The following is a 115,343-nucleotide window of genomic DNA, read 5'->3' on the forward strand; positions in this document are numbered from 1 at the left end:
GCATCTTGCGCCATGACCACCCTCTCCAGAACGACAGACTGACACTATCGGATCTGATTGCCTTGCCGCATGTCTTCCACGCGCCGCTGGGCAATCTGGGGTCGCCAATGGATGATTTTCTTGCCGAGCGCGGCTTGCAGCGCAAGATTTCGGTGCACAGCCAAAGCTATATGGCTGCAGCCGCCATCGTCAGCAACACCGATCATTTGTTTATCCTGCCCAAGAAAGTAGCGGCGATGATAGCGGGCTACTGGCCGTTGAAGATGGTGGCGTTGCCGGAAGAGTTGCCAGGCTACCACCTTAACTGCATCTGGCACCCAGTACAGGATAGCAATCCTGCGCTGCACTGGCTGCGCGATTTGATGCGCAGCCTCATCGAGTCCGATGATGCGGCCCCGGTATTCGCTGCATGAATGAGCGCATCAAAATGAATCATTTTCCCGCATGACGCTATCTCTTGTAGATTAGCCGCCATATTGCAGAACAGCCCATGCGCGCGCCGGCTACCGTGCGGCGCCTGAGAACCTGTTCAAAGTCTCGCGAGCAAGAGCGAGACAAGGCGAAAACGAGCGAAAAAGCGGAATGTACAAGTTGTACATGAGCATTTTTAGCTTGTTTTCAACGCCGTATCGCCGAAGCGCAGCAGACTTTGAACAGGTTCTGAGCACGCTGACCCGCCTGCGCCTGCAGGAAACGGTCACCGCGATGGGCGTGAAATCCGTCTTCTTAGTGGAGGTAGTAGCATGATCGAGGTTACCGAGCTATCCATTGCCGAGCTGCGCGCGGCGCTCGAATCCGGGCGTACGACAGCGGTTGAACTGGTCAAGGCCTATCTGGCCCGGATAGAGGCCTACGATGGCCCCGCGACGGAGACCAGGCTCAATGCGGTGGTGGTGCGCAATCCGGATGCGATCCAGGAAGCCGAGGCATCCGATGCCCGTCGCGCCCGCGGCGAAACGCTAAGCCCGCTGGACGGCATCCCCTATACCGCCAAGGACAGCTATCTGGTGAAGGGGCTGACCGCCGCTTCAGGCAGCCCGGCGTTCAAGGATCTGGTAGCCCAACACGATGCCTTCACCATCGCGCGCCTGCGCGCAGCCGGCGCCATCTGCCTGGGCAAGACCAATATGCCGCCCATGGCCAATGGCGGCATGCAGCGCGGCTGCTACGGTCGCGCCGAAAGCCCCTACAACGCCAACTACCTGACGGCGCCGTTCGCCTCCGGCTCTTCCAATGGCGCCGGCACCGCTACGGCCGCCAGCTTCGCCGCCTTCGGCATGGCTGAGGAGACCTGGTCGAGTGGCCGCGGCCCGGCCTCGAACAATGGCCTGTGCGCCTACACGCCGTCCCGCGGGGTCATCTCGGTACGCGGCAACTGGCCATTGACACCGACCATGGACGTTGTCGTGCCGTACGCCCGCACCATGGCGGACTTGCTCGAAGTGCTCGACGTCATCGTCGCGGACGACCCGATCAGCCGTGGCGACCTATGGCGCCTGCAGCCGTGGGTGAAGATTCCCAAAGCCTCCGAGGTCCGGCCAGATTCCTATCCCGGCCTGCTGGCTCAGCCCGACATGCTCAAAGGCAAGCGCTTTGGCATACCACGCATGTACATCAACAAGGACGAGCTGGCCGGCACCAGCGAGACGCCTGGCATCGGCGGCCCGACCGGACAGCGCATCCATACCCGCGCGTCGGTGATCGATCTCTGGGAAGCCGCGCGTCAGGCGCTGGAAGCCGCCGGAGCCGAAGTCATCGAAGTGGATTTTCCGCTGGTTTCCAACTGCGAAGGCGATCGTCCCGGCGCGCCCACCGTATTCAACCGCGGCATCGTCTCGCCTGAGTTCCTCAATGACGAGCTGTGGGAGCTGTCCGGCTGGGCTTTCGATGAGTTCCTGCGCGCCAACGGCGACCCCAAGCTCAGCAAACTGGCTGACGCGGATGGTCCGAAGATCTTCCCGCACGATCCGGGCACCTTGCCCAACCGCGAAGGCGATCTGGCCGCCGGCATGGACGAATACGTCAACATGGCCAAGCGGGGCCTCAAGCCCTATGACCGGATTGAAAGCGTGCCGGATGGTCTGCATGGTCTGGAAATGACCCGCAAGCTGGATCTGGAAGACTGGATGGATGCGCTGAAGCTGGACGCGGTGCTGTTCCCCACCGTGGCCGACGTCGGCCCGGCTGATGCGGACGTCAATCCGAGCTCCGCCGACATCGCCTGGAGCAACGGCATCTGGGTAGCCAATGGCAACCTCGCCATCCGCCATCTTGGCGTCCCGACGGTTACCGTACCGATGGGGGTGATGGCCGATATCGGCATGCCGGTGGGGCTGACTTTTGCCGGGCGCGCCTATGATGACAACGCGCTGCTGCGCTTCGCTGGCGCATTTGAAGCCACCGGCAACAAGCGCATTATCCCGCCGCGCACACCGCCGCTAGGTCAATGAGCAGTAGCTAGAAACGCGAAACATAAGCTGGCCGTTTCGGCCAACTTATGCTTCCCGTCGCATGAATTCTGGTGGACCGAAGGAGGATCGAACTCCCGACCTCTGCATTGCGAACGCAGCGCTCTCCCAACTGAGCTATCGGCCCATCGCAAAGCATCCTAGCACAACGGCATTTCGCTTGGCCAGCCCCTGCCTCACCCCTCTTCCGCGCCGGCCAGCGGCAGGCTGAACCAGAATACGCAGCCGCCTTCCCGACTGCTGACGGCGCCGAATTCGCCGCGGTGGAATTCCACGATGGAGCGGCAGATATTGAGGCCGATGCCCATCCCCTCCGGCTTGGTGGAGTAGAACGGCGTGAACAGGTTGTCCTGCATGCCGGCGGCCAGACCGGGACCGTTGTCCACCACCTCCACCCGCCATTTGCCGTTTTCCACGCAGGTGTGCAGCTCCACCCCCGGGCGCGGCGTGCCCGCCTCCACCAGCGCCTCGATCGCGTTCTTCATCAGATTGAGCAGCACCTGCTCGATCAGCACCGGGTCCATGTCCACCCGGCAGGGGCGGCGGTCGGCTGCCAGCTGCAGTCCTACGGCGTTCTTGGCGGCCAGCGGCTCGGCCAGGCCCAGCGCGCGCTGCACCACCCGCGCCGGGTCCACCCGCTCCAGTTGCGGCTCGTGCTTTTTGACGAAGGCGCGGATGCTGCTGACGATCTGCGCCGCGCGCCGGGATTGCTCGGCGATGGCGTGGATGGCGTCGCGCACGCCGGCCGGCAGCGCCAGCTCTTCCGGCAGGCGGCGGCTGACGCCGGCGGCGTAGGTGTGGATCGCGGTCAGCGGCTGGTTCAGCTCATGCGCCAGCGTGGACGCCATCTCACCCATCGCGATCAGCCTGGCGGTGTTCTGAAAGCGCTCCTGCTGCGCCTGCTCGCGCTCTTCGCGCCGGCGGTCGGCGGTGACGTCGCTGAGTATCGCCAGCCAGGCCGCCTCGCCGTTCACCCATTCGATGCGGCGGCGGCGGATCAGCAGGCAGCGTTCGCCGGTGACGATGAACTCCTGGCCGATATCCTCTCCCTCGCCGGCCTTCAAGCCCGGCAGCAACACGCAGCACGGCGCGTCGGCATCGCCCACTTGCCACAATTCGGCGAAGCCGGGATTGGCGTACAGCAGCTGGGCGCTGCCTTCATCCACCACGCACACCCCGGCGGCCAGACCATTCAGCACGGTGAGGAAGCGGCTGTGGGCGGCGTCCATTTCCTTGCGCTGGCGCTGGCGCTCGGTGATGTCGAACATAGAGGCGATCCAGCCGCGCTGGCCGCCGTCCTCCTCCACCAACGGCGTGGCGAACAGCCTTACCACCAAGGTGTCGCCGCGCTTGCGCATCAAGGTCAGCTCGAAGCCCTGCTCCGGCTGGCGGTTGTCGCGCACGGCGTCCATCGCGTCGGACAGCACGCCGTGCTGGTCGGCCGGCCAGAACGGATGCGGCGGGTGGCTGCCCACCAGCTCCTCCGGCGCGAAGCCCAGCATGTCGCAGAAGGCGCGGTTGACGCGGACGATCTCTCCCTCCAGGCCGATCGCCACCAGGCCGCTTTTCATCGAATCCTCTATCGCCTGCCTTAGCGACACCTCCTTGGCCAGCCGCTGTTCAGCCAGCAGGCGCTCGCGCATGTGGCGGCGGATGCGCCACACCGCGTACAGCAGGGTCAGCAGCAGCAGCGCGATCACCACCGTCAGCACCGGCAGCGTCAGGCCCAGGCCGCTGCGGTAACTGACCGCGCGCAGGTAGAGGCCGTAACCGGGCGGATCGAAGCTGGTCTGGTGCGAGATGTTGCCCGGCTGCTCGGCGGCGTCGAACTTCTGCGCCAGCGTCTTGCCGCCCAGATCGATGATGCTGATGTAGTTCTTGGAGGCGATCCACCACGGCACCTGGTGGTACAGCAGCGCGTCCAGCTGATAGGACAAGCGCAGCCCGCCCAACAGCCGGCCGTCATGGACGATGGGAATCGCCAGGTCGAAGCGGTACTTGCCGTCCTGCCCCTGGTAGGGCGCGCCGTAACTGTTGCGCAGCAGGCGTCCGGCGCGCCACATCGCGTCGTACTCCGGCAGCCCCAACTGCCGCTCGTCGCGACGCAGGCCGTGCGGGTCCCATTCCACCTGGCGGTCGATGCCGATTCTTTCCAGCGTCACCAGTTCCGGATTCTCGCGCAGGTAGAACGCCGCCAGCTGGGCGAAGCGCCGGCTGTCCACCTTGCCGGCGGCGATGTCCCGCGCCAGCGCGTCGCCCCATTCCTGATGCGCCTCCAAGTGCATGCGCAGCGACTGCTCCAGCCACAGCACTTCCTGAATCAGATTGTCCTGCTGCTCGTCCCGCCAGTCGCGGTACACCAGATAGCTGAGGCTGCACAAGGCCAGCAGCAGCGCCAGCAAGGCCAGGCTGGCGCCCAGCCACAGCTGATGGGGAATGCGGCGGATGCGGGAGTGGGATGGGGGCATGGCGGACAACCGGACAATGACACTCCGCCGATCATACCGCGCCCGCGCATCGGCGGGGGACATGCCCATGTTCTGGAATTCCCTAATGGCCAAACCACCCTAGAGCTTCTACTTTATCGACAACAACAACCGGCATAAGCCGGGTCTGACACTACAACGCTACAAATGGATGGAGATCCCTACATGAAACTGAAGCATGCAGCGCTGGCCGTCTGCGCCAGCCTCGCCCTCTCCGGATTCGCCCAGGCTGCCGGCGAGATCGTCATCAAATTCAGCCACGTGGTGTCGCCGGACACCCCCAAGGGCAAAGCCGCCGAATACTTCAAGAAGCTGGCCGAACAACGCACCCACGGCAAGGTGAAGGTCCAGGTTTACCCCAACAGCCAGTTGTACAAGGATAAGGAAGAGCTGGAGGCGCTGCAGCTGGGCGCGGTACAGATGCTGGCCCCCAGCCTGGCCAAGTTCGGCCCGCTGGGCGTGAAGGAGTTCGAAGTCTTCGACCTGCCCTATGTGTTCGACAACTACGACCAGGTCAACAAGGTGATGCACGGTCCGCTCGGCAAGCAATTGCTGGGCAAGCTGGAGGGCAAGGGCATCAAGGGCCTGGCCTACTGGGACAACGGCTTCAAGAATTTCTCGGCCAACAAGCCGATCAAGTCCCCGGCCGACATCAAGGGCATGAAGATCCGCATCCAGTCGTCCAAGGTGCTGGAGGAAGAAATGCGCACCCTGGGCGCGTTGCCCCAGGTGATGGCCTTCTCCGAGGTCTACCAGGCGCTGCAGACCGGCGTGGTGGACGGCACCGAGCTGGAAGCGTCCAACCTGTACACCAGCAAGGCCTACGAGGTGCAGAAGAACCTGACGCTGACCCAGCACGGCTTCCTCGGCTACGCGCTGATCGTCAACAAGAAGTTCTGGGACGGTTTGCCGGCCGACGTCCGCGCCCAGCTGGACAGCGCGGTGCAGGACGCCACCGTCTACGCCAACAAGATCGCCAAGGAAGAAAACGACAAGGCCGTGGCGGCGATCAAGGCGTCCGGCAAGACCAAGGTCTACGTCCCCACGCCGCAGGAGCGCGACGCGTTCAAGAAAGCGCTGCTGCCGGTGCACCAGAAAATGGCTTCCCGCATCGGTCCCGATCTGCTAAAGCAGATTTATAAAGAAACCGGTTTCAACCCCGGCAAGTAACATAGGCCGACGGCCGCGCATCGTCCGATGCGCGGCTGCGCTGCGCGCATAGGAAATCCCGCCATGCTGAAATTCCTCGACCGCCTCGAGGAGTGGATGATTGCCTGTCTGATGGGTGCCGCCACCCTGATCACTTTCGTAGCCGTGCTGCACCGCTACGGCTCTGGCATTCCCGCTCTTCAACCCTATCTCGCCCACATCAATCTGGCGTGGGCGCAAGAACTCACCGTCTACCTGTTCGTCTGGATGGCCAAGTTCGGCGCCGCCTACGGCGTGCGCACCGGCATCCACGTCGGCGTCGACGTGCTGATCAACCGGCTGCCCGACAAAACCCGCGGCCGCTTCATCGTATTCGGCCTCCTGGCCGGCGCGCTATTCACCGGCGCCGTCGCCGTGATGGGCGGCGATTTCGTCTGGAACATCGCCCACACCGACCAGACCTCGCCCGACCTGGAAGCGCCGATGTGGCTGGTCTATCTGGCCATCCCGGCCGGCTCCACGCTGATGTGCTTCCGCTTCCTGCAGGTGGCCTGGAACTTCGTCAAGACCGGCAATCTGCCCAAGCATGACCACGGCCACGTCGACGGCATCGAAGGCGACGACACGCTGGACAACCTTCACCCGCACGACATGCATCACGGAGGCCGTCCATGAGCGCCCTGATCATCTTCGGCCTGCTGCTGGCGCTGATGCTGACCGGCATGCCGATCTCCATCTCGCTGGGCCTGACCGTCCTCACCTTCCTGTTCACCATGACCGACGTGCCGATCACCTCCGTCGCGCTCAAGCTGTTCACCGGCATCGAGAAGTTCGAGATCATGGCGATCCCCTTCTTCATCCTGGCCGGCAACTTCCTGATGCACGGCGGCGTGGCGCGGCGGATGATACGCTTCGCCACCACCCTGGTCGGCCACTGGTACGGCGGCCTCGGCCTCGCCGGCGTGGTGTCCTGCGCCTTGTTCGCCGCCATCACCGGCTCCTCGGTCGCCACCGTCGTCGCCGTCGGCTCCATCATCCTGCCGGCGATGCTGAAACAGGGCTATCCGGCCCGCTTCGGCGCCGGCGTGATCACCACTTCCGGCGCGCTGGGCATCCTGTTTCCGCCGTCGATCAACCTGGTGATGTTCAGCATCGCCACCGCCGGCATGAGCGTCACCGGCCCGGATGGCAACGCGGTCTCCACCGCCTCGGTCGGCCAGTTGTTCATTGCCGGCGTGCTGCCCGGCCTGTGCCTGTCCTTTCTATTGGGCATGACCACCTGGTTCCGCGCCAAGAAGTTCGACTATCCGCGCCTGCCCAAGGCCAGCTGGGGCGAGCGCTGGAGCGCGTTCCGCGACTGCGTGTGGGGCCTGCTGCTGATCGTGCTGGTGATAGGCGGCATCTACAGCGGGGTATTCACCCCCACCGAGGCGGCGGCGATGGCCGCGGTGTACGCCTTCGTGATCGCGGTGTTCGTCTACAAGGACATGAAGCTGCCGGACGTGCCCAAGGTGCTGATCAACGCCGCGTCGATGAGCGCGATGCTGCTCTACATCATCACCAACGCGGTGCTGTTTTCCTTCCTGATGGCGTCCGAGCAGATTCCGCAGACCATGGCGGCCTGGATGGCCAGCCAGGGCTTCGGCATCGTCGCCTTCCTGCTGCTGACCAACATCCTGCTGCTGGCGGCCGGCAACTTCATGGACCCGTCGGCCATCGTGCTGATCATGGCGCCCATCCTGTATCCGGTGGCGGTGAAGCTGGGCGTCAACCCGGTGCACTTCGGCATACTGATCGCGGTCAACATGGAAGTAGGCATGTGCCATCCACCGGTGGGATTGAACCTTTACGTCGCGTCTGGGATCACCAAGATGGGGATCACCGAGCTGACGGTGGCGGTGTGGCCGTGGCTGCTGACCATGCTGGGCTTCCTGCTGGCCGTCACCTTCATCCCGGAAATCTCGCTGTGGCTGCCGCGGATGCTCGGCATGATGAATTGAGCTTCCCGCGTCAGACGACATGCCGCCGCGATGGGCTTTGCCCGTCGCGGCTTTTGTCCGACACGGCATAGCCCGGGCCTGGCATAAGTCTTATAATGCGAGGCTGATTCTCCCTTACCAACATAAAAGAACATCTCTCAATCAGGAGCCTGCGAATGGACGAGCAATTGCGCCAAAGCGCACTGGAGTTTCACCAGTTCCCGACACCGGGCAAGATTCAGGTTGCCCCGACCAAGCCGCTGACCACCCAGCGCGATCTGGCACTGGCCTACTCCCCCGGCGTGGCCGCCCCGTGCGACGCCATCGTCGAAGACCCGCTCAACGCCTACAAGTACACCGCGCGCGGCAACTTGGTGGCCGTGATCTCCAACGGCACCGCGGTGCTGGGCCTGGGCAACATCGGCGCGCTGGCCAGCAAGCCGGTGATGGAAGGCAAAGGCGTATTGTTCAAAAAATTCGCCGGCATCGACGTGTTCGACATCGAAGTCAACGAGCTGGATCCTGACAAGCTGGTGGACATCATCTGCTCGCTGGAGCCGACCTTCGGCGGCATCAACCTGGAAGACATCAAGGCGCCGGAGTGCTTCTACATCGAGAAGAAGTGCCGCGAGCGCATGGGCATCCCGGTGTTCCACGACGACCAGCACGGCACCGCCATCGTCGCCGCCGCCGCGGTGCTGAACGGCCTGCGCCTGGTGAAGAAGGAAATCGGCGAAGTGCGCGTGGTGGCCTCCGGCGCCGGCGCCGCCGCCATCGCCTGCCTGGACCTGCTGGTGGCGCTGGGCGTGAAGCGCGAAAACATCACCATCTGCGACTCCAAGGGCGTGGTCTTCATCGGCCGCGACGAGAAGCTGGACGAGTCCAAGCTGCGTTACGCCATCAAGGACAACGGCTGGCGCAAGCTGGCCGACGCGATGGCCGGCTCCGACATCTTCATGGGCCTGTCCGGCCCGCGCCTGGTGTCGCAAGACATGGTCAAGTCCATGGCCCGCGATCCGCTGATCCTGGCCATGGCCAACCCGGAACCGGAAATCCTGCCGCCGCTGGTCAAGGAAGTGCGCCCGGACGCCATCATCGGCACCGGCCGCTCGGACTTCCCGAACCAGGTCAACAACGTGCTGTGCTTCCCCTTCATCTTCCGCGGCGCGCTGGACGTGGGCGCCACCACCATCAATGAAGAGATGAAGCTGGCCACCGTGCGCGCGATCGCCGATCTGGCGATGGCCGAGCAAAACGACGTGGTGGCCACCGCCTACGGCGACCAGGAACTGTCCTTCGGCCCCGAATACGTGATTCCCAAGCCGTTCGATCCGCGCCTGATCGTCAAGATCGCCCCGGCCGTGGCCAAGGCCGCGATGGATTCCGGCGTCGCCACCCGTCCGATCGAAGATTTCGACGCCTACGCCGACCAACTGGCCCAGTTCGTGTACAAGACCAACTTGTTCATGAAGCCGGTGTTCGCCCAGGCCAAGAAGGACCCGAAGCGCGTGGTGCTGACCGAGGGCGAGGACGAGCGCGTGCTGCACGCCACCCAGGAAATCGTCACCCAGGGCCTGGCCAAGCCGATCCTGGTGGGCCGCCCCAGCGTGATCGAGAAGCGCATCGAGAAACTGGGCCTGAAACTGCGCCCGGGCGTCGACTTCGAACTGGTCAACAACGAGTCCGACCCGCGCTTCAACACCTACTGGCAGGACTACTACCAGCTGATGAAGCGCAAGGGCGTGTCGCAGGAACAGGCCCGCCGCCGCGTGATCGGCAACACCACGCTGATCGGCGCGATGATGGTGCGCCGCGGCGACGCCGACGCGCTGATCTGCGGCACCTACGGCCCGTACCGCCAGCACTTCGACATCCTGGAGAACGTGCTCGGCTACGCCAATGAAGACAAGGTGGCCAGCGCGATGAACGCGCTGATCCTGCCGACCGGCAATATCTTCATCACCGACACCTACGTCAACGCCGAGCCGAACGCCGAGCAGCTGTCGTCCATCACCAAGATGGCGTCCGAGTCCATCCAGCGCTTCGGCATCCAGCCGAAGGCCGCGCTGCTGTCCAACTCCAGCTTCGGCGCGCTGAACACCGCGTCGTCGCAGAAGATGCGCGCCGCCTTCGACCTGATCCGCGAGGCTCAGCCGGAGCTGGAAATCGACGGCGAAATGCAGGGCGACGCCGCGCTGGTGGAAAGCATCCGCCAACAGGCGATGCCGGATTCCACGCTGAAGGGCTCGGCCAACCTGTTGATCATGCCTAACGTGGAAGCCGCCAACATCAGCTACAACCTGCTGCGCGTGTCGGCGTCCGACGGCGTGACCATCGGCCCGATCCTGATGGGCATGGCCAAGCCGGCTCACATCCTGACCCCGATCTCGTCGGTGCGCCGCATCGTCAACATGGTGGCGCTGGCCTCGGTCGATGCCCAGGTTGCGGCACAACAGGGCTGATCCGGCGTCTCAGGCGTCTTATACTGAACGGGCAAGCATCGCTTGCCCGTTTTTCATTGCAGGAAAATGTCGATGAGCCAAGAAAACCACAACGACCCGTTCGCCCTGTTCCGCCAGTTCTGGCAACAAGCCACGCCGCCCGGCATGCAGGCCTTCCTGCCGCCGATGTCGGAAGAGGAGATCGACCGCAAGCTGGCCGAGCTGAAAGTGGTGGAAGGCTGGCTGACCATGAACATGGGCGTGCTGGCGATGCAGATCAAGACGCTGGAAATGCAGAAAGCCGCCTTGCACTCGATGCGGCCGAAAGACCCGCCCATTGGCTGAGCCCCCAGCCCCGCCACGCTGGACGCCGCTTTTGGCGCTGTGCCTGCTGTGGCTGCTGCCGGGCCTGGTCGGCCACGAACCCTGGAAGCCTGACGAAGCCTACACCTTCGGCTTGGTGCGCCATATCGCCGCCAGCGGCGACTGGGTGGTTCCCGAACTCGCCGGCGAACCCTTCATGGAAAAGCCGCCGTTGTTCTTCATCAGCGCCGCCTGGACCATGCGCCTGCTCGAAGGCTGGCTGGGCGCCCCCGACGCCGCCCGGCTGGCCACCGGCCTCTGGAACCTGATCGCCTGGCTGGGGCTGGCCACCGCCGCGCGCGGCCTGTTCGGCCCCGGGCATGGCCGCTGGGCGCTGGTGCTGCTGATCGGCACCGTGGGCCTGCCGCTGCGCGCCCATCAACTGATCACCGACACCGCGCTGCTGGCCGGCTTCTGCTGGGGATTGGCGGGATTGAGCCTGGCGTTGATCCGCCCGCTATCCGCCGGGCTGATGCTGGGCGCCGGCGCCGCCATCGCCTTCCTCAGCAAGGGCCTGCTAGGCCCGGGCTGTCTGGCAGCCGCCGCGCTGGCGCTGCTCGCGCATCGCGACTACCGCCGGCCCGCCTACCTGAAAACCCTCGCCATCGCGCTGGCCGCCGCGCTGCCGCTGCCGCTGTGGTGGATGGCCAGCCTGTACCAGCGCAGCCCCGAGCTGTTTCATCTCTGGCTGGACGCCAATAATTTCGGCCGCTTCCGCGGCACCGTCCACCTGGGGCCGCGCGCCGCGCGCGGCTTCTACGGACTGACCCTGCCCTGGTACGCGCTGCCGACCTGGCCTTTGGCGCTGTTCGCGCTATGGCGCGCCGCGCGCGCGCGGCAGGACTGGCCCGCCATCCTGCCGCCGCTGGCGGTGGCCGGCTGCACGCTGGCGGTGCTGGCCTCGGCGGCCGACGCCCGCGAACTGTACGCGCTGCCGCTGCTGCCGCCGCTGGCGCTGCTGGCCATGGCCGGGCTGCGCGGCTTCGGCCGCCCCCCGCGCTGGCTCAACATCGCGCTGGCGCTGCTGCTGTGCGCGCTGACCGCCTATATGCTGCTCTGCGCCGCCGCGCTGAGCTTCCCCCTGGACATCCATCCCGCGCGGGAATGGCTGGGCAGACGCTTCCATGGCTGGACGCCCCAGTTTCAGCCTGGGCGCTGGCTGCTGTTCGCCGCCGCCTCGGCGCTGCTCGCCTGGTGCTGGCGGCAACCGCTGGTCGACGGTTATCGCCTGATCTGGCGCTGGAGCGTGGGCCTGACCCTGCTCTGGTGCGGCATGGCCATGCTATGGCTGCCGGCGCTGGACCATGGCATGCGCTACCGCGAAGCCTTCGCCGCGCTGAAACCCGGACCGGCTGCCCTGATCCGGCCCGGAGACTGCGTCGCCAGCCTGGGCCTGGGCGAGCCCCAGCGCGCCTTGCTGGAATACTATGCGGGCCTGCGCACGCAACGCCTGGAAGCCGGAGGCGGCGCCGGCCGCTGCCGCTGGCTGCTGCTGCAAACCCTGCACGACCAGATGCCGCCGCCCTACGACAAATTGTATCCCGTCTACGTTTTCCAGCGGCCGGGCGACCACAAGGAACGCTTCCGCTTGTATAGCCTGAGATGAATTGGCATTTTTCATCATGACAGCGCTATCCTGCGTCACATTCCGTCACACTGTCCCACATAACTATTAACAAATTCTTGTGCAAATTTATCTTATCCTGACATTCCCAAGGATGAGGTATTGCATGACTGTCACAAACTCCGTGGATTTGTTCTGGTCGCTGGCGACGGGTGAGTTCTCCCGGCGCGACGGTTTCGATCAAGGCAAGAACCGCTTCAAATTCGTCTTCCGCGGCATGCTGACTCTGCCGTGGACCTTGCGCTGGCTGGATACCTTCCGCCAGTCGCAGACGCTATTGACCTATCTGCGCCGCAATCCACGGCTGGCCAGCAAGCTCCACCGCCCCTACCTGTACCGCTCGCTGGGATGCCGCGGCAAGCTGGAGGCGCTATGCGCGCACTACCAGCTGCTGGAGCAGCGCTTCTCCGCCGACATCCGCGCCCAGTTGCTGTCCAGCGCGCCGCTGCGCCTGGCCGATATCGCCGGCAAGAACGACTGCCGCCTGCTGCTGCTGCTCACGCATCAGCACAACTTCGACAAGGAAGGGGAAATGTCGCTGCAGGTTTGCGACGCGGAACAAGTGCCGCTGGCCACGCTGACCTTCACGCTGACCCGCCGCGGCGACAAGATGGCGATAGTGATCGGCGGCCTGCAAGGCCCGCGCAAACCCTACGGCGCGGAGCAGGTGCAGCTGGCGACCAAGGCCGCCCACGGCCTGTTCCCGAAACGGCTGGCGATGGAAGCGCTGACCGCGCTGGCGCGCAAGATCGGCGCGGACGAGATTCTGGCAGTCGGCAACAGGGAGCACATCTACAGCTCCTGGCGCTATCGCCGGCATTTCTTCGCCGACTACGACAGCTTCTGGCAAACCATGGAAGCCGAGGCCGCGGACGACAAACTGCGCTTCTACCGCATCCCGCTGACGCTGCCGCGCAAGGCGATGACCGACATCGCCAGCAAGAAGCGTTCGGAATACCAGCGCCGCTACAACCTGCTGGACGATCTCACCGCCCAGGCTCTGGCCGCCGTTTGAAATCCGCTCAGGCCGGACGCTCCAGCGTGAACGCCTCCTCGGCCAGGCTGTAGCGGTTGCCGCCCAGCTTGCCCACCGCCTGCAAGGCCTGCTCGTCTATCGCGCCGTCGCGCCACAGACCGTCGGCGACATGGATGTATTTCACCTCGGCCAGCACCAGGTTGCCGGCGCCGCTGCCGTGGCCGAAGGTCAGGCACTGGTGCAGCGCGCACTCCAGCCGCACCGGCGCCTCGGCCACGCCCGGCGGCTTCACCGTCACGCTGCCCATCTTGGCCACGCCGGCCAGCTCGAACTCGTCGATGTCGGCCGGATAGCCGCCGCAGCTGGCGTTCATCGCCGCCGCCAGCGGCTGGCTGACGATATTGACCACCAGTTCGCCGGTCAGGCGGATATTGGCCAGCGTGTCCTTGTCCCGCTCCGGCGCCTGCTTCAGGATGCTGATGCCCAAAAGCGGCGGATTGACGCTCATCACGTTGAAAAAGGAAAACGGCGCCAGATTGCACACGCCTTTCAAATCCTGAGTGCTGACCCAGGCGATGGGACGCGGCAATACGCACCCCACCAGCAGCTGATACAGATTCGTCCGTTCCAATTGCTGCACATTGAACTCCATCTCGTTCTTTCACCTGCGTCAGACTTCGGATGCCAACATTCTAATGTGCATGCCCGCCGCCGCACCAGCCGCTTTTTGTCGGCGATTCAACTGGTTTGCCACAGCGCCAGCCGTTAAAATGGCCGGATGAACGCACCCCGCTTTGTCCATCTTCGCCTCCACTCGGAGTTCTCCATCACCGACGGCATCGTCCGCCTCGACGACGCGGTCAAGCGCGCCGTCAAGGATCAGATGCCCGCGCTCGGCGCGTCCGACCTGATGAATCTGTTCGGCATGGTCAAGTTCTACAAGAGCTGCCGCAACAAGGGCATCAAGCCCATCGTGTCGGCCGACATCTGGCTGGAGAACGAGGAAGACCGGGACAAGCCTTACCGTTTGCTGCTGACGGCGAAGAACCGCGAGGGCTACCGCCGCCTGTGCGAACTGCTGACCGAGGCGTTCAGCCACAACCAGTACCGCGGCCGCGCCGAGATCAAGCGCGAATGGCTGGAATCCGGCGACAACAGCAACCTGCTGTGCTTGTCCGGCGCCCACCTGGGCGACGTCGGCATCGCCTTGTCCATGGGCCAGCGCGACGAAGCCCGGCGCCGCGCGGAATACTGGGAAAAGCTGTTCCCGGGCGCGTTCTATCTGGAAGTCCAGCGCGTGGACAGCGCCCAGGTGGAAAACGTGGTGCAGGCCACGCTGTGGCTGGCCGGCGAGCTGGAGCTGCCGGTGGTCGCCACCCATCCGATCCAGTTCATGGAAAAGGAAGACTTCAAGGCGCACGAGGCGCGGGTGTGCATCGCCGAAGGCTACACCCTGGGCGACAAACGCCGGCCGCGCAGCTTCAACGAATGCCAGTACTTCCTCAGCGCCGCAGAAATGGAAGCCCGCTTCGCCGACATCCCGGAGGCGCTGGCCAACACGGTCGAAATCGCCAAGCGCTGCAATATCTCGGTGGTGCTGGGCAAGAACTACCTGCCGCTGTTCCCGACGCCGGACGGCATGTCGCTGGACGACTTCCTGGTCCACGAAGCCCAGCGCGGCCTGGAAGACCGGCTGAAGCAGCTGTATCCGGACGAGGCTGAACGCCTGGAGAAACGCCCGGAGTACGACGCGCGGCTGAAGTTCGAGTGCGACACCATCATCCAGATGGGCTTCCCCGGCTACTTCCTGATCGTGGCGGACTTCATCCAGTGGGGCAAGGCAAACGGCTGCCCGGTGGGCCCGGGCCGGGGTTCCGGCGCCGGCTCGCTGGTGGCCTACAGCCTGTCCATCACCGATCTGGACCCGCTGAAGTACGCGCTGCTGTTCGAGCGCTTCCTGAACCCCGAGCGGGTGTCCATGCCCGACTTCGACGTCGACTTCTGCCAGGAAAACCGCTGGCGGGTGATCGAGTACACACGCCGCAAATACGGCGAGGAGGCGGTGAGCCAGATCGCCACCTTCGGCACCATGTCGTCCAAGTCGGTGATCCGCGACGTCGGCCGGGTGCTGGACCTGCCCTTCGGCCTGTGCGACCGCCTGTCCAAGCTGATTCCGCTCGAGGCCAACAAGCCCCTCAGCCTGACCAAGGCGATGGAAGTGGAGCCGCAGATCGGCGAGATCATCGAGAGCGAGGGCGCGGGCGAGCTGATCGAGCTGGCGATGACGCTGGAAGACCTGACCCGCGGCATCGGCATGCACGCCGGCGGCGTCTTGATCGCGCCGGGCAAGCTGACCGACTTCTGCCCGCTGTACATCGCCAGCGGCGACGGCGCCTCCCCCGTCTCGCAGTTCGACAAGGACGACGTCGAGCAGATCGGCCTGGTGAAGTTCGACTTCCTGGGCCTGCGCAACCTGACCATCATCGAACTGGCGCAGAAGTACATCAAGGACACCACCGGCGAGGACGTGGACGTCGCCCACCTGCCGCTGGACGACAAGCCGGCGTACAAGGTGTTCGCTACCGCCAACACCACCGCCGTGTTCCAGTTCGAGTCCACCGGCATGAAAAAGATGCTGGTGGAGGCCAAGCCCAGCAAGTTCGAGGAAATTATCGCCTTCGTGGCCTTGTACCGCCCGGGCCCGATGGACCTGATCCCGGACTTCATCCAGCGGATGCACGGCGCCAAGTTCGAATACCTTCACCCGCTCTTGGAGCCGGTGCTGGCGCCGACCTACGGCATCATGGTGTACCAGGAGCAGGTGATGCAGTCGGCCCAGGTGATCGGCGGCTACAGCCTGGGCGGCGCCGACTTGCTGCGCCGCGCGATGGGCAAGAAGAAGGTCGAGGAAATGGTGGCGCAGCGCGCCATGTTCGTGGAGGGCGCGGCCAAGCAGGCCATTCCCGAAGCCAAGGCCAACGAAATCTTCGACTACATGGAGAAGTTCGCCGGCTACGGCTTCAACAAGTCGCACGCCGCCGCCTACGCGCTGGTGGCCTACCACACCGCCTGGCTGAAGGCCCACCACTGCGCGGCCTACATGGCGGCGACGATGTCCACCGAATTGGACAACACCGACCAGCTGAAGGTGTTCTACGACGACTGCCAGGACAGCAAGAACGGCATCGATTTCCTGCCGCCCGACGTCAACCATGGCTTCTACCGCTTCGTGCCGGTCAACCGCAAGCAAATCCGCTACGCGCTGGGCGCGATCAAGGGCACCGGCGAATCGGCGGTCAACCATATCGTCGAGGCGCGCGAAGCCGGCGGACCGTTCACCGACCTGTTCGATTTCTGCAAGCGAACCGACAAGAAGCTGGTCAACAAACGGGTGATCGAGGCGCTGATCCGCGCCGGCGCCTTCGACGCCATCGAACCCAACCGCGCGCTATTGTTCGCCAACGTCGGCCTGGCGATGGAAGCCGCCGAGCAGGAACACGCCAACGCCAACCAGGGCGGCTTGTTCGACATGTTCGGCGACGACGTCGCGCCGGCGGTGGAGATGGTGGCCACCCGGCCGTGGAGCGACGCGGTCAAGCTGGCCGAGGAAAAGCTGGCGATCGGCTTCTACCTGTCCGACCACCCGTTCTCCTCTTATGAGAAAGAGGTGCGCGGCTTCATCAAGACCACGCTGTCGCGCCTCAGCCCGCGCAAGGAGCCGCAGCTGTTGGCCGGCTTCGTCACCGGCATCCGGGTCAAGGTGGGCAACCGCGGCAAGATGGCCTTCGTGCAGCTGGACGACGGCACCGCCAAGCTGGAAGTCAGCCTGTTCGCCGAGAGCTTCGAGCTGAACCGAGACAAGCTGAAGGAGGACGTGGTGCTGGTGGTGGAAGGCAAGGTCAGCGAGGACAGCTTCTCCGGCGGCCTGCGCATCGTCGTCGACAAGCTGCACAGCCTGGGCGAGGCGCGCAGCCGCTACGCCCGCGGCCTGGCGCTGCAGTTGCCGGCCAAGCCCGACATCGCCCGCCTGAAGGCGGAACTGCATCCGTTCAAGAGCCAGGACGCCGGCAGCCTGGTGCGGCTGGCCTACAACAACGGCAAGGCCAAGGGCGAACTGATGCTGCCGCAGGAATGGGGCGTGCGCCTGGACGACGGCCTGCTGCTGGCGCTGACCGAGTGGCTGGGAGAAGGCAAGGTCAGAGTGCTGTGGTAAGGCCCCGGCGCCAAGCCGCCTCTTCCGGCGCCGCCGTTCGCTCGAACGGCGGCGTTTTTCATTCCGGCGCGCCGCCTTGCCAGCGGCCGCTCCCTGTCCCTATCATGCCGATGAGCGCCTGAAACGCGGGCGGCGCTCCTGGCCGGCGTCAGCTGGAAACCCAAGCCTGGCGGGCATTGGCGCGCCGCTGTCGTCTGTCTGTCGCCCCGCTGTCGTTGTCTCTTGCCCTAAGCGCCCCCACACTGCGTCCAGTGATCGAACGGAGGTTTTATGCTGATACAGAAACTGAGGCTGCAACGCGGCTGGTCGCAACAACAACTGGCTGATCTGAGCGGTCTGAGCGTGCGCACCGTCCAGCGCATCGAGCGCGGCCAGGGCGCCAGCGTCGAGTCGCTGAAGTCGCTGGCCTCCGTGTTCGAGATCGATTTCTCGGAACTGAACCAGGAGCCCGCCATGACCGACTTGACCGCCCCCGATACCGCCTCCGCGCCCGTCGCCTCCCGCGAACTGGAAGAAATGCTGGCGCTGCAACACGTGAACCGCCTCAAGCGCTTTTACCGCCACCTGGCGCAATACGCGCTGGTGATGGCGCTGCTGGCCGCCGTCAATCTGCTGACTTCTCCGCACCGGCTATGGGTGGTCTGGCCGGCGCTGGGCTGGGGCATAGGCCTGCTGCTGCAGGCGGTAAACACTTTCGAGTTGCTGCCCATCCTGGGCCCGGACTGGGAGAGGCGGCAGGTGGAGAAGCGGCTGGGCCGCAAGCTGTCGTCCTGAGGGGCGAAACCCAGCGGCCGCCCCCCAGAACGAGAGCGGGGTGCCGCTCAGCCGGTGACGCTGGCCGCGCCGGTTTCCACGTGGCCGACCAGGCGGCGCAGGAAATTGGCGTCGTTGGTGCAGCTGACGGTGAAGTCGTACCAGCCGTAAACGCCGGACAGATTCCAGCTCAGTATCTGACTGCCGCCGTTCGCCACGCTGACCTGCTGCGGCGACGAGCCGCCGTAGCCGTTGCCGCTGATCTGGAAGGTCACCGGCGACTTGCCGCCGTTGCTCAGCTGCAGCGTCAATTGCGGCACGCCCGCCACCGCCGATGCCGTGCCCACCGCCTCCAGCACGCCGGCCGCGCTGCGGAGATTGCCGACGAAGCGGCGCAGGAAGCCGTTGGGGCCATACATCGTCAGGTCGTAAAACCCGCCGCCGTAAGTCTGGGCGTGGAAATAGTCCTTGATCTCGCCGCCGGCCGGCACGTCGTACTGCCACGGGCCGTCGCTGCGGTACTGGTTGGCGTAGATCGAATAATGGACGGCCTGGCTGCCGCCATTCTGCATGTGCGTCCAGAAGATGCCGCCGGCGACGTCGGTGCTGCCGTAGCCGTTGCACTGGTAAGGCAGCGCCCGCGCCGGGCGGCGGCCGCCCTCCGCCAGCGGCATCTGGCCCGGCACCGGCGCGGTCGGCGCCGGCCAGCCCTTGCTCTGCTGCGCCTGGGTCAGCAGCGCGGCGGTGTCCGGGAAGGCGGGCACGCTGGAATTGCGGCTGGAGAAGTCCAGCGCGCTGGAGAGATCGCCGCAGATCTGCCGGCGCCAGGCCGAGATATTCGGCTCCTGCACGCCGGTCCAGGTTTCCAGGAAGCGGATCACCGAGGTGTGGTCGAACACCTGCGAGCAGACATGGCCGCCGCGGCTCCACGGCGACAGCACCAGCATCGGCACCCGCGGCCCCAGGCCGATGGGCTTGCCGCCGATGAACTCGGCGGCGGTGCCGGCCGGCGGCACCGGCGGCGGCATGTGGTCGAACAGTCCATCGTTCTCGTCGTAGTTGAGCAGCAGCACGGTGGACGCCCACACATCCGGATTGGCGGTCAGCGCCTGCAGCACGCGGTCCAGCAGATAAGCGCCGGCGGCCGGCGGCGCGCTCGGATGTTCGGAATACGCCTCCGGCGCGACGATCCACGACACCTGCGGCAGCGTGCCGTTGATCGCGTCGTTGCGGATGGCGGCCACCAGGTCCTGCACCGAGTTGCCGCTGACCTTGGGCACCGAGCTCATGCCGCGGTCGCACAACGGATTGCCGGGCTTGGCGCTGCGGTACTGGTTGAACCAGGCCAGCGCGTTGTCGTCGTAGTTGTCGCCCAGCACCTGGTACACCTTCCAGCTGACGCCGGCCGCCTGCAGCCGCTCCGGATAGGTGGTCCAGCTGTAGCCCTTTTCGCTGTTGTCCGTCACCGGCCCGCCGTTCTTGCCGGCCGGGTCCACCATGCCGCTCCATAGATAGAGGCGGTTGGGGTTGGTCGGGCCCTGCACCGAACAGAAATAGTGGTCGCACAGTGTGAAGGCGTCGGCCAGCGCGTAGTGGTAGGGAATGTCGGCGCGGGTGAAGTAGCCCATGGTCAGGCTGCTCTTGGCCGCGATCCAGCCATCGTACTTGCCCTGGTTCCAGGCGGCGTGGGTGCCGGTCCAGGAGTGGTCCAGATCGGTCAGGTACTGGGCGTTGGTGCGGCTGGTGTCCAGACGGAACGGGTACTCGCCGTTGGACAGATTGGGTTGGCGGAACACGCTGCCGCCGTTGCGCAGCTGCAGCGCGCTGCGGTCGCCGAAGCCGCGCGCGCCGCCCAGCGCGCCGAAATAATGGTCGAAGGACCGGTTTTCCTGCATGAACACCACCACATGCTTGACCGCCGACAGGCTGCGCCCAGCGGGACGTATCGCCATCGCGGCGGCCAGCCCCGGCGGCAGCGCGCCGGCGGCCATGCCGGCGGCCGACAACTTGAGAAACTCACGACGTGACATCTCGCTCATGACAACGCTCCGTAAATTTTCAGGATTCATGACCCTGGCAAGCCAGGCCAAGCGCGCAGTGTGCTCATGCAATGTGATGGCTTGATTAAAGAACAGGCGGCGGCGATCGGCGAGGCGCCGCTAGCAGACGGGACAGCGGGAGGCCCCGCCCTCTCCGCGCCCCTTTCCCATCGGACGCGCATCGATTAACCTTGCCCGCTCGCCACACCCAAGCAGGATGCCCGCCCATGCAGCTACGCCAGGCCCGACTGTCCGACCTTCCCGCCGTGTTCGCCATCGAGCAGGCTGTGTTCGGCAGCCACGTCTATCCCGACTTCTTTTTCCGCCAGGCGCTGGACCTGTGGCCGGACTGGTTCTGGCTGGCCGAGGACGAAGCCGGCGCGCCGGCAGGCTACGCGCTGGGCGCGCCGTCCCAGCGGCCGGACGAGCTGTGGCTGCTGTCGCTGGCGCTGCTGCCGTCCAGCCGCGGCCGCGGCGCCGGCAAGGCGCTGATGCAGGCGGCGCTGCAGGCGATGAAGCCGCGCGCGCGCAGCATCCGCCTGACCGTGGACCCGGCCAATCCGGCGGCGGCGCTGTACCGCAAGCTGGGCTTCGCCGAGATCGGCGCCGAGGCCGACTACTTCGGCCCCGACGAAGCCCGCTTGCTGCTGGAGTGGCAACCCGGCTGACATGCGCTACACTGGCGCTTTTGCCCGATTGAAGCGCCGATGAAGTCCGCATTGCTCCAGCGCCTGCTGGCCGCCCTCACCCTGGCCGCCTGCCTCGGCTATTTCCTGGTCCTGGCGCTGCGCCCGGACTGGCTGTCCGGCTGCGTCGCCGGCCTGCCGCTGTCCATCCTGCTGGCGCTGGCGGTGATCCTGCTGCTGTGCCTGGTGTCCACGCTGTACAGCCGCGTGGGCGACGGAGAGGACGCATGAGCGCGTCCCAGCTGCTGTTCCTGGCGCTGACGCTGCTGACCCTGGGCCTGACCGCCGCCGCCCGCCGCCGCACCGCCTCCCTCAATGACTTCTACACCGCCGGCGGCCGCCTGCCCGCCTGGCAGAACGGCTTGGCGCTAGCCGGCGATTACCTGTCCGCCGCCGCCTTCCTCGGCGCCGCCGGCATGTACCTGGGCCAGGGCTACGACTCGCTGGCCTACGCGGTGGGCACACTGGCCGGCTGGCCGCTGCTCCTGCTGCTGCTGGCCGGACCGCTGCGCAAGCGCGGCCGCTACACCGTGGCCGGCGTGCTCAGCCAGCGCTTCGACCACGCCGGCGTGCGCCTGGTCAGCATCGCCAGCTCGCTGACGGTGACGCTGTGCTATCTGATCGTGCAGCTGGTGGGCGCCGGCAAGCTGATCGAGCTGCTGTTCGGCCTGCCTTATCTCGCCGCCGTCGGCCTGGTGGGCGCGCTGATGATGGCCTACGTGGCGCTGGGCGGCATGCTGGCCGCCACCTGGGTGCAGATCAGCAAGGCCAGCCTGCTGTTCGTCTGCGCGCTGCTGCTGGCCGCCGGCGTGCTGGGACGCTACGGCGGCAGCCCGGCCGCGCTGTTCGCCGCCGCGCACCAGTTGCGCGGCGCGGCCGCCTTCCTGCCGAGCCAGGCGCTGGCCAACCCGGTGGAGGCGCTGTCGCTGGGCCTGGGCCTGAGCCTGGGCCTGCTGGGTCTGCCGCACGTGCTGATGCGCTTCTTCACCGTGGCCGACGCCCGCGCCGCGCGCCGCTCGGTGGGCATCGCCACCTGGCTGGTGGCGGCCTTCTTCCTGCTCAACCTGATCATCGGCTACGGCGCGATGACGCTGATCGGCCCCGATCCGCGATTCCACGGCGCGGACGGCAAGCTGATCGGCGGCGGCAATATGGCGGCGCTGCACCTGGCCGAGCTGCTGGGCGGCGACTTCGCCCGCGCGCTGGTGGCCGCGGTGGCCTTCGCCACCATCCTGGCGGTGGTGGCCGGACTGATGCTGGCCGGCGCCAGCGCGGTCAGCCACGATCTGTACGCCAGTTGGCTGAAGCGCGGCCAGGCCGATCCGCGCCGCGAGCTCAAGGTGTCGCGGCTGGCCACGCTGGGCCTGGGCCTGGCGGCGATGCTGCTGTCCACCGCCTTCCAGCAACTGAACATCGCGGTGATGATGGGCCTGGCCTTCGCCATCGCCGCCTCCGCCAACTTCCCGCTGCTGCTGCTGGCGCTGAACTGGCGCGGCCTGAGCGCCCGCGGCGTGGTGTGGGGCGGCGTCGCCGGCATCGCTTCGTCGCTGGCGCTGATTGTCTGCGGCCCGGCGGTATGGGTGGCCGCGCTGGGCCACGCCGAGCCGCTGTTTCCCTACGCCAACCCGGCGCTGTTCTCGCTGCCGCTGGCCTTCGCCGCGGCCTGGCTGGGATCGCGCCGGCCGAACTCATCAATGAATTCAAGAAAGCGAACGCAATGAACAAGCTGATCCTGTACGGCAACCGCTACTCCGGCCACAGCTACAAGGTGAGGCTGGCGCTGATGCTGGCCGACATCTCACACGATTATGTGCACATCGACATCTCGCAGCCGCGCGGCGAGCGCCCGGAAGACTTCCGCGCCGCCAGCCGCTTCGGCGAAGTGCCGGTGCTGGTGGCCGACGGCGTGCCGCTGTGCCAGTCCAACGCGATACTGCAATGGCTGGCCGACAGCTACGGCGCGCTGGGCGGCGCCCTGGGCGAGCGCCAGCGCGTGCGCGAATGGCTGAACTGGGAAACCAACCGCCTCGGCCTGTCGCAGCCCAATCTGCGCTACTCGCGCCTGATCGCCCACTATGAGCCATCGGTGGAGGCCTGGCTGGAAACGCGGTTGCGCGCCGACCTGGCGGTGCTGGAGGCGGAACTGGCCGAGCGCCGCTACCTGGCCGGCGACCAGGTCAGCATCGCCGACGTTTCGCTCAGCGGCTACCTGTGGTGGCTGTCCGACGCCGGCCTGGCCATCGCCGACTGGCCCAATATCCAGGCCTGGCTCGGCCGCATCGCCGCCCAGCCGGGCTGGCAGCATCCTGACGAGCTGATGTCGCCGGATATCCCGGAATAAGCCCGGCGGCCGCGGCGAGCCGGCAAGTGGTATGGTTGAAGGCTGACGCGTCCTGCTCGCGCCGCGCGGGCAGCCATGGAAAAGACTGAGGAGAAGCAGATGAGCCGTCCCGACTGCATCAAACATTGGAGCGAGCTGCAAAGCGACAGGCCGCGCTATTACTCCGGCAGCCAGGAGCCGCTGTCCCGCGGCAGCCCGCTGGGCAAGCACTACGGCTTCGCCCGGCTCGGCATCCATCATGAGCTGCTGGAACCGGGCTGCCGCACCAGTTGGCCGCATGCCGAAAAAACCGAGGACGAATTCGTCCACGTGCTGGAAGGCGCGCCCGACGTGTGGCTGGATGGCCGGCTTTACCGGCTGCGGCCGGGAGACTCGGTGGGCTTCAAGGCTGGAGACGGCCTGGCCCACACCTTCATCAACAATACCGAACAGACCGTCCGCCTGCTCTGCGTCGGCGACACCGACCGAGCGGACAACCGCATCCACTACGCCGTGCATCCCAAGCGCAACCAATTCCTGGGCCCGCTGCACTGGGACGACGCGCCGGAGCGCGAGCTTGGCGGCCACGACGGCCTGCCGGACAAGCTGCGCGACAGCAACGGACCATTCTGAGAGCCGCCATCCCGACTGGAATCCGCATGAACGATTTTCTGCAGCGGCTGGCCGCCATCGTCGGCCCGCAACACCTGCTGACCGACGACATCGACACCGCGCCGTACACGCTGGACTGGCGCCGCCGCTACCAGGGCGCGCCGCTGGCCGTCACGCGTCCCGGCTCTACAGTGGAAGTCTCCGAGGTGGTCAAGCTGTGCCGCGCGCACAAGGTGGCCATCGTGCCGCAGGGCGGCAACACCTCCACCTGCGGCGCGGCGACGCCGGACGGCAGCGGCCGGCAGCTGGTGCTGGCGCTGCGCCGGCTGAACGCCATCCGCCACGTCGACACCGACAACAACGCGCTGACCGTCGAAGCCGGCGTCACGCTGCTGGAGGCGCAGCAGGCGGCCGAAGCCGCCGGCCGGCTGTTTCCGCTGTCGCTGGCCTCGCAAGGGACCTGCCAGATCGGCGGCAACCTGTCCACCAACGCCGGCGGCGTGGCGGTGCTGCGCTACGGCACCATGCGCGAGCTGACGCTGGGGCTGGAAGCGGTGCTGCCTGACGGCCGGGTGCTGAGCCAGTTGCAGGGCCTGCGCAAGGACACCACCGGCCTGGACCTGAAGCAGCTGTTCATCGGCGCGGAAGGCCAGCTGGGCCTGATCACCGCCGCCACGCTGAAGCTGTACCCGCTGCCCAGCGCCCATGCCACCGCAATGGTCGGCGTCGGCGACATCGAGACGGCGATAGACTGGCTGAACCGGCTGCGCCACCGCTTCGGCGACCGCCTGACCGCCTTCGAAGTGATGGACGCCAGCTGCCAGCAAGTACTGCTGCGCCACCATCCGTCGCTGATGCCGTTCTCCGCGCCGTGGCTGATCCTGATCGAGCTGTCCGACGGCGGCGATCCGGCGCCGCTCAACGACGCGCTGGTGGAATGGCTGTCCGCCCAGACGATGGCCGACGGCGTCGTCGCGCAAAACGAGACCGAACGCCGCAAGCTGTGGACGCTGCGCGAAGAGATATCGGAAAGCCAGCGCAAGGACGGCCCCAGCATCAAGCACGACATCGCGGTGCCCACCTCGGCGCTGCCGCGGCTGGTCCGCGATTGCGCGACGGATCTGGAGCAGGCCTTCCCCGGCGCGCGCATCGTCGCCTTCGGCCACGCCGGCGACGGCAATCTGCACTACAACGTCAGCTTCACCCGCCCCGGCAACGCCGACCTGTTCGACGATGAGGACGCGGTCAACGCCATCGTCTACGACCATGTCTACCGGCTGGGCGGCACGCTGGCGGCCGAGCACGGCGTCGGCCAGCTGAAAAAGGATTGGCTGGTCCGCTACAAGGACCCGCTGGCGCTGGAACTGATGCGGACGATCAAGTTGGCGCTGGACCCGGACGGGCTGATGAATCCGGGCAAGTGGTTGTAAACCCGCTCTCTTTCCATAGGAGAGGATAGCAACGATTCAGATCGCCAAGCGGCCGATAGTGTCTTCCCATTCCTCCCCGCTCCGCCGCCTCTCCTGCGTCAGCGACCGGTACCATGGCGTCGCCGCGCCATCGACGCCCCAACGCCAATCGACGTGCTCGCCGGCCAACAGCAGCCGGCAAGGCGTGCCCAGCGCGCCGGCCAGGTGCGCCATCGCCGTGTCCACGGCGACCACTCCGTCCAGTTCCGCCAGCAGCGCCGCGCTGGCGGCAAGGTCCGTCAATCCAGATCCCAGCTCCATCACGCCGTTTTCCGCCAGCCATGTCCGCTCAGTCCCGCTCGGCTCCGGCTGCAGCGAAATCCAGTTGACGCCGCGATCGGCCAGCAGCGGCAGCAAGGCCTCCGGCCCCGGCAGCGAGCGGCAATGGTCGAACGGATGCTCGGCGCGGCCGCGCCAGACCAGGCCGATATGGCGGCCGGCCGGCAAGCGCTCCCGCCACGCCTGCCGCAGCGCCGGATCGGCCTGCAGATAGATTTCCGCGCGCGGCTCGAAATCTCGCAAGACCCATGGCAGGCTCATGGAAAAAACATGGCAGTCGTGCGGCGGAAACTCGGTCGGGTAGCCGCCGGCCATCGCCAGCCACTCCGCCTGCGGCCATTGCCGGGAAAACAACGACGACAGCGGCTCGCGGCATAGCGCGACGATGCGCGCCGCGCCCTGTTCGAGCAGCGGATTCAGATAGCGGCTGAACTGGATGGCGTCGCCGTAGCCCTGCTCGAACAACACCAGCAGCCGTCGTCCCGCCAGGCTCTCGCCCTGCCAGCGCGGCGACGGCATCGCGGGATAGGCGGCCGATTCCAGCCTCGCTTCATGATTGGCCCAGCCCGCCGCCCAGTCGCCGCGCGCCAGTTGCAGATAGCCCAGGTTCTGCCGCAGCCGGCGGTGCTCCGGCGCCGACGCCAGGCCCTGCTCCCAAGCCTGGCCGGCCTCGCCGTCCCGGCCCTCTTCGCGCAAGGCCAGTCCCAGCAGGTTCAACCAGTCGGCGCGGCCGGGTTCTGCCGCCAGCGCCTGCCGCGCCAGGGCTTCCGCCTCCGCCGCGCGGCCGGTGGCGAGCAGCAGCGAGGCCAGATTGGCCAGCGCCGCGCCGGGCGCTGCCGCGTGGGCGGCTCGCAAATGCCGCTCCGCCTCGTCCCAGCGTCGCTGGGCCATCAGCAGCAAACCCAGATTGTTGCCGGCGGCGGCATGGCCCGGCGCCGACTCCAGCGCGCGCCGCAGCATGGCTTCAGCCTGTCCGGCCTCTCCCCTCTCCTCCAGCAGCCGCCCCAGCAGCTGCAGCGCCTCGGCATCGTCAGGCGCTTCGTCCAGGCAGGCGCGCAGCTGCCCCTCGGCCTCGCCGTTCCGGCCCTGCTCGGCCAGCAGCCGGCCCAGTTGGTAATGGGCGGCCGCGCCGGGCTGGGAGGATAGCCGGCGGCGGAAACAAGCCTCGGCCTCGGCCAGCCGGCCGGCGTCCTGCAGCAGATTGCCCAGATTGCCCAGGCTGGAGGAGTGATCGGGGTCGCGCGCCAGTTCGGAGCGGTAATGGGCCTCGGCCTGTGCGGCGTCGCCCTGTCCCGCCCGCAGGCAGCCCAGGTTGTAATGCGCGTCCGGCGTGGCCGGGTCCCGCGCCAGCGCCTGGCGCCAGCACTGCTCGGCCAGGGGAAGCTGCGCCAGCCGGGCCGCGCAGACGCCCAGCAGGTTCCACAAAGGCGCGTTGCCGGGCTCGGCCTGCAGGCCGGCCTGCGCCGCGCGCAGCGCGCCGGCCAGGTCGCCTTCGGCCAGCAGCCGGGCGGCGAGCAGGGTGTCAGGAGAAAGCGGGGTCATCTTGCGTCCGCCGATCGGAAAAGTTGCTTCGGATCATCGACGCAAAAACGCCGCCTGGCAAGGCGGCGTTGGGCATGGCGGAACAGGTTCTTACAGCCGGAACTTGTTGAACTCGGCATCCATCTTGCCGGCGTTGCCGGCCAGGCCCTGCAAGGTGCTGCTGACGCTCTGCAGCACGTCGTCGTTTTCCAGCACGTGGCCGTTGATCGCCTCGGAGCTTTGCGCGATCAGCGTGGTGGCCTTGTGCTGCTCCTGGGTGGAGTTGGAGATCTCGCTCATCTTGGCCACCACGTCCAGCATCGACGCGCGGATGGCGGCGATATTGTCCACCGCCTCGCGGGTCAGGCCGACGCCCTCGTCCACCGCCTGCACCGTGGAGTTGACATCGCCGACCGCGCGGCCGGTTTCCTCGCGGATCGCGCCGACCATATTGGAGATTTCCAACGTCGCCTGGGCGGTGCGCTCCGCCAGCTTGCGCACCTCGTCGGCCACCACCGCGAAGCCGCGGCCCTGCTCGCCGGCGCGGGCGGCCTCTATCGCCGCGTTCAGCGCCAGCAGATTGGTCTGGTCGGCGATGTCGCGGATCACGTTGGTGATGCCGGAGATTTCCTGCGAGCGCTTGTCCAGCGAGGACAGCATCTCTTCCAGCCCCCGCACCGACTGCACGGTGTTTTCCATGCCGGACGACAGCCGCTGCATATTGTCGGCGCTGGCGGCCAGGTTATGGCCGGTGGCGCTGGCCAGGTCGTCGGCCTGGCGCGCGCTGTCGGCGATATGGGAGATGGAGACGGTGATCTGCTCCAACGTGGCCGCGTTGGACGAGGACACGTCGGAGATGTGGCGCGAGCTCTGCGCGACGTCGGCCACCAGCTGGCTGGCGTCCTTCACTCCGCCGACCACGCCGGCGGCATCGCCCTTCAGGCCGCGGAACAGGTGGCCCAGCTGGCCGACGAAGGTGTTGAACGCGCGCGCGGTGGCGGCGATCTCGTCCTGGCCGTCGTCCTTCAGCCGCAGCGTCAGGTCGCCCTGGCCGCGCGCGATGTCCTCCATCGCCGCCTTCAGCCGCACCAGGCCGGCCAGCATCTTGCCGATCACCAGGCTGGCGAACGGGATCATCAGCGCGAACACCAGCAGCGTCAGCCCGCCTATCGTGTACAACAACGTGTGCAGCGGGGCCAGAATCTCGTCGCGATCCGACACCAGCGCCAGAATCCAGTTGGTGCCGGGAATGGCCTGCGCGGCGATCAGCATGCTCCTGCCGCCGATGTCGACGTCGGACGCCTTGTCGTTCTGCACCAGTTGCGCGAGGCGGTCGGGCGTCAGCGCCGGCACCACGCTGGTGATCGGCTTCAGCGTCAGCTCGGCCTGCGGGTGGGCGATGACGGTGCCCTTCTTGTCGATGATGAAGGCGTAGCCGTTGCCGCGCACCTTCAGCGACAGCACCGACTTCACCAGCGTGTCCACCATCACGTCGCCGCCGACCACGCCGGCGAAGGCGCCGTTGTGGTTGAACGGCGCGGATATGGTGACCGTCAGCTTCTTGGTGGCCTCGTCGACATAGGGATCGGTGACGACGGGCTGGCCTGAGGCCTGGGCCTGCTTGTACCAGTCGCGGTCGGCCACCTTGTAGTCGGCCGGGGCCACCCAGTCGTCGGAGAACAGCGTGCGGCCGTCGGCGTAGCCGGCGTAGTTGACGTTGAAGCCGCCGGCCTTGGTGCCCACCTTGAGGAAGCGCATCGCGTCGGCCTCGCCCGCCACCGCGGTCTGGGCGACGATCTGCTGCTTCTTCTCGCCCAGCCAAGTGGTCACCACCGAGCTTTGCCCCTTCAGACTGGCCGCGAACTCATTGTCCAGCCCCTCCAGGATTTCCGATCGCATCTGCGTGAAAACTATGGTCACCAGGACCAGGCCGAACAACGCCATCAACAGGGCATTGAACGCTATCAATCGACTACGAAGTGATTTCATCGCATTCCCTCATTTCTACGCTGTATAGCCTGGGCGAAAGCCGGTCATTTCCTCGGCAGACTGGTTGTAATTTATTGGAAAGCCGGATGGATACGCTAAACCAAGCAGGCGCGCCGGCGCTTGATCAAGCTCATGCCGTTTTCACAATATGATAGGTGCAATGACGATGTCAGTCGATGTGAATAACGGGGAGGAATGGGCAAAAAAACACCCCTGCGGCAATGCGGCAGGGGTCAACACGAGGAAGAAACATCGGACCGGCCTCGGCCAGCGCGATATTTCGAGGGGCTAACACCTCAAAACCTTGCGGTTCTCAGTGCAGCCGGCATTCTAGCGTAATTGCTCTACGAAAATCCAGAACTTTAGAGCAATTCATCCAATTTTCATTATTCGGGCCAGCGGTAATCGCGGAACTGCTCGCGCAGCTTCATCTTCAGCAGCTTGCCGGTGGCGGTGTGCGGCAGCTCGTCGATGAAGACGACATCGTTCGGCGTCCACCATTTGGCGATCTTGCCGTCGAAGTAAGCCAGCAGCTCCTCCCGCGTCGCCCGCCCGCCCGGCTTCAGCGTCACCACCATCAGCGGCCGCTCGTCCCACTTGGGGTGCGGCACCGCGATCGCCGCCGCCTCCGCCACCGCAGGATGGCCGACCAGTATGTTTTCCAGATCGATCGAGCTGATCCATTCGCCGCCGGACTTGATCACGTCCTTGGTGCGGTCGGTGATGCGCATGTAGCCGTCTGGGTCGATGGTCACCACGTCGCCGGTGTGGAACCAGCCGTCGGAGCTGTGGTTGGCGTCCAGCTCGCGCTTGAAGTACTGCGACAGCACCCACGGCCCCCTCGCCTGCAGATTGCCGAAGGACACGCCGTCGTGCGGCAGCGGCAGGCCAGCGTCGTCGACGATGCGGATGTCCACGCCGAACGCCGGGCGGCCCTGCTTGGTCAGCAGCGCGTTCAGCTCCCGTCCTCGCAGGCCTTCGTGCTTGAGCTTGGGCGTGCTGGTGGTGCCGAACGGCGACAGCTCGGTCATGCCCCATAGCTGGCGCAGCTCGATGCCGCGTTCGGCCAGTTGCTCGATCATGCTTTCCGGCACCGCCGAGCCGCCCGCGATCACCCGCTTCAAGGGCGCGAGCGGCAGGTTTTCGCGCTGGCAATATTGCAACAGCTGCAGCCAGACCGTGGGCACGCCGACGGTGGTGGTGACGCCTTCCTCGGCGATCAACTGCTGCAGGCTGGCGCCGTCGAGCTTCTGCCCCGGCAGCACCAGCTTGCTGCCGTTCATCGCGCAGCTGTATGGCAGGCCCCAGGCGTTCGCGTGGAACATCGGCACCACCGGCATCACCACCGCGCGCGCCGAGAGGTCGAAGCTGTCCGGCAGCGAACTGCCGAAGGCGTGCAGCACGGTGGAGCGGTGCGAATACAGCACGCCCTTGGGATTGCCGGTGGTGCCGGAGGTGTAGCACAGGCTGGAGGCGGCGTTCTCGTCCAGCCGCGGCCAGTCGTAGACGTCGCTGTGGCTGTTCACCAGGTCTTCGTAGCTGAGCAGATCGGGGATGCCGCTGTCGGCCGGCAGATCGGCGCGCGCCGCCAGCAGCACGAAATGCTCGACGCTCTTCAGCTGGTCGGCCAGCTGCGTGACCAGCGGCAGGAAGGTGGCGTCGAACATCAGCACCTTGTCTTCGGCGTGGTTGACGATCCAGGCGATCTGCTCCGGGAACAGCCGCGGATTGACGGTGTGGCAGACGGCGCCGCTGCCGGACACCGCGAAGTAGATCTCGAAATGGCGGTAGCCGTTCCAGGCCAGCGTGCCCACCCGGTCGCCCGGCGCCACGCCCAGCGACGGCAGCGCGTTGGCCAGCTGGCGGGCGCGGCGGGCGGCGTCGCGGTAGGTATAGCGGTGCATCGGGCCCTCCACCGTGCGCGACACGATCTCGGTGTCGCCGTGGAAGCGCTCGGCATGCGCGAGCAAGTCCGCAATCAGCAAAGGCTGGTCCATCATCTGTCCACGCAGCATCGCGCATCTCCCCTTTTATCGGTATGGAATCCGCACGTTACGCCGCGCTGGAGTTTTCACTCCAATCATATTTTCTGATGGCCGGCCATCGTCTGATTTATATATTCGTCATCGGAATTGACTCAGCTCTTGACCGGCCGTTTCGCCAGCATCCGCTGCAGGGTGCGGCGGTGCATGTTGAGCGCGCGCGCGGTGGCGGAGATGTTGCCGTCGTGCTCGGCCAGCACGCGCTGCAAATGCTCCCAGGTGACGCGGCGCAAGGACATCGGCTGCGGCGCCACCGGCAGTTCCGGATTCGCCGTCTGCTGGGCGAAGGCGGCCAGGATCTCGTCTACGCCGGCCGGCTTGGCCAGGTATTGCACCGCGCCCAGCTTGGTGGCCTCCACCGCGGTGGCGATGCTGGCATAGCCGGTCAGCACCACGATGGCGCTGTCAGGGCTGGCCGCGCGCAGCGCCGGCAGCAGCCTGAGGCCGCTGTCGCCGTCCAGGTTCAGATCCAGCAGGATGCGCGCCGGCCGCTCGGCCGCCCGCGCCAGCGCCTCGGCCGCGTCGCGCGCCCAGGCGGCCGCATGGCCGCGCCGCGCCAGCGAGCGGGTCAGCACCATGGCGAAAACTTCGTCGTCGTCTATCAGCAGGAAATCGCTCACGTCTCCTCCTCCAGCGGCAGTTCGATGCGGGCGTGCACGCCGCCCTCGGCGCGGTTGTCCAGGCTCAGCGTGCCGCCCAGCCGGGCCAGCGTGGCGTGGCTGAGCATCATGCCCAGCCCCAGGCCGGCCGGTTTGGACGAATCCAGCGGCGCCAGCCCGGCGCGCGCCAGCTGCGCCTCGCTCAGGCAGCCCTGGCGGTTGACGATGTCCAGCCGCAGCCGGCCGCCGCTCAGGCTGGCCGACACCGCCACCTCGCCGCCGCCGGCTTCGGCCGCGTTGTTGACCAGATTGAACAGCGCCGGCCAGAACGCCGCGTCCAGACTCACCAGCGGATCGTCGCCGTCCGGCGTCCGCCACTCCAGCCTCACATCCGGCCGCAGGCTGCGCCAGCCTTCCAGCCGCTCGGCCAGCGACGCGAACAGCGGCTGCGGGCCACCGCGTGATTCGGAGCCGTGCTTGAGGCGGGACAGCGTCGCGCGGCAGCTGGCCAGTTGCGCGCGCATCAGTTGCAGGTCCTGGGACAGCGCGGCGTCGCCCTGCCGCTCGCTGAGCAGCTCGTCCACCAACAGCGTCATCGTGTTCAGCGGCGTGGACAGCGAATGGGCGGCGCCGGCCGCCTGCATGCCCACCGCCAGCAGCTGCTCGTCGCGCAGCTGGGTTTCGCGCGCCTGCGCCAGCGCATCGCCCTGGTGGCGCAGCTGGCGGGCCAGCCAGGACACGAAGCCGGCGATCAGCAGCGCCGACAGCGCGAAGGAGATCCACATGCCGGACAGGTGCAGATTGAAGGCGTAGGCGGCGTTGCCGCCGTTCAGCGGCCAATCCAGATGCCACTCGAACAGCAGGCCGTAAGCCGCCACGCTGAGCGCCGCCAGCAGCCAGGCGAACCAGCCCGGCGACAGCAGCGCGGCGAACAGCACCGGCGGCAGGTACAGCGAGGCCAGCGGATTGGCCGCGCCGCCGCTGAAGGCCAGCAGCTCGGTCAGCACCAGCACGTCGAACAGCAGGCCCAGCCGCAGCGCCAGCTCGGCCGGCAGCCCCCAGGCCGGCAGGCGCGGCAGCAGTAGATTGACCAGCGCCAGCGTGCCCAGCGCCTGGCCGACCAGCAGCCACGGCAGCGCCACCCGCTCCAGCGCGCAGCCGGCCAGCATCGCCGCCGCCAGCCACAGCATCAGCCAGCGCAAGCGCCGCACCCGCGCGCCGGCCTGCGGGGCATCCCCCGCCAGCGCCGGCGCCAACATCGCATTCCTATCCATGGCCTGAACTTTACCATCAAGCCGGCGGCGCGGCGGCTGCGACACTTTGCCGCATTGGTCGGCTCGGCGGCTTCCACTACCATCGCCGGTCAATAATTCCAACACAAACCTGTTCCGTGATGACAATCCGCTACCTGCTCCCCCTGCCGCTCGCGCTGGCCGTCGCCCACGCCTGCGCGGCGGAAACGCCCGCCTTCGTAGGCGAAGAAGTGCTGGTGACCGCCAGCCGCCTCGACCAGCCGCTGCAACTGTCGCTGGACCCGCGCGCGCCGCGCCAGCCGGCGCCGGCCGCCGACGGCGCCTCGCTGCTGAAGAACATTCCCGGCTTCAGCGTCGCCCGCAAGGGCGGCAGCTCCGGCGATCCGCTGCTGCGCGGCCTGGGCGGCTCGCGGCTAGCCATCCTGGCCGACGGCGGCTTCGTGTTCGGCGGCTGCGGCGGCCGGATGGACCCGCCCACCGCCTATCTGTTCCCCGACGCCTACGACGTGGTGGATGTGGTCAAGGGGCCGCAAAGCGTGAAGCTCGGCCCCGGCCTGGTGGCCGGCGGCGTCAATTTCGAACGCAAGACGCCCCGCTTCGACCAGCCCGGCGTCCGCTTCAACGGCAGCCTGCTGGGCGGCAGCGGCGACCGCAACGACGCCTACGCCGACTTCGCCGCCGGCTCGCAGTACGGCTACGCGCGCATCCTGGCCAGCCGCAACCACGGCGGCGACTATCGCGACGGCGACGGCCGTCCGGTCCACTCGGCGTTCGACCGCGACAGCCAGACCGCCATCGTCGGCCTGACGCCGGGCCGCGACACCACGCTGGAAGTCTCGGCCGACCGCAGCCGCGGCCAGGCCGCCTACGCCGACCGCAGGATGGACGGCAGCAAGTTCGACCGCGACGCCTGGGGCGTCAAGCTGGAGCAGCGCCGGCTGGCTGGCTGGCTGGACGCGGTGCGGCTGCAGCTGAACCACAGCTATGTCGACCACGTGATGGACAACTTCTCGCTGCGCCCCACTCCCGCTACCGAGAAACCTAACGCCAACAACCCGGACCGCGAAGCCGACACCGGCCGCCTTAGCGCCGACCTGGCCTTCGGCGAATGGGAAGTCACCGCCGGCGTCGACTGGCTGCGCGACCGCCACAGCAAACGTTTCGGCATCGGCTACCAGCAACAACCGCGTCTGCCGGACATCAGCTTCGACAATCAGGGCCTGTACGCCGAAGCGTCCACGCCGCTGGGCGCGCAGGGCAGGCTGATCGCCGGCCTGCGCCGCGACGCCACCCTGGAGGTGCAGGAAGCCGCGTCAAATGGCGGCATCCGCGCGGAGAACCGCTACCATATGGACTCCGGCTTCGTCCGCTACGAGCTCAAGACCGGCGGCTGGACGCATTACGTCGGCCTGGGCCAGGCCCAGCGCGCGCCCGACTACTGGGAGCTGAACCGCAACGACGGCCTCGGCAAGGAAAGCAATCTGCAGCTGGACGCCGGCCTGCTGTACCAGGACGACAAGCTGCAGGGCTCGCTGTCCGCCTACCTGAGCCGCGTCGGCGACTTCATCCTGGTCGACAACAACAGCCCGCAGATGGCGCGCAACGTCGACGCCCGCCGCTACGGCCTGGAAAGCGAGGCGCGCTGGCGCTTCGCGCCGCAATGGACGCTGTCCGGCAGCGTGGCCTGGGTGTGGGCGGCCAATCTGGACGACGGCCGGCCGCTGGCGCAGACCCCGCCGCTTGAGGGCAAGCTGGGCCTGAAATGGGACAACGGCCGCTACGGCGCCGGCGCCGCCTTCCGCGCGGCGCAGCGCCAGGACCGCGTCGCGCCCGGCCAGGGCAATATCGTCGGCCAGGACATCGGCGCGGCGCCCGGCTTCGCCACGCTGTCGCTGGACGCGGGCTGGAAGATCAGCAAGCGCTTCAAGCTGCTGGCCGGCATCGACAATGTGTTCAACCGCAACTACGCCGAAAGCGTCAGCAAGGGCGGCGGCATGGTGGCCGGCTACACCCAGACCACCCGCGTCAACGAGCCCGGCCGCACGCTGTGGACCAAGCTGCAGGTCGAGCTGTAAATATCCGCCCGTCCTCTCGTCTCGGGGCTTCCAGTCTGCTAGGCTGGAAGCCTTTTTCACGATGGCGGCGGCATGAAGATTCCCTATTTCAAGATCCTGGCCTGCGGTCTGACGCTGTTCATCCTGCTCGGGCCGCTGGTGGCGCTCTTGGCCAGCGGCGTGGTGCCGATGATGGCCTACCTGATGGGCGCGGTGCCGGCGCTGGTCTTCGGCCTGCTGCTGTGCCTGCTGCGCATCGCGATGGCCGGCGCGGTGGAGCGCTGGCAGCGGCAATGGCCGGCCTGGCTGCTCGCCGTCGTCGCCTTCGCCCCCGGCGCGGTCAGCGGCAGCACGATCACGCTGCTGTACGCCCGCATCGCCGAACCCTTGCTGTACAACGACTCGATGACCCTGTACCTGGGCGCGATGGCCGGCGGCGTGTGCAACGCGCTGTTCTGGCGCATCCGCTTCGGCGCGCCCGCCAACCCGCCCCATTGATAGCGAGAAGCTCATGCCCCATTGCGTGATCGAATGCTCGGCCGAGATCGCCGGCCATCCGGATATCGACCGACTGCTGCATGCCGTCCACGAAGCCGCCGACGCCAGCGGCCTGTTCCAGAGCGCCGACATCAAGGTCAGGCTGCAGTCCTACGACGATTTCCTGGTAGGCGGCCGCGACCAGGATTTCGTCCACATCGCTTGCCATATCCTGGCCGGCCGCGACGACGACCAAAAGGGTCAATTGGCGGACCGGCTGGTTCGCGCGGTCTGCGAACGGCTGCCCGGCGTGCAATCCGTCAGCTGCGAGGTTCGCGACATGGCGCCCGCCGCCTACAGCCGCCGCGACAAGCTGCGGGCTCTCGGCTGAGCAAAAAAAAGCCCGCCGGGTCATGGCGGGCTTGCAACCTTTGTCTGCCGGACGCCTGTCGCGCCCAGCCCTCACAGCATACCTCGGCGCGGCGCGCCCCGCCTGCGGCGGATTGTCGCAGTCAGGCCCGCTCCAGCCTCGCCTCCAGCCCGCCATCCGGCCGGTTCTTCAATGCCAGCCGCAGACCATGCAATTCCGCGATGCGCTCGACGATGGACAGGCCCAGGCCGCTGCCCGGCTGTTCCTGGCCGGGCGGGCGGAAAAAGCGCTCGCGCACCCGCTCCAGCCATTCCGGCGCGATGCCCGGCCCCCGGTCCAGCACGCTGACCGCATCCTCCTCCAGCCTCAGCTCCACCACGCCGTCGGCCGGGCCATAGCGGCAGGCGTTTTCCAGCAGATTGCGCAGCATCAGCCCCACCAGGGTCGGGTCGCCGGACAGCGGCAGCGCCTTTTCCGGCGGGCAGCGCCAGTCCAACCGCCATTCCACGCCGTCGGCAGTCGCCGCCAGCTCCGCCATCAGGTTCTCGGCCAGCCGCCCCCAAACCACCGCCTCGCGCTGCCTCGGGCTTTGCAACGGGTCCAGCCGCGACAAGGCCAGCAACTGCTCCACCAGACGGCCGGCGCGTTCGATGCCTAGCTGCAGCTGCGACAAGGCGTGGCGGCGGCCGCCCTCGTCCGGCGTCAGCGCCAGCACTTCGGCCTGCACCCGCAGCGCCGCCAGCGGGGTGCGCAGCTCGTGGGCGGCGTCGGCGGTGAAGCGCCGCTCGTGCTCCAGCATTGTCCCGATGCGGACGAACAGCGCGTTCAACGCCCGCACCAACGGCCGCACCTCCTGCGGCACCTCGTCCGGCACCGGGCTGTTGTCGTCCGGCGCGCGCGCGGCGATCGCGCCGGCCAGCCGGCGGAACGGAGCCAGCTCGCGGCGCAGCGCGAACAGGATGGCCAGCAGCATCAGCGGCAGCCCTATCATCCAGGGCAGCAGCTGGGCCTTGACCACGCTCCACACCATCTCCTGCCGCAATCCCAGCTTCTGCCCCACCGCCACCATGCGCGAACCGTCCGGCGCCGGCAGATAGAGCAGACGCCAGTCGTGATGATGGTCATGGCCGATGAAATCGTGGAAACCGCGCCGCGCCGGCTCGTAGTCGAAACGGCGGCCGCGTCCGTCGCACAGCACCTGCCGCCCCTGCGCGTCCCAGATCGCCAACCCCATGTCGTCATTGTCCATCCGCCCCTTGTCGGCGCCGGCCAGCAGGTGCTTGAGCTTGGGCGGATCATCCGGCCGCATGCCGTGCACATCTATCGCCAGCAACTGGCGGGCGAACTGCGCCATCTGGGTGTCGAACAGCTCGTCCACCTCGCGCTGGGCCAGCCACACCGCGGCCGCCGACGCCGCCAGCCAGGTGGCGGGCACGATCAGCAGCAACACCAGCATCAGCCGGGCCTGCAGGCTGCGCAGCCGCGTCAAGCCGGCTCTCCCAGCGTGTAGCCTATGCCGCGCAAGGTGCGGATGAAGCCCGCGCCCAGCTTCTTGCGCAAATGGTGGACATACACTTCCAGCGCGTTGCTTTCCAATTCCTGCCCCCAGCCGTACAGTTTTTCTTCGATCAGCTCCCGCGGCAGCACCCGGCCCTTGCTGCTGAGCAGCAGCTCCAGCAGGGCCAGTTCGCGCGCGGTCAGTTCCAGCGGCGCGCCGTCCAGCATCGCCGTCCGCGCCACCGGGTCCAGGCTGAGCCTGCCGTGGCTGAGCAGCGGGCCGCACTGCCCATGGCGGCGGCGGGTCAGGGCGCGCAGCCGCGCGGCCACCTCGGCCAGCGCGAATGGCTTGGCCAGGTAGTCGTCGGCGCCTGCGTCCAGCCCGCCGACCCGGTCGGCCAGCGCGTCGCGCGCGGTCAACACCAGCACCGGCTCGTCGCGGCCGGCACGGCGCCAGGCGGCGAGGATGTCCATGCCGTCCATGCCCGGCAGCCCCAGATCCAGCACCACCGCGTCGTAGGGCGCGGCGGGCAATGCGGCCAGCGCCTGCCGGCCATCTCGCAGCCAATCCACCGCGAATCCCAGCTGCCGCAGGCCCATCTGCAGGCCATCGCCTATCTGCGCGTCGTCCTCCACCACCAGTATCCGCATCCGTCCTCCCGCTATCCGCCGCAGCGTCCTTTATCCCACTGATAGCTTAAACCATGCTTAAGCGCCGTCCCGATCCGCCCATATTGTCATTGAACGGCATAGGACTATTCACCTTCCCGTCAACAAAACCTCATTTCCCTGTCACGTCGCCATAGCAGCATGGGACGTCATCCCGGCCCACGGACCTGCCATGCAGCCAGATACCGCTTCCGACGCCTCCCGCCGACTGCGCAGCATCTGGATTTCCGATGTCCACCTCGGCACCGCCGGCTGCCGCGCCGAACACCTGCTCGACTTCCTGCGCGAGCACGAATCCGAATACCTGTATCTGGTCGGCGACATCGTCGACGGCTGGCAATTGAGAAAATCCTGGTACTGGAAGCAGAGCCACAACGACGTGGTCCAGAAGCTGCTGCGCAAGGCGCGCAAGGGCTGCCAGGTGATCTACATCCCCGGCAACCACGACGAGGCGGCGCGCCAGTACTGCGGGCTGAACTTCGGCGGCGTCGCCATCCGCCACGAGGCCGAGCACTTCACCGCCGACGGCAAGCGCCTCTTGGTGCTGCACGGCGACGAGTTCGACGGCGTGATCCAGTACGCCAAGTGGCTGGCCTACGTCGGCGACAATCTGTACACGCTGATCCTGCAGCTGAACCGCGGCTTCAACTGGGTGCGGCACCGGCTGGGCCTGCCCTACTGGTCGCTGTCGCAATACCTGAAGCACAAGGTGAAGAACGCGGTGAACTTCATCAGCCAGTTCGAAACCATCCTCGCCGGCGAGGCGCGGCGGCGCGGCTTCGACGGCGTGGTGTGCGGCCACATCCACAAGCCGGAAGTGCGGATGATAGACGGCATCCTGTACGGCAACAGCGGCGACTGGGTGGAAAGCCTGTCGGCGCTGGTCGAGCATCCCGACGGCCGGCTGGAAGTGCTGCACTGGACCGCGCTGACCGCCGGCGCGTCCATCGAGGAAGCGCCAGAGCCCATCCCTTCGGAGGAATCCACATGCGCATCATGATCGTAACCGACGCCTGGAAGCCGCAGGTCAACGGCGTGGTCCGCTCGCTGACCGAAACCGTCCGCGAGCTGGATGGTTTCGGCCACCAGGTCAACATGATCACGCCGCTGGAATTCCGCACCATCCCCTGCCCCACCTACCCCGACATCCGGCTGTCGCTGCTGCCCTACCGCCAGGTGGCGCAACGCATCGCCGGCTTCGCGCCGGACGCGATCCACATCGCCACCGAGGGTCCGCTGGGCCTCGCCGCGCGCCGCTTCTGCCTGCGCGAAGGCCTGGCCTTCACCAGCGCCTACCACACCCGCTTCCCGGAATACATCCACGCCCGCTGCCGGCTGCCGCTAACCGCCAGCTACGCCTGGATGCGGCGTTTCCACAACGCCTCGCAGGCGGTGATGGTGCCCACCCGCTCCATCGCCTCCGATCTGGAGGCCCGCGGCTTCGACAACGTCAAGCTGTGGAGCCGCGGCGTGGACACCGAGATGTTCAGCCCCGGCGAACGCCAGCGGCTGGACGAATCCAACCCGCCCCGCTTCGTCTACATCGGCCGGGTGGCGGTGGAGAAGAATATCGAAGCCTTCCTGAAGCTGGACCTGCCCGGCAGCAAATGGGTGGTCGGCGACGGCCCGCTGCTGCCCCGGCTGAAACAGCAATACCCGGACGTGTACTTCGCCGGCGTGTTCCCGCAGCAGGAGCTGGCCCGCTTCTACCGCGCCGCCGACGTGTTCGTCTTCCCCAGCCTCACCGACACCTTCGGCCTGGTGCTGCTGGAGGCGATGGCCTGCGGCGCGCCGGTGGCCGCCTTCCCGGTGGCCGGCCCGCTGGACGTTGTCGGCGATTCCGGCGCCGGCGTGCTGGACTGGGACCTGCGCGCCGCCTGCCTGAAGGCGCTGGAACTGGACCGCTGCCATGTGCGCCGGGTGGCCGAGAGCTACTCCTGGCAGGCCGCCAGCCGCCAGTTCGAATCCCATCTGCGCCCCAACGCCGCCGCATCCGCCGGACTGAACCCCATCGCCGATTAAATGCGCCTTGCTTCATCAGCTGTAAGCGCTATATTTCAAAAATCGAAGCACGCGGAAAGCTCGGATGCCTTTGGCGAGCTTGTCCGGCGGACCCGCGCATGAATTGGCATTGCGACCGCGCCCACGCTATGGAGCGGCGGTCGGCACCGGAGGTGTCTGCAATGCCCAACGAGCATCCAGGACGGATGCATCTCTCCGCGGCCCCAGGCAAGCCTGCCTTCATCGCGATTGACGGCCCGGCGCATGGGCAGTACCGGCAGTACCCGGAAGCGATATTTCCGTCCAAGCGCCCGTCGCGGGCGCATCATCGATGCGCCGGCCAGAGCGATGTGTTCGCAGCGCCCTGCTTCAGGGTGGCGTGCAGGTTTCAGCGCACGCCTTGTCGCAGACAGGCCCGCGCCATGGACGATTCAGGCGGCGCGGCCGCGATGTAAAATCCCCCTTGATTCATTCAGAGGGCGTTCCGGCACCGGGACGCCCTCTTTGCTTCAGATCAAGCGCTGCCCGCTATAGCACGTCCAAATAACGGAAAGCGATAAAAAAATCAGCAAACAATCTTCCGCACGCTATGCGCTGTCAGTTACCATGCTGCAACCGCGCGCCACGGCCTGGACAATCCGCTAGGCGCCATTCACGATCGCGTCTGCCCCGGTCCCACGCCGGCGCGGCGCCGTCCCAAGCACAGGCAAGCATGCCGCCATACAACACCCGAAGCCGCACGAACAAGCAGGGGGCGGGCAAACGGGTTAGAATCTTTGCAGCGCAATATTGTCCGATCTTTAAATTTTGTGAGTCGCACGAGCTTATGTCCTCTCCTAATCTGACCGCTGAAAAGGTCCTGTCCGTCCATCACTGGAACGACACGCTGTTCAGCTTCACCTGCACCCGCGACGCGGGCCTGCGGTTCATCAACGGCCAATTCGTGATGATAGGCCTGGAGGTGAACGGCAAGCCGCTGATGCGCGCCTACTCCATCGTCAGCTCCAACTACGAAGAGCACATGGAGTTCTACAGCATCAAGGTGCAGGACGGCCCGCTGACTTCCCGCCTGCAGCACCTGCAGGTCGGCGATACCGTCATGATCAGCAAGAAGCCCACCGGCACCCTGGTGCAGGACAACCTGCTGCCGGGCAAAAACCTGTACCTGCTGTCCACCGGCACCGGCCTCGCCCCGTTCATGTCCATCATCAAGGACCCGGACGTGTACGAGCGCTACGACAAGGTGATCCTGACCCACGGCGTGCGCTGGGTCAGCGAGCTGGGCTACCACGACTACATCACCAAAGAACTGCCGGAAAACGAATTCTTCGGCGAGATGGTGCGTGAAAAGCTGATCTACTATCCGACCGTCACCCGCGAGCCGTTCCGCAACCAGGGCCGCCTGACCGACCTGATCACCAACGGCAAGTTGTGCGCCGACATCGGCCTGCCGCAACTGAATCCGGAACACGACCGCGTGCTGATCTGCGGCAGCCCGAGCATGCTGCACGATCTGTGCGAAATCCTGAACGGCATGGGCTTCAAGGAATCCCCTCGCATGGGCGAGCCGGCCGATTACGCGATCGAGCGCGCCTTCGTCGAGAAGTGATCCATCCGTCCGCCCCGCGCAGACGCGAAGACGCCCCGCAAACTAAAATGCGGGGCGTTTTTTTTGCCCGTTCCCGCCTTTCCAGCGAAACGGTGAACAGAACGGACGTCGACAAAAAACAAGGGGAGGCGCGAGCCTCCCCAGTTTTTATGCGAGCCAGACTGCTGTCTGGTTTTTTACTTGGCGGCCGAAGCGGCAGCCTTATGAGCCTTCTTGGCGTGAGTCTTGTGAGCCTTCTTGGCCGGAGCCGAAGCGTCGGACTTGGCAGCCTGGGCCTTCTGCGCGGAAGCTTCCTTCTTGGCGGCGTGCTTCTTGGCATGCTTGTGGGCAGCCTTCTTGGCCGGGGCCGAAGCGTCGGACTTGGCGGCCTGGGCCTTCTGCGCGGAAGCTTCCTTCTTGGCGGCGTGCTTCTTGGCGTGGGTCTTGTGGGCCTTCTTGGCCGGAGCCGAAGCGTCGGACTTGGCGGCCTGGGCCTTCTGCGCGGAAGCTTCCTTCTTGGCGGCGTGCTTCTTGGCGTGCTTGTGGGCGGCCTTCTTCGCCGGAGCGGAAGCTTCGGCCTTGGCGGCTTGAGCCTTCTGCGGCGCGGAAGCGCCTACCTTTTCGCCTTTCTTGGCGTGGTGGATCTTGGCCGGGGTCTTTTTCTCGGCCTTCTTGGCGGCCGGGGCTGCCTTGGCGGCGGGAGCGGAAGCCGGAACGACCTGTGCGGCGAAACCTGCGGCGGAGCTCAGGCCGAATACGGCGGACAGGGCAAGAAGGGTCAGCTTTTTCATGATTTCATCTCCAGGTCGGTAACGGAGGCTTCCACCTCCGCAAGGCACCGTGTTTGGTGTTTCCTTGAGACGTATCCTAGTCCCGCCCCTTCCACCCGTCTGTTAGCGCCTTGTAAGGCCATGTAACGCGACGTACAAGGGACAAAACCGCTGATCCCGCGTTGCGCCCCCTTGCCATGCCTTGCGCGCCGGGCTCAATCGCGCCGTTGCGCGATCACGATCTGGTACACGCCGCCGAACACCGTGCGCTTGCGCCAGTCGAACCGCTCCGCCTCGCGCGCATAGGCGGCGATCTCCTTGTTCCACAGCGCCTCGGCGAACGGCTCCAGCGCGCGGTTCACCCATTTGAGCAGCCAGCCTATCGGCTGCCACGGACGGGGGCGGTGGTAATCGACGAACATCGCCCGCCCGCCCGGCGCCACCTGGGCCAGCATATTGTCGACGATGGCCGATTTCATCCCTTCCGGCACCTCGTGCAGCAGAAAGAAGCTGCATGCCAGGTCTGGCCTCTGCTCGGCCTGGAAGCGGGCCGCGTCGGCGCGCACCACTTCGGCCTGCGGCACGCCGGCCAGCTTGCCCTCGGCCAGCTCCACCTGGATGGGCGTGACGTCGGTCAGCGTGAAGCGGCCGCTCTCGCCCACCCGCGCCGCCGCGCGCTGCACCAGGTCGCCGTAGACGTGGGCGACCTGCCACACCCGCTCCCCGGACCGGATTTCATCGAGATAGGCGCGCATCAGGCGCTGGTCGTTGCCGAACAGCAACGTGCGCACCACCAGTTTGTGGTCCAGCATCCTTGCCTTGCGCGGGTTGACGTAGGCCCAGTCGTAGACCTCGGTCATGTAGTCCGGGACGTCCTGGTAGTAGGGGTCGCCAGCGCTTGCGCGCGTGTTCAGTGTGGTCATGGTGGGTTACCGGTTATCAGCGATGGAACCAGCTTAACAAGCGTCTTTTCCCCTCGGCTTGAGCCAGGCCAAACCTTGGCCCGGCCACGCGGAAGGCATATTCCAACGTCGTTATAAGCGCTGACTCCGTCCCGCGGCAACCTCATCGGCACGCCAAAGCGAACGGCCCGGCTCAAGGCCAGGCCGTCTGGCTGGCGAAACGGGCCGCTCAATCGGCCAGCGTCAGCACCACCGGGGTGTGGTCGGACGGGCGCTCCCACTTGCGCGGCGCCTTGTCGATCTCGCAGACCTGCGCGCGGGGCTTGAGCGCGTCGCTGACCAGGATGTGGTCGATGCGCACGCCTTTGTTGCGGCGGAACATCATCTGGCGGTAATCCCACCAGCTGTACTGCTTATCCTCCTGGTTGAACAGGCGGAAGCTGTCGGACAGGCCCAGCGCGATCAGGCGGCGGAAGGCGTCGCGCTCAGGCGTGCTGCACAGCACCTGCTCGCGCCAGCCCTCCGGATCGTAGACGTCGCGGTCTTCCGGCGCGATGTTGTAATCGCCCAAGAGCAGTAGGTTCGGATGCTTGGCCAGCTCGGCGGCGACATAGCCTTCCAGCTTGGACAGCCATTCAAGCTTGTACGGGTACTTGGGCGAATCCACCGCCTCGCCGTTGACGAAATAGCCGCAAATCACCCGCACGCCGTTCACGGTGGCGGCGATCACCCGGCGCTGCTCGTCGCCGTAGCCGGGAATGCCGGCGACCACGTCCGTCATCTCCAGCGGCGCGCGGACCAGGATGGCGACGCCGTTGTAGGTCTTCTGGCCGAACCAGGCCGCGCGGTAGCCCGCGGCCTCGATCTCCGCCAGCGGGAAGACGTCCTGGTCCATCTTCAGTTCCTGCAGGCACAGCACTTCGACGCCGGTGTCGGCCAGCCACTGCAGCACCTGCGGCAGACGGACTTTCAGGGAATTGACGTTCCAGGTGGCAAAACGCATCGGCGAGAACTCCAGAATGGGAAAGGATGAAGGCCGACACCATAGCAGCAGCCGGCCCGGCTGTTGAGGGATTTTCGCGCCTCGCCGCCGGCAAGGCAAAAAAAAGCGCCTCCGCAGTCGGCGGAGGCGTCAATAGACACTATATCACTACCCCTGATACGCGTCTGGCTCGCTTGCTGCTCCGGAAGACAACCCTGAGCAAAAGATTAGAGCCGGACTATTCCAGGCGAGTTCCTAAAGTTTCAATTTTTTTTACGCCGCCTCCGGCGCCATGCCGGAATGGCGCAGCAACGCGTCGATTTCGGGGTCGCGGCCGCGGAAGGCGCGGAACGATTCCAGCGCCGGGCGGCTGCCGCCGACGGCCAGGATCTCGTCCCAGAACTGGCGGCCCACCTGCGGATTGGCGCCGCCGGCCTCTTCGAACGCGGCGTAGGCGTCGGCCGACAGCACTTCCGCCCACTTGTAGCTGTAGTAGCCCGCCGCGTAGCCGCCGCCGAAAATGTGGCTGAAGCTGTTGGGGAAGCGGTTGTAGGCCGGCGGGCGGTTGACCGCCACCTCGTCGCGCACCTGCTCCAGCAGCGCCAGCCAGTCCACGCTGTCGGGATTGCCGGCGGTGTACAGCTGCATGTCGAACAAGGAAAACTCCAGCTGGCGCACCATCTGCATGCCGGACTGGAAGTTCTTGGCGGCGATCATCTTGTCGTACAGCTCGCGCGGCAGCGGCTGGCCGCTTTCGCTGTGCGCGGTCATGCCCTGCAGCACGTCCCACTCCCAGCAGAAGTTTTCCATGAACTGGCTGGGCAGCTCGACGGCATCCCACTCCACGCCGCTGATGCCGGCCACGCCGGCCACCTCGATGCGGGTCAGCAGGTGGTGCAGGCCATGGCCGCACTCGTGGAACAGCGTGATCACCTCGTCGTGGGTGAAGTAGGCCGGCTTGTCGCCCACCGGGCGGCTGAAGTTGCACACCAGGTAGGCCACCGGGGTCTGCAGCTCTCCGCCCTTGCGGCGGCGGCCGCGCACATCGTCCATCCACGCGCCCGGGCGCTTGCCGTCGCGGGCGTAGAGATCGAGATAGAAACCGCCCAGCAGGGTCTCGTCCTGGAAGATCTCGAAGTAGCGCACGTCCGGATGCCAGGCGGCGACCTGGCGCTCGGCGAAGCGCACGCCGTACAGGGTGCCGACCACGCCGAACAGGCCTTGCAGCACCTTGGGCTCGGGGAAGTACTGCTTCACTTCGTGCTCGGAGAAGGCGTAGCGGGCGACGCGCAGCTTCTCGCTGGCGTAGCTGATGTCCCAGGCCTGCAGCGCGTCCAGGCCCAGCTCGTCGCGGGCGAAAGCCTCCAGCTCGGCGCGGTCCTGCTCGGCGTAGGGCTTGGCGCGGCGGGCCAGATCGCGCAGGAAGTCGATCACCTGCGCCGGGCTTTCCGCCATCTTGGTGTACAGCGACAGCTCGGCGTAGTCGGCGAAGCCCAGCAGCTGCGCCTCTTCGGCGGCCAGCTTCAGCTTTTCGCGGATCAGCGGGCCGTTGTCCTGCTCGGCCGGGCCGAATTCCGACGCGCGCTTGGCGTTGGCCTCGTACAGCTTCTCGCGCAAGGCGCGGTTGTCGGCGTATTGCAGCACCGGGAACAGCAGCGGGAACTGCAGGCCCAGCTTGTATTTGCCCGGCTGGCCGTCGGCCTCGGCCATCGCGGCGTACATGGCCAGCGTGTCCTCGGGAATGCCAGCCAGCTCGGCGGCGTCGTCGATGTACAGGCTGAAGCCGTCGGTGGCGTCCATCACATGCTGCGAGAACTGGTTGGACAGCTCGGCCAGGCGGCTGGACAGCTCGGCGAAGCGCGCCTTCTGCGCGTCCGGCAACTCGGCGCCGGCCAGGCGGAAGTCGCGCAGGTCGTTTTCGATCACTTTCTTCTGCGCGGCGCTGGCGGCGGCAAATTCGGGATTGGCCGCCACCGCCTTGAAGCGGGCGAACAGGTCCAGGTTTTGCCCCAGCTCGGTGAAGAAGGCGGAGATGCGCGGAATTTCGGCGTTGTACGCCTCGCGCAGGCCCTCGGTGTTGCCCACCACGCCGTTCAGATGGCCGACCACGCCCCAGGCGCGGCCCAGTTTCTCGGTGGCGTCGGTCAGCGGCTCCACCACCGCGTCCCAGTTGTCGCCGCCGGCGGCGACCACCGCGTCTATCGCGGCGCGGGCGTCGGCCAGCAATACGTCGAGGGCCGGGGTGATGTGCTCCGGCTTGATGGCGTCGAAGCGCGGCAGGTCGGAGAAATCAAGTAAGGGGTTCTGGCTCATGGCTTCAACATCCTGTCGGGGCGGGTCGATTATGATAAGGGAATTTGCGCGCCGGCGCGCGCGGCCGGCACAATGCACTACCGCTGAGATAAGGACGAAACGATGAAAAGCAATATCCGCCAGTACGACGGCCATCACCCGGAGATCGCCGACGGCTGTTACATCGACCCGGCGGCCGTCGTCATCGGCGAGGTGACGCTGGACGCCGGCACCTCGGTCTGGCCGTGCGCGGTGATCCGCGGCGACGTCAACCGCATCCACGTCGGCGAAAACAGCAATGTGCAGGACTTCGCGATGCTGCACGTCAGCCACAGGAGCGCCGCCGATCCGGAAGGCGCGCCGCTGATCATAGGCCGCCACGTCACCATCGGCCACCACGCGACGCTGCACGGCTGCACCATCGGCGACGAGGTGCTGATCGGCATCGGCAGCATCGTGCTGGACCGCGTGGTGATCGAGGACCGGGTGCTGGTCGGCGCCGGCAGCCTGGTGCCGCCGGGCAAACGCCTGGAGTCCGGCTACCTGTACCTGGGCAACCCGGTGAAGCAGGCGCGGCCGCTGACCGACAAGGAACTGGCCTACTTCAAGTATTCGGCCGAGCATTACTTGCGCGTGGCCGACAAACACAAGGTCAATCTGGAGGATTGAGCGATGGCGGATTCGCCGCAAATCCATGAAGAAGAGCTGGAATACGTCGGCTTCTGGGCCAGGGTGCTGGCGAGCCTGGTCGACACCATCCTGCTGTTGATCGTGTCGGCGCCGCTGCTGTGGCTGCTGGCAGGACGCGAGGCGGCGTCCGTCGGCGGCATGCCGGACCTGGCCGAACTTAGCGGCCTCGGCTCGCTGGCGGAACTCCTGATCAATTACCTGCTGCCGGCCCTCGCCGTCATCCTGTTCTGGATCTACAAGAGCGCTACGCCGGGCAAGATGATGCTGGGCGCGCGGGTGGTGGACGCCGACACCGGCGCGCCGCTGACGCCCGGCCAGGCGGCGCTGCGCTACCTCGGCTACTTCGTCTCCATCATCCCGCTCGGCCTGGGCATCGTGTGGGTGGGCATAGACGCCCGCAAGCAGGGCTGGCACGACAAGCTGGCCCGCACCGTGGTGGTGCGCCGCAAGCCGCAGCCGGCCGCCTTCCCCGGCCGCCGCTAAGCCGGCGCAAGCCGCCCGCGCGGCATCTCCGTCCGCAGCGGCTCGCCGGCCGCCGGTGCCTCCAGCCTGAACCAGGCCAGCGCCTGGTTGAGTCCGCCGGCGGACTCCGCCAGCTGCTCCATCAATGGCTCGGCCTCGCGCATCTGCTGCTCGATGTGCAAGGCCAGGCTGGCCAGCTCATGACCATGCTGGCGGATATTGCCGCCGGCCTGGGTCTGCCCCTCGCCCGCCGCGCCGATGTCGGCCATCAAGCCGCCCAGCCCGGCCAAGGCCCCGTCCACCGCGGCCAGCGCCCCATCCAGCGCCAGTTGGGCGTCCTGGCCGTCCCGTCCGGCCCTGCCGGCCGCGGCGACGGCCTCGCCCAGCGCGCCCTTGGCCTGCTCCATCTGCCGCAGGCTGTCGAAAATGCCGCTGGTGGCCGAAGCGGTGCGCTCGGACAGTTTCCTCACCTCGTCGGCCACCACCGAGAAGCCGCGACCGGCCTCGCCGGCCCGCGCCGCCTCGATCGCCGCGTTCAAGGCCAGCAGATTGGTCTGCTCGGCCACATCGCGGATCAGCGCGCTGATCTGTCCGATCGCCGACAGCGCCTGGCCCAGCGTCTGCATTTCCAGGTTGGCGGTGGCGATACGCTCGGTCAGCAGGCCCATCGTCGCGGCGTTGTGCTCGCCCTGGCGGCGCGCCTGGGCGGTGGCCGCCGCCGCGCCGCGCGCGCAATCCAGCGCCGCCTCGATATGCAGCCCCACCTGGTCGGCATGGCCGGCGATCTCGGCCGCCGCCTCGTTGCTGAGCTGGCTTTTCTGCGTCTGCTGCCGGCTGGCGTCGGCGCTCTGCCGCGTCAGCAGCTGCAGCCTACGGCTGTCGTCCTGGTTGGCCCCGGCGTGGCGGCGCACCTCGTCCAGCAGCCCCGCCAGGTGGTCGAGAAAGCGGTTGATCCGCGACGCCGCGTGCGCCAGCTCGTCGCCGCCGCGATCGGGCAGGCGCGCGGCCAGATTGCCTTCGCCCAGCGCGTCGGCGGCCTGGGCCATCGCCGCCAGTTGGCGGCGCAGCCGGCGCGCCAGCGTCAGCTGGATCAGCACCACCAGCGCGCTGGCCAAGGCCAGCGGCCCCAGGATCAGCGGCGCCAGCCGCGACAGCGCCGCGGCCAGGCCGGCTTTTTCCTCGGCCAGCTCGCCGTCGCGCTTCTTCAATTGAGCATCGATCTGCGCGACCAGCGGCGCCAGATCGTTCTGGTAGGCCTGCTCCGGAATCGATAGCGCGTCCTGCGGCGCGGTCTCGGCGATGCGGATGGCGCTGCCCAGGTTGGCGGCGTAAGCCTGCCAATGGCCGCGCAGCGCGCCGTCGAACGCGCCGGAGTCGGCCGCCGGCAAGGCGTCATGGATGTCGCGCCGAAGGCCGGCCACCTGCCGCACGGCCTGCTTCAGCCGCTCGGCGGTTTCCGGCAGCAAGGGATCGGCGCGGGAAAACGACAGCGATACGGCCTTAAGCTGTTGCAGATTGGCCGCCAGCTGCTGCAGGCGGTTGTAGTTGTCGACGTGGCGGGTGAAGGAATACAGCTGCTGGCCGGTCAGCGCCATCGCCAGCGCCAGGCTGGCGAGGGTGAAGGCGATGGTCAGCCACAGGCGTTTGATCAGGGACATGGCGGGCGCTGCGCAGAACTTCGGGGCCCTCATCCTAACTAGTATTCATGACATAAAGATTTCAAGACATATAACTCAAGCAACAAAAATTGTTCACATTACGTTACAATCCGCGCACCCGAAATTCGGGTCGGCGTGTCGGACAAGATTCGGCGTTGCGGCCAAGCACGGATGCAACATCATGATTTCCTCCACGCCAAGCCGAAACCGGCTGCTTCGACATCCCCTAGACCGCTTGGGCGTTCTCGCCTACGCGGTCCGCCTGCCCGGCAGGCGCGATTTACATAAGACCGGGCCCACCCGGCTATGTGGGCAACTTCCCCCGGATATGTCCGGCGCGCGCGCGCCGCTTCGGGACGGCTGTTGCCCGTCATCGTTCAAATGACAGGAGATTCGCCCTTGCAACAACAACATTCCCGCCACATCGGCCCGATCGCGCTGATGCTGACCGGTCTTGGCTCCATCATCGGTTCCGGCTGGCTGTTCGGCGCCGCCCACGCCGCGCAGATCGCCGGCCCGGCCGCCATCGTCGCCTGGATCGTCGGCATGGTGATCATTCTTTCCATCGCGCTGAGCTACGCCGAACTGGGCGCCATGTTCCCGGAATCGGGCGGCATGGTGCGCTACGCCCGCTACTCGCACGGCTCGCTGCTCGGCTTCATCGCCGCCTGGGCCAACTGGATCGCCATCGTGTCGGTGATTCCGATCGAGGCCGAAGCCTCGGTGCAGTACATGAGCACCTGGCCCTACGAATGGGCCCACAACCTGTACCGCGACGGCGAATTGAGCACCGTCGGCCTGTCCTTCGCCGCCGTGCTGGTCATCGCCTACTTCCTGCTCAATTACTGGGGCGTGAAGCTGTTCGCCAAGGCCAACAGCGCCATCACCATCTTCAAGGTGATCGTGCCGGCGGTGACGGTGGGCGCGCTGGTCTACAGCGGCTTCCACTCGGAAAACCTGAACAATCCGGCGCTGGGCGGCTTCGCGCCGTTCGGCTGGGCCAGCGTGATGACGGCGGTGGCCACCAGCGGCATCGTGTTCAGCTTCAACGGCTTCCAGAGCCCGATCAACCTGGCCGGCGAGGCCCGCAATCCGGGCAAGAGCGTGCCCTTCGGCGTGGTCGGCTCCATCCTCCTGGCCGCGGTGATCTACGTCGCGCTGCAAGTGGCCTTCCTCGGCGCGCTGTCGCCGTCCGAGCTGGCCCACGGCTGGAAAGGCCTGGACTTCAGCTCGCCGTTCGCCCAGCTGGCGATGGCGCTGGGCCTGAACTGGCTGATGATGACCCTGTATTTCGACGCCTTCGTCAGCCCCAGCGGCACCGGCGCCACCTATATGGCGTCCACCTCGCGGATGATTTACGGCATGCAGCGCAACGGCACCATGCCGGATATCTTCGGCCGCATCCATCCGCTGTACCGCATTCCGCGTCCGGCGATGTGGTTCAACCTGGCGGTGTCCTTCGTGTTCCTGTTCTTCTTCCGCGGCTGGGGCACGCTGGCGGCGGTGATCTCGGTGGCGACCGTGATCTCCTACCTGACCGGCCCGATCAGCGCCGCCGCGCTGCGCCGCTGCGCGCCGGACCTGCCGCGCCCGCTGCGCCTCTCCGGCCTGAGCATCGTCGCGCCGTTCGCCTTCGTCTGCGCCTCGCTGGTGCTGTACTGGGCGCGCTGGCCGCTGACCGGCCAGATCCTGTTCCTGATCGTGGCCGCGCTGCCGGTCTACATCTGGTACCAGGCCAAGGCTGGCTGGCCGGAATTCTCCCGCGAGCTGAAGGGCGCGATGTGGATGGTGCTCTACCTGCCGACGATGGCGCTGCTGTCCTGGATCGGCAGCACCGATTTCGGCGGCCTCGGCATCCTGCCGTACGGCGCGGACATGGCCGTGGTGGCCGCCGCCGCGCTGGGCTTCTACTTCTGGGGCGTCAACAGCGGCTGGTACACCCGCTACCTGCGCGACGAGCACGATCCGAAGCTGGTGGAAGAGATGGAGCGCGACAACGCGCCGTCCGGCAAGCCCGCCGTTCAGCGCGGCTGATTCCCTGCTCCACGCAAAATAAAGCCGGCTGCCCAGGCAGTCGGCTTTTTTGCGCCCGGGCTAAGAGCCTGTTCAATGTCTGCTGCGCGTCGTGAAGGGTGGCACAGTGAGTACGGTTTCAGAATGCTCAGTACCGTATGTACACTCCGCTTCTTCAGCCGTTTTCGCCTTGCCTCGCCCTAGCTCGCGAGACTGTGAACAAGCTCTAACGGCACATGCTCAGTAGCGCCATTCCACGGTGGCCGAATACGCGCGGCCGCGGCCGGTTGCGTTGGGCGTCCAGTCGGCGGATTGCAGCGGCATCGCGTTCATCACGTTCAGCGGCGCCGAGTAGCTGCGGTTGGTCAGATTGCTGACGCCGGCGCGCAAGGTCAGCTGCTTGTTCAGCTTGTAGTTGGCGTACAGGTCGATCAGCGTCGGCGTCGGGTTCTGCTGTTCCTTCTCCACGTCGCCGGTGATGTCGTCCGCGTTGCGGTCGACGTTGATGCGGTAGCTCTCGCCGTCCTTGCGGAAGATCGCCCCCAGCTCCAGCTTGCGCTCCAGCAGCCGCGCGCCGACATCCAGCGAGTAATAGCTGGACGGCAGCTCGGTGATGTCGCCGAAATTGAAGTTGGCGGCGGCGATGGACGGCGGCTGGCTGGTGCGCTCGCGGCTGTACGACAGCCGCGCGTAGACGAAGCCGGCGTCGTAGTTGGCCTCCAGCTCCCAGCCGCGGGTGCGCACCGGCGCCACCGAGTTGGTGTAGACGTACATGGTGTCGCTGATCTCGGCCTCCTCCGCCCTGCCGGTGTTGACGTCGGCGTAGCTGCAGCGCGCGCCGCCCTTGCAGATGCGGAACGCCGTGCTGCTGATGTAGCCGTCGATCCTGGAGCGGTAGCCCAACAGTTTCAGCCGCAGCGTGTCGTCGCGCCCCAGCAGGCCATGGAACATCGAGTTGAAGCCCAGCTGCACGGTGTCGGCGCGCTCGCCCTTGAGGAAGGGGTTCATCGAATCGGCGCCGGAGTTGGCGAAGAACACTTCCTGCGGGTTCGGCCCGCGCGAGGTGCGCGCCGCGCTGGCGAAAGGCTGGAACCACGGCGCCACCTCGGCCGAGATCAGCAGCGACGGATCGAAATAGCGCTCCTTGAGGCTGATGTCGGCCGCGCCCTGCGGGAAGCAGCGCAGGTCGTCGCGGCAAGCGGGCTTGTGGCCGCCCAGCTCGAAGCGGGTGTAGTTGAAGCCGCCGACCACGTTGAAGATGCCGTAGCGGTAGTCCAGGCTGGCGAACAGCGAGCGCATTTCCTGCTTGCCGGCCGGCGCGAACGGGTTGTTCTCTATCGCCTGCTGAGCGGTTTCCGGATCGTCGATGTCGCTGAACACATTGCGCACGAAGCGGTTGCGCTGCCATTTGGCGCCGGTCCGCAGCGTGGCGTCGCCGCCCCACAGGTCGAAGCGGCTGGCGTTGTCCACGCTCAGGCTGTCGTTGACGTTCTCGGTGCTGGTATTGGTGAAGTTGATCAGCGCGCCCGGCATATAGCTCTGCCTGCCCTTGCCGTGGCTGGCCAGCGCCGTCAGGTCCACCCATTCCGACAGCGGCGTGTAGCGGTACTTCAGCGCGTAGTCGTCGCTCTGGATGTCGCGCTTGGTGAAGTGGTTGCGATAGCGCCGCGCCGACAGCTCGGCGAAGTGGCGGGCGTTGGGCCGCCATTCGGCCTTGAACAGCTGCGATTGCGGATTCTGGCTGAAGCTCTGGTCGCCGCCGAAGCCGAACTCGGTGCTGTCGACGCCGGAGCCGTTGCGGTAGGCGCCGCTGCTGGAGCTGCTGCTGATCGCGCCGGCCAGGCCGAATTCGCCCCAATCGCCCAGTTGCTGGCGCGTCGCGCCGGCCACCATGCCGCTGCGGCCCAGGCCGTTGTTGCCGGCCATGTACTTGGCGCGCGCGCCGTAGCGCTTGCCTTCGCGCAGCACGTCGTCCACGCCCATGGTGCGGAAGTTGGCGCTGCCGGCCAGCGCGTTGATGCCGTTGCCGCCGGCCGATCCGCCGCGCTCCACATCCACGCCGACGATGAAGTTGGGATCGATCAGCGCGCCGAAGGAGCTGGTCGGCACCCCGCCGTGGGCCAGCTCCGACGGCGCGCTGCCGAAGTAGTTCTGGCTGACGCCGTCTATCATGGTGTTGACCCGGCCCAGGCCGCTCATGCCGCGGATATTGACGCTGACCGCGCCCTGGTTGGGGTCGATCTGGGTGTACACGCCGGGCATGCCGCGCAGCACGGCGTCCAAAGACTCGGAACGGGTGTTCTCGCCGCGGCTGCTGAACGCGCCCGGCTTCTCCAGCGCGCGCTTCTCGGCGCGGTCGCCGTCAGCCTCCGCGCCGCCCGCCGCGCTGCCGCTGACCACCAGCGGCCGGAACTCCACCTTGCCGTCGGCCTGCGCCGCGTCGGCCGCCAGCGCCGATTGCCCGCCTACCGCCATCGCGGCGCTCACCCAATGCGCCATCATTTTTTTGTTCACTGTCTGACTCTCCAAAGTGATCGCTGTCCGAGCCGCCCTGCCAGGGGCGCGCGCGTTCGGACAGCACGAAACAGGAGAGAGGCGTGGGGATAAGGATCATGCGGGGCTGCCCGCCCCGGCGGCGGCGGGGTAAGGCAAGGCTCACGGTTCCCGCCAGCCGGACAGGGTCAATAAAAAGGCGTATTCGCGGGCATTGGCCGCCAGCCGGGACACGCGTCCGGACTGGCCCCGGTGGCCGGCCTCCATCTCGGTGATCAGCGCCAGCCGCTGGCCCGGCCATTGCCGCTCGCGCAGCCGCGCCACCCACTTGGCCGGCTCCCAGTACGGCACCTGGCGGTCGTGGAGGCCGGCGGTGACCAACAAATGCGGATACGGCCCGGCGCCGACGTTGTCGACCGGACTGTAGCCGCGCAAGCGGCGATAAGCGTCGGCATCGGCCGGATTGCCCCATTCGCCGTACTCGCCCACCGTCAGCGGCAAGGACGGGTCCTGCATGCTGGACAAGGCATCGACGAACGGCACCTGGGCCACCGCGCCGCGGAACAGGCCCGGCGCCTGGTTCAAGGCCGCGCCGATCAGCAGGCCGCCGGCGCTGCCGCCCATCGCGTACAACTGATCGGACCTGGCGTAGCCCCGCCGCGCCAGCTCGTGGGCCGCGTCGATGAAGTCGTTGAAGCTGTTCTGCTTGTTGGCCAGCCGGCCGGCCTCGTGCCAGCGCCGGCCCACCTCGCCGCCGCCGCGCACGTGGGCGATGGCGAACACGAAGCCGCGATCCAGCAGGCTGACGCGCGGCGCGCTGAAGGCGGCGTCCATGCTCATGCCGTAAGCGCCGTAGCCGTACAGCAGCAGCGGATTGCCGCCCTTGGCCAACAAGCCCCGGCGGTAGACCAGCGACACCGGCACCCGCTCGCCGTCGCGGGCGCGTATCCACAGCCGCTCGCTGCGGTAGTCGGCGGCGCGGTAGCCGGCCAGCCTGGGTTGCCACAAGGCGCGGGTCCGGCCGTTGGCGAGATTCCATTCCCAAGTGGAGGTCGGCGTGGTCAGCGACGAGTAGCGGTAGCGCAACCGCCCGCTGTCCGGGTCCGGATTGCGGTCGAACCAGACGCGGTAAGCCGGGTCCGGCAGCGGCAGCGTCCGGCTCGCGCCGCCCTGCCAGGCGATCGCGCGCACCCGGCTCAGGCCGTCATGCCGCTCCTTGACGATCAGATGGCGCTTCAGCAGCAGAAAGCTTTCCACCTCGCTGTTCGCGCCGGGCGCGATCAGCGCTTGCCAATCGCCGCCTGGCGCGGCGCTGCGGTAGAAACCGAAACCGGCCGGGTCCGGATTGGCGCGCAGGTAGAACGCGCCGCGATAGTGGTCCAGATAGTATTCGCGCCCAGGCCGGCGCGCGGCGAACAGCCTGGCCGGCGCGTCGGCGTCCCGCGCGTCCAGCAGCCAGGCCTCGCTGCTGTCGCTGCCGGCGACGGCGATCAGCGCGTAGCGGCGCGAGGCGCTGGAAGACAGGCTGACGGTATAGGCCTCGTCCTTCTCCTCGAACACCAGCGCGTCATCCTTGCCGCCCAGCGCATGGCGGTAGACGCGGCTGGGGCGGTAGGTGTCCGGATCCACGCCGACATACCACAGCGCGCGGCCGTCGGCGGACCAGACCATCTCGGTTCCGGCCTTGCCGTCGCCAAACGGCAGCCACTCGCCGCTGGCCAGATCGCGCAGCGCCAGCTGTTGCGCGCCGTCGCCGCGAACGTCCTCGGCCACCGCCAGGTGGCGCCCGTCCGGCGACAGCTGCCAGCCGCCCAGCCGGTAGTAGCGCTTGCCCTTGGCCCGTTCGGCGGCGTCCAACACCATCCGCCATTCGCCGCCGGCAGCCGGCCGGCGCTCGTACACCGGCTGCTGCGCGCCCTCAGGATAGCGTTCACGGTATTCCCAGCCATTTTCCCGATAAGGAAGCGAGGCCTCGCCGCCGGCGCCGCGCGCCTGCATCTCCGCCAGCAGCGTGTCGCGCAGCGGCTGCTGGCCGGCCAGCAGCGTCTCGGCGTAGCGGTTCTCCGCCTGCAGATGCGCCAGCACCTCCGGCCGGCTGCGGCTGTCGTCGCGCAGCCAGGCGTAGGGATCGACGCGCGCGTCGCCGTGGGCGCTCAAGGTCTGCGGCCTGGTTTCGGCCCGGGGCGGCGCGTCGGCGCGCGCCAGCGCGGCGCACAGGCAGAAGCCCGCCAATGCGGCAAAGGAAAGAATAGGGTTCATCGTCGCTCGCGGCGGCCGGTCAGCCGGCCTGGTTCAGGTCAAAATGGATGGGCAATACGATGCGGATCTGGCCGGCGACCAAGCGCTCCGGCGGCGGCGCGGGCAGCGGTTGCGCGCGGCGCAGCACCGCCAGCGCCTCGCGGTCCAGCGACAGGGTGCCGCTGCCGGCCGCCAGGCTGGCGCTCCTGATCCGCCCGCCGGCGTCCAGCGTCACCTCCACTTTGGCGACGCCGCCGCGGCGGCGGCTGATCGCGTCTTCCGGATAGCGCTTGTGCCCGGCGAGGTGGCCCAGCACCCGCCCCTCCCAATCGGCGTTGCGGGCGTTGCCGTCGCTGTTCTGCGCGGCGGCGGTGTCGTCGGCGCGCTGCGGGGCCTTGGCCGACGACGCCGATTCGGCGCTCCTGGCCGCCCGGCTGGCGCTGTCGGCATCGGCTTCGCCGGGCGCGCCGCCGCGCCGCGCCTGCAAGGCCACGCTCTGCCTGGCCTCGTCATTGCGCGCCAGCTTCACCGGCGCGCGCTCTCCGGCGCGGGCGCGGGACGCGGCGCTGGCCATCTGCCGCTGTTGCGCCACCGGCTGGTCCGTCTCCGGCGTCGGCGCGCGCGCCTGCAGAGCCACCAACTGCACCACCGCGGGCTGGGCGCTCGGCGGCTCGACCCCGCTCGCGGCGGGCAAGCAGATCCACGCCCACAGCAGCGGCGCGAGAGCCAACAGCAAGGCGCCGCCGCCCCAGCCGACGACGGGCCTCGGCTTGCGCTCGGCGGCGGCCATCAGCCCGCCTCCCGGCCCACCAGGCCGACTTGCAGGTAGCCGGCGGCGCGCAAGGCATCCATCACCGCCATCACGTCTTCGTAAGCGGCGGCGCGGTCGGCCTGGAAAAACAGCGGGGTGTCGCGGCGGCAGCCGGTGGCGGCGTCGAGGGCTTCGCCCAGCCGCGCCAGCGGCGCCGGCTTGTCGCCCAGCAGCAGGCTGCGGTCCGGCTGCAAGGTGATGATCAGCGGCTTGTCCGGCCGCGGCGCCGGCTTGGCGCTGGAGGCCGGCAGTTCTATGCGCTGGTCGACGCTGGACAAGGGCGCGGCCACCATGAAGATGATCAGCAACACCAGCATCACGTCGATGAAGGGCGTGACGTTGATCTCGGACAGCTCGGCCAGCTCGTCGCCGCCGCCGGAAGGAAAGCCGCCCATCGCTCAGCTCCTCGCCGCGCGTACGTCCAGCTCGCGGCTGAGCAACAGCAGCAACTGGCCGGCCACTTGCTGCTGCAGGCCCTTGTGGCCTTGCAGCCAGCGGCTGAACAGGTTGTAGATCACCACCGCCGGAATCGCGGCCACCAGGCCGACCGCGGTGGCCAGCAGTGCCTCGGCGATGCCGGGCGCGACGCTGGCCAGGCTGGTGTTGCCGCTGGCGGCGATGCCGGCGAAGCTGCGCATGATGCCCCACACGGTGCCGAACAGGCCGACGAAGGGCGCCACCGCGCCTATGGTGGCCAGCAAGCCGACGCCGCGCGCCAGCGAACGGGCGCGCGCGCTCTGCGCCTGCTCCAGCCGGAACGCGGCGCGCGCCTGCAAGGCGTCGCGCGGCGCTTCGGCGGCCGACAGCGCGATCTCTTTGTCCACCTCGCGCAGCAGGCTGCGCGCCAGGCCATGGGCCGGCAGCGGCCGCACGCGCTCGCCGGCATCGGCCAGCGTCACGGCTCCGGCCAGCGCCGCATGGCCGCGGCGGCCTTCGCCGGCGGCCAGCCACAGCGCCGCGCCCTTGACCAGCAACACCAGCCAGCAGGCGAAGGCGGCAGCCAGCAAGGCCAGCATCACCCCCTTCACCACCGGATCGGCGGCGACGAACATCGCCAGCGGCGACAAGCCGGCGTCGGCAGCCGGCTGGGCCGCCAATGCCTGGACGGAATAAAGCGAAAGGCCGCTGCCTGCGATGCCGGGCAACGGCCTGATAGGAATGCTGGTCTTCATCAGTGACTAAGGGTTTGGGTGGAGGTGCCCCACTCTATTATTAATGATTATCATTATCAATTAACAAAATAGAAACCATTCCACTTCGTTCATTCACCGGATTTGGCGGTGTGCCAGACGTAGTCCGCCTGCTCGCGGCCCAGCTCCACGCCCTCCTCGGCCAGCACCAGCACCGTCGCCGGCCGTCCCGGGGCCAGATCGGCCAGATGCAGCGGCGCGCCGACATCGCGCAGCACATGGTAGGCGCCGGCGATCAGCATCGCCGGCTTGGGCGCGGCCAGCAGCCGTTCCGCCATCCGCCGGTCGCGCTGCTGCTGCACGGCCAGCATGGAGGCCATCATGCCCTCATCCATCTTGCCGCCGTGCTCGCCGCGAATCACCTCCTCCAGCCGGCTCGCCGCCCGCGGATCCCGCGACGCCCGCCCCTGCGGTCGCTCCTTGCTGGCGTAGTAGGCGCGCATCTGCTCGCGGTCCAGATTGGCCGCCAGCAGCGGGTACGGCGCGCGCAGCAGCGTCATCGCCAGTTCGCCGTATTGCTCCCACGGCCAGCCGCTCTGCCAGGCCACCAGTTCCCGCACCCGCGACGGGCGCACGCTGGGATCGCCCTGCAGCCAGGCTTTCACCTCGTCCACCTTGGGCTGCTGTCCGGGCGTCAGCATCTCCAGCAGCGCGCTGCCCTGCGGCCGGCTCGCGGCCAGGCGCTGCGCCAGCCAGGTTTCTATCCGGTGGTGGTGGCGGTTGTCGTGCTTCTCGCCCACCAGCAGCATCTCCGCCGGCGCCAACTTGTCCAGCAGCTGATCCGGGCTCAACGTCTTGCCGCTGGCCGTCTCCACGATCCGGCCCGCCGGCGGTCCTTCCGGCTTCGCCGCCGGCTGCGCCGCGCAACCGGCCAATAAGGCCGCCGCCGCCATCCATCGCTTCATGTCTTTCCCGCCTTGCTTTCTTTGCCAAGCCGGCATATTAATTGATAATGATTATCAATAACAAGAGTGGTGGCCATTTCGTCCGACCAAAACAAAACCGGCTGCAAACGCAGCCGGTCGGGTCTCGAAACCAGTGGTGACAGCTTAGAACCTGTTTCCGATCTCGCGAGCTAGAGCGAGACCAGGCGAAAACGGCTGAGGAAGCGGAATGTACATACAGTACATGAGCATTCCGAAGCGGTTTTTAACGCCGTATCGCCGACGCGCAGCAGATCGTAAACAGGTTCTTACAGCGCGGCCAGGGCGGCGGCGTAGTCCGGCTCGTCGGCGATCTCGCCCACCAGCTGGCTGTGCAGCACCTTGTCGTCGGCGTCCAGCACCACCACGGCGCGCGCGGTCAGGCCGGCCAGCGGGCCGGAGGCCAGCTTGACGCCGTAGGCTTCGGCGAAGGCCGGGTTGCGGAAGGTGGACAGCGTGGCCACGTTCTCGATGCCCTCCGCGCCGCAGAAGCGCTTCTGCGCGAACGGCAGGTCGGCGGACACGCACAACACCACGGTGTCGCTCAGCGCGGCGGCCTTCTCGTTGAACTTGCGCACCGACATCGCGCAGGTCGGGGTATCCACGCTGGGGAAAATGTTGAGGATCTTGCGCTTGCCGGCATAGCTGGCCAGCGACACCTCGGCCAGATCGCCGCCGGTCAGTTGCAGCGCCGGAGCTTGCTCGCCTTTGGACGGCAGCTTGCCCGCCACTTCCACCGGATTGCCGCGCAGGGTTACGGTTGCCATGTCTTGAATCCTCGTCAGGGTTGGAGATCGCGATAGTGTGGAGCAAAGCCGGTGGAATGCAACCCCGCCCCACGCATGGTTGTCATCGGGATCGACTGCCAGGCTACCATCCCGACGCACACCAAATTCCCAACTGATCTAAATAGCGGCGATTTTTATTTTATTTCGTTATATAAAGTGCAGGTGGCGCCGCTACCGTGGCGCCGCAAGCAGGCAATTCGGGACGCGCGCTTACCGGCGCCGTCGACTGTCATCCGATACAAAGGAGTCTCTCATGGCTAGCCAAGATCGCGATCAGAAGTCCGGACTGTTCATCGTCAGCTACAACATCTTCAAGCCGGGCATCACCGGCGGATACAACCTGCACCTGCTGCTGTCAGTCTATCCGCCGGCTCGCCAGGTCAGCGGCCGCGCCGTCATCACCCAGGCGCTGCAACATCCGCTGGTTTTCGAAAATCCGGTGCAAGGCCGCTACGAGGAAAAGGGCGGCGACATCGAGCTGTTCCTCCACGGCTTCCGCCTGCCTATCGACTCGGGCTCCCCGCGCGCTGGCGATTTCCACTTCGACGGCCACCTGAAAGGCGGCTGGCACGCTGAAAACGGCTCCCGCGCCCGCTACGCCTTCCTGCAGGCCGGCCACTGGGTAGAGGAAGTCGGCCAGGACATCCAGTTGTCCGATGAAGTGCGGCATACCGTCAAAGCGCTGAACCTGCGCTAAACGTCCACGTACGCGCAAGCCGCCGGCGCCCCAGGCCCGGCGGTTTGTTCGTCTTCAGCCTGTCCATACGGCCATGGCGATCGCGCAAACGGCGCCTGCCGTGCTTGGATGCGGGATCGACGCCACGTGCGTCCTCCCTGCTAGGAGATCGCCATGACCGACCTGCCCGCCGAACTGAACCGCCGCGGCTTCCTGCTCGCCGCAGCCGCCGGCGCCGCCGCGCTCGCCCTGCCCGCGCTGCCCGGCCTTGCCCACGCCTCGTCGGCGCACACGCTGCCGCCGCTGCCCTACGCCGAAAACGCGCTGGAGCCGGTGATCTCGGCCCGCACCATAGGCTTCCATTACGGCAAGCACCACAAGGCCTATCTCGACAATCTGAACAAGCTGACCGCAGGCCGCGACTACGCCGACCTGCCGCTGGAAGACATCATCACCCGCTCCTTCGGCCCCGCCGGCGACGCCGCCGTGTTCAACAACGCCGCCCAGCTGTGGAACCACACCTTCTATTGGCGCAGCATGCGGGCCAAGGGCGGCGGCGTGCCGCCGCAAGGGCTGCGGGAGAGAATAGAAGCCTCGTTCGGCAGCGTGGACGCCTGTAGACAGCAGCTGGCCGGCGCCGCCATTTCCCAATTCGGCAGCGGCTGGGCCTGGCTGGTTCAGGACGGCGACAAGCTAAGGGTGGTGAAGACCGGCAACGCCGACAATCCGATCACCTCCGGCCTGACCCCGCTGCTGAATGTCGACGTCTGGGAACACGCCTACTATCTGGATTACCAGAACCGCCGCGCCGACTACGTCAACGCGGTGCTGGACAAGCTGATCGACTGGGAATTCGCGCAACGCAACCTAAAAGCCTGACATCCGTCCGGCTCATAGCTGGTTGTAGACGCCGCCCAAGGCGCGCAGCACTTCGGCGGCGGCGTCGAGCGCTTGGTCGTCCATGCCCCGCAGCTCCCGCTCCAGCACCTCGGCCAGCAGGCGTTCGCGCTCTCGGTGGCGCGCAAGGCCCAATTCGGTCAGCCCCACCAGCACCGAGCGCTTATCCGCCAGCGACTTCGCTTTCTCCACATAGCCCTGCTCGCTGAGGCCATTCACCAATTGGGTGACGCCGGCGCCGGTGGTCTCGGTCAGCTCCGCCAGCCGCGCCACCGGCAAGGCTCCCTCCTCCGCCAATATCCGCAACACCCTCGCGTGCGACAGCGACAGCGCGCCGGCCTGGCGCGTGGCGCGGCCGCGCAGCCGGGCATCGGCGGCGCTCAGGCTGTAGGCGGCGCGGCTCAGTCTCGCCAGCGCCTGCTGGCGCGCTTCTCCCGCCTCGCTGAGCAAGGCATCCTCCAGGGGCTTGGTTGACATGCGTTCCGGCTCCACAATAATATAACTAAGTACTTAGTTAATTTCAGGTACGATCAATCTAACGAGGTGAAAATTATGTCACGTTCAGAAGCGCAAAGCTGGTCGCTGGACATCGCGCTGGCCCAAGGCGGTTTCGACGCCCTGCACCCGGAAGGCAAAAACACTCTGCTGCAGCTGGGCCATGACCCGGCCGATTTCGACGCCGTGTTCGAGCAGGTGAAAAGCGGCGCGATGCTGCCCAAGGCCTGGGCGGAAGTGGCCTCCCGCGCCGAACGGCGCGCCGCCCACTACGAGCGCGACGGCTACCGCCGCACCGCCGCCGACCTCTACCTGCGCGCCGCGGTGATGTGGGGCCGCGCGCAGTATTCGATCTTCGACACCGCCGATCCGCGCAAGGCCTCCTTGCGCGCGCGTTGCAACCATTGCGTCGAACGCATCGGCGAACTGCGCGACGGCCGGGTGCGGCGAGTGGAGATTCCGTTCGAGGGCGGCGCCATCCACGCGATGCTGCACCTGCCGGACGGCGAAGTCCGCCAGGCGCCGGCGGTGATCCTCGGCCCCGGCATGGACATGATCAAGGAAGACTACCTGTACGCCGCCGAGCGCTACTACACCTCGCGCGGCATGGTGGCGCTGTCGATAGAGGGCCCCGGCCAGGGCGAAAGCCGCGCCGGCGGCCTGGCCGTCACCCTGGATAACTATGAGCGGGCGCTGGAAGCCTATGCCGGCTACCTCGCCGGCCTGCCCGAAGTGGACGCCGGCCGCATCGGCATGTTCGGCATCAGCATGAGCGGCTACTGGGGACTGCGCGCCGCCGCCGGCGCCACCCGGCTGGCCGCCCTGGCCGCCTACGAAGCGGTGTGCGGCGACTTCCTCACCATCTTCGAGCGCGCCCAGCCCAGCTTCAAGAAAAACTACATGTATATGAGCGGCTACCGCGACGAGGCCATTTTCGACCGCGAAATGCGCGACCGCATGCCGCTGGACGCGATGGCCGCCGACATCCGCATCCCGGTGCTGCTGGGAATCGGCGAGTTCGACGAGCTGACGCCGCTGGAACAGGCGCTGGCGTGTTACCAGCGCATCCGCGCGCCCAAGGAGATGCGCGTCTACGAAAACGAATTCCACCCGCTGGGGGGCGTGGCGGCGGAAGTCTTCCGCTACGGCGCGGAATGGCTGGAACGGACGCTGTCCGGCGATCCCGCGCTGCGCGAGCCGGGCCGGGATGTGCGCCACTATCTGCGCCGCGACGGCCATATCGGCGACGGCAGCGCCGCCCCGGACTGGTGGCAGGGCGCAGACCCGGTGGGCGGACAGCGCGCCTGATCCGGCGGCGCTCGCGGCGCCGGCTCGCCTCGGCCACGGCGCTCCGCTAAGTTTGGTCGGCGACGCCAAGCGGCGGGCCGGCGGCGATAAGCATTTGAACGATTGACGCCGTCCGGCCCCATCGCCAGACTGCCTTCATGCCAAAGACATGGAGGCATGTCATGAGTCAGCCTGTGCGGGCCCTGCTGTTCGACGTGTTCGGCACCGTGGTGGATTGGCGCGAGGGCGTGGCGCGCGACGCCGCCGCCTTCCTGCAGCGCCATCCCGGCGCCAGGCAGGACGCTTACGCCTTCGCCGACGCCTGGCGCGGCCGCTACTCGCCGGCGATGGAGGTGGTGCGCGCCGGCCGCCGGCCGTTCACCCGGCTGGACCAGCTGCACCGCGAAAACCTGGAGGCCACGCTGCCGGCCTTCGGCATCGATCCGGCTTCGGTGCCTGAGGATCAGCTGCAATGGCTGAACCGCGCCTGGCATCGGCTGGACCCGTGGCCGGACAGCGTGGTCGGCCTGACCCGGCTGAAGGCGCGCTACATCGTCGCCACGCTCAGCAACGGCAACACCAGCCTGCTGCTCAATATGGCCAAATACGCCGGCCTGCCGTGGGACGCGATACTCGGCGCAGAGGCCGCCCAGGCCTACAAGCCGACGCCGCAGGCCTATCTGCGAACGGCGGAGCTGCTGGACCTGCCGCCAGAACGGATCTGCCTGGTGGCGGCGCACAACGGCGATCTGGCCGCCGCGCGCCAGTGCGGGCTGAAAACCGCCTTCGTCGCCCGGCCGCGGGAATTCGGCCCGGAGCAGCGGACGGATCTGGCCGCGGAACGGGATTGGGATTGGGTGGCGGGGAACTTCATCGAGCTGGCGGCGCAATTTCAGGCATGAACGCATCGATGGCGACAGCACCTGTCCTTTCTGACAGTTACTCATATCTGCTCCTGCTGGCGGCGAGCGTCTAAAATTTCCCGTCTTGCCGACGGTGGCTTTCGCCATCGCCCCGCAGCTTCGCTCAAAAATCAAAACCGGATCCAATCTTGAAACCGCAACTCCGCCTGAAAACGCTCGCCGCCGCCGTCATCGCCTGCGGCGCCCTGCTGCTGCCCCAAGCCGCCGCCGCCAAGCCCGCCTCGCTGGATGACCAGCTGACCCAGGCCACCTCTTCCTATCTGGACAAACCCTCCGCCAAGAAAATGCAGCGCATCCAGACGCTGCTGGCCAAGGGCGCGCGCCCGCATCACGCCCAGACCGGCGAGGGGGACGCCGGCCTCTCCGCCCTGCCTTTCGCGATCGCCGCGCCCAGCCCAGAACTGGTCCGGCTGTTCCTCGCCCGAAAACCGGATCTGGAAATCCCGGTCACCCGCGAGAATCCGCTGACGCCGCTGCAACTGGCGCTGGTCGACGACGAGGCCGAGTCGGAAGACATGCTGCAAGTGGTCTCCCTGCTGCTGGCGGCCGGCGCCGACATCAACAACGCCGGCCCCAACCGGCTGGTCACGCCGGTGATGCTGGCGGCAGGCTACGGCGCCGATCTGAAGCCGCAATCGCTGCGACGCTTGCTGCAAGCCGGCGCCGACGCCAATCGCCCCAATATGGACAACGCCAGCGCGATCAACGCCATGGCCGCCGGCAATCTAGACGCCATCCAGCAGCTGCGGGCCGCCGGCGTCCGGCTGGACAACCGCAGCGACAGCGGCGAAACCGCGCTGCACCAGGTCTGCTCGCGGCCCGAGGCCGAGCAGGAGCAAGCCGATCCGCAAGCCGGCGAACGCATCCGCCTGTTCAAGGCCGCGGGCCTGAGCCTGAACCAGCAGCCGCCCGCCGCCAACGGCGACTACATCGTGATGCCGCTGGCCGCCGCGGTGGAAAGCGGCAACCGCGACTGCGTCAAGGCGATGCTGGCCGAAGGCGCCGATGCCGAGCTGCCGGTATTCGCCCATCTGACGGCGGAGAAAGCCGAAGCGGAAGGCCTGGACAACCCCAGCATCCGCCAATACGTGCAGAACCGCGCCGAAGAGCTGGATGGCGAGATGATGGCGCTGTTCCGCCGCTGAGCCCGGCATTCGCGAAGACAAACGGGACGGCGATGCCGTCCCGTTTTTTACGCCTGCCCGCCGCCGTCCACCCGGCGCCGCGTCTGCAAAATCGGCGGCGCCCAGGTTTCGCCCGGCCGCTTCTTGCGGGTGGCCAGCGTCAGCTCGGATGGGGCGAAGATGTTGATATTGTGGGTGTTGGGCGTGGTGATCAGGTACTGCGCCTCGGTGGCTTTCAGGAAGCCGGCCACGCGGTCGATGTTGAAGATGTCGAGGTGGGCGAACGGCTCGTCGATGAAGACGAAGCCGGACGGATTGGACTCGTCCATCATCAGGCCGATCAGCAGGATCAGCGACTTCATCACCTGCTGGCCGCCGGACGCCTCGCCGTCGTTCATGCCCATCATGCCCTTCTGGTCGAAGTTGAACTTCAGCACCAGGCCGGCCTGGGCCAGCACCGCGTCGTCGTTGGACAACTGCGGCAGCTCCACTTCCACCTGGATGCCGGCCAGCTCGCCCAGCCGCTTCACGTTCTGGCCGTAGGCGCGCACGGTGGCGCGCAGCTTGCCGATGTAGGCGGCGCGCGCCTCGTCGGTCAGCTCGCGCGAACGGTCCACCTCGCCCTGGCGGCGCTGGCGCTCGCGGTCCAGCGAGGTCAGGTCTTCCACCAGCTTGTCCTTCAGCGCCAGCACCGAATCGTCCTGCTCCCAGTCGCCGCTCTGCAGCTTCTCTTCCAGGTAGTTCAGCTGGTGCTTGGCGTCGGCGGCGGTGTCGAATTCGTCCTCCAGCGCCGCCACATGCTCCGGCGCCAGCGCGTCGGCCGACAATCTCTCCGCCCATTCGCGCAGCTCGCCGCTGAGCCGGCGCAATTGGCGGCGCGCCTGCTCCACTTCCTGCAATTTCTGATTGTATTTGGACAGGCTTTCCATCTCGCGCTGGCAGACGCGGTCGTGCGCCAGCCGCGCGTCGCCGTGGCGCTGGTCGGCGGCGTCCTTCTCCGCGCCGGCGTCGGCCAGCGCCGCGCCCTGGCGGGCGATCTCGGCCTCCAGCTCGGCCTTGCGCGACTCCAGCGCGGAAAACTCGTCGGCGCGGCTGTCCAGCTGGCGTATCGCGTCCATGCCGCCCAGGTACTCGGCCAGGCCCGCCGCCTCGCGGGTGGCGGCCACCAGCCGCTCCTCGTCGCCCAGGATGCGCACATTGAGTTGTTTCAGCTCGTCGCGCACGGCCATGAGGCGCGATTGCCGCGCCGCTTCGCCGAACGCGTACTCGTGCGCCGGCACGCCGATATGGCGCGCGCCGCGGCGCTCGCGGAAATAACCGTCGCGGGTGATCCAGTCTCCTTCAGCGCTAGCGCCTTCTAGTGCGTTCTCCACCCGCGTCACGCTGTTCATCTGCCGGTACAGCCATTCCGGCGCGTCGGCGGAAAAGCGCACCACCTCCATCAGGCTGCCCTTGTTGGCGCGCGGCGGCGCGGCGCGCTCCGGCACCACGAAGTGCCGGTAGCGCAGCTTCTCGCCTATCTTCCAGGCCTCGCGGCGATCGGATTCCCTGTCCAGCAGCACCACGTGGCGGTAGCCGCGCAGCAGCGCCTCCACCGCGCCCTGCCAGTTGGAGTCCATCACCTCGACGATGTCCGACAGCATCGCGTGCGGGATGCCGGCCTCGTCCAGCGCCGCCTTGAACTGGCGCACGTCCTCCGGCGAGCGGCCGCGGCCGATTTCCAGCGCCTGCAGATGCTCAGAGCTGTCCTGGCGCTGCTTTTTCAGATCGCGCAGGCCGTCTTTCAGTTGATCGGCCTCGGCGCGCAGTGCGGCCAGCCTGTCGGCCAGCGAGGAGGCGTCGGCGCCGTACTCCTTGCCGGCCAAGGCCTGCAGCCGGTCGCGCTCCTTCAGCTGGCCGGCCACGCCGGCGTGCTCGCCCTTCGCCTTCATGAAGGCGTCCTGCGCCGCCTGCCGCACCGTTTCCGCCGCGGCGCGCGCCTCGGCGGCGCTCACTTCGGCCGCTTTCAGCTTGGCCACCAGGTCCAGCGTGTCGGCGTGCTCGGCGCGCGCCTGGTTCAGCACGTGGTAGCCGGCGCGGTAATCGCCCCATTGCCTGCCGAAAGCGGTTTTGGCGTCCAGATAAGCCAGCACCGGCAGCGCCTCGTCGCGCAGGCGGGCGATGCCGGTCTGCAGCTGCTTCCATTCCAGGTAACGGTTGGCGCGGCCCTTCATCGCCTCCACCCGCACCTGCAGCGCCTCTTCCTGGCGGCCCAGGGCCTCCAGCTCCAGCTCGGTGGCGCGCTGCTCGTCGCGGGCGCGCTGGTAGTTGTCCAGCACGTCCTTGTCGCCGAACACCTGGAACACCAGGTCCAGCAGCTGGCGCGGGCTGTATTCGGTCAGCTTGTCGGTGTCGCCCTGCTCCAGCGCCAGCACCTCGGCCACCGCCGGGGTCAGGCCGGCGGCTTCCAAGCGGCGGCGGTACTCGTGCACGCCCAGCCATTGCGCCTGGCCCTCGGCATGCTCCAGGGCGATGTCGCCGTCCAGGATCGCGTAATGGCGCACCCAGTCGCCGCCCTGCTTCTTGATCCGGCACAGCAGCGTCACCGACTCGGACACGATGGGGAAGAACGGCGTCGGGTACAGGCCGCCGCTGGGGCGGCGCGGATTGTCGACCACGCCGCGCAGGTAGGCGAAGGCTTCCTTGTTGTTGCGCACGTAGCGCTTGTAGTCGCGCTTGCCGGAGCATTTGATCGCCAGCAGCGTGCGCATCGCGTCCAGCAAGGTGGTCTTGCCGGAGCCGTTGGGACCGATGATGGTGACGATCTGGGCGTCCAGCGGCACGCTCAGCCGCTGCCAGAAATCCCAATGCACCATTTCCACCGATTTCATCTGGAACATCAGCGAGCCTCCCCGTCGTCCGGCGGCAAGTCAAACAGCGGGCCGGCCGACGCGATGCCGTCGTCCGCGCCTTCTTCTTCGATCTCGTCGTCGACTCGCTTGTCCACCAGCATGTCGCGGCCCTCGCGCCGCAGCAGCACGTCGGCCAGCGCGCCCTCGATGATGCGCGGCGCCAGCTGGGCGTAATCGATCATCAGGTCCAGCATCGGCCCCTCGTCCAGCCAGCGGTTGCGGCGGACGATGAAGCCCAGGTTGACCAGCCGGCCCAGATTGGCGCTGAAGCGGGTGCGGCCGCCCAGCGCCTTGCCGAAGTCGGCGTACAGCGCGTCTTCGGAAATGCCGGTGGACACGGTTTCGCCGGTTTCCAGCGGCTTCTGCGCGCCGAACATATCGCTCTGGCTCTCCTTGCCGGCCTCGACGCGGGCGATCTGGCGCTCGCGCTTGGGCAGGATGATCAGCGCCCACAGGATGACCAACAGCGCCACGCCGTCGCGCGGCAGTCCCAGATTGTTGTTGAGCCAGGCGTCGCCGGAGCCGAACACCGGCTCGGTCATTTCCGGCAGCAGCGCCGCGGCGATGTGCTCGGCGTACGGATTCTCCACCAGCCGCAGGCCGACGGCGGCCAGGCTCTTGTCCAGCTCGGCGCGGAAGATGTCGTCCAGCAGCGCCTTGCGCGCCAGCGCGTCGGCGCGCGGCACCACGCGGTGCGCCAGCAGCCGGGCGGTGAGGGTTTTGATTTCGTGTTCCACTATTTTCAGTCTTCGCTCAATTGAGCCGTTATATCTTGTACCGAGGGGTCATCCAGCAAGTGATCGCGCAGAATCAGCACATGACCATTTACGTGCCTGCGATAAGTCGAATACCGAGTAACTGCTGCCCAGGGCAATTTCATCGCCCGCAGCACTTTCCAGTTCTCATCGAATATCACTGCGAGCAGCCAATCGAACGGTTGCTCCTCTAATTGCCGGATAACACTCAGCTGACGGGATGTATTGCGGGACGTGACTCTTCGCCCCTTGATCTGAATACGTTCCCCATTAGCATCGATCGCATCAAACCCCTTGCTCGAATTAGGCTCCAATCTCAACCCGAGCTTTTGGACCAACAACCACTCCGTGTAATCGCCGGCAGGATTGTTCTCCGAACGCAAAACTTTGGCTTCACGCAATCGAGCGAGAATCTGTCCATGCAAATTCAGCAAGGCACCGACGGATAAGCCATCCAGCGGGTCTTTCATCTCGCGAGCCTCCGTTATGGTTTTGCTACCGTGCTAGCCACCAGCCTGGCGTCGGACAGCGTTGCCACCTCCGGGTGGTCCGTCGCGATCACGTCGTCGCCCCCCTGCAGGCTGAACGGAAGCTTGGCCAGCGCGGCGACGATGCTTTGGTCGTTGCTGGTTTCCGGATCGCCGATCAGGGACAGCAAGGACAGCCGATACGCGGTTTCGTTGTAGCTGTCGGCCAGCACCGCCTGGCTGATGTGGGCGTCGGCCTTGCCGCTCATGCCCAGCTCCAGCAGCAGGTCGTACATTTCTTCAGCCTCCAGCAGGCGCTCCATCTCGGGCGCGTCGGCCAGCGGCGCGGCCTCGCCGCCCGGCAGCACATGGGCGCCGGCCTTGGCGCGCTCGCGCGCCAGCAGCTCGAACTCGGCCACGTCGGCCAGCTCGGGCGTGGACAGGAAAGCCGGCTCAGGACAGATGGACCAGCCGCCCGCCAGCTTGCCGGCCAGCGTGGCCGCGCCCTGGCGGCGCAGCCAGTCGGCGATGTCGGTGGAGGTGAGGCCGGAATTGCCCAGGTGCACGCGCTGCGCGGCCAGCTGCGCCAGCCGGCGCTCGAAGGTGCCGGCCAGCGCCAGCATCCGGCTCTGCGCCAGCGCGATGGCCTGCGCCTGGTTCAGCACCATCAGGCTCAGCGTGTCGTCCTGGGTCAGGCTCTTCACCACCTCGGTGGACTTGGCCACCCAGCGCCACACCGCCTCCAGCCGGTGCTGCGCGGCGCGGATGCGGAATTCGGACTGCGACTCCAGCGCTTCCTCGAATTCGGCGTACAGCTCGTTCAGCCGCGCCAGCAAATGCTTCAGCGCCTCGTCCGACACCTGGCCCACGGCCTGGCCGGCCGCCACCTGGCTGGCCAGATAGCCCAGCTCGACGTCGTCGCCGGAGAAATCGACCAGCGTCGCCAGCGCCGCCAGCGCGACGCGCGCGCCCTCGGACAGCTGGTAGACGCCGCCGTCGCTGTCGTAGACCAGCAGATCGCCTTCACGCAGCCGCCCCAGAATGGTGGCCAGTTTGGTATCGTTAAGGTAGGAGAAGCGCTGGGCGATTTCCTGCGGCGTCCACAGCGGCGCCTCGGCGCGGCCGCCCAGCTCTCGCAGCACCAGGAGGCGCATCAGCACTTCCTCGTCGCCGCCGCGGAACAGCGTGACGAAAACGGACAAATAGCCCCATGCCCCTTGCAGGCGCGACACGGCCTGCAGCGAGCCGGGCTCGATGCCGGGCTGGAAGAAATCGGACAGTGAATCCAAGCGCGCTCCACAAGCTGGGGTGAATCAAAGCGGAGATTGTCCCGGCGGCCCGCCGCTTCGTCAACGCGGCGATGCGTTTTATCCTGGCCGCGAGCCATAACAAATCATCAGAGGAGATGCCATGCTCACCCGCCACCATCCGCTGCTGTCGCCCAGCCTGGGCTGCCAGCGCGCGCTGACAAGCTTCCATTTCGGCCAGGAAGGCCGCGGCGAGAAGGTCCATATCCAGGCCAGCCTGCACGCCGACGAGCTTCCCGGCATGCTGGTGGCCTGGCACCTGAAGCAGCGGCTGCGCCAGCTGGAGGACGAAGGCGCCATTCTGGGCGAGATCGCCGTGCTGCCCGCGGCCAACCCCATCGGCCTGAACCAGAACCAGAGCAGCAAGCTGATGGGCCGCTTCGAGCTGATGAGCGGCCAGAACTTCAACCGCCACTACCTGCCGCTGGCCGAACCGGTGTTCGCCTCCGTGCGCCAGCAGCTGGGGCCGGACGCCAAGGCCAACACCCGGTTGATCCGCGCGGCGATGCGGGCCGAGCTGGCCAGACAGCAGCCGCAGACCGAGCTGCAGTCGCTGCGCCACACGCTGCACTCGATGGCTTTCGACGCCGACATCATGCTGGACCTGCACTGCGACAGCCGCGCCGACCTGCACCTGTACACCGGCACCCCGCTGTGGGACCAGTGCGAGCCGCTGTCCCGCTACCTGGGCGCCTGCGCCACGCTGCTGGCCGAAGACTCCGGCGATTACCCTTTCGACGAGTCCTGCAGCCAGCCCTGGTGGCAGCTGCGCGACCTGGCCGCCCGGGCCGGACTGTCCGCGCCGATCGAGATGGCCTGTCTGGCGGTGACGGTGGAGCTGCGCGGCGAATGCGACGTGAACCACGAATACGCGGCCCATGACGCCGAAGCCATCATTGATTTCCTGCAGCATCGCGGCGTGATCGCCGGCGACGCGCCGCCGCTGCCGCCGCTGCGCCACCCGGCCACGCCGCTGGCCGCGTCCGAAGACCTTCTGGCGCCGCACGCCGGCGTGGTGGTGTATCGCGCTGCAGCCGGCAGTCTGCTCAGCCCCGGCGACCTGGTGGCCGACGTGATCGATCCGCTGACCGACACCGTCACCCAGGTATGCACCCAGCGCGGCGGCGTGCTGTACGCCACCAGCGACCGGCCCTACGCCACCGCCGGCTTCGGCCTGGCCCGCGTGGCCGGCGACACCGCGTTCAAGAGCGGCAAGCTGTTGACCGCCTGACGGAATTTTCGCCGCCGGCGGCGATCCAAGCTGTTTCGCATCGCCGCCGGACTCCGTCCCATGAAAACGCTCGCTCCCCTGCTGTTGTCCCTGTCCATCCTGCTGCCGGCCGCGCCGGTCGCCGCCGTGCCCGCGTCTTCCGCGCCGGCCGCCGAGGCGGTGTTCGCCGAACTGGCGCGCCAGCCCGCCTACCAGGCGGCCTGGATGAGCATGATGGCCGCCGCGAAAGACGCGCCGGAATGGCTGCGCGAAGCCCGCGCCACCAGCGCGCCCTATCATGCGGCCATCATCGCCGGCAAACGCTATCTGGCCGGCGAGATGTGCAAGCCGCACGATTGCGCCGGCAACCGCTTCTTCGGCCTATTCAGCGCTGACAAGCGCCGCGCGCTGGGCCTGCTGGTGACGGTGGCCGACGCGCCCGAGGCGGTGGACCATCCGGCCAAGCACGCCAGCTACCGCTGGCTGGGCAAGCCGGACAAGGAGCAACGCGCCTATCTGATGCAACAACTGAAACAGGACCCGAACTGGAAATGAAAACGCTGAAATCCGCTCTCGCCGCGCTGCCGGCGCTGCTCCTGGCCGCCTGCGCGCAAAACCCGGCGCCGCAGCCGCAAGCTGTCGGCATGGCCAACCCGGCCTCGGTCTATTGCGTGAAACAAGGCGGCAAGCTGCTGCCGAAAAAGGATGCCGCCGGCGGCGAGTACGCGCTGTGCCAGCTGCCCGATGGCCGGGCGGTGGAGGAATGGACGCTGTTCCGCTCGCAGCAGCCGGCCGCGCCGGCGCCGTAAACCTACTTACCCACAATCATCGCTCAAATCCGGATTTATCCACAAATCTGGATGGCGCGCCAAAAAACAAGCCCGCCGGCTGACAGCTCCGGCGGGCTTCCTACCCCCTTTGGCAGGGATAGTCTTACTTTAGACTACCGGACAGGAAAGCCTTCAGCCTTTCGCTCTTGGTGTTGCCGAACACCTCGTCCGGATGGCCCTCTTCCTCCACGCGGCCCTGATGCAGGAACATCACGTGGTTGGACACGTTGCGGGCGAAGCCCATCTCGTGGGTGACCACGATCATGGTGCGGCCCTCTTCGGCCAGCGCCTGCATCACCTTCAGCACCTCGCCCACCAGCTCCGGATCCAGCGCCGACGTCGGCTCGTCGAACAGCATCACTTCCGGCTCCATCGTCAGCGCGCGGGCGATGGCCACGCGCTGCTGCTGGCCGCCGGACAGGTGGGCCGGATACTTGGCCTGGGCGCGCTCGTCCAGCCCCACCTTGGCCAGGTATTTCTTGGCGCGGGCGACCGCTTCCTCACGCGGCAGGCCCAGCACGTGTACCGGCGCCTCGATGACGTTTTCCAGCACCGTCATGTGGCCCCACAGATTGAAGTGCTGGAACACCATGGCCAGCTTGGTGCGCATGGTCTGCAGCTGTTTCTGGTCGGCCGGCACCAGCTCGCCCTGCTTGTTGCGCGACAGGCGGATTTCCTCGCCGTTCAACGCGATGGAGCCGTCGTTCGGCTTCTCCAGGAAGTTGATGCAGCGCAGGAAAGTGCTCTTGCCCGAGCCCGACGAGCCGATGATGCTGATCACGTCGCCGGCCTTGGCCTTCAGCGAGATGCCTTTCAGAACTTCGTGGTCGCCGTAGCTCTTGTGAATGTTGCTGATGTTCAGCTTGTCCATCTAATAAATCCCCAGTATTTCTCAGCTCTTGGTCGGATGCAGGTAAGCGAGCCAGCGGGCTTCAGCCTTGCGGAACAGGCCGACCAGAATAAAGGTGATGCTCAGATACAGCAAGGCCGCCAGGCCGAAGGCGTTGAAGGAATCGTACGTGGCGGCGTTGGCGTCGCGCGCGACTTTCAGGATGTCCGGCACGGTGGCGGTGAAGGCCACGGTGGTGGCGTGCAGCATCAGGATCACTTCGTTGCTGTACGCCGGCAGCGCGCGGCGCAGCGCCGACGGGATGATCACCCGGCGGTACAGCGTGAACGGGCTCATGCCGTAAGCGCGCCCGGCCTCGATCTCGCCATAGGAAGTGGCCTTGATCGCGCCGGCGAAGATTTCGGTGGTGTAGGCGCAGGTGTTGAGCGCGAACGCCAGGATGGTGCAGTTGTAGCCTTCGCGGAAGAAGTGGTTGAGGAAACCCACCTCCCGCACCACATCCAGGCTGTACATGCCGCTGTAGAAGAAGATCAGCTGCACGTAGAGCGGCGTGCCGCGGAACACGTAGGTGTACAAGCCCACCAGGCGCGCCAGCCATTTGATCTTGGACACGCGCGCCACCGCCAGCGGAATGGACACGACGAAGCCGAAGGCGATGGACAGCACCAACAGCCACATGGTGACGGCCAGGCCGGACAGGTGGTAGCCGTCGCTCCACAGGAAGGCCCGCCAGTATTGCTGGATGATGTCTATCATAAGTCGGCCTCCCGCACGCCGATGGAATAGCGGCGCTCCAGCTTCGCCAGCACGAAATTGGACAGCGCGGTCAGCGCCAGGTAGATGGCGCCCGCCACCAGCGTGAAGAAGAACACGCGGTAAGTGCTCTTGCCGGCGTCGATGGACGCCTTGACCACATCGGCCAGGCCGATGATGGAGACCAGCGCGGTGGCCTTCAGCATCACCTGCCAGTTATTGGAGATGCCGGGCAGCGCGAAGCGCATCATCTGCGGGAACTGCACGCGGTGGAACACCTGCCAGCCGCTCATGCCGTAAGCGATGCCGGCCTCGATCTGCCCCTTGGGCACGGACAGGAAGGCGCCGCGCAGCGTCTCGGTGAAATAGGCGCCGTAGATGAAGCCCAGCGTGACGATGCCGGACACGAAGGGATCGAGGTCGATCTGGTCGATGTGCATCGCCTCGGTGATCTTGTTCATGCCGATCTGCAGGCTGTAGAAGATCAGCAGCATCAACACCAGGTCGGGCACGCCGCGCACCAGGGTGGTGTACAGCGTGGACACGCCGCCCAGCAGCGGGTTGTGCGACAGCTTGGCGCCGGCGCCGACGAGACCGATGACGAAGGCCAGAAGCAGCGACAGAACCGACAGCTCCAGCGTCACCAGGGTCCCCTGCCAGATAATGGGACCGAATCCATCCAGAAACATATGTTCCCCTTGTCGAGTGGCCGCCGCTTTCAGCTTATGGCGCTGAATGGCGACGGACGCTCCAGATCAATACGCCCCGCAAGGCGGGGCGCATCACAACGCGGGTGGGCGGACGGGCCGCGCGCCCGGAACGGCATCAGCCGCCGTACACGTCGAAGGAGAAGTACTTCTTCTCGATCTTCTTGTAGGTGCCGTCCTTCAGCATGTCGGCGATCGCCTTGTCGATGCCCGCCTTCAGATCCTTGTCTTCCTTGCGCAGGCCGATGCCGGCGCCTTCGCCCAGGGTCTGCGGATCGACCAGGTCCTTGCCGGCGAAGGCGAAGCCCTTGCCTTCAGGCTTTTTCAGGAAGCCGATGTCGGCCTGCACCGCGTCCTGCAAGGACGCGTCCAGGCGGCCCGCGGTCAGGTCGGCCAGCACCAGGGTCTGGTTCTGATAAGGAACCACTTCCACGCCGGCCGGCGCCCAGTGCTTCTTGGCGTAGGCTTCCTGGATGGTGCCCTGCTCCACGCCCACGCGCTTGCCCTTCAGCGAGGCCGGGGTCGGCATCAGGCCGGAGCCGGACTTGGCGACCATGCGGGTCGGGGTGTTGAACAGCTTGGCGGAGAAGGCGATTTCCTTCATCCGGGCTTCGGTCATCGACATCGACGACAGCACGCCGTCGAACTTCTTGGCCTTCAGCGCCGGGATCATGCCGTCGAAATCGTTTTCCACCCACACGCACTTGGCTTTCATGCGTTTGCAGATTTCGTTGCCCAGGTCGACGTCGAAACCCACCACCTGGCCGCTCGGCGCCTTGTACTCGAACGGCGCGTAGCTGGCGTCGACGCCGAAGCGGATTTCCTTCCAGTCTTTGGCGTAAGCCCCCAGGGATGCGGCCATCAGACCCACGGCCAGCGCAGCAAGTGCTTTCTTCATTTCCTTCTCCTCATCAATCGTACTGCCTTGTTGGTATCCGGACGATGCCGGACTTTCTCTCCGGGCCGATCCCGCCTGGCCCGCGCCGCCCGGTGCGGCCCCGGCCCAAGCGGCGGCTGCACCAGTTATATAGTTAGAGTATTTCGTCTAGCAAGCCGGATTTCGCCGCTCCGCCGGCCGGGCCCCCGGCTGGCGGATGACAAAACCTGGCGCCTGGTCCCGGACCGGCTCCTCCCGCCCACGCCGTCGAAACGGCTGGACAGGAAGGCGCGGCACGGCGCCGGCGGCTTTGTCGGCGGCTCTTCCCGGCTTCGGCTTCGACAAGCAGAATTCATGCCACGGCCATTTGGAGGCAATCGCCTCCCGCGCAATCGCCTGAGGACAAAATACAACATCCAATCGACTTGGGAAGTAACGGCGCGTGAAAAGATCGGTGTACAGCAAAGCGACGTAAATTGCCGAAAATCGGCCAAAACCCCGCATTTTGCCCAAGTGGAATAAAAAAGCGGGCTGGATATGCATCCAGCCCGCTTCTCATAGCAGTTAAATACTGCGATTTCGTTACGCGTCGTCACCTTCGCTTACAGCCGGCGCTTCCGGCGTGATCAGCTTCTGCTTGGCCGCCTCGGCCTGCTGTTTCTGCTCTTCGGCTTCCTTGCGCGCGGCGGCTCGCACCACGTCCAGGTAGGACATGATGGCGAAAGTCAGCTCGCGGGTGCCTTCGTGGTTCAGCGCGGAGATGGAGAACACGCGCGGCGCCTTGATGTCGAAGCCCAGGCTGTCATCCGGCTTCTCCGCCGGCCAGCCATAGGCGTTAAGGAAGGCCGACACCGTCAGCTCGCGCTCGTCCGGCGGCAGCATGTCCACCTTGTTCAGCACCAGCCAGCGCGGCTTGCCGTGCAGCTCTTCATCGTACTTCTTCAGTTCTTCCACGATGGCGCGCGCCTCGCGCACCGGATCGACGTCCGGATCGAACGGGGCGATGTCCACCACGTGCAGCAGCAGGCCGGTGCGTTGCAGGTGCTTCAGGAAGCGATGGCCCAGGCCCGCGCCTTCCGCCGCGCCCTCGATCAGGCCCGGAATGTCGGCGATCACGAAGCTGCGGGTATCGTCCATGCGCACCACGCCCAGGTTCGGATGCAGCGTGGTGAACGGATAATCCGCCACCTTGGGCCGCGCGGCGGACACCGAGCGGATGAAAGTGGACTTGCCGGCGTTGGGCATGCCCAGCAGGCCGACGTCGGCCAATACCTTCAGCTCCAGCTTGAAAGTGCGCTGCTCGCCCTGCTCGCCCGGCGTGCATTGGCGCGGCGAACGGTTGGTGGACGATTTGAAATGGATGTTGCCCAGGCCGCCCTTGCCGCCCTTGGCGATCATGACGCGCTGGCCGTGATGGGTCAGGTCGGCCACCAGTTCGCCGGTATCGTGGTCGGTAATCACCGTGCCCACCGGCATTTTCAGCTCGATATCGTCGCCGCCCTTGCCGTAGCAATCGGCGCCGCGGCCGCGCTCGCCATGTTCCGCCAGGTATTTCTTGACGAAGCGGAACTCAACCAGGGTGTTGACGTTTTCGTCGGCTACCGCAAACACGCTGCCACCCTTGCCGCCATCGCCGCCGTCCGGCCCGCCGAACGGGATATATTTTTCACGGCGGAAACTGGCCACGCCATTGCCACCGCGTCCGGCCATCACTTCAATGCGGGCTTCATCGATAAACTTCATGTCTACAACCTCTGTTCTGCGAGGAGTCAGGGGTCAGGACTGGCTCCAGCCCTCACGCCTTGCCCCTCGGTATGAAAAAAGCCCTATCGAAGGATAGGGCTTTCTCGGATGCTGGAAAGCGAATTATTCGCCGTCAACACCGGTGTACGGAATCACGTTAACGGTCTTGCGCTGTTGCGCGCCCTTAACGGTGAATTCAACGTAGCCATCAACCTTGGCGAACAGGGTGTGATCCTTGCCCTGACCAACGTTTTCACCAGCGTGGAAGCGGGTGCCGCGCTGACGCACGATGATGGAACCAGCCGGAATCAGTTCGCTACCGTAAACCTTAACGCCCAGGCGTTTGGCTTCGGAGTCACGACCGTTGCGGGAGCTACCGCCTGCTTTTTTGTGTGCCATGACTGTTTATCCTTACTTCGAAATCGCGTCGATGCGGATTTCGGTGTAGTTCTGACGATGACCCTGGTGTTTCTGGTAGTGCTTACGACGACGCATCTTGAAGATGCGGATCTTGTCGCCACGACCGTGGGAAACAACGGTAGCCTTAACAGTGGCGCCGGCAATCATCGGCGCGCCAACCACAACCTGTTCACCGTCAGCAATCATCAGCACTTCTTCAAGTACGATCTGGCTGTCGACGTCTGCAGGTATCTGTTCTACTTTGAGTTTTTCACCGATGGCAACCTTGTACTGCTTGCCGCCGGTTTTTATGACCGCATACATTCGCATGAGCTCCTGATAAATGAATCCCCCCACGCCTGATGCGCAGGGAACGCGAGACTATACGGGCAGCCTGTCAACTTGTCAATGATTTCATCGACTTAAGCGGCGAGCACGGCGGCATGGCGGGGGAATGGGCTTTTCTGGTAACATCCAGAGCTTTGGCGTAGCCCTCGAACGATAACTGGTTGAAAACGTGTCCACCCCGCTTTTCCGAACCCTGATAGCCGACGACATGCAGACGGTAGACAGCGTGATCCGCGCCCGCCTGCACTCCGACGTCGTACTGATCCGCCAGGTGGCGGAATACATCATCTCCGCCGGGGGCAAACGCCTGCGTCCGATCCTGACCCTGCTGTCGGGCCGCGCACTGGGCTACCGGGGCGAGCACCTGTTCGAACTCGCCGCGATGATAGAGTTCATTCACACCGCCACCCTGCTGCACGACGACGTGGTGGATGAGTCCGACCTGCGCCGCGGCCGCAAGACCGCCAACGCGCTGTTCGGCAACGCCGCCAGCGTGCTGGTGGGCGACTTCCTCTACACCCGCGCCTTCCAGATGATGGTCACCACCCGCAACATGACCATCCTGGAAGTGATGGCCGAGGCGACCAACATCATCGCCGAGGGCGAGGTGCTGCAACTCTTGAACATCGGCAACACCGACGTCAGCGAAGACGAATACCTGAAGGTCATCCAGTACAAGACCGCCAAGCTGTTCGAAGCCGCCGCCCGCGTCGGCGCGCTGATCGCCGACGCCTCCGCCGAACAGGTGCAGGCGATGGCCGACTACGGCATGTACCTGGGCACCGCCTTCCAGATCATCGACGACGTGCTGGACTACAGCGGCGACGCCGACACCATAGGCAAGAGCCTGGGCGACGACCTGGCCGAAGGCAAGCCCACCCTGCCGCTGATCTACACCATGCGCAACGGCAGCCCGGAAGCCTCCGCCCTGGTGCGCGACGCGCTGGAAAACGCCAACCGCGACCGTTTCCACGATGTATTGAATGCGGTACAATCCTGCGGCGCGCTGGAATACGCCAAGAATGAAGCCGTGAAAATGGCCGAACAGGCCATCGCCTCCTTGCAGAACATTCCCGATTCGGAAGTCCGCCAGGCCCTGATCGAATTGGCCCGCCTGTCGGTGGACCGCAGCGCCTGATCACGCCAGTTTTCCAAGTGTCTCCGTAGTTAAATGGATATAACGGCCCCCTCCTAAGGGGCAGTTACAGGTTCGATTCCTGTCGGGGGCACCACCAGCACTTCCAAAACAGTCCAAGAAAATCCAGAAACCCGCACAGCACAAGGCTTTGCGGGTTTTTCTTTGGTCCAGAGTCGTCCAGTAGCATCCAGCAACATCTACACTTCTTGTGTATAGATTCGTGCATACATCCCAAACCCCCGATAAAATCTATACACATCGTCCCTAGCACCTTTTGCAATCCATACTCTGGTTGGAAAAATGTATGACTGCCAACAACCAGATGTAGGCCCTGGAGCCTTGAGCGCCACACCATCAAGACCGTAGCGGCCACCCCGCAGAAGTCTCATGGTGACGGTGGTGACGTAGTGACATCTTTGATTTGCAAAGGCTTCCCGTCCCCATCGGCTGGTGACGACTGCACACAGTCACTAGTGACGGACAAGCCGCACCTTCGCCCAGCGCCTGATAGCAAAAGCTTCAGGCCCCAAAAATAAGCGCTGAGCGGGCTCACCACGCCCGACTAACGGCGCAAATCTATACACGGGAATCTATACACATGGCGCTAACCGACATTTCCATCCGGCAAGCCAAGCCACAAGAGAAGACCTATCACCTGCCTGACGGGAGCAGCCTGTTCCTGGAAGTCACCCCATCCGGCGGCAAGCTGTGGCGCTACCGCTTCCGCTTCAACGGCAAGGCCGCCGTTCTTGCTCTGGGCAAATACCCAGATGTCGGCCTGGCCGAGGCACGCAACAAAGCAGGCGAAGCGCGTAAGCAACTGTCCGAGGGCATCAACCCGGCGGCACAACGCAAATCGGATAAGCTTGCCGCCAAACTGTCAGCAGCCAACACCTTCCGGGCGATTGCCGAGGAGTGGCACGCCAAAGAACGCCATGAATGGAGTGAGCAGCACGCCGAACGAGTCATGACCTCCTTGGAATTGCACATCTTCCCCTTCATTGGTTCCAGCCCCATCAAGGACATCAAGCCGCTTGAACTGCTGGAAGTTCTGCGCCGTGTTGAAAAAGCGGGAAACCTGGACACCTGCAAACGCTTGCGCCAGCGTTGCTCGTCCATCTTCAGGCTCGCCATTCTGACCGGCCGCTGCGACAGCGATCCCGCCGCCCCACTGGTGGACGCACTGAAGACACCACAGGTAGAACACCGCAAAGCCCTCAACCGCGATGAGCTGCCGGAATTTCTGCATGCGCTAAAGGAAATGGATTCCAATCGTCAAACCAAGCTGATGATGGAACTGATGCTCCACACGTTCACGCGCGTTGGAGAAATGAGCATGGCCAGATGGGAAGAAATCGACTTCGGCTCCAAGCTGTGGACCATTCCGCCGGAACACCGCAAGCTGACAGAGATATCCAAGAAATCCGCCGCGCCCCACCTTGTGCCCCTTTCCGACCACGCGCTTGCCATCCTGCGCGAGCTGCAAGCCATAAGCGGCGGACGGGAACACATCTTCCCCAACCGCAACAGCCCGAACCGGCCAATGTCGCCGGAAACGCTGCGGCGGGCGCTGCATCGCATGGGATTCAAGGGCAAAGCCGACGTCCACGGTTTCCGCTCCACCGCATCCACCATCCTGAATGAGGAAGGCTTCAATCCTGACGCCATTGAGCGCCAGCTAGCCCACGTCGAAAGAAACCGGGTCCGCGCCGCCTACAACCGCGCCGAGTACATGGAGGAGCGCCGCCGCATGATGCAATGGTGGTCAAGCTACATTGCCCAGCAGCAAGGCGGCAATGTCGAGCCGGCCAACTTTCAACGGGCTGGCTGATAAGCTGAGAATCCGACATTGGACATCCCCCCACGCATCCCATCGGACATGACCAACATAGCAACCCAGAGGCATAATCATGCCTGCCACACACAGTAGAAGATCAAACATGAGCACAACTCCAGACAACATGGCCGCCACTCTCCCACTTGTGGACACCGATAGGCTAGCCACTGCTCTAGAAATCTTTGCCACTGAGCGAGACTGGCATCAATTCCACTCACCCAAGAACCTCGTGATGGCTCTCTCTGGGGAGGTTGGCGAGTTGACGGAAATTTTTCAATGGATGACCGAGGACGCCTCCCGCACAGCAGGCAACGACCCCACGACAGCGGACAAGGTACGGGAAGAGCTGGCCGATGTACTGCTCTATCTGGTCCGTCTAGCTGACGTACTAGGTGTCGACCTGAACGACGCCGCGACCCGAAAGTTACAACTTAATGCCGCCAAGTACCCTGTGGACAAGGCTCGCGGCTCCAGTAAAAAATACACTGAGATCTAAATGCCAATCGCCACCCCGACCCATACCCTGATCTATCAAGCGGACAAACAACAGTTCCTGAATGATTCGGACAGATACATTGAGGATCTGCTCGAAGCTCGCTATCAAAGCATCGTCGGAAAAAGAGTTACCGATCGGGAAAAACAATCTTGGAAAAACTCGCTACAGGAGATGGCTCGGGTCCTAAAGGATGATCGAATCCCTAACAACACAGGCATTGGAATTGAGCTTTTTGCTCCACAATCAATGAGCCGCATCGACTTCACGCTAAGCGGATTCGATAAGCATGGCCAAAAGACTGTCATCATAATCGAGCTCAAGCAATGGAGTGCGATCACGCTGACAGACAAAGACGCAGTAGTACGGACCCTACTAGGTGGCGGGTTAAATGAAACTCTGCATCCATCGTATCAAGCCTGGTCTTACGCCACTCTTTTTGAAGGTTTCAATGAAGCGGTTGCCTCTGGAGAGATACGGGTGATCCCATGTGCCTTCCTGCACAACTACCCAGAGTCCGACAATACAATTTTGGATGCACGCTTCAAGGAATACTTAGACCAGGCCCCCCTCTTCCGAAAAGGTCTTGCTGAACGCGAGAAATTTCAAGATTTCCTGAGCCAGCATATCTACCAAGGTGACAGCCAAGCAGTACTTCAACAATTAATTTGCAGCCGTATCGGTGCGTCGAAGGCACTTGCGGACGCTCTTGCCAAACTGATGAAGGGCAATCGTGAATTTGCCCTCATCAACGATCAAAAACTGGTATTTGAAAACATTAGAGAGATCGCGTGCGCAGCAGCACCAGGCAAACACAAGGTTGTGATCGTAGAGGGCGGACCAGGAACAGGAAAAACGCTTGTTGCCATCAATTTGCTGGTCAAGCTTCTCCAAACAGGCCTCGCCATCAAATACGTCTCCAAAAATGCCGCGCCACGCCATGTCTACAAAGCCAAGCTAACCGGCTCCGTAAAACAGGCCCGCTTCAATAGCCTATTTGCCGGCACTGACAACTTCCATGAGATGGAGCCCAACACCTTCGATCTTCTACTCGTTGACGAAGCCCACCGCCTCACGGAAAAGAGCGGCATGTTCAACAACAAGGGTGAAAACCAGATGAAGGAGCTGATCAATGCCTCCAAGTGCACGGTCTTCTTCATCGATGAGGATCAGTGTGTCACTTTCCGCGATATCGGCTCCAAAGAACAGATCCGGCAGTGGGCTATTGCCAAGGGAGCGGAAGTCCACGAATTTGAGCTAACCTCACAATTCCGATGCAGCGGTTCCGATGGATATATGGCGTGGCTTGATCATGTACTCGACATTCGTGAGACCGCAAATACTCGACTGGATAACAAGAACTACACATTCAAAGTGTTTGATACCCCGGAAGAAATGCACGCCGCTGTAGCGCAGCGAAATAGCAACAATAGGGCCCGAGTCGTGGCCGGCTATTGCTGGCCATGGAACAGTAAAACTGATACCAGCCAGATGGACATCGTGATCGGGAAGAACTACCAGCGCCAATGGAATTTGGCTAGCAACAGCATGGTTTGGATCATAGCGCCCGACTCCATTGAACAGGTTGGATGTATCCATACCTGTCAAGGACTGGAGGTCGACTATATCGGCGTGATCATTGGCTCTGACCTGATCATTCGGGATGGCAAGGTAATCACCGATGCAACCCAGCGCTCCTCAATGGACCAAACCATCAGGGGTTACAAAACGCAGATGAAAAGCCAGCCACAAGAAACCGCAGCCAAAGCAGACCGCATCATTAAGAACACATACCGCACCCTGATGAGCCGAGGACTGAAAGGTTGCTTCCTCTACTGCACCGATAAGGAGACTGCTGCCTATTTCCGCAGCAAGCTTCAATAGCCTACAAGACCAGTACCCATGGACAATTTCGAGCGACTTGGAGTCGCATACATGGCGACCTGGACCTGCGGCGGCGCACTACATGCCATCCACCAAACAGGCATTCAGTGGGAAACGCTGCTATACGGCGGACTCGCTGGCCTCTTGCTTGGCTGCGTGATGACGTTCGTACTCGCGGGCTTCATCTGGCTAGTTACCTTGCCCTATCACCGTTAACTGGCAATTGGCCTGTCGACTTCTGCAGGCCAACCTTGCCATACAACCAGCTATTGATCGAAAGCATGACCGTAACGCCCCCTCACCTGCTGTCATTCGCGGATGAAGACGCATCCGCTGACGTCAGTTGCCACCTGCTAGCTGATGCCTTCCCGCCTATCGTCCACCTCGCAGAAGAGTTGGAACCATACATCACCAGCGGCATTTCGCTCTGGCGCGAGGCTTACGGCCTGGAACCTGGCGACAATTACTCTGCCGAGGTGCTGCAGGCCGCCCAATGGCTCAGACACGGACTCCCCTCTGCGCTGGACTACTCGGACGAATATGGCGTCTTTCAGAGCCTGGCCCATGCCATCCGCTGGGCTGTTCCCGAGCTGACTCAAGCGCGCAGCTCGGATGGCCAGCTGTACGCACTGGCCTCGGCATGGATCGCCTATGACGCGATTCGCGAGCTCGCCCACTGGCTGGACACTAGCCTAGCCTTGCTGCAACAGGACTTCCAGCCCGGCCAACATATCGGCGATGCTGAAATCGACGTCTGGCTTGAAGATGATCCAGCCACATTCCGGGTATTCGTTCATGAAGGGCGTCAGGCAACATTGACCGAGTGGGCCTTGCAATTCCCCGACGCTTTTACCGCCTGGGTCGAGCCTTATCGTCTGAAGTGGGCTTTGCACGAAGCCGAACAAAGAGAATGGGCCGCCCGCAGCCTGGGAACGGTAGGAAGATTGGGCGCGCTGGCCCAAGTGGCGGATTCGCTGACACAAGCGGAACTCGACAAACAATCGTTGACTATCGTGACGCGCCGAACCCGAGATGCGCAGAAGAAGGCCGCCTCCGCTGCCATCAAGTACCACGCTGAGGAGAAAGCCGCTTGGCTCTCTCTGGCCCACATACTGCGGCAGGAGAATCGCAACTTGAGTTATTCGGACCTAGCCCGGCGCATCATCAAGACACGCCAGCTATCGGAATCCGCAGCGCGCTCGATCCGCCTGCATCTCTCGGCCTACTTAGTGAAATAGAGTTGGCAATCCCTTAGGGTTTGCCAACGGCCCATCCTTAGCATTCGTCTTGCCGCACCAAATGGACGGCATAACCCTTACCAGGAACAGACGAATGCAACATCTCACCCGCCCCGCCGCCGCCGAATACCTCGGCGTCTCCATCTTCACCCTGAACCAGTGGGCCAGCGAAGGCAAAGGCCCGCGCTCGATCCGTGTAGGCCGTCAATGCGTCTACCAACGGGGCGAGCTGGACGCCTTCAAAGCCAGCCGGGAGCCTGCGCAGCAGGCTACCCCGGTCCCGATCACTTCCAACACCGATTGCCTGATCCGCCTGCCGGAAGTAATGCGCAAAACCGGCATGTCCCGCAGTTGGATTTACGCGCAGATGAAGGCAGGCTTGTTCCCGATGGCGATCAGCCTGGGCGCGCGCGCCGTCGCCTGGAAACAGTCCTCCGTTGACGGCTGGATTGCCAGCCGCGAAGCCGCTGCGCTGGAGGTGGCATGATGCGCCGCCAACACGCTGCTTTCCGCTCCCCCATCATTCGCGCTACGGGCGGCGATGCCCGTCGCACCTCCCAGCCCCATCGGGCAAGCCACTTCCTCGGCGAAGCCCTTGGCCCTGTGATCAAGCAACTTCGAGCAGAGGGCAACGATAAGCGAATGGAACAGCTACGCGCGGCGCTAGCGGGCCACGATTGCCCGATGGCCCAGCCGGTGGAGAAGTGAAGATGGGACGAACAAGCAAAATAGCCCCGCGTGCGGGGGCACGCGAGGCCGTTAAATCCGGGTCTTTTGTCGAATTGCGCCAGCACTTTCCCCCTGCCCAGCAGGATGGACCGCGACGCGCGGCTAAGCGCCAAAACTACCAGCAAAACGCCCGCGCCTTCGGCAGCAGCGCGCAGCCTTGCGCCGCTTGCGGCCAATGGCGACAAGGCTCGCAAACAATGGCCCTGCCCTTGTTTGGCCAAATGTTCTATGCCTCGGTTTGCCCGATTTGCTACGAGAGCGTGCGCAGCAGCGGCCCATACCGGGCCAGCGTGGCGCACGGCATCGCCCAACGACAACACCATGAGGCTTGCCATGCGTAACGCCCAGCGGCTGGACCGGCTGCGCTACCACCCGCGCGTGATTACCTTGGTGTTGATCCTGACTTGCATCCCCGCCTGCGCGCGAGTGAATACCGCCCCGGCCATGCATCACGCTCCAATGGCAGCTAAAGCGCCAAGCCTGCCGCACGCCTCCTAAGGAACACCAAATGAATCGCTCTATCACTCTCCCCTACAACGGGCGGGAGGCCACCGGCTTGCCGTTTTTCCCGTACTCGCTCACCCAACACGCCAAGGAAACTGTATGAAGTTGCTGCCATTTGAACCGGTCAAAGCCGCCGCCCTGGCCGCCCTGCCCCGCGTGCTGGATTGGGCCGGGGTGCACTGGAAACAGGTGCATCACGAAATCCAGATGATCAACCCGACTCGCAGCAATGACGATGGCTATGGCTCGTTCTCGATCAATGCCAATACGGGCGTGTGGGCGGACTTCGCCAGCGGCGACAAGGGCGGCGACGTGATTGCCCTGGTGGCGTACCTAAAGTCCTACGGCCAGGGCGAAGCCTGCAAGGACTTGGCCCGTTTGCTGGGCATCGTGAACGGCGAAGCGCCTGCCGCTGTCGTGCCTGCGCCGCTGCCGGCGGCGGCCCCCACCGCTGAAGCGGTGTTGCCGATTCCGGCCGCGCTGATGGGCAAGATACCGCGCAGCAAGCCGCATCATCCCGGCAAGCCGGTGCAGTTCTGGCGCTACAACGACGCCGCCGGGCACCCCCTGGTGTTCGTGGTGCGGCTGGAGCCGGGCCAGAATGGCCGCAGCAAGGACTATTTCCCGCTCTCCGTCTGGAGAGATGCGGACAGCGGCAAGACCGCCTGGCGCTGGAAGAACCTGAACGCGCCGCGCCCGCTGTATGGCCTGGATCGTTTGGCCGCCCGGCCAGTTGCTCCGGTGGTGATCTGCGAAGGCGAGAAGGCCGCCGATGCCGCCGCCCAGTTGCTGCCGGACCATGTCGCCGTGTGTTGGATGAATGGCGCGGAAGCCGTCAACAAGGCCGACTTTCGACCGTTGACCGGCCGTCATTGCCTGATCTGGCGGGACTACGACGCGCCGGGCTGGGAAGCGGCCACCGCCGTCGCGGCGCAATTGGCCACAGTCGGCGCGGCCTCTGTCAGCCATACGCCTGTGGAACGCTTCGAAACCTGCCGCCCTGGCGGAACGGAACACGCCCCGGCCTTGCTGGACGGCGGACAATGGGACAGTGGCGACGACGCCGCCGACGCCCTGGCGCGTGGCTGGACAGCAGCGCATCTGCGCCTGTTGCTGGAGACGGAGCCAAAAGCCGAAACCGTCGCAACATCGACTAGCCCAGCGAGCGAAGCCGCCGCCGCGCCTGCTGCCAGCGCCCCGCGCCCAGCCCCGTCCGCCCTAGGCAATCCCTTCAAGCTGTCAGAACGCGGCGTCTACTTCCAGACCGAGGACATGGACACGCCGCTATGGATTTGCAGCAAGCTGGAAATCCTGGCGCGCACCCGCGACAAGAACGCCGGCAGCTGGGGCTTGCTGGTACGCTTCACTGATCCGGACGGCAACATCAAGGAATGGAACATCCCGTCCGAACAGTTGGCGTCCAGCGAAGGGGCGGAAGTGATCAAGGGCTTGCTGTCGCGCGGCCTGTTGCTGGGCGCGGGTCCGAAGGCCCGACAAAGACTGCTGGAATATCTGGCCCGCTACGATGGCAACGAACGCGCCACCATCGTGCCCCGCCTGGGCTGGCATGATGCCGCGTTCTTGCTGCCGGATATCCAACTAGGCCAAAACGATGAGCGTCTGATCTTCGAAGCGGCGCAGAAACAACGCGAAGCCATGCAATGCGTTGGCAGCCTGGCAGGCTGGCAAAGTGGTGTAGCGCGCTACTGCGTCGGCAACAGCCGGCTTGCCTTCTCGGTGGCCAGCGCCTTCGCCGGGCCACTGTTGGGCGTCCTGGGCAGCGAGTCCGGCGGCTTCCACTTCTACGGCGACAGCTCGCAAGGCAAGACCACGCTGTTGCAGGCCGCCGCCAGCGTATTCGGCGGGCCGGGCTATCTGCAAACCTGGCGCGCGACCGACAACGCTTTGGAGGCCATTGCTGCGGCCTATTCCGATTGTCTGCTGACGCTGGATGAAATCCATCAATGCGACTCCCGCATCATCGGCGAAGCGGTCTACATGCTAGGCAATGGGCGCGGCAAGAGCCGGGCCAATGACAAGGGTGGTAGCCGGGGAGCCGTGGCGGAATGGCGCGTGTTGTTCCTGTCTTCCGGTGAAAAGACCCTGGCCGCTCACATGGCCGAGGCCAAGCAGCAGATGAAAGCCGGGATGGAAATTCGCATGCTGACGATTCAGGCCGACGCCGGCCAGGGCTTCGGCTTGTTCAATACCCTGCATGACAAGAATAGCGGCCAAGCCCTGTCCGACCACATCAAGGCATCAGTCATCCAGCAGCACGGCAGCGCCGCGCGCGCCTATCTGGAACGGCTGGTGCAGGAAAAAGACGGTTTGGCCGGACTAATCCGCCAGCAACTGGCGCGCTTTGACAGCGAAGTCTTGCCCGGCGAGGCCCACGGCCAAGCGCATCGCGCCGCCGCCCGCTTCGCCCTGGTGGGCATTGCCGGCGAGCTGGCCAGCGCCTGGGGCGTTACCGGCTGGCCCAAGGGGACCGCATGGCAAGCCGCCAAGACTTGCTTTGCCGATTGGCTGAAGATGCGCGGCACGTCAGGCAACCGCGAGGATGAAGACATCTTGGCCAAGGTGCGCTTGTTCTTCGAACAGCACGGCGAAGCGCGCTTCACCCGGCTATCCAATGAAAGCATCCTGCACGAACAGGACGGCCACGCGCCGGACCCGGACGACCACGCGCCCAAGACCATCAGCCGCTGCGGCTATCGGCTCAAGGACAAGCTGTCCGGGCTGATCAAGTATTACGTGCTGCCGGAGAGCTTCCGCGCCGAGGTGTGCGCCGGGATGGATGTGAACCGGGTATGCAAGCTGCTGACCGCGCGCGGCGCGCTGGAAACCACCAAGGGCGCGGGCAATATGCTGCAGGTCCGCATCACGCCGGAAGCGAAGTACAGCAAGAGCGGCCGGGCCAAGGTGTATTGCGTCACCTCCGCCCTGTTCGCAGACAACGCACAGGAGTTCTACTATGCCGCCTGAGCTAGCTGAATGGTTTGCCGAACTGCCGCCGGATACTCCCGCAAGCGACACTGAACGACCATCGGACGACACCGCAGCCGACCCGCTAGCTCTCCCCTGGTGCCAGGAGAATGGCCCGGAGCTAGCCGGTGCGGCGCTGTATTCCAATCAAGGTTTTCCGCTGCTATGCCGGGGCTGTACAGCCCTGACAAAAGGAAAATGCCAACATCTGACTACACAAGCGGCCCATTGCTATGCCTTCCAGCCCCTACCAGGCGTTTCCGTCGGATGCTGTTGGCTGTGGAGGCTGACATTACAGGATGGACGGCTGATTTGGTGGAGCCATCTGCCACCGATCAATCAAACCACTATGCTGAGGCAGGCGCGCCAACGCTATGGCGCAGCTTTGATAGCGGTACACCCCCTACCTGGCTGGAAAGAACTTCCTGATCTAAAAAGCTCACTTCCTGCAGACTATCAATCTGTGGGATAGCCGCTTATCGGCCGAAGCTGACGTTTTCAGTCGCATTGTAATTGCGGCTGCTGATGCCTACACAGCAGTCACCATATGACTTTGTGCTAAAGTTTTGGCTGTCGGCTCGAAACGAGCATCTAGTAAATCGCGCGAACAACGGAGAAGTCATGGTTGATTTCAGAAGACTAAGAACACAAGCGAAAAAAGCAGCACCGACCGAACCACTAGAGATATTTCGCCGGCTGCCTAAGCCCCAGGGCATCAATGACCTCTACACGAGCCAAGCGGAAGTATTGGAGAGCTGGTTTGAGCGCCGTATTGAAAGCGATGTCGTAGTCAAGCTTCACACTGGTGGCGGTAAAACGCTTGTCGGCCTTCTGATGGCGCAATCCACACTCAATGAAACCAAGGAACCCGTTCTGTACCTTGCCCCAACCCGTCAACTGGTCAAGCAGACCCTGGAGAAAGCAAAGGCGCTTGGAATTGCTGCAGTGCCGTACCAGACAGGGTCTCCACTGGATGATGACTTCATCAATGGCAAAGCCATCATGGTGGCCACCTACAAGGCACTGTTCAACGGTCGGAGCAAATTTGGGTTGCGCGGCGCGGCAAAGCCGCCGATTAAAGTGGGCGCGGTCATCCTTGATGATGCCCACGTAGCATTTTCTGTGGTTCGCGACTCTTTTACTTTGGAAGTGAAGCATAAAGAGGATGCGGAGCTTTATGAAGGCTTGACGAGCCTCTTTAGAAAAGCCTTCCGCGATATCGACCGTCTCGGGACATTCGACGATACCGTCAGAGGCTTGAACGGCGGGGTAATCGAGGTGCCGTATTGGGCATGGCATGAGCAGCTGGACACCGTGCGAGAACAACTGCGCACAGACGCCGAGAAGTACGCATTTGTGTGGCCGCTGCTGCGGGACAACCTGCATCTTTGTCACGCGTTGATTAGCCGAAACTCGTTCACGATTACGCCGATTCTCCCGTTAGTAAACGTATTTCCTACGTTTTCCGATTCTGCTCGACGCATCTACATGTCGGCGACGATAGCTGATGACAGCGAGATTGTTCGTACATTCGATGCAGAGCCAAATTTTGTGGGGAATGCGTTGACCTCTCGATCGCTCGCTGGAGTTAACGAACGGATGATCCTTATTCCTGACCTTATGCCGTTTAAGCTCGATGCCCTAGATGCGGTCAGTAAACTACTTGAATGGACTGCGGAGAAAAAGAAGCTCGGAGCCGTGATTCTCGTCCCTTCCAATGTTGCGGCGAGTCGCTGGGATGATGTAGCAACCTTTGCAGAGGGATCAGAAGAGGTTGAGCTCCAAGTGGAACAACTTCAGAGGCGAACCACCAATGGGCCAGTAGTCTTTGCCAACCGGTACGATGGCATTGATCTACCCGGTGATGCTTGCCGGTTACTGGTGATGGAAGGGTTGCCAGCCGGAACGACGGACTACGAGCTGATGCGCGCCGCAACCCTATACGGAGGAACATCTATTAGTCGTATGTTGGCCCAGAGAATTGAGCAAGGGATTGGGCGTGGTGCTCGAGGATCAGGCGATTACTGCGTGGTCATTTTAGCCGGATCGGATCTTGCTGGGTGGATCTCCAAAGAGGCTAACTTCCGACTTCTGACCAGTGCCACCCGAGCTCAGCTGGACATGGGCTCAACCGTTAGCAAGGAGGTCCAGGACCATAAGGAGCTGGCCAGGACCGTTGCCACGAGTTTCGATCGCGATCCAGACTGGATTGAATATCACGCCGAAACCTTGGCGGAAGGTGTGGAACACGAGCCAGCGGACGCCAATCGTTTTGACATCGCCGCAGCTGAGCGCAAGGCGTTCAACCTTTGGGCAGACGGCTACAATGACAAAGCTATCGCACGTATTGACAAAGGCATCAACGCTGCGCAGTTGCTCGATACGCAGACCCGCGGTTGGCTGCTGCAGCTCGCTGGGAGAATCGCCAATCACTGGGGCCAAGAGGAGCGCGGAGATGAATTGCAGAGAGAGGCCTATGGCAACAATCGGAATCTACTTCGTCCCCGAGTCATGCCGCCATATCGCCCTCTCGCTACTCCAAGCGCACAAGCACAAGTGATCGTCCAGCAACTTCAGGGTTATCGCATTCGTCGGGGCTTGCTGAAACGGTTTGAGGACACGGTAGCGCAACTACACGCGCATTCAACAGCAAATCAATTTGAGCAGGCACTCGTGGAGCTCGCACAGATGATTGGATTGTCCGCCGAGCGCTTTGACTCTGGGGGGCAAGGCCCAGATGTACTCTGGCTGCTTCCTCAGAAAGTGGGATTCATCATCGAAGCGAAAAGTCGCAAGAAGGAGAAGAATGCCTTAACAAAGGATCATCATGGACAATTGCTAGTCGCGGAGCAGTGGTTTACCCAGAACTACCCCGGCTACACCGCCGTACGCGTTTCGGCCCACCCGACGAACAAGGCCACGAAGCCAGCAGTTGCGACTGACTCTTACGCGCTGACGTACGAAAGGCTTGCCGCACTAATCAGTGATGCCAGGTCATTGCTCACGAGTTTGTGTGAATCACAGCTGGCCGATAATCAGCTCGCAGCTGAGTGTGCTCGTGAACTTGAGCGATCTTCGGTGCGTGCTGACAAGCTTGTACAAAACTACCTGCTCCGATTCGTTGAGGAGTAATGGTGTTCGCCAATGAGTAAATGCATTGGTAGCTTGACCATTGGAGCGCTTTAGCTGGAGCAGGGAACCTGTTTCTGGCCGAAAGTGAGCGCCCCACGTCAGAATACAGACCTTCAACAAAGGTGTATGAAAATGACTGGCATGCGGCCCTGAACGGACGCCCAAGGGTAGCAAAGTGGAAGACCGCTGCGACCGAACGTCTGTCAGCGAGCCGCTGTACCGACCGACCACTTCACTCGGAGACCCGCCGCAGAATCTTTAACAGGTTGACCGGCAGTAGTGGGTCGAGTTCGGCCATATGCCGCGGAGGAAAACAGTCATTCAGGCTGGTTGTATCGCCACGGGCAGCTAGAAGACAGATTGCTGACGTTTCTCAGCACTTCACAATAAAGGAACAGTAGCGCAGACAAGGCCTGATTTTACGTTGCTGCGGACACCTGCCCATCCACCGGCCCCATTTCGCGAGGGTGTCGATGATGGTGAAAGCGTAAAAAGCGCCAAACCCAATCGACATATTACTACTCGGTACACAGGTTGTAATGCCGCATCTGCACCCACACCCGCATCCACAACGCCTCGCGCAGCACATCCAGTAAGCGTGGCGCAGCAGTCCTATCTGGCTGCGTACTTTTAGGCATATGTAACTCCACACGCTTGGAAAGAAATGACAAAAGCGTGTAGCATCCTTGATCACACAAACAAACTAAATATACACCTGCACAGGTGTATATTTCACGTTAGTCCATCGTATAGAAGCACCTCAGTCAACACTAGGCTACAGAAAACAAGCTCAGTCAGGATACACAGTGGATCTTATCGCCCAATTCGTCGCCAGGTATCGCAAAGAGTACGACTTCTACGAACAGGCCTGTCGCATGGCAGCACAGGTCCTAGACTCGAATCTGCAATCGACAGGCGTAAGAGCCATTGTGACGTCTAGGGCGAAAAATCCGACACGCCTAGAAGCCAAAGTGCGCCAACGGTCGGTAAAAACGCCATACACCAGTGTCGAGCAGATCTACAACGACATAGTCGATCTAGCGGGTGTTCGTGTAGCCCTGTATTTTCCGGCGGAGCGAGAAGAGGTAGGCAGGGTGATACGTTCGTTATTCGCTTTAGTTTCTGAACCAAAGGAATTCCCGACACCCGGTCAGCCGTCATACAAAAAGCGCTTTTCCGGCTATTGGGCGACTCACTACCGGGTACGTTTACCGGAAACACTGTTGAATGAATCGCAAAAGCGGTACACCGAAGCCAATGTTGAAATCCAGGTCGCATCCGTTCTAATGCATGCATGGTCAGAGGTTGAACACGACTTAGTTTACAAGCCACTTCAAGGAAAGCTATCTGACGACGAGTATGCGATTTTGGACGAATTAAACGGCTTAGTTCTTGCGGGAGAAATCGCACTTGAACGCCTACAACGTGCCGGTGAGCAACGCATCTCCGAGCACGATCGCGAGTACACCAATCACTACGATCTTGCTTCGTCCCTCCTTGACTTAGCACGAGAAAAACTGGCTGGGCTGAACATTCATGACTCTGCACTAGGGAGAGTGGATCTCCTCTTCGCTCTGCTGCGGGAACTCAACCTGGGTACACCAGAGAATCTCGCCAGATATATCGAAGCGCTGCACTCCGATTTAGAGCGCCGCCCTCTGGCAGAACAAATAATTGATCAGGTTCTTGGAGAGGAGCCGACACGGTACACAACATACGAGCATATTCGTGCATTGGATGTGCCTGTGATGTCACTGACGGCATCCGGTCCTCCAAAAGTCAGTCAGTCTGATGCAATCGGTCAGTTCATGTCACTATGGATTGACTACGAGAAGATGCTTAGAGCAATTGCGTCGGGGCGGGGCGTAGAAAGCCTTGGTATCCCCTCTATGAAGTTGCTGCGCGTTGTAAAGGAAGTGCCAGACCAGCTTCATGTATCAGCAGAGCATCTCCGCAGGTTTCGCAATCAGCTCGTCCACGGCATTGAAGTTCCTGACGCGGACTACATCCGAGCCCAAACCAGCGAGCTGCAGATGCTAGTCGCTCGGCTTAAGGATATTCTTGAACCTCAAGCAAAGTCCGCACGCAAAGCCGCCACTAAAAAGAAGTAATAGGTCAATTCGTGGCCCACGAAAGTCCCGGAAATCAAGCGCCTAACTGGGCGGTCAAGCGGACGCCAACATAGGCCATACCTTCAGCATCGTAATGACCCATGTCGGTCCCACCACTTGCTGCGTTCCTTCCGGCGCCGCTTAGCTTGGGCGTTAGGCCCCTCGATCTATGTCCATCACTGAAACCATAACATTTGCAATAGCAGTCCTCGGAGCGGTTCTAGGAATAATCAACACCTGGCAAGCCCTAGACAAGTCTCGGGTCAAGATGCGTGTTTGCCCAAAACATGCCATTCCTATAGGAGGAGCTGATCCCAGACTGACCTTCTGTATCGAGATCACAAACCTGAGCGCCTTCGCAATCACTGTTGAAGAAACAGGTGTTTTCTATAAGGGCACTGACAAACGTGGGGCATACGCGCAGCCAGTCCTCATCGATGGTCTTCCGTGGCCACGTCGCTTGGAACCACGAAGTTCGGTGACCATCTATGGTCAGCCGCCTGAAGGCAAGAACCATAGATTGAAGTGCGCCTATGCGCGTACAGCGTGCGGCGTCACAAGAACCGGGACAAGCCCTGCGTTCAAGCACTTGGCTCAAAGCTCATGAATTGCAAAACATAGGGCAGGATTGCCTACAGGAGCCGGGTCAGTCCACTACACTACTCACTCTTACAAGTGAACACTGCCTACTCAAGTGGGTCTGATTCTCCGCGACTCACATATCAATCTCACCTATCCCCTCGCACATCTCGCACGGAATCCGCGCCTCATCATCCCCCTTGCACAGCGGACAGTACGGAGGGTGTTTCTCAGACCCAAACGCCAATATACAAGGCACCTCCCCTTCCCCCTTGCATTCCGGACATACCATCTTCGCCATCCCGACTTCTCCCCAGATCGAAAACGCAAGACAGCTCTTTACTGACAGGATCAGCCCGCCAGCATCGAACAATGAACGTAATTTGTCTACTATAAACATAAAAAGCCATTCTATGGCAAGGCCATATCAGGCAACGTCATAGCTCATAGGTAAACATGAAACATCTAGTGCTATGAGCAAGCTCTTGGAAGTTCGGGTAGGCAACAACATCAAGCGGGCACGGGAGGCGCGTGGGCTGACGCAACGCTATGTAGCCGAGCATCTGGGAATTGAAACGGAATCGCTATCCCGCATTGAGCGAGGCGCGGCGCTGCCTGGCTTGAAGACGTTGGATAAGCTAGCCGGCATTCTCGACGTACCCCTGGCCCAATTCCTGACCGGGGCCTCGGTAGAGCTAGCCTCTCTGGTGGAGGCCGTCAAAGATGAAATCGCGCCGCTGGATGAGGCGGATAGGCTGTTCGTGCTGGATCAGCTCAAAGCGCTATCGCGCAAACTGGCGGAGAAATCCAAGTAAGCACGATTGAACTGGTTTCACGCCTTCCCCGCTGACCCAGTTGTCACTGTCCATAAGTTCAGTTCAGTGCTGAAACAGTCTCTTACAGATTGCCTTGCAGCAATCATGGCAATTAATATGCCCTGTTAAGTCTAACTCTCGTACTCTCGCCCGGAGAGTGCCTTGCCTCGGCCGACAGCCCATGGACATCAATCAACTGCTTGCCAGCTTCGCCTCCGCCTTTTCCCAAGCCAACCGCCATATCACCCTTGCCATCGCCAGCGACGACGCCGGCCCGCAACAGCTGCTGCCGCAGACGTTGGACGGCGAGGAAGGCGTATCCCGCCCCTACCGCTTCCAGCTGGAATGCTTGTCGCCGGATGGCCAGATCGAACTCAAGTCCCTGCTAGGCCACCCGGCCCGCGTCGGCCTGATGAATGCCGAAGGCGGCGAGGATGTACGTTGCGGCGTGATTAGCCAGGCGCGCTTATTGGGCAGCGACGGCGGCTTTTCCCGCTATGGCATCACAGTAGAACCGCCCTTTGCCCTGCTGCGCCATCGTCGGACTTCCCGCGTGTTCCAGGACATGACGGTTCCGGACATCATCAAACAGATCATCAGCGAGCATCAGGCCGCTAATCCCGCCTTTGCCCGCGTGCAGACGCTGGACATCAAGGTGGATGCCGCCCAGCCTTCGCGCAGCTACTGCCTGCAATATAAAGAGAGCGATTTTGATTTCATCGTGCGGCTGATGCATGAGGAGGGTTTCGCCTGGCGTTTCGAACACGTCGATGGCGATAGCCCGCAGGTCCGACTTGTCGTGTTTGACGATGCCTTCAGCCTGCCCGCCGGCAGCGCGCCCAGCGTGCGCTTTCACCGCGCCGACGCCACCGAGGAACAAGACGGCCTGACCGATTGGCAGGCCGCGCGCCAGATCGTCGCCGGCGGCGTGGCGCTGGCCAGCTACGATTACCAGCCCACGAGCACCAGCCACAGCAGCGACACAAGCCAGGTGGACCAGGGACAGGCCGGCCAGGCGCTGCAGAGCAGCCTGAGCCATTACGACTCTCCCGGCCTCTACTATGCCAGCGACGCCGACCAGCTCAGCCGCTATGCCCAGCTGCGCCAGCAGGCGCACGACTTGCAGGCCAAGACCTTCACCGGTTCAGGCGCGGTGCGCGGCCTGCAGGCCGGCGCGTGGTTCCAGTTGGACGACCACCCGGCGCACCAGGGCGACAGCGCGGAACAGCGCGAATTCGTCGTCACCGGCCAACGCATCCAGGCCCGCAACAACCTGCCGGGCGATCTATCCCGGCAGCTGCAGGCCATCGCCCCCGGCTTGAGCCTGCAAGCGGCAGACCCGACGGCCGTGCCCTATCAGACCGAATTCCAGGCGCAGCGGCGCGGCATCCCGCTGACGCCTGCCTATGCCGACACCCCGCACGCCAAGCCGACCAGCCTAGGCACCCAAACCGCGACCGTGGTCGGCCCAGCTGGCGAAGAAGTCCACACCGACGAACACGGCCGCGTCAAAGTGCAATTCCACTGGCAGCGGCCGGAAGAACACCCGACCATCGGCGCGGGGATGGACGACAAGTCTTCCTGCTGGCTGCGCGTGGCCATGCCTTCGGCCGGCGCGGCGTGGGGGCATCAATTCATTCCGCGCATCGGCCAGGAAGTGCTGGTCAACTTCATTGAAGGCGATATCGACCGCCCCTTGATTACCGGCGTGCTGTACAACGGCAGCCATCCGACGCCGACATTCAGCGGCGCCGGCAGCCTGCCGGCCAACAAGACGCTATCCGGCATCAAGTCGAAAGAGCACCAGGGCGGCGGCTACAACGAATTGCTATTCGACGACACGCCAGGCGAAGTGCGCGCCAAGCTGTCCAGCGAGCCGGGCAAGACGCAGCTGAACCAAGGCTTTCTGACCCACCCGCGCAGCGACGGCAAGGCCCAGCCGCGCGGCGAAGGCTTCGAACTGCGCACCGACAACCACGGGGCCATTCGCGCCGCGCACGGCCTGCTGTTGTCCACCGAGGCGCAGAATGGCGCAGGCGGCAAGCAACTGGCGCGCGAGCATGCGCAAAGCCAGCTGCAATCCGCAGTCGCCTTGAGTCAGGCGCTGGCCGAAACCGCCACCGAACAACTAGCCGATACCATGGAAACCGGGCCGGATGCCATTGGTAATGACAACACCAAAGACGGCAAGAAAGACCAAGGCCATCTTCAGCACCAGCTCGATGCCTTGTCCGCTTGGGAAGCCGGCAGTAATACCGATCAGGATGGCAAAACCGCCAAGGAACAAGCAGGCCAACAACCCTTGCTGATCCTGTCCGGCCCGGCCGGCATCGCCAGTCTGACCGAGCAAAGCCAAACCCTGACTGCCGGCACCAATTTGAATATGGTCGCCCAGCGCGATGCAAACCACACCACCGGCCGGCGCTGGCTTCACAACGTGGGCAAGAGCATCAGCTTGTTCGTAGCCGGCGTGCAAGACAATGTCGCCATGAAACTGATTGCTGCCAAAGGCAAGGTACAAGTCCAGGCGCAAAGCGATGCGATGGAGATCACGGCAGACAAGGATGTGACCATTACCTCCTGCAAGGAGCGGATCGTGGTCAATGCCAAGCAGGAAATCCTGCTGACCGCCGGTGGCGGTTATATCCGCATCGCAGGCGGCAACATCGAGGTGCATTGCCCTGGCAGCGTCAGCGTCAAAGGGGCCAGTCATGACTTGAGTGGGCCATCTAGTTTGGAAATGCCGCCTCCTCATTTATTAGGTTGTAAAGATATTTTTGATGAAAAGATAAAGATGGAACATCCACTTGGGGGCAATCTATATGCAGGATATAAATACACTGCAACCCTTGAGGATGGTTCGTCATTTTCAGGTCTTTTTGATAAGGCAGGACAAACCCAGCGCTTCTTTACAAAGTCTGAGACGGGAATTAGTAGGCTGACAATTTCACCAGCATCCATTAGCAGAATGGATGGCGGAGATTATTAAATGGAATCTTTTGATTTAAATAAACAAAACATTAAAACAAATAAGAAAAATGAAAGCTTACAGAAGGCAAAGGCCGAAAGTGAAGGGCGGGAACTAACTAGCGGCGAGATCGCCCTGGTGAAGAAATTGTTTGGAAATGCCATAGACTACTCTTTTGTTAGAATTCATAAAGGCAAGCTAATTCCTGGCATTCAAGGCAATGAGGTATCGATGACGCCATGGGGAGAACTTTATATGCCAGTGGATAACTATCTGGATGATTTCTCAACAGTATCACCGGTAAAATACAACTTCTTGCATCATTTTATTCACGAGATGTCGCATGTTTGGCAATACCAGAGAAAAGCTCGTTTTACTCGTGGCTCTCTTGCAGTGTGCGGCGGAGGGTTGGCACTTGCAACTGGGATGGCCAATGCCCTGGACAATGTGAGTGATATAATGCCAAAGAAGATGTCAGAAGAAGTCAAGGATTTGGCAGGGTCAATTGATCCCTATACCTACAGAGACAAATATCACAAAGACCTATTTCAATATAATATGGAATCGCAGGCGGAAATACTTGCAGATTACTTCATGAGTGAAATAATGAAAATTCCTGGGTATGTTGGAAAGAGCTCAAATAGAAGAGTTCGGGGACCATTTTTTTATGATGAAGTTCTCGCCAACTTCTTTATTGAAATTGAAAAATCAGAAAATAGGCCGAGAAACTTAAAAACACAGTGGGGTATCAAATGAGAAAGGCTTTTTTTATAGCTTTGGCTGTGCTTGCCATTATGGCAACACTCTACGCCACATCTGAAAAGAAAATTGCAAAATTAATAGTTAATAATGATCGGCCGTCGCTTCTTTTTTTAAAAGATTGCCGCTATGATGCTTTTTACATTGAAAATGATAATGGAAAAATGCTGGCAAACTTGATGTATTCTGAGGTCCCTGGACATGGTCCCACTTTCAAACAAAATACGTTTATCCCTCTGGATAAATTATTAAATATAAAAATAAAGAAAAATACTATATATAACCTGTCTGGCAATACAGAATGCCTAGCCAATCGGCAGATACCAAGAAAGAATTTTAAGTTCTTGGTAAAAGATGATGGTCAAATTGATATTTTAGAGGATCATTGAAAATCCTTTGAATTGCTTAATAAAATAAATGATTGTTGATACCTCTGTAAGCTAGTCCGGCGTCGCCGTCACTAGTGACACACTCCTGAATGTCACTACAGACCAGGCTAAAAAATCCTTAAAATTCAACGATGTCACTATGTCACGACTGTCACCACCATTTTCTAATGGGGTGGCAAATTGCCCGTTAAAATGGATACTAGGCTATCAGTCGCGGCATGACTTGCGCCGGACTGTGCCTAGCACCATTCCCACTCGGGGGACCCTGGCACTTTTCAAAGAAGTACGGGTGGTCGGACCCGCATCACCATGCCAGCGACAACTCTAGAAAGTTAGTGAAATAGTGAAGTGGGTGGGGGGTGAAAAGTCTGGAGCAGACCATCAGAGACCGCGTGCCTAGCCACGGATTTTTATGGGGAGCATTTTTCAGGGAGGGGGGGGTTAAACAGACAAGTCCAGGGAAGCGTGAATCAAAAGGCTGATGGCAAAAAGCGCTCCTTCAGCTGCGAGCGCCACGCCTTCCCCACAGGCAGCGCCGACCATGGGCCAAGTTACCTCGCGCCTCGATTTGGCCGCTTGGAAACGTGCCGCAAGCCCCAGCGTGAAGAAAGTGTGCATAGATTCGTGTATATATCCTTGCGCACACCCACACAAACGACAAAAAATACAACAGCTTAATTGACCATTTCTATTGCTGTCGGGCCCAATTCAACCGTGCTATCAAAGTTGAAAGCCGACTATTGCTGCGGACATATTCAGGAGCAGATGGAAGATATCCCCTCTTTCCAGACAAATGCCTGAATGCGCATTGGCCGCTGCCGCAGGGCGGCTCGCTCGACAAGATTGCGCATTGCTAACCGCTCAGCGCCTCCAAGACGATCACATCATCACGCAGCGAAGAAGCTGCTCGGCGGCGCGCCCAGCTCGCGCTTGAACATGGTGGCAAAGGCGCTGGGGCTGGCGTAGCCCAGGTCCAGCGCCACCTTCAATACGCTGTCGCCGCAAGCCAGCCGCTGCAGCGCCAGCATCAGCCGCGCCTGGCGCCGCCACTGGCCGAAGCTGAGGCCGGTTTCGCGGCGGAAGCGGCGCTGCAGCGTGCGCGGGTCCAGCGCCAGCTCGCGCGCCCACTCGGCCGCGCCGCGCGCGTCGTCCGGATGCGCGAGCCAGACGTCGCACAGCTGGCGCAGCGCGGCGGACGCCGGTTGCGGCAGCGACAGCGGCAGCACCGGCGCGCGGCCGATTTCCGCCAGCAGCAGGTCCATCACCTTCTCGTCGCGCGAACCGGACTGGCAGACGCGCCCCACCGCCACCGCGGCGACGATCAACTCGCGCAGTAGCGGCGACACCTCCAGCACGCAGCAGTCGGCAGGCAGGCCCTCCAACCGGTCGCCGCGCACGTAAATGCTGCGCATCCGCACCGGGCTGACCATGCTCACCTGATGCCAGGTGCCGATCGGCAGCCAGATGGCGCGCGTCGGCGGCACTACCCACTGGCCGCGCTCGGTGCCGACCAGCATCAGGCCCTCCACCGCGTACAAGAGCTGGGCGGTGGGATGGCGATGGCGTTCGGTTTCCTTGCCGGCCGGGTAGTCGCGCGGCTTGCCCACCACCGGCTCCTCTCCCAGGTCGAACTCGTCTCGGGGCTCCAGGCTGTCCACTCTGCCTCTTTCGATAAGATAGTTGCCTCATTTTCGCAGGACTGGCGGGAATGTGCTTGCTAGCATGGTTCCACCACCCCGAATGAGTATTGCACGATGACCACCAGCAGTCCCACGCTCGCCGCCCCGCAGGACACCCGCTTCCGCGTGCTCGGCGCGATCAGTTTTTCCCATTTTCTCAACGACATGCTGCAGTCGCTGCTGGTGGCGCTATACCCGCTGCTAAAGGGCAACTACCACCTCAGCTTCGCCGAGATCGGCCTGATGACCTTCACCTACCAGTGCACCGCCTCGCTGCTGCAGCCGCTGGTGGGCATCTATACCGACAAGCGTCCCCAGCCCTACTCGCTGGTATTCGGCATGAGTTCCACGCTGATCGGCCTGCTGTTGCTGTCCAGCGCCTCCAGCTTCCCGCTGCTGCTGCTGGCCGCCGCGCTGGTGGGCACTGGCTCGTCCATCTTCCATCCGGAATCGTCGCGGGTGGCGCGGATGGCGTCCGGCGGCCGTCCCGGCCTCGCCCAGTCCATCTTCCAGGTGGGCGGCAACGCCGGCAGCGCCACCGGACCGCTGCTGGCGGCGCTGATCGTGATTCCGCTGGGCCAGCGCAGCGTGGCTTGGTTCGGCCTGGCCGCGCTGCTGGCGATGTACGTGCTGTTCCGCGTCGGCCAGTGGTACGCGCATCAGCAGCGCCAGGCCAAGAAGGCCAGCGTCGTCGCCCCGCCCGACCTGTCCTCCGCCCGGGTCAAGCTGACGCTGCTGCTATTGCTGCTGCTGGTATTCTCCAAGCACTTCTATCTGGCCAGCATCACCAGCTACTACACCTTCTATCTGATCCACCATTTCCAGGTGGGCATGCAGTCGGCGCAGCTGTATCTGTTCCTGTTCCTGTTCGCGGTGGCCGCCGGCACGGTGCTGGGCGGCCCGATAGGCGACGCCATCGGCCGCAAGCGGGTGATCGGCTTCTCCATCCTGGGCGTGGCGCCGCTGGCGCTGGCGCTACCGCACGCCAACCTGTTCTGGACCGCCGCGCTGTCGCTGCCCATCGGCTTCATCCTGGCTTCGGCCTTCCCGGCCATCCTGATCTACGCGCAGGAGCTGCTGCCAGGCAAGGTGGGCATGGTATCCGGCATGTTCTTCGGCTTCGCCTTCGGCATCGGCGGCATAGGCGCCGCGGTGCTGGGCGAACTGGCCGACCTCAGAGGCATCGAATTCGTCTACCAGCTGTGCGCCTTCCTCCCCTTGCTGGGCATCGCGGCGGTGGCGCTGCCGGACCTGCATCGCAAGGCCAGGGTTTGACACCGTCCGGCGGCGCGCCGGATACTGCGCGGCATTGAAAACCCAAGCGGGGCGCCTGGCCGCCCCGCGCGTTTGGAAACGCAGTCATCATGTGTGGAATCGCCGGATTTTTCTCGCGCCGCCCCGTCAATCCCGCCGTCCCGCAAGCGATGCTGGACGAGCTGCGCCGCCGCGGCCCGGATGACGCCAGCCGCCTGCTGCTGGACGCGGCGCAGAACCCGGCCGGCGGCGACGCCATCCACAACGCGATGCTGCATGCCCGCCTCGCCATCATCGACCCGCGCCCGGCGGCCAACCAGCCGATGGCCAGCGACGACGGCCAGGTCTGGATCTGCTACAACGGCGAGGTCTACGACTGGGAAGCCGGCAAGGCAGAGCTGGAGGCCGGCGGCGCCGTCTTCCGCACCCACGCCGACACCGAGTTCATCCTGCGCGGCTACCTAGCCTGGGGCATCGAGGGCCTGCTAGCGCGGCTGCGCGGCATGTTCGCCTTCGCCATCCTGGACAAGCGCAGCGGCAAGGTCCACCTGGCCCGCGACCGCATGGGCGAGAAGCCGCTGTTGTACTCGCTGCGGGATGGCAATTTCGCCTTCGGCTCGCTGGTGCGCGCGGTGCTGCCCTTCCTGCCGGCCGACCAGCGCGATTTCAATCCGGCGGCGATAGACGCCTACCTCGCCCACCGCTACATCCCCTCTCCGGCCACCGTGTTCAGCCACATCCAGCGGCTGGAAAACGGCTACCGGCTGGAATTCGACCTGAACAGCCGCCAGTTGAGCAAGCAGCGCTACTGGCAGCCGAAGGCGGAATCCGGCGACTGGCTGCCGGAGCTGGACCGCGCGGTGGCGATGCGCACCGTGGCCGACCGCCCGCTGGGCGTGCTGCTGTCCGGCGGCATCGACTCCACCGTGATCGCCAGCCGGCTCGCCACCCAGCAACTGACGCAATTCTCCAGCTTCACCGCCGCCTTCCCCGGCTCCAGCCTGGACGAATCCGGCGACGCCGCGGATTCCGCCCAGCGGATGGGCCTGCCCAATGTGCGAGTGGAGATGCCGGAAAACCTGGCCGCCGATTTCGAGCGCATCGTCGCCGACCTGGACCAGCCCTTCGCCGATCCGTCCAGCTTCCCCACCTGGTATCTGGCGCGTGAAGTCACCCGGCACGTCAAAGTGGTGCTGGTGGGCGACGGCGGCGATGAAATGCTGGCCGGCTACAAGCGCATGGGCAAGCATCTGCGCACCCGCTGGCGGCAACACATCCGCCTGCCGCTGCCGATCAATCCGCAGCTGGACAGCAAGCGCGGCAAGCTGGCCACCGAGCTGGCGATGGACTGGAAAAGCGCCTATTCGCTGCGTTTCTCCGGCTTCACGCCGGGACAGCGCAGCTTCCTGCAAGGCGGCCGCAAGCTGGAAAAGCTGTGCCACTGGCGCGCGCCCGACGACATCGGCCCGGAGCCCAAGGACGGCGCGCCCGGCCTGCACCAGCTGCTGGAGCTGGACTTCGCCAACTATCTGCCCGACTACATCCTGCAAAAGTCCGACCTGTGCACGATGGCCCACGGCCTCGAAGGCCGCGCCCCGCTGCTGGACCACGGCTTCTACCAACGTCTGCTGGCGACCTCCGCCGCCGAACGCTACACCAAGCCGGCCAAGCTGATCTTCCGCCGCGCGATCCATCCGGCGCTGCCGGCCGACTTCTTTCAGCGCAAGAAGCGCGGCTTCAACCCGCCCTTGTCCGGCTGGCTGCAAACCAGCCTGGCCCCACGCTTCGACGGCCTGGGCGCGCGGCTGGCCGCGGCCACCGAGGGGCAGCTGGACGCCGCGGCGGTGGACGCCTTCGCCCAAGCCTATCGCGACGGCGCCGGCCATCTGGCCGAGCAGATGCTGCAGCTGCTGATCCTGGACGAGAGCCTGGCCCAGTTGCGGCAGCTGCGCCTGACCCTGCGCTGATCATCGCCCTCCTTCCGGCGGCGGCCAAATCCGGCCTCCGCCGCAGCCGGCAAGACATTCGGGACGCCATTCTGGAAATAAATTGACGGAGTCATATAGATTGATGATTTTTCAAGCCATTTCCAGCCGGCCAAGGTTTGCAAACGATAATTACTAGCATTATCATGCAGTTCAGCGGCCGGTACTGCCGCCCTACTTAATAAGGAAAACATGATGCGTCGCTTTGTCTGCCAGCTGGCTGTCGCCAGCATCGCCCTGTCCGCCTCCTTCGCCGCCATGGCCAAGGAATACCCGATCGGCAAGCCCGCCCTGAAAAACGGCATGGAAATCGGCGCCGTCTACCTGCAGCCGACCAAGATGGAGCCGGAAGGCATGATGCTGAAGCCGGAAGCGTCCGACGTGCATCTGGAAGCCGACATCCACGCCACCAAGAACAACCCGAACGGCTTCGAAGAAGGCGCCTGGATGCCGTACCTGGTGGTCAAGTACGAACTGACCAAGGTCGGCGGCAAGACCCAGAAAGGCGAACTGATGCCGATGGTGGCCAACGACGGCCCGCACTACGGCGACAACATCAAGCTGCAAGGCCCGGGCAAGTACAAGCTGAAATACACCATCATGCCGCCGACCGCCAATGAGCACGCCCACTTCGGCCGCCACGTCGACAAGGAAACCGGCGTCGCCGCCTGGTTCAAGCCGTTCGACGTCAACTACGAGTTCACCTTCGCCGGCATCGGCAAGAAGGGCGGCTACTGATCCGCATAGTGAGAATGTGAACGCAAAGCATTCTTGACTGCGATACAATTGGAGACGGCGCGGGCCTGCCGCGCTGTTTCTCATTCCGGGACTCCGAAACGATGACTGTTCTGCGCCTGATGGCCGCCGCCCTGCTGGCCGGCCTGCTCTCTTCCCCGGCGTTCGCCGACGACATGCCGGTATTCAAGCTGCAAATGAAGGACGGCCAGCTGATCCCGGCCCGCCTGGTGGTGCCGGCCAACAAGAAATTCAAGATCGAAGTGATGAACATCGGCAAGACGCCGGCCGAGTTCGAGAGCACGCCGCTGCGCAAGGAAAAGGTGCTGGGCCCCGGCGCCGAATCCTTCCTGGTGTTCCAGCCGCTGGCGCCGGGCGAATACAAGTTTTTCGATGAATTCCACATGAAGACCGGCCAGGGCGTGATCGTCGCCAAGTAACACAAAAGGTAAACGCGAATGGGACAGGTACTCTTCATCGTCTGGCGCGAAAGCGTCGAGGCGCTGCTGGTGGTCGGCATCCTCAATGCCTGGATGAACCACAACCCGGCCGGCCGCGCCGGCAAGCCCTATCTGTGGGGCGGCGTGGCGCTGGGCCTGGCGATGGCCGTGGCGTTGGCCGTGGCGCTGTTCACCGCCGGCAGCCTGATGGCCGGCGCCCAGGACTACTTCCAGACCGGCATGGTGTTCATCGCCGCCGCGCTGATCGTGCAGATGGTGCTGTGGATGCGCGAGCACGGCCGCACGCTGAAGAAAGAGCTGGAAAGCGGCTTGTCTGAAAAAGCCGCCAGCAACAACTGGTGGGGCGTGACCGTGCTGGCCGCGCTGGCCATCGCCCGCGAAGGCAGCGAAGCCGTGGTCTTCCTGTACGGCATGCTGGCCGAGGCCCAGGGCATGGAGCTCGCCAAGATGGGCGCGGCCGGCCTGATCGGCCTGCTGCTGGCCTTCCTCACCTTCTACCTGCTGCAGCTGGGCGGCAAGGTACTGTCCTGGCGGCTGTTCTTCCGCGTCACCGAGATCATGCTGCTGCTGTTGGGCGCGTCGCTGTTCCTGTCCGGCGTGGAGAAGCTGATTTCGATGGACGTGCTGCCCGCGCTGGTGGACCCGCTGTGGGACAGCTCGGCGCTGCTTGACGACATGAGCCCCTTCGGCGGCGTGGTGGCCGCGCTGACCGGCTACCGCTCGCACCCGGCGCTGACCAGCCTGCTCGCCTACGCGCTGTTCTGGGCGGCGATCTGGTCGCTGTTCCAGTGGCGCAACCGCCGCCAGGCCGTCGCCGCATGAAATCCGGCCGCGCCCAGCGCCCGCCGCAACGGGTGATTCCCATCGTCGCCGCCCCGTCGGGCGGCGGCTCCTGTAGCCCTGAGCGGCGGCCGCGCGGCCTGCTGGCGCTCGCGGGCGTCTGGCTGCGCGACCACGCCGCCCTGCTGCGCAAGCTGCAATGGGCGGTGGTGCTGGTCTACGCTTTCCTGCTGATCGTCCCCGCCTGCCTGTCCTTGCCTGAAGACACGGCGCGGATGTGGGACAACCTGACCATCTTCGCCCAGTTCGTGTTCTGGGGCATCTGGTGGCCGTTCGTGCTGCTGTCGATGGTGCTGTTCGGCCGGCTGTGGTGCGGCGTGCTGTGCCCGGAGGGCGCGCTGTCGGAATGGGCGGCGCGCAAGGGCATGGGACGGCCGATCCCGCGCTGGATGCGCTGGGGCGGCTGGCCTTTCGTCGCCTTTGTGCTGACCACGGTCTACGGCCAGCTGGTCAGCGTCTACCAATACCCGAAAGCGGCGCTCTTGGTGCTGGGCGGCTCCACCGTAGCCGCCATCGCCGTCGGCTTCGTCTACACCCGCGGCAAACGCGCCTGGTGCCGCCACCTGTGCCCGGTCAACGGCGTGTTCGGCCTCTTGTCCAAGCTGGCGCCGCTGTACTACCGGGTCGACGAGGCCGCCTGGAAAGCCTCGCATGAGCGGACGCCGGCGGTGGACTGCGCGCCGCTGCAACCCTTGCGCCACATGCAGGGCGGCAGCGGCTGCCATATGTGCGGCCGCTGCAGCGACCACCGCGGCGCGATCGAACTGAGCCTGCGCTCGTCCAGCGACGAGGTGGTGCGCGTGGCGGAGAAGGAAGCCGACGGCTGGCAGACCGCGCTGATCGTCTACGGCCTCTTGGGCGTGGCGATGGGCGCCTTCCACTGGACCATGAGTCCCTGGTTCGTCGCGCTGAAACAGGGCGCGGCCGAATGGCTGGTGGACCGCGACATCCTGTGGCCGCTGGACACCGAGGCGCCGTGGTGGCTGCTCACCCACTACCCGCAGCACAACGACGTGTTCTCCTGGCTGGACGGCGCGTCGCTGATCGCCTACGTCGCCGCCACCGCGCTGGTGCTCGGCACCGGCATCCTGGCCTCGCTGGCGCTGGCGGTGCTCGCGTCCGGCCGCTGGCGAACCCAACGGCTGCACCACCTGGCGCAGGCGCTGATCCCGCTGGCCGGCTGCGGCGTGTTCCTCGGCTTGTCGGCGCTGACGGTGACGCTGTTGAAGGCCGAAGGCTTCGGCATGCACTGGGTCAACGACGCGCGCCTGGCGCTGCTGGCGGGGGCCAATCTGTGGGCGCTGCGGCTGGCCTTCGGCATTCTGTCGCGCTGGAACGGCGGCCTGCGCCGCTGGGCCGCGCTGCTGCCGTTCTGCGGCGCGCTGGCGCTGGTCGACTGCGCCTGGGGCTTCATGTTCTGGTGGTGGTGAGCGCTTGGTTGAGGCGGGAGGCTGTGCGATAACACAGTATCCCCGCCTCTTCGAGGAGTCGCCATGCGGCGTCTGCTGTTGTCCGCTTTTGCTCTCCTGCTGGCGTTCCGCGCGTCGGCGGCCGAGCAGACCGTGGATCTGGCCACCGGCGAATGGCCGCCTTACGTGTCGCAGCAGCTTCCGGCCCAGGGCGCTTTCACCGAGATCGTCCGCGAAGCCTTCCGCCGCGCCGGCTACCGGGCGCAGCTAACGTTCCAGAGCTGGCCGCAAACCGAATGGCTGACCAAGACCGGCAAGGCCGCGGCGGCCTTCCCCTACCGCCCGACGCCGGAGAGGGAAAAGGATTTCGACTTTTCCGCGCCGCTGATGCGCGCCAACAGCTACCTGTTCTATCACAAGCCCCACCTGCCCCATCCCCCGCAACAGTTCAAATCCCTGGACGAATTGCGCGGCTACCGCATCGCCATCCAGCTGGGCTACTGGTATATCCCTCTGTTCCAGCAACACCGGCTCAACACGCTGCTGACCCCGGACGAAGTCAACGCGCTGCGGCAACTGCAGCTGGGACATATGGACCTAGTGCCGATGGTGCTGGAGCGCGGGCTATACCTGATCCACAACACCATGCCTGAACACGAAAAAGAGTTCGGCTACATCCCGACGCCGATGGACAAGGATACGCCGCTGGGACTGATGTTCTCGCGCAGCTACCCGCAGGCGGAGCGCATACGCGAAGACTTCGGCCGGGCGCTGGCGCAGATGGAAAAGGACGGCAGCCTGAAGGCGATCTACCAGCGCCACTTCCCCGAGGCTACGCCGCCGCGTTGACCAGGGTGGGATTCAGCACGCGGATCACGTCGCGCGGGCTGACGCCGATCAGGAAGCCGCGCTTGCCGCCGTTGATGTAGATGGTATCGAGCTCGGCGATGCCCGCCTCCATATACACCGGCATCGGGTGGCGGGTGCCGAAGGGGCTGGTGCCGCCCACCTGGTAGCCGCTGTGCTTGTCTGCGGTCTTGGGATCGCAGGGATGGATCTTCTTGGCCCCGATCTGCTTGGCCAGCATGCCGGTGCCCACCTCGCGGTCGCCGTGCATCAGCACGATCAGCGGACGCTTGTTCTCGTCCTCCATGATCAGCGTTTTCACCACGCAGTGCTCGTCGACGCCCAACTCGCGCGCCGACACCGTGGTGCCGCCCTTGTCCTCGTACTTGTACAGGTGTTCGGTGTAATCGACCTTGTGCTCGCGCAACACGCGGACGGCCTGGGTGACGGGGGCCTTGCTGGACATGACGTTCTTTCCAATGCGAAACGCCACACTTTAAAACCCGGCCGCCCCCTTGCCAAGCGGCGGGATCAAGCCTTGCGCGCGCGCCACCACAACCGCAGCCCCAGCAGCACCGCCAGCGCGGCGGCGTAGATCAGCGGCTGGGTGATGTCTTTCTTCACCAGCCACCAGTAGTGGGTGACCGCCAGGATGGCCACCGGGTAGACCAGCCGGTGCAGCTTGCCCCAATTGCGCTTCAGACGCCGCATCCAGCCCTGGGTGGAGGTCAGCGCCAGCGGCGACATCAGCACGATGGCGGCGAAGCCGACGGTGATGAACGGCCGCTTGGCGATGTCCTTGAGAATGTGGTGCCAGTCGAAGAACTGGTCCAGCCAGACATAAGTGGTGAAATGCAGGCTGGCGTAGAAAAAGGCGAACAGGCCCAGCATGCGCCGGCATTTCAGCGGCCAGGCCTGGCCGCTGAGGCGGCGCAGCGGCGTCATCGACAGCGTGGCCAGCAGCCACACCAGCGTCCAGGTGCCGGTGGAACGGGTGATGAATTCCACCGGGTTCACCGCCTCGCCCGACAGCACGATCCACGCCGCACGCGAAAGCGGCAGCAGGCAGGCGATGAATAGCAAAACCTTGCCGATGGCGAGGCGGCGGTCGGCTGCGGAGGCGGGCAGTTTCATGCGCAGCGTCGTCATCAAAAGTTCTTCCTCAGGTCCATGCCGCGGTACAAGCCGGCCACCTGCTCGGCGTAGCCATTGAACGGCAGCGTCTTGCGCTTGAAGAATTCGCCGATGCGGCGCTCCGACGCCTGGCTCCAGCGCGGGTGGTCGACATCCGGGTTCACATTGGAATAGAAACCGTACTCATGCGCGTTGGCCATATTCCAGCTGGTGGCCGGCATCGTCTCCTGCAGCCGGATGCGCACGATGGACTTGATGCTCTTGAAGCCGTATTTCCACGGCACCACCAGCCGGATCGGCGCGCCGTTCTGATTGGGCAGCACATTGCCGTACAGGCCGACGGCGAGGATGGCCAGCGGATGCATCGCCTCGTCGATGCGCAGGCCCTCGCGGTACGGCCAGTCCAGCACCGCCTGGCGCTGGCCCGGCATCTCGCTCGGCCGCTGCAGCGTCTCGAACGACACGTACTTGGCGCGCGAGGTGGGGTTCATCTGCTTGATCAGGCTGGCGAGCGGAAAGCCCACCCAGGGAATCACCATGCTCCAGCCCTCGACGCAGCGCAGCCGGTAGACGCGCTCCTCCAGCGGAAACTTCAGCAACTCCTCGATGGTAAAGCGGCGCGGCTTGGCCACCTCGCCGTCCACCAGCACGCTCCACGGCCGGGTGCGCAGCGTGTGCGCGTTCTCCGCCGGATCGGACTTGTCGGTGCCGAACTCGTAGAAATTGTTGTAGCTGGTGATGTCTTTCAGGCTGTTGAGCTTGTCGTTGCCGGCAAGCTGAGACAACGGGCTCTTCCTGGCTGCCAGCCCGGCCAGCGTCTCCGCCGACAGCAACAAGCCGGCGGCGCCGGCCATGAATTGGCGGCGGTTGAAATACACCGACTCGCTGGTGATGTCCGACGGCAAATGGTCGGCGGGTTTCCTGATCAACATGACGGCTCTCCTGTCGTTTCCATTTGGTCGGATCATCCTCCGGATTCTGACAGTAGCGCATGCAAACAGTTTTGTCCGGCCCAGCTCCGCTAACACAAGCTCGCAAAATACCTGAGCCAAGATCAGCCAGCGCAAGCCGCGCGCGATGCTAAGGCCGCCATTCGCGGCCAAGCGCGCTGCCCTGCCCGCCGTTCCGCGCCAATCGTTCGCCTATCGCCTGCAAAGCCGCCCAGCGCGGGCCGCACCAATCGGGCGCGATCAGGGTCGGCGCCTGGGCGGTGGCCGAAATCCGGTGATAGACCACCTCCGGCGGCGTATGGCGGATCAGATCGGCGGCGAGGTCGGCATAGGCGTCCAGATCCATCGGCGCGATCTCGCCGCGCCGGTATTGCGCCGCCATCCGGCTGCCGCGGACTATCATCAGCGGGTGCAGCTTCAACCCCTCCGCGCCGATGTCCAGCACCGTCCCCAGGGTCTCATGCGCATCATCGGCACTCTCTCCGGGCAGGCCGGCGATCAGATGCGCGCACACCTTGAGGCCTCTTGCGTGGGCGCGGGCGACGGCGTCGCGGTAGTCGGCCAGCCCGTGGCCGCGGCGAATCAAGGCCTGGGTGCGGTCGTGCGCGGTCTGCAGCCCCAGCTCCAGCCATACCTCGGCGCCGCCATCCTGGTACGAGGCCAGCAGGTCCAGCGCGGCGTCCGGCACGCAATCTGGCCGGGTGCCGACGCACAGGCCCGCCACATCGGCCGCCGCCATCGCCTCGTCGTACAACGCGCGCAGCGTCTCCACCTCGGCATAGGTGCTGGTATAGGCCTGGAAATAGGCGAGATAACGCCGGGCGCGGCCGGTTTTGGCCTTTTCCCGCGCGATCTGTTCGGCGACGGACAGGCTGGCGGCCTCGCGGCCGAAGCTGCGCACATTGCAGAAGGTGCAGCCGCCGCGCCCCAGCGTGCCGTCGCGGTTGGGACAGGTGAAATCGCCGGCCAGCGACAGTTTGTGCACAGTCTCGCCGAAGCGGCGTTTCAGATAATGGCCGAAAGTGTGGATATGGCGGGTGAGGTCCATCGCGCTGCCGACAAAAGGCCGCAGTCTAGCGCCGAGCCGCCGGCGGCTGAATGCGCGCGATCAAGGACTGGTTGAATCAAATATTGTGCCAGCCCAGCCAGTACAGCACGCAGAACAGGCCGGCGCTGATCAACAGCGCGATGGCCAGCGCCGAAATGAGCTCATGCAGGCTGCGACGCTGGCTGGGCTTGAGGAACCAGCGGGCGACCACCCAGGCCAGCAGGCACAACGCGAAGAATTTGAACAGACGTCCGAACATGATGGGGACCGTGGCGGAAACCCGGCCGATTATCCCGGCGCGCCATACTCCCGCGCAAGCTTATGTTATGGATATAATCGACCGGTAGCTGCAGGAGACCGCATCCAGACCAGCCCCGGCAGAGGGCGGCGGACGCGGACAAATAGAAGAGGCCCTAATGACCGACACCAACTGTTCGGTAGGCATCGTCGCGGCCCAGGATGCCGCATTCGATGCCCCCCTGCCGCTCGCCAGCGGCGCCGCGCTGCCCGGCTATCAGCTGCGCTTCGAGACCTATGGCGAACTCAACGCCGACAAGAGCAACGCCATCCTGATCTGCCACGCGCTGTCCGGCCATCACCACGTCGCCGGACGCTACCGCGACGACGACAAGGCGCTAGGCTGGTGGGACAATATGATAGGCCCCGGCAAACCGATAGACACCCGCCGCTTCTTCGTCGTCGGCGTCAACAATCTGGGCGGCTGCCATGGCAGCACCGGCCCCTCCAGCGTCAATCCGGCCACCAGCCTGCCGTGGGGCTCGGCCTTCCCGGTGGTGACGGTGCCGGACTGGGTGACGTCGCAGGCGCGGCTGGCCGATCGCCTGGGCATAGACCGCTGGGCCGCGGTGATAGGCGGATCGCTGGGCGGCATGCAGGCGCTGCACTGGAGCATCGCCTACCCGGAACGCGTCGCCCACGCGCTGGTGATCGCCTCCGCCCCCAAACTGTCGGCGCAGAACATCGCCTTCAACGACGTGGCGCGCCAGGCCATCCTCACCGATCCGGAATTCCACGGCGGCGACTTCTACCAACACAGCGCCATCCCCCGCCGCGGCCTCAGGCTGGCGCGGATGCTGGGCCACATCACCTATCTGTCCGACGACGGCATGGGCGAGAAATTCGGCCGCATGCTGCGCTCGGGCGAATACCGCTTCGGCTACGACGTGGAGTTCGAAATCGAGAGCTATCTGCGCTATCAGGGCGACAAATTCTCCGACTACTTCGACGCCAACACCTATCTGCTGATGACCAAGGCGCTCGATTATTTCGACCCGGCCAAGGACCGCGGCGGCGACCTGGCCGCGGCGCTGAAGCCGGCCCAGGCGCAATTCATGGTGGCCAGCTTCACCAGCGACTGGCGCTTCTCGCCGGAGCGCTCGCGCGAGACGGTGAAGGCGCTGATCGCCGCCGGCAAGCGCGTCAGCTACGCCGAAATCGAATCGGCGCACGGCCACGACGCCTTCCTGATGACCGACCAACCGTATGTGGACCTGATGCGCGCCTACCTGGACCGCGTGGCCAAGGAGGTGAACGCATGAAATCACTGACTCTCCGTCCCGATCTGCGGATGATCTACGACTGGATATCGCCCAGCAGCCGAGTGCTGGACTTGGGTTGCGGCCGGGGCGAACTCTTGGCGGCGCTGCAGGACGGCAAGCAGGTGCAAGGCTACGGCGTCGATTTCGACGTCGCCAACGTGGTGCGCTGCGTCGCCGCCGGCGTCAACGCGGTGCAGGGCGACCTGGAAACCGGCCTGTGCGAATTCGGCGATGCGCGCTTCGACCACGTGGTGCTGTCGCAGACGATACAGGCGATGCGCCATACCGAGGCCATCCTCAACGAGATGCTGCGCGTCGGCCGCGAGGCCATCGTCACCTTCCCCAATTTCGGCTACTGGCAAAACCGGCTGCAGATCCTGAAGGGCCACATGCCGGTGTCCGACACCATCCCCTACCAGTGGTACGACACCCCCAACATCCACTGGTGCATGCTGGGCGACTTCGAGGAACTCTGCGCCAAGAACGGCATCCGAGTGGTTCAAAGGGTGGTCATGGACAAGGGCAAGCGGGTATCCTTGCTGCCTAACCTGCGCGGCAGCCTGGCGTTTTACCGGGTGGCCCGCGACTGATTCCGCCTCGCACAAGGAGAGACGCATGCGCCTGTTGCTGGCCATTTTCCTGCCCTGGCTGCAGTTTTTCACCATAGGCCGGCCGTTCGCCGGCGTAATCTGCCTGATCCTGCAACTGACGCTGATCGGCTGGTTGCCGGCCGCGCTGTGGTCGGTGTACGCGCTCAGCCAGTACAAGACCGACCAGAAGATAGAGCAGGCGCTGCGGCGCTGACCCCGCCCCCGGCGGACCCCGCGCCCGCCTCCGCCGACATCCGCCCGCGCCTCTCGCGCGGGCGGCCCGTCCACCACCACGACAACAAGCACATGACCCTGGCCACCATCAACTGGCGGCGCGACGTGTTCTCGCGCACCATGCTCGTCTGCGTGTTCACCGGCTTCGCCTCCGGGCTGCCGCTGTACACCCTGATCAACCTGCTGCCGGCCTGGCTGCGCAGCGAGGGCGTCGATCTCAAATCCATCGGCCTGTTCGCGCTGATCGGCCTGCCATACACCTGGAAATTCCTGTGGTCGCCGCTGCTGGACCGCTACGCGCTGCCGCTGCTGGGCCGCCGCCGCGGCTGGATGCTGGCCACCCAGCTGGCGCTGCTGGGAAGCCTGGCGCTGCTGGGACTATTCGATCCC

The 115,343-nt window shown here is 64.7% G+C and carries 101 protein-coding genes and 2 tRNA genes (2 of these 103 running past the window's edge); 61 read left to right on the plus strand and 42 right to left on the minus strand.

The genetic code is table 11. From position 1 onward, the window contains the following. The 3 genes from BKX93_RS10950 to BKX93_RS10955 all read left to right on the plus strand — a co-directional run. Positions 1–413, plus strand: the end of a protein-coding gene (locus BKX93_RS10950; protein WP_222103304.1) for a LysR family transcriptional regulator. Its footprint begins 562 nt before the window's first position; the window shows 413 of its 975 coding nt (coding positions 563–975); its start codon lies off the left edge, out of view; the stop codon is at positions 411–413. Positions 414–582: 169 nt separating this feature from the next. Then, positions 583–747 carry a hypothetical protein gene (locus BKX93_RS25120; RefSeq protein ID WP_186009521.1) on the plus strand — a complete coding sequence of 55 codons (165 nt, stop codon included), beginning with the start codon at positions 583–585 and terminating at the stop codon, positions 745–747. Continuing rightward, on the plus strand, positions 744–2,450 hold the full coding sequence (locus BKX93_RS10955) for an amidase (RefSeq protein ID WP_070979796.1): 1,707 nt from the start codon (positions 744–746) through the stop codon (positions 2,448–2,450). Before BKX93_RS25120 ends, BKX93_RS10955 begins: the two co-directional genes overlap by 4 nt. A 69-nt stretch (positions 2,451–2,519) precedes the next feature. Here the strand turns inward: BKX93_RS10955 and BKX93_RS10960 are convergent. Both BKX93_RS10960 and BKX93_RS10965 read right to left on the minus strand, forming a co-directional pair. Next, a tRNA-Ala gene (locus BKX93_RS10960) sits at positions 2,520–2,595 on the minus strand. Between the two features lie 49 nt (positions 2,596–2,644). Beyond that, positions 2,645–4,936 (minus strand): PAS domain-containing sensor histidine kinase, encoded by a 2,292-nt coding sequence (locus BKX93_RS10965; protein ID WP_070979798.1) that lies wholly within the window; start codon positions 4,934–4,936, stop codon positions 2,645–2,647. A 183-nt stretch (positions 4,937–5,119) separates the two neighbouring features. On the opposite strand from BKX93_RS10965, the gene BKX93_RS10970 reads away from it, so the two are divergent. From BKX93_RS10970 to BKX93_RS11000, 7 genes are all read left to right on the plus strand, one after another. Next, positions 5,120–6,124, plus strand: coding sequence for a TRAP transporter substrate-binding protein (locus BKX93_RS10970; RefSeq protein WP_046168186.1), 1,005 nt, complete (start codon positions 5,120–5,122; stop codon positions 6,122–6,124). A 63-nt stretch (positions 6,125–6,187) separates the two neighbouring features. Next, positions 6,188–6,778 carry a TRAP transporter small permease gene (locus tag BKX93_RS10975; RefSeq protein WP_046158628.1) on the plus strand — a complete coding sequence of 197 codons (591 nt, stop codon included), beginning with the start codon at positions 6,188–6,190 and terminating at the stop codon, positions 6,776–6,778. After that, a complete protein-coding gene (locus tag BKX93_RS10980; RefSeq protein ID WP_046158629.1) occupies positions 6,775–8,103 on the plus strand; it encodes a TRAP transporter large permease in 1,329 nt (442 codons plus the stop codon). The genes BKX93_RS10975 and BKX93_RS10980 overlap by 4 nt, the downstream gene beginning before the upstream one ends. 155 nt (positions 8,104–8,258) lie before the next feature. Next, the gene (locus BKX93_RS10985) at positions 8,259–10,544 is read left to right on the plus strand and encodes an NADP-dependent malic enzyme (RefSeq protein ID WP_046168187.1); all 2,286 of its coding nucleotides are present in this window, start codon (positions 8,259–8,261) and stop codon (positions 10,542–10,544) included. A 72-nt stretch (positions 10,545–10,616) separates the two neighbouring features. After that, complete coding sequence (locus tag BKX93_RS10990; protein ID WP_021475037.1) at positions 10,617–10,868, plus strand: PhaM family polyhydroxyalkanoate granule multifunctional regulatory protein; 252 nt, start codon at positions 10,617–10,619, stop codon at positions 10,866–10,868. Positions 10,869–10,899: 31 nt separating this feature from the next. Further along, on the plus strand, positions 10,900–12,492 hold the full coding sequence (locus BKX93_RS10995; RefSeq protein ID WP_083340510.1) for an ArnT family glycosyltransferase: 1,593 nt from the start codon (positions 10,900–10,902) through the stop codon (positions 12,490–12,492). Between the two features lie 124 nt (positions 12,493–12,616). Further along, positions 12,617–13,525 carry a VirK/YbjX family protein gene (locus BKX93_RS11000; protein WP_021477980.1) on the plus strand — a complete coding sequence of 303 codons (909 nt, stop codon included), beginning with the start codon at positions 12,617–12,619 and terminating at the stop codon, positions 13,523–13,525. A 7-nt stretch (positions 13,526–13,532) separates the two neighbouring features. Here BKX93_RS11000 and BKX93_RS11005 read toward each other — a convergent pair whose 3' ends face one another. Then, positions 13,533–14,126, minus strand: coding sequence for a flavin reductase family protein (locus BKX93_RS11005; protein WP_222103305.1), 594 nt, complete (start codon positions 14,124–14,126; stop codon positions 13,533–13,535). A gap of 138 nt (positions 14,127–14,264) precedes the next feature. On the opposite strand from BKX93_RS11005, the gene dnaE reads away from it, so the two are divergent. Both dnaE and BKX93_RS11015 read left to right on the plus strand, forming a co-directional pair. After that, the gene (gene dnaE, locus BKX93_RS11010; RefSeq protein ID WP_046158771.1) at positions 14,265–17,699 is read left to right on the plus strand and encodes a DNA polymerase III subunit alpha; all 3,435 of its coding nucleotides are present in this window, start codon (positions 14,265–14,267) and stop codon (positions 17,697–17,699) included. A 270-nt stretch (positions 17,700–17,969) separates the two neighbouring features. After that, on the plus strand, positions 17,970–18,473 hold the full coding sequence (locus tag BKX93_RS11015) for a 2TM domain-containing protein (protein ID WP_046158770.1): 504 nt from the start codon (positions 17,970–17,972) through the stop codon (positions 18,471–18,473). Between the two features lie 47 nt (positions 18,474–18,520). On the opposite strand, the gene BKX93_RS11020 is transcribed toward BKX93_RS11015, so the two are convergent. Further along, the gene (locus tag BKX93_RS11020; RefSeq protein WP_046158769.1) at positions 18,521–20,491 is read right to left on the minus strand and encodes a phosphocholine-specific phospholipase C; all 1,971 of its coding nucleotides are present in this window, start codon (positions 20,489–20,491) and stop codon (positions 18,521–18,523) included. A gap of 227 nt (positions 20,492–20,718) precedes the next feature. Between BKX93_RS11020 and BKX93_RS11025 the strand changes: the two genes are divergently transcribed. From BKX93_RS11025 to BKX93_RS11050, 6 genes are all read left to right on the plus strand, one after another. Further along, positions 20,719–21,159 (plus strand): GNAT family N-acetyltransferase, encoded by a 441-nt coding sequence (locus BKX93_RS11025; RefSeq protein WP_070979804.1) that lies wholly within the window; start codon positions 20,719–20,721, stop codon positions 21,157–21,159. 39 nt (positions 21,160–21,198) lie between these two features. After that, entirely contained in the window at positions 21,199–21,408 is a 210-nt protein-coding gene (locus BKX93_RS11030; RefSeq protein WP_021477974.1) for a DUF485 domain-containing protein, read from the plus strand. Beyond that, the gene (locus tag BKX93_RS11035; RefSeq protein ID WP_052717601.1) at positions 21,405–22,898 is read left to right on the plus strand and encodes a sodium:solute symporter family transporter; all 1,494 of its coding nucleotides are present in this window, start codon (positions 21,405–21,407) and stop codon (positions 22,896–22,898) included. Before BKX93_RS11030 ends, BKX93_RS11035 begins: the two co-directional genes overlap by 4 nt. Further along, positions 22,895–23,518 carry a glutathione S-transferase family protein gene (locus tag BKX93_RS11040; protein ID WP_070979805.1) on the plus strand — a complete coding sequence of 208 codons (624 nt, stop codon included), beginning with the start codon at positions 22,895–22,897 and terminating at the stop codon, positions 23,516–23,518. The genes BKX93_RS11035 and BKX93_RS11040 overlap by 4 nt, the downstream gene beginning before the upstream one ends. A gap of 99 nt (positions 23,519–23,617) precedes the next feature. Next, complete coding sequence (locus BKX93_RS11045; RefSeq protein ID WP_070979807.1) at positions 23,618–24,130, plus strand: cupin domain-containing protein; 513 nt, start codon at positions 23,618–23,620, stop codon at positions 24,128–24,130. 26 nt (positions 24,131–24,156) lie between these two features. Further along, the gene (locus BKX93_RS11050) at positions 24,157–25,539 is read left to right on the plus strand and encodes an FAD-binding oxidoreductase (protein ID WP_070979809.1); all 1,383 of its coding nucleotides are present in this window, start codon (positions 24,157–24,159) and stop codon (positions 25,537–25,539) included. Between the two features lie 36 nt (positions 25,540–25,575). Here the strand turns inward: BKX93_RS11050 and BKX93_RS11055 are convergent, their stop codons facing one another. The 5 genes from BKX93_RS11055 to BKX93_RS11075 all read right to left on the minus strand — a co-directional run bounded on the left by BKX93_RS11055 (position 25,576) and on the right by BKX93_RS11075 (position 33,282). Beyond that, a complete protein-coding gene (locus BKX93_RS11055) occupies positions 25,576–27,399 on the minus strand; it encodes a tetratricopeptide repeat protein (protein ID WP_070979811.1) in 1,824 nt (607 codons plus the stop codon). A 90-nt stretch (positions 27,400–27,489) separates the two neighbouring features. Further along, a complete protein-coding gene (locus BKX93_RS11060) occupies positions 27,490–29,367 on the minus strand; it encodes a methyl-accepting chemotaxis protein (RefSeq protein ID WP_083340511.1) in 1,878 nt (625 codons plus the stop codon). Between the two features lie 386 nt (positions 29,368–29,753). Next, a complete protein-coding gene (locus tag BKX93_RS11065) occupies positions 29,754–31,382 on the minus strand; it encodes a 3-(methylthio)propionyl-CoA ligase (RefSeq protein WP_070979814.1) in 1,629 nt (542 codons plus the stop codon). Between the two features lie 122 nt (positions 31,383–31,504). Then, the gene (locus BKX93_RS11070; RefSeq protein WP_083340512.1) at positions 31,505–32,029 is read right to left on the minus strand and encodes a response regulator transcription factor; all 525 of its coding nucleotides are present in this window, start codon (positions 32,027–32,029) and stop codon (positions 31,505–31,507) included. After that, entirely contained in the window at positions 32,026–33,282 is a 1,257-nt protein-coding gene (locus tag BKX93_RS11075) for an ATP-binding protein (protein ID WP_070979815.1), read from the minus strand. The genes BKX93_RS11070 and BKX93_RS11075 overlap by 4 nt, the downstream gene beginning before the upstream one ends. Positions 33,283–33,401: 119 nt before the next feature. Here BKX93_RS11075 and BKX93_RS11080 point away from each other — a divergent pair, with 119 nt between their 5' ends. The 3 genes from BKX93_RS11080 (at position 33,402) to BKX93_RS11090 (ending at position 36,183) form a co-directional block, all read left to right on the plus strand. Further along, on the plus strand, positions 33,402–35,336 hold the full coding sequence (locus BKX93_RS11080; RefSeq protein WP_070979816.1) for a TonB-dependent copper receptor: 1,935 nt from the start codon (positions 33,402–33,404) through the stop codon (positions 35,334–35,336). Positions 35,337–35,408: 72 nt separating this feature from the next. Continuing rightward, positions 35,409–35,813 carry a hypothetical protein gene (locus BKX93_RS11085; protein ID WP_046159033.1) on the plus strand — a complete coding sequence of 135 codons (405 nt, stop codon included), beginning with the start codon at positions 35,409–35,411 and terminating at the stop codon, positions 35,811–35,813. Between the two features lie 13 nt (positions 35,814–35,826). Then, positions 35,827–36,183, plus strand: coding sequence for a 5-carboxymethyl-2-hydroxymuconate Delta-isomerase (locus BKX93_RS11090; protein ID WP_021475449.1), 357 nt, complete (start codon positions 35,827–35,829; stop codon positions 36,181–36,183). A 121-nt stretch (positions 36,184–36,304) separates the two neighbouring features. On the opposite strand, the gene BKX93_RS11095 is transcribed toward BKX93_RS11090, so the two are convergent. After that, positions 36,305–37,651 (minus strand): ATP-binding protein, encoded by a 1,347-nt coding sequence (locus tag BKX93_RS11095; RefSeq protein ID WP_052717465.1) that lies wholly within the window; start codon positions 37,649–37,651, stop codon positions 36,305–36,307. Next, entirely contained in the window at positions 37,648–38,310 is a 663-nt protein-coding gene (locus tag BKX93_RS11100) for a response regulator (protein WP_046159034.1), read from the minus strand. Before BKX93_RS11100 ends, BKX93_RS11095 begins: the two co-directional genes overlap by 4 nt. 190 nt (positions 38,311–38,500) lie before the next feature. Between BKX93_RS11100 and BKX93_RS11105 the strand changes: the two genes are divergently transcribed. The 3 genes from BKX93_RS11105 to BKX93_RS11120 all read left to right on the plus strand — a co-directional run bounded on the left by BKX93_RS11105 (position 38,501) and on the right by BKX93_RS11120 (position 41,938). Beyond that, positions 38,501–39,328 carry a UDP-2,3-diacylglucosamine diphosphatase gene (locus BKX93_RS11105; protein WP_046159035.1) on the plus strand — a complete coding sequence of 276 codons (828 nt, stop codon included), beginning with the start codon at positions 38,501–38,503 and terminating at the stop codon, positions 39,326–39,328. After that, positions 39,316–40,350, plus strand: coding sequence for a glycosyltransferase family 4 protein (locus BKX93_RS11110; RefSeq protein ID WP_070979818.1), 1,035 nt, complete (start codon positions 39,316–39,318; stop codon positions 40,348–40,350). Before BKX93_RS11105 ends, BKX93_RS11110 begins: the two co-directional genes overlap by 13 nt. Before the next feature lie 805 nt (positions 40,351–41,155). Then, positions 41,156–41,938 carry a ferredoxin--NADP reductase gene (locus BKX93_RS11120; protein ID WP_021477531.1) on the plus strand — a complete coding sequence of 261 codons (783 nt, stop codon included), beginning with the start codon at positions 41,156–41,158 and terminating at the stop codon, positions 41,936–41,938. 176 nt (positions 41,939–42,114) lie between these two features. Here BKX93_RS11120 and BKX93_RS11125 read toward each other — a convergent pair whose 3' ends face one another. The 4 genes from BKX93_RS11125 to BKX93_RS11140 form a co-directional block, all read right to left on the minus strand. Next, positions 42,115–42,708 carry a hypothetical protein gene (locus BKX93_RS11125; protein ID WP_070979821.1) on the minus strand — a complete coding sequence of 198 codons (594 nt, stop codon included), beginning with the start codon at positions 42,706–42,708 and terminating at the stop codon, positions 42,115–42,117. Between the two features lie 194 nt (positions 42,709–42,902). Then, the gene (gene rquA / locus BKX93_RS11130; RefSeq protein WP_070979823.1) at positions 42,903–43,610 is read right to left on the minus strand and encodes a rhodoquinone biosynthesis methyltransferase RquA; all 708 of its coding nucleotides are present in this window, start codon (positions 43,608–43,610) and stop codon (positions 42,903–42,905) included. A 208-nt stretch (positions 43,611–43,818) separates the two neighbouring features. After that, positions 43,819–44,592, minus strand: a complete 774-nt coding sequence (xth, locus tag BKX93_RS11135; protein ID WP_046158898.1) for an exodeoxyribonuclease III — start codon at positions 44,590–44,592, stop codon at positions 43,819–43,821. Between the two features lie 252 nt (positions 44,593–44,844). Next, a complete protein-coding gene (locus tag BKX93_RS11140; RefSeq protein ID WP_070979825.1) occupies positions 44,845–46,884 on the minus strand; it encodes a M3 family metallopeptidase in 2,040 nt (679 codons plus the stop codon). Between the two features lie 102 nt (positions 46,885–46,986). Between BKX93_RS11140 and BKX93_RS11145 the strand changes: the two genes are divergently transcribed. Together BKX93_RS11145 and BKX93_RS11150 are read left to right on the plus strand one after the other, a co-directional pair. After that, a complete protein-coding gene (locus tag BKX93_RS11145) occupies positions 46,987–47,532 on the plus strand; it encodes a gamma carbonic anhydrase family protein (protein ID WP_070979827.1) in 546 nt (181 codons plus the stop codon). Positions 47,533–47,535: 3 nt separating this feature from the next. After that, positions 47,536–48,036: an RDD family protein gene (locus BKX93_RS11150; RefSeq protein ID WP_082113875.1), complete on the plus strand. Its 501-nt coding sequence runs from the start codon at positions 47,536–47,538 to the stop codon at positions 48,034–48,036. Here BKX93_RS11150 and BKX93_RS11155 read toward each other — a convergent pair. Then, positions 48,033–49,673 (minus strand): methyl-accepting chemotaxis protein, encoded by a 1,641-nt coding sequence (locus BKX93_RS11155; RefSeq protein WP_070981797.1) that lies wholly within the window; start codon positions 49,671–49,673, stop codon positions 48,033–48,035. The two genes, BKX93_RS11150 and BKX93_RS11155, sit on opposite strands and share 4 nt — an antisense overlap. A 399-nt stretch (positions 49,674–50,072) precedes the next feature. Between BKX93_RS11155 and BKX93_RS11160 the strand changes: the two genes are divergently transcribed. Then, positions 50,073–51,707 carry an APC family permease gene (locus BKX93_RS11160; protein WP_244887263.1) on the plus strand — a complete coding sequence of 545 codons (1,635 nt, stop codon included), beginning with the start codon at positions 50,073–50,075 and terminating at the stop codon, positions 51,705–51,707. Between the two features lie 219 nt (positions 51,708–51,926). On the opposite strand, the gene BKX93_RS11165 is transcribed toward BKX93_RS11160, so the two are convergent. The 7 genes from BKX93_RS11165 to tpx all read right to left on the minus strand — a co-directional run bounded on the left by BKX93_RS11165 (position 51,927) and on the right by tpx (position 60,108). Beyond that, positions 51,927–54,200, minus strand: coding sequence for a TonB-dependent receptor domain-containing protein (locus tag BKX93_RS11165; protein WP_083340515.1), 2,274 nt, complete (start codon positions 54,198–54,200; stop codon positions 51,927–51,929). Positions 54,201–54,341: 141 nt separating this feature from the next. Beyond that, positions 54,342–56,438, minus strand: a complete 2,097-nt coding sequence (locus BKX93_RS11170; RefSeq protein WP_070979829.1) for a S9 family peptidase — start codon at positions 56,436–56,438, stop codon at positions 54,342–54,344. Positions 56,439–56,457: 19 nt separating this feature from the next. Continuing rightward, positions 56,458–57,207, minus strand: coding sequence for an energy transducer TonB family protein (locus BKX93_RS11175; RefSeq protein WP_070979830.1), 750 nt, complete (start codon positions 57,205–57,207; stop codon positions 56,458–56,460). After that, entirely contained in the window at positions 57,207–57,623 is a 417-nt protein-coding gene (gene exbD, locus BKX93_RS11180) for a TonB system transport protein ExbD (RefSeq protein WP_070979832.1), read from the minus strand. Before exbD ends, BKX93_RS11175 begins: the two co-directional genes overlap by 1 nt. 3 nt (positions 57,624–57,626) lie before the next feature. Next, positions 57,627–58,400 (minus strand): tonB-system energizer ExbB, encoded by a 774-nt coding sequence (exbB, locus tag BKX93_RS11185; RefSeq protein ID WP_083340516.1) that lies wholly within the window; start codon positions 58,398–58,400, stop codon positions 57,627–57,629. 89 nt (positions 58,401–58,489) lie between these two features. Continuing rightward, positions 58,490–59,323, minus strand: a complete 834-nt coding sequence (locus BKX93_RS11190) for a ChaN family lipoprotein (protein WP_070979834.1) — start codon at positions 59,321–59,323, stop codon at positions 58,490–58,492. 287 nt (positions 59,324–59,610) lie between these two features. Then, positions 59,611–60,108 (minus strand): thiol peroxidase, encoded by a 498-nt coding sequence (gene tpx / locus BKX93_RS11195; protein ID WP_046156207.1) that lies wholly within the window; start codon positions 60,106–60,108, stop codon positions 59,611–59,613. A 274-nt stretch (positions 60,109–60,382) separates the two neighbouring features. On the opposite strand from tpx, the gene BKX93_RS11200 reads away from it, so the two are divergent. Continuing rightward, the gene (locus BKX93_RS11200; protein WP_052717461.1) at positions 60,383–60,826 is read left to right on the plus strand and encodes a DUF1842 domain-containing protein; all 444 of its coding nucleotides are present in this window, start codon (positions 60,383–60,385) and stop codon (positions 60,824–60,826) included. A gap of 153 nt (positions 60,827–60,979) precedes the next feature. After that, positions 60,980–61,684, plus strand: a complete 705-nt coding sequence (locus BKX93_RS11205; RefSeq protein ID WP_070979836.1) for a superoxide dismutase — start codon at positions 60,980–60,982, stop codon at positions 61,682–61,684. 12 nt (positions 61,685–61,696) lie between these two features. Here the strand turns inward: BKX93_RS11205 and BKX93_RS11210 are convergent, their stop codons facing one another. After that, positions 61,697–62,179, minus strand: coding sequence for a MarR family winged helix-turn-helix transcriptional regulator (locus BKX93_RS11210; protein WP_070979839.1), 483 nt, complete (start codon positions 62,177–62,179; stop codon positions 61,697–61,699). Positions 62,180–62,254: 75 nt separating this feature from the next. On the opposite strand from BKX93_RS11210, the gene BKX93_RS11215 reads away from it, so the two are divergent. The 3 genes from BKX93_RS11215 (at position 62,255) to BKX93_RS11225 (ending at position 65,552) form a co-directional block, all read left to right on the plus strand. Further along, entirely contained in the window at positions 62,255–63,505 is a 1,251-nt protein-coding gene (locus BKX93_RS11215) for an alpha/beta hydrolase (protein ID WP_222103306.1), read from the plus strand. Positions 63,506–63,666: 161 nt separating this feature from the next. Continuing rightward, positions 63,667–64,386, plus strand: a complete 720-nt coding sequence (locus BKX93_RS11220; protein ID WP_070979841.1) for a haloacid dehalogenase type II — start codon at positions 63,667–63,669, stop codon at positions 64,384–64,386. A 149-nt stretch (positions 64,387–64,535) separates the two neighbouring features. Continuing rightward, positions 64,536–65,552: an ankyrin repeat domain-containing protein gene (locus BKX93_RS11225; protein WP_070979843.1), complete on the plus strand. Its 1,017-nt coding sequence runs from the start codon at positions 64,536–64,538 to the stop codon at positions 65,550–65,552. Positions 65,553–65,599: 47 nt separating this feature from the next. On the opposite strand, the gene BKX93_RS11230 is transcribed toward BKX93_RS11225, so the two are convergent. From BKX93_RS11230 to BKX93_RS11245, 4 genes are read right to left on the minus strand one after another with little or no spacing between them, the layout of a single operon-like run. After that, the gene (locus BKX93_RS11230; RefSeq protein WP_070979845.1) at positions 65,600–68,410 is read right to left on the minus strand and encodes an ATP-binding protein; all 2,811 of its coding nucleotides are present in this window, start codon (positions 68,408–68,410) and stop codon (positions 65,600–65,602) included. Continuing rightward, entirely contained in the window at positions 68,410–69,159 is a 750-nt protein-coding gene (locus BKX93_RS11235) for a hypothetical protein (RefSeq protein WP_070979847.1), read from the minus strand. Before BKX93_RS11235 ends, BKX93_RS11230 begins: the two co-directional genes overlap by 1 nt. 5 nt (positions 69,160–69,164) lie before the next feature. After that, positions 69,165–69,647: a hypothetical protein gene (locus BKX93_RS11240; protein WP_046167375.1), complete on the minus strand. Its 483-nt coding sequence runs from the start codon at positions 69,645–69,647 to the stop codon at positions 69,165–69,167. 14 nt (positions 69,648–69,661) lie between these two features. Next, positions 69,662–70,933 (minus strand): hypothetical protein, encoded by a 1,272-nt coding sequence (locus BKX93_RS11245; protein WP_046167374.1) that lies wholly within the window; start codon positions 70,931–70,933, stop codon positions 69,662–69,664. A 121-nt stretch (positions 70,934–71,054) separates the two neighbouring features. On the opposite strand from BKX93_RS11245, the gene BKX93_RS11250 reads away from it, so the two are divergent. From BKX93_RS11250 to BKX93_RS11260, 3 genes are read left to right on the plus strand one after another with little or no spacing between them, the layout of a single operon-like run. Continuing rightward, a complete protein-coding gene (locus tag BKX93_RS11250) occupies positions 71,055–72,182 on the plus strand; it encodes a succinylglutamate desuccinylase/aspartoacylase family protein (RefSeq protein WP_070979849.1) in 1,128 nt (375 codons plus the stop codon). Positions 72,183–72,242: 60 nt separating this feature from the next. Then, positions 72,243–72,716, plus strand: coding sequence for an inhibitor of vertebrate lysozyme family protein (locus tag BKX93_RS11255; protein WP_046156197.1), 474 nt, complete (start codon positions 72,243–72,245; stop codon positions 72,714–72,716). Next, positions 72,713–72,970, plus strand: a complete 258-nt coding sequence (locus tag BKX93_RS11260; RefSeq protein ID WP_070979851.1) for a putative hemolysin — start codon at positions 72,713–72,715, stop codon at positions 72,968–72,970. The genes BKX93_RS11255 and BKX93_RS11260 overlap by 4 nt, the downstream gene beginning before the upstream one ends. Before the next feature lie 124 nt (positions 72,971–73,094). Here BKX93_RS11260 and BKX93_RS11265 read toward each other — a convergent pair whose 3' ends face one another. From BKX93_RS11265 to rplU, 8 genes are all read right to left on the minus strand, one after another. Beyond that, positions 73,095–73,862, minus strand: coding sequence for an ABC transporter ATP-binding protein (locus BKX93_RS11265; protein WP_021476836.1), 768 nt, complete (start codon positions 73,860–73,862; stop codon positions 73,095–73,097). Between the two features lie 21 nt (positions 73,863–73,883). Further along, positions 73,884–74,597 (minus strand): ABC transporter permease, encoded by a 714-nt coding sequence (locus BKX93_RS11270; protein ID WP_021476837.1) that lies wholly within the window; start codon positions 74,595–74,597, stop codon positions 73,884–73,886. After that, positions 74,594–75,283 (minus strand): ABC transporter permease, encoded by a 690-nt coding sequence (locus BKX93_RS11275; protein WP_046156195.1) that lies wholly within the window; start codon positions 75,281–75,283, stop codon positions 74,594–74,596. Before BKX93_RS11275 ends, BKX93_RS11270 begins: the two co-directional genes overlap by 4 nt. Before the next feature lie 136 nt (positions 75,284–75,419). Next, entirely contained in the window at positions 75,420–76,199 is a 780-nt protein-coding gene (locus BKX93_RS11280) for an ABC transporter substrate-binding protein (protein WP_046156194.1), read from the minus strand. Positions 76,200–76,346: 147 nt separating this feature from the next. Then, positions 76,347–76,721 carry a hypothetical protein gene (locus BKX93_RS24665; protein WP_145929300.1) on the minus strand — a complete coding sequence of 125 codons (375 nt, stop codon included), beginning with the start codon at positions 76,719–76,721 and terminating at the stop codon, positions 76,347–76,349. 39 nt (positions 76,722–76,760) lie between these two features. Next, positions 76,761–77,921, minus strand: coding sequence for a GTPase ObgE (gene obgE, locus BKX93_RS11285; RefSeq protein WP_046167369.1), 1,161 nt, complete (start codon positions 77,919–77,921; stop codon positions 76,761–76,763). A 123-nt stretch (positions 77,922–78,044) separates the two neighbouring features. Then, entirely contained in the window at positions 78,045–78,320 is a 276-nt protein-coding gene (gene rpmA, locus BKX93_RS11290; protein WP_021476841.1) for a 50S ribosomal protein L27, read from the minus strand. A gap of 12 nt (positions 78,321–78,332) precedes the next feature. Further along, positions 78,333–78,644 (minus strand): 50S ribosomal protein L21, encoded by a 312-nt coding sequence (gene rplU / locus BKX93_RS11295; protein WP_021476842.1) that lies wholly within the window; start codon positions 78,642–78,644, stop codon positions 78,333–78,335. 181 nt (positions 78,645–78,825) lie between these two features. Between rplU and ispB the strand changes: the two genes are divergently transcribed. The 15 genes from ispB (at position 78,826) to BKX93_RS24680 (ending at position 100,229) form a co-directional block, all read left to right on the plus strand. Then, positions 78,826–79,806 carry an octaprenyl diphosphate synthase gene (ispB, locus tag BKX93_RS11300; RefSeq protein WP_046167368.1) on the plus strand — a complete coding sequence of 327 codons (981 nt, stop codon included), beginning with the start codon at positions 78,826–78,828 and terminating at the stop codon, positions 79,804–79,806. 19 nt (positions 79,807–79,825) lie between these two features. Further along, positions 79,826–79,900, plus strand: a tRNA-Arg gene (locus BKX93_RS11305). A gap of 504 nt (positions 79,901–80,404) precedes the next feature. Further along, positions 80,405–81,637 (plus strand): tyrosine-type recombinase/integrase, encoded by a 1,233-nt coding sequence (locus tag BKX93_RS11310; RefSeq protein WP_070979853.1) that lies wholly within the window; start codon positions 80,405–80,407, stop codon positions 81,635–81,637. A 109-nt stretch (positions 81,638–81,746) separates the two neighbouring features. Then, positions 81,747–82,139 carry a nucleotide pyrophosphohydrolase gene (locus tag BKX93_RS11315; protein WP_070979854.1) on the plus strand — a complete coding sequence of 131 codons (393 nt, stop codon included), beginning with the start codon at positions 81,747–81,749 and terminating at the stop codon, positions 82,137–82,139. Further along, positions 82,140–84,020 (plus strand): DUF2075 domain-containing protein, encoded by a 1,881-nt coding sequence (locus tag BKX93_RS11320; RefSeq protein WP_070979856.1) that lies wholly within the window; start codon positions 82,140–82,142, stop codon positions 84,018–84,020. A 51-nt stretch (positions 84,021–84,071) separates the two neighbouring features. After that, on the plus strand, positions 84,072–84,236 hold the full coding sequence (locus BKX93_RS25125; protein WP_186009522.1) for a hypothetical protein: 165 nt from the start codon (positions 84,072–84,074) through the stop codon (positions 84,234–84,236). Between the two features lie 35 nt (positions 84,237–84,271). Continuing rightward, positions 84,272–85,258, plus strand: a complete 987-nt coding sequence (locus BKX93_RS11330) for a hypothetical protein (RefSeq protein ID WP_070979859.1) — start codon at positions 84,272–84,274, stop codon at positions 85,256–85,258. A gap of 94 nt (positions 85,259–85,352) precedes the next feature. After that, positions 85,353–85,745 carry a helix-turn-helix transcriptional regulator gene (locus BKX93_RS24670; protein ID WP_186009523.1) on the plus strand — a complete coding sequence of 131 codons (393 nt, stop codon included), beginning with the start codon at positions 85,353–85,355 and terminating at the stop codon, positions 85,743–85,745. An 845-nt stretch (positions 85,746–86,590) separates the two neighbouring features. Continuing rightward, positions 86,591–89,476: a DUF927 domain-containing protein gene (locus BKX93_RS11345; RefSeq protein WP_070979863.1), complete on the plus strand. Its 2,886-nt coding sequence runs from the start codon at positions 86,591–86,593 to the stop codon at positions 89,474–89,476. Positions 89,477–90,097: 621 nt separating this feature from the next. Then, positions 90,098–92,608, plus strand: a complete 2,511-nt coding sequence (locus BKX93_RS11350) for a DEAD/DEAH box helicase (RefSeq protein ID WP_070979864.1) — start codon at positions 90,098–90,100, stop codon at positions 92,606–92,608. 806 nt (positions 92,609–93,414) lie between these two features. Further along, complete coding sequence (locus BKX93_RS11355) at positions 93,415–94,719, plus strand: GTP pyrophosphokinase (protein ID WP_070979866.1); 1,305 nt, start codon at positions 93,415–93,417, stop codon at positions 94,717–94,719. Positions 94,720–95,771: 1,052 nt separating this feature from the next. Further along, the gene (locus BKX93_RS11365) at positions 95,772–96,113 is read left to right on the plus strand and encodes a helix-turn-helix domain-containing protein (protein WP_070979871.1); all 342 of its coding nucleotides are present in this window, start codon (positions 95,772–95,774) and stop codon (positions 96,111–96,113) included. A 181-nt stretch (positions 96,114–96,294) separates the two neighbouring features. Beyond that, positions 96,295–99,102, plus strand: a complete 2,808-nt coding sequence (locus BKX93_RS11370) for a type VI secretion system Vgr family protein (protein WP_083340517.1) — start codon at positions 96,295–96,297, stop codon at positions 99,100–99,102. Further along, a complete protein-coding gene (locus BKX93_RS24675; RefSeq protein WP_145929302.1) occupies positions 99,103–99,837 on the plus strand; it encodes a hypothetical protein in 735 nt (244 codons plus the stop codon). Beyond that, positions 99,834–100,229: a hypothetical protein gene (locus tag BKX93_RS24680; protein ID WP_145929303.1), complete on the plus strand. Its 396-nt coding sequence runs from the start codon at positions 99,834–99,836 to the stop codon at positions 100,227–100,229. The genes BKX93_RS24675 and BKX93_RS24680 overlap by 4 nt, the downstream gene beginning before the upstream one ends. Positions 100,230–101,116: 887 nt before the next feature. Here BKX93_RS24680 and BKX93_RS11375 read toward each other — a convergent pair. Then, positions 101,117–101,887 (minus strand): AraC family transcriptional regulator, encoded by a 771-nt coding sequence (locus tag BKX93_RS11375; protein ID WP_070979872.1) that lies wholly within the window; start codon positions 101,885–101,887, stop codon positions 101,117–101,119. A 96-nt stretch (positions 101,888–101,983) separates the two neighbouring features. On the opposite strand from BKX93_RS11375, the gene BKX93_RS11380 reads away from it, so the two are divergent. The 7 genes from BKX93_RS11380 (at position 101,984) to BKX93_RS11410 (ending at position 109,441) form a co-directional block, all read left to right on the plus strand. Next, positions 101,984–103,183: an MFS transporter gene (locus tag BKX93_RS11380; RefSeq protein ID WP_046156171.1), complete on the plus strand. Its 1,200-nt coding sequence runs from the start codon at positions 101,984–101,986 to the stop codon at positions 103,181–103,183. Between the two features lie 89 nt (positions 103,184–103,272). After that, on the plus strand, positions 103,273–105,129 hold the full coding sequence (asnB, locus tag BKX93_RS11385; RefSeq protein ID WP_070979874.1) for an asparagine synthase (glutamine-hydrolyzing): 1,857 nt from the start codon (positions 103,273–103,275) through the stop codon (positions 105,127–105,129). 210 nt (positions 105,130–105,339) lie between these two features. Beyond that, a complete protein-coding gene (locus BKX93_RS11390) occupies positions 105,340–105,885 on the plus strand; it encodes an iron transporter (RefSeq protein WP_021476858.1) in 546 nt (181 codons plus the stop codon). A gap of 101 nt (positions 105,886–105,986) precedes the next feature. Then, the gene (locus BKX93_RS11395; protein WP_046167357.1) at positions 105,987–106,322 is read left to right on the plus strand and encodes a cupredoxin domain-containing protein; all 336 of its coding nucleotides are present in this window, start codon (positions 105,987–105,989) and stop codon (positions 106,320–106,322) included. A gap of 18 nt (positions 106,323–106,340) precedes the next feature. Then, the gene (locus tag BKX93_RS11400; RefSeq protein WP_021476860.1) at positions 106,341–107,165 is read left to right on the plus strand and encodes an FTR1 family iron permease; all 825 of its coding nucleotides are present in this window, start codon (positions 106,341–106,343) and stop codon (positions 107,163–107,165) included. Further along, the gene (locus BKX93_RS11405) at positions 107,162–108,613 is read left to right on the plus strand and encodes a 4Fe-4S binding protein (RefSeq protein WP_144408777.1); all 1,452 of its coding nucleotides are present in this window, start codon (positions 107,162–107,164) and stop codon (positions 108,611–108,613) included. Before BKX93_RS11400 ends, BKX93_RS11405 begins: the two co-directional genes overlap by 4 nt. Before the next feature lie 63 nt (positions 108,614–108,676). After that, positions 108,677–109,441, plus strand: coding sequence for a substrate-binding periplasmic protein (locus BKX93_RS11410; RefSeq protein ID WP_046167356.1), 765 nt, complete (start codon positions 108,677–108,679; stop codon positions 109,439–109,441). Here the strand turns inward: BKX93_RS11410 and ybaK are convergent. From ybaK to BKX93_RS11435, 5 genes are all read right to left on the minus strand, one after another. Continuing rightward, positions 109,425–109,904, minus strand: a complete 480-nt coding sequence (gene ybaK / locus BKX93_RS11415; RefSeq protein ID WP_070979876.1) for a Cys-tRNA(Pro) deacylase — start codon at positions 109,902–109,904, stop codon at positions 109,425–109,427. The genes BKX93_RS11410 and ybaK overlap by 17 nt on opposite strands. 65 nt (positions 109,905–109,969) lie before the next feature. After that, a complete protein-coding gene (locus BKX93_RS11420; protein WP_070979878.1) occupies positions 109,970–110,587 on the minus strand; it encodes a protein-methionine-sulfoxide reductase heme-binding subunit MsrQ in 618 nt (205 codons plus the stop codon). Next, complete coding sequence (gene msrP / locus BKX93_RS11425) at positions 110,587–111,504, minus strand: protein-methionine-sulfoxide reductase catalytic subunit MsrP (RefSeq protein WP_046167354.1); 918 nt, start codon at positions 111,502–111,504, stop codon at positions 110,587–110,589. Before msrP ends, BKX93_RS11420 begins: the two co-directional genes overlap by 1 nt. Positions 111,505–111,652: 148 nt before the next feature. Then, complete coding sequence (gene mnmL, locus BKX93_RS11430) at positions 111,653–112,570, minus strand: tRNA modification radical SAM protein MnmL/YtqA (RefSeq protein ID WP_046167353.1); 918 nt, start codon at positions 112,568–112,570, stop codon at positions 111,653–111,655. Between the two features lie 76 nt (positions 112,571–112,646). Next, positions 112,647–112,829: a protein MIGRI gene (locus BKX93_RS11435; RefSeq protein ID WP_046156164.1), complete on the minus strand. Its 183-nt coding sequence runs from the start codon at positions 112,827–112,829 to the stop codon at positions 112,647–112,649. 157 nt (positions 112,830–112,986) lie between these two features. On the opposite strand from BKX93_RS11435, the gene metX reads away from it, so the two are divergent. From metX to BKX93_RS11455, 4 genes are all read left to right on the plus strand, one after another. Beyond that, positions 112,987–114,129, plus strand: coding sequence for a homoserine O-succinyltransferase MetX (gene metX, locus BKX93_RS11440; RefSeq protein WP_070979880.1), 1,143 nt, complete (start codon positions 112,987–112,989; stop codon positions 114,127–114,129). After that, positions 114,126–114,719 (plus strand): methionine biosynthesis protein MetW, encoded by a 594-nt coding sequence (metW, locus tag BKX93_RS11445; protein ID WP_070979882.1) that lies wholly within the window; start codon positions 114,126–114,128, stop codon positions 114,717–114,719. Before metX ends, metW begins: the two co-directional genes overlap by 4 nt. A 25-nt stretch (positions 114,720–114,744) precedes the next feature. Beyond that, positions 114,745–114,933, plus strand: a complete 189-nt coding sequence (locus BKX93_RS11450) for a YqaE/Pmp3 family membrane protein (RefSeq protein ID WP_046156161.1) — start codon at positions 114,745–114,747, stop codon at positions 114,931–114,933. 92 nt (positions 114,934–115,025) lie between these two features. Continuing rightward, positions 115,026–115,343: the beginning of an AmpG family muropeptide MFS transporter gene (locus tag BKX93_RS11455; protein WP_046156160.1), read on the plus strand. Its footprint extends 960 nt past the window's final position; the window shows 318 of its 1,278 coding nt (coding positions 1–318); the start codon lies at positions 115,026–115,028; its stop codon lies beyond the right edge, outside the window.

The sequence above is a fragment of the Chromobacterium vaccinii genome (assembly GCF_001855275.1).
Lineage (GTDB): Bacteria > Pseudomonadota > Gammaproteobacteria > Burkholderiales > Chromobacteriaceae > Chromobacterium > Chromobacterium vaccinii.

Bases quoted from the DNA above. Each gene is read 5' to 3' on its own strand.
- BKX93_RS11085 (WP_046159033.1), top strand. From the start codon at position 35,409: ATGAAGATTCCCTATTTCAAGATCCTGGCCTGCGGTCTGACGCTGTTC.
- BKX93_RS11150 (WP_082113875.1), top strand. From the start codon at position 47,536: ATGGCGGATTCGCCGCAAATCCATGAAGAAGAGCTGGAATACGTCGGC.
- exbB (WP_083340516.1), bottom strand. From the start codon at position 58,400: ATGAAGACCAGCATTCCTATCAGGCCGTTGCCCGGCATCGCAGGCAGC.
- ybaK (WP_070979876.1), bottom strand. From the start codon at position 109,904: ATGTCCAGCAAGGCCCCCGTCACCCAGGCCGTCCGCGTGTTGCGCGAG.
- BKX93_RS11220 (WP_070979841.1), top strand. From the start codon at position 63,667: ATGAGTCAGCCTGTGCGGGCCCTGCTGTTCGACGTGTTCGGCACCGTG.
- BKX93_RS11045 (WP_070979807.1), top strand. From the start codon at position 23,618: ATGAGCCGTCCCGACTGCATCAAACATTGGAGCGAGCTGCAAAGCGAC.
- BKX93_RS11015 (WP_046158770.1), top strand. From the start codon at position 17,970: ATGCTGATACAGAAACTGAGGCTGCAACGCGGCTGGTCGCAACAACAA.
- BKX93_RS11190 (WP_070979834.1), bottom strand. From the start codon at position 59,323: ATGAAGCGATGGATGGCGGCGGCGGCCTTATTGGCCGGTTGCGCGGCG.
- BKX93_RS11125 (WP_070979821.1), bottom strand. From the start codon at position 42,708: ATGAAAAAGCTGACCCTTCTTGCCCTGTCCGCCGTATTCGGCCTGAGC.
- BKX93_RS11065 (WP_070979814.1), bottom strand. From the start codon at position 31,382: ATGCTGCGTGGACAGATGATGGACCAGCCTTTGCTGATTGCGGACTTG.
- BKX93_RS11100 (WP_046159034.1), bottom strand. From the start codon at position 38,310: ATGCGGATACTGGTGGTGGAGGACGACGCGCAGATAGGCGATGGCCTG.
- rplU (WP_021476842.1), bottom strand. From the start codon at position 78,644: ATGTATGCGGTCATAAAAACCGGCGGCAAGCAGTACAAGGTTGCCATC.
- BKX93_RS11080 (WP_070979816.1), top strand. From the start codon at position 33,402: ATGACAATCCGCTACCTGCTCCCCCTGCCGCTCGCGCTGGCCGTCGCC.
- BKX93_RS10985 (WP_046168187.1), top strand. From the start codon at position 8,259: ATGGACGAGCAATTGCGCCAAAGCGCACTGGAGTTTCACCAGTTCCCG.
- BKX93_RS11035 (WP_052717601.1), top strand. From the start codon at position 21,405: ATGAGCGCGTCCCAGCTGCTGTTCCTGGCGCTGACGCTGCTGACCCTG.
- BKX93_RS11155 (WP_070981797.1), bottom strand. From the start codon at position 49,673: ATGTCCCTGATCAAACGCCTGTGGCTGACCATCGCCTTCACCCTCGCC.
- BKX93_RS11140 (WP_070979825.1), bottom strand. From the start codon at position 46,884: ATGAGCCAGAACCCCTTACTTGATTTCTCCGACCTGCCGCGCTTCGAC.
- BKX93_RS11365 (WP_070979871.1), top strand. From the start codon at position 95,772: ATGAGCAAGCTCTTGGAAGTTCGGGTAGGCAACAACATCAAGCGGGCA.
- metX (WP_070979880.1), top strand. From the start codon at position 112,987: ATGACCGACACCAACTGTTCGGTAGGCATCGTCGCGGCCCAGGATGCC.
- BKX93_RS11075 (WP_070979815.1), bottom strand. From the start codon at position 33,282: ATGGATAGGAATGCGATGTTGGCGCCGGCGCTGGCGGGGGATGCCCCG.
- BKX93_RS10955 (WP_070979796.1), top strand. From the start codon at position 744: ATGATCGAGGTTACCGAGCTATCCATTGCCGAGCTGCGCGCGGCGCTC.
- BKX93_RS25125 (WP_186009522.1), top strand. From the start codon at position 84,072: ATGGCGACCTGGACCTGCGGCGGCGCACTACATGCCATCCACCAAACA.
- BKX93_RS11320 (WP_070979856.1), top strand. From the start codon at position 82,140: ATGCCAATCGCCACCCCGACCCATACCCTGATCTATCAAGCGGACAAA.
- BKX93_RS11390 (WP_021476858.1), top strand. From the start codon at position 105,340: ATGATGCGTCGCTTTGTCTGCCAGCTGGCTGTCGCCAGCATCGCCCTG.
- BKX93_RS11175 (WP_070979830.1), bottom strand. From the start codon at position 57,207: ATGGCCGCCGCCGAGCGCAAGCCGAGGCCCGTCGTCGGCTGGGGCGGC.
- BKX93_RS11215 (WP_222103306.1), top strand. From the start codon at position 62,255: ATGTCACGTTCAGAAGCGCAAAGCTGGTCGCTGGACATCGCGCTGGCC.
- BKX93_RS11260 (WP_070979851.1), top strand. From the start codon at position 72,713: ATGAAAACGCTGAAATCCGCTCTCGCCGCGCTGCCGGCGCTGCTCCTG.
- BKX93_RS24665 (WP_145929300.1), bottom strand. From the start codon at position 76,721: ATGCATATCCAGCCCGCTTTTTTATTCCACTTGGGCAAAATGCGGGGT.
- BKX93_RS24670 (WP_186009523.1), top strand. From the start codon at position 85,353: ATGCAACATCTCACCCGCCCCGCCGCCGCCGAATACCTCGGCGTCTCC.
- BKX93_RS11410 (WP_046167356.1), top strand. From the start codon at position 108,677: ATGCGGCGTCTGCTGTTGTCCGCTTTTGCTCTCCTGCTGGCGTTCCGC.
- BKX93_RS11405 (WP_144408777.1), top strand. From the start codon at position 107,162: ATGAAATCCGGCCGCGCCCAGCGCCCGCCGCAACGGGTGATTCCCATC.
- BKX93_RS11310 (WP_070979853.1), top strand. From the start codon at position 80,405: ATGGCGCTAACCGACATTTCCATCCGGCAAGCCAAGCCACAAGAGAAG.
- BKX93_RS11205 (WP_070979836.1), top strand. From the start codon at position 60,980: ATGACCGACCTGCCCGCCGAACTGAACCGCCGCGGCTTCCTGCTCGCC.
- BKX93_RS11110 (WP_070979818.1), top strand. From the start codon at position 39,316: ATGCGCATCATGATCGTAACCGACGCCTGGAAGCCGCAGGTCAACGGC.
- BKX93_RS11170 (WP_070979829.1), bottom strand. From the start codon at position 56,438: ATGAACCCTATTCTTTCCTTTGCCGCATTGGCGGGCTTCTGCCTGTGC.
- BKX93_RS11380 (WP_046156171.1), top strand. From the start codon at position 101,984: ATGACCACCAGCAGTCCCACGCTCGCCGCCCCGCAGGACACCCGCTTC.
- asnB (WP_070979874.1), top strand. From the start codon at position 103,273: ATGTGTGGAATCGCCGGATTTTTCTCGCGCCGCCCCGTCAATCCCGCC.
- BKX93_RS11000 (WP_021477980.1), top strand. From the start codon at position 12,617: ATGACTGTCACAAACTCCGTGGATTTGTTCTGGTCGCTGGCGACGGGT.
- BKX93_RS11370 (WP_083340517.1), top strand. From the start codon at position 96,295: ATGGACATCAATCAACTGCTTGCCAGCTTCGCCTCCGCCTTTTCCCAA.
- BKX93_RS11345 (WP_070979863.1), top strand. From the start codon at position 86,591: ATGAAGTTGCTGCCATTTGAACCGGTCAAAGCCGCCGCCCTGGCCGCC.
- BKX93_RS10975 (WP_046158628.1), top strand. From the start codon at position 6,188: ATGCTGAAATTCCTCGACCGCCTCGAGGAGTGGATGATTGCCTGTCTG.
- rpmA (WP_021476841.1), bottom strand. From the start codon at position 78,320: ATGGCACACAAAAAAGCAGGCGGTAGCTCCCGCAACGGTCGTGACTCC.
- BKX93_RS11120 (WP_021477531.1), top strand. From the start codon at position 41,156: ATGTCCTCTCCTAATCTGACCGCTGAAAAGGTCCTGTCCGTCCATCAC.
- BKX93_RS24675 (WP_145929302.1), top strand. From the start codon at position 99,103: ATGGAATCTTTTGATTTAAATAAACAAAACATTAAAACAAATAAGAAA.
- BKX93_RS11240 (WP_046167375.1), bottom strand. From the start codon at position 69,647: ATGAAAGACCCGCTGGATGGCTTATCCGTCGGTGCCTTGCTGAATTTG.
- obgE (WP_046167369.1), bottom strand. From the start codon at position 77,921: ATGAAGTTTATCGATGAAGCCCGCATTGAAGTGATGGCCGGACGCGGT.
- BKX93_RS10980 (WP_046158629.1), top strand. From the start codon at position 6,775: ATGAGCGCCCTGATCATCTTCGGCCTGCTGCTGGCGCTGATGCTGACC.
- BKX93_RS11400 (WP_021476860.1), top strand. From the start codon at position 106,341: ATGGGACAGGTACTCTTCATCGTCTGGCGCGAAAGCGTCGAGGCGCTG.
- BKX93_RS11275 (WP_046156195.1), bottom strand. From the start codon at position 75,283: ATGTTTCTGGATGGATTCGGTCCCATTATCTGGCAGGGGACCCTGGTG.
- BKX93_RS11050 (WP_070979809.1), top strand. From the start codon at position 24,157: ATGAACGATTTTCTGCAGCGGCTGGCCGCCATCGTCGGCCCGCAACAC.
- BKX93_RS25120 (WP_186009521.1), top strand. From the start codon at position 583: ATGTACAAGTTGTACATGAGCATTTTTAGCTTGTTTTCAACGCCGTAT.
- BKX93_RS11200 (WP_052717461.1), top strand. From the start codon at position 60,383: ATGGCTAGCCAAGATCGCGATCAGAAGTCCGGACTGTTCATCGTCAGC.
- BKX93_RS11090 (WP_021475449.1), top strand. From the start codon at position 35,827: ATGCCCCATTGCGTGATCGAATGCTCGGCCGAGATCGCCGGCCATCCG.
- BKX93_RS24680 (WP_145929303.1), top strand. From the start codon at position 99,834: ATGAGAAAGGCTTTTTTTATAGCTTTGGCTGTGCTTGCCATTATGGCA.
- dnaE (WP_046158771.1), top strand. From the start codon at position 14,265: ATGAACGCACCCCGCTTTGTCCATCTTCGCCTCCACTCGGAGTTCTCC.
- BKX93_RS11280 (WP_046156194.1), bottom strand. From the start codon at position 76,199: ATGAAGAAAGCACTTGCTGCGCTGGCCGTGGGTCTGATGGCCGCATCC.
- BKX93_RS11105 (WP_046159035.1), top strand. From the start codon at position 38,501: ATGCAGCCAGATACCGCTTCCGACGCCTCCCGCCGACTGCGCAGCATC.
- BKX93_RS10990 (WP_021475037.1), top strand. From the start codon at position 10,617: ATGAGCCAAGAAAACCACAACGACCCGTTCGCCCTGTTCCGCCAGTTC.
- BKX93_RS11395 (WP_046167357.1), top strand. From the start codon at position 105,987: ATGACTGTTCTGCGCCTGATGGCCGCCGCCCTGCTGGCCGGCCTGCTC.
- BKX93_RS10970 (WP_046168186.1), top strand. From the start codon at position 5,120: ATGAAACTGAAGCATGCAGCGCTGGCCGTCTGCGCCAGCCTCGCCCTC.
- msrP (WP_046167354.1), bottom strand. From the start codon at position 111,504: ATGTTGATCAGGAAACCCGCCGACCATTTGCCGTCGGACATCACCAGC.
- BKX93_RS11060 (WP_083340511.1), bottom strand. From the start codon at position 29,367: ATGAAATCACTTCGTAGTCGATTGATAGCGTTCAATGCCCTGTTGATG.
- BKX93_RS11265 (WP_021476836.1), bottom strand. From the start codon at position 73,862: ATGGACAAGCTGAACATCAGCAACATTCACAAGAGCTACGGCGACCAC.
- BKX93_RS11350 (WP_070979864.1), top strand. From the start codon at position 90,098: ATGGTTGATTTCAGAAGACTAAGAACACAAGCGAAAAAAGCAGCACCG.
- BKX93_RS11270 (WP_021476837.1), bottom strand. From the start codon at position 74,597: ATGATAGACATCATCCAGCAATACTGGCGGGCCTTCCTGTGGAGCGAC.
- BKX93_RS11025 (WP_070979804.1), top strand. From the start codon at position 20,719: ATGCAGCTACGCCAGGCCCGACTGTCCGACCTTCCCGCCGTGTTCGCC.
- BKX93_RS11435 (WP_046156164.1), bottom strand. From the start codon at position 112,829: ATGTTCGGACGTCTGTTCAAATTCTTCGCGTTGTGCCTGCTGGCCTGG.
- BKX93_RS11210 (WP_070979839.1), bottom strand. From the start codon at position 62,179: ATGTCAACCAAGCCCCTGGAGGATGCCTTGCTCAGCGAGGCGGGAGAA.
- BKX93_RS11420 (WP_070979878.1), bottom strand. From the start codon at position 110,587: ATGACGACGCTGCGCATGAAACTGCCCGCCTCCGCAGCCGACCGCCGC.
- exbD (WP_070979832.1), bottom strand. From the start codon at position 57,623: ATGGGCGGCTTTCCTTCCGGCGGCGGCGACGAGCTGGCCGAGCTGTCC.
- BKX93_RS11145 (WP_070979827.1), top strand. From the start codon at position 46,987: ATGAAAAGCAATATCCGCCAGTACGACGGCCATCACCCGGAGATCGCC.
- BKX93_RS11040 (WP_070979805.1), top strand. From the start codon at position 22,895: ATGAACAAGCTGATCCTGTACGGCAACCGCTACTCCGGCCACAGCTAC.
- xth (WP_046158898.1), bottom strand. From the start codon at position 44,592: ATGCGTTTTGCCACCTGGAACGTCAATTCCCTGAAAGTCCGTCTGCCG.
- tpx (WP_046156207.1), bottom strand. From the start codon at position 60,108: ATGGCAACCGTAACCCTGCGCGGCAATCCGGTGGAAGTGGCGGGCAAG.
- metW (WP_070979882.1), top strand. From the start codon at position 114,126: ATGAAATCACTGACTCTCCGTCCCGATCTGCGGATGATCTACGACTGG.
- BKX93_RS11315 (WP_070979854.1), top strand. From the start codon at position 81,747: ATGAGCACAACTCCAGACAACATGGCCGCCACTCTCCCACTTGTGGAC.
- BKX93_RS11255 (WP_046156197.1), top strand. From the start codon at position 72,243: ATGAAAACGCTCGCTCCCCTGCTGTTGTCCCTGTCCATCCTGCTGCCG.
- BKX93_RS11020 (WP_046158769.1), bottom strand. From the start codon at position 20,491: ATGAGCGAGATGTCACGTCGTGAGTTTCTCAAGTTGTCGGCCGCCGGC.
- BKX93_RS10965 (WP_070979798.1), bottom strand. From the start codon at position 4,936: ATGCCCCCATCCCACTCCCGCATCCGCCGCATTCCCCATCAGCTGTGG.
- rquA (WP_070979823.1), bottom strand. From the start codon at position 43,610: ATGACCACACTGAACACGCGCGCAAGCGCTGGCGACCCCTACTACCAG.
- BKX93_RS11450 (WP_046156161.1), top strand. From the start codon at position 114,745: ATGCGCCTGTTGCTGGCCATTTTCCTGCCCTGGCTGCAGTTTTTCACC.
- BKX93_RS11030 (WP_021477974.1), top strand. From the start codon at position 21,199: ATGAAGTCCGCATTGCTCCAGCGCCTGCTGGCCGCCCTCACCCTGGCC.
- BKX93_RS11055 (WP_070979811.1), bottom strand. From the start codon at position 27,399: ATGACCCCGCTTTCTCCTGACACCCTGCTCGCCGCCCGGCTGCTGGCC.
- BKX93_RS11250 (WP_070979849.1), top strand. From the start codon at position 71,055: ATGCTCACCCGCCACCATCCGCTGCTGTCGCCCAGCCTGGGCTGCCAG.
- mnmL (WP_046167353.1), bottom strand. From the start codon at position 112,570: ATGGACCTCACCCGCCATATCCACACTTTCGGCCATTATCTGAAACGC.
- BKX93_RS11230 (WP_070979845.1), bottom strand. From the start codon at position 68,410: ATGTTCCAGATGAAATCGGTGGAAATGGTGCATTGGGATTTCTGGCAG.